We start from the raw sequence: 111,306 nt of genomic DNA on the forward strand, positions 1-111,306 counted from the left end.
GCCTGCTGGACGTGCCTGCGGTGAACACGCTTTGCGCCGGGCGCACGGACGCGGGGGTACACGGTCTGAACCAGGTGGTGCACTTCGACAGCCCGCTGGAGCGACCCGAGAATGCCTGGGTGCGCGGCACCAACAGCTTTTTGCCGCCCGACATTGCCGTGCAATGGGCCCGCGCCGTGCCGCAGGGCTTTCACGCCCGCGCCAGCGCCACCGGCCGTCGCTATGCGTATGTGTTGCTGGAATCCCCTGTCCGGCCCAGCGTGGACCAGGGACAGGTGGGCTGGGTGTTCCGGCCGCTTGACCAGGCAGCCATGGACGCCGCCGTGGCCCATCTGCTCGGGGAACACGACTTCACCTCGTTCCGCGCCTCGTCCTGCCAGGCGCACAGCCCGGTCAAGGACATGCGGCGCATCAGTATCGCCCGCCGTGGCGCCTACTGGCGCTTCGAGTTCGAGGCCTCGGCCTTCCTGCACCACATGATCCGCAACATCATGGGTTGCCTGATCTCGGTGGGCACGGGCAACAGGGCGCCGCGGTGGATGGCCGAGGTGCTGGCAGCAAGAAGCCGCGACGCGGCATCGCCCACCTTCTCCCCCGACGGGCTGTACTTTCTCGGACCGGTCTACGATCCGTCGTGGAACATCCCCGACCGGACACCTGCCTTCGACTGGTTGCCCTGATCCCCATGCACCACCGCACCCGAATCAAGATCTGCGGCCTCACGCGCGAGGCCGACGTGGACGCAGCCGCACAGACCGGCGCCGACGCGATCGGTTTCGTGCTGTATCCGCAAAGCCCGCGCTTCGTCAGCCCCGAGCGCGCGGGGGAACTGGCGCGCCGGCTGCCGCCCTTCGTGGCGCCGGTGCTGCTCTTCGTGAACGCCAGCCCCGAGTTCATCGCCCGCGGCGTGAACGCGGTGCCCAACGCGCTGCTGCAGTTCCACGGCGACGAGACGCCGGCCGATTGCGTCGCCGCAGGGCGCCCGTTCATCCGCGCCGCGCGCATTCCCCCGGGGCCGGCCGGCGCGGGCTTCGATCTTCTAAAATACGCTGCTGATTTCTCCGCAGCGCAGGCCATCCTGCTCGACGCCCATGTCGAGGGTTACGGCGGCGGCGGTCAATCCTTCGACTGGAATGCCTTCCCTTGGTCACATCCGCTACTAAACGCCAGCTCTCGCCTCGTTTTGTCTGGTGGACTCACGCCTGCAAACGTGACCGATGGCATTCGCCTCGTGCGGCCCTGGGCCGTTGACGTGAGCTCCGGCGTCGAGCTGTCCAAAGGTATCAAGGACGCCGACAGGATGCTCGCCTTCGTGGCCGCCGTGCGCGCGGCCGATGCACAGACCTCCCGCCCCAGCTGACCCGTCTTCGGGTGGCTCGGGCCCAGCAACGAGACACCCCACATGGACACCAGCACCTACCAGCAACCCGACGCCCGCGGCCACTTCGGCATCTACGGTGGCAGCTTCGTGAGCGAGACGCTCACGCACGCCATCAACGAACTCAAGGCCGCCTACGCCAAGTACCAGAACGATCCAGAGTTCCTGGCCGAATTCCGCAAGGAACTGGCTCACTTCGTCGGCCGGCCGAGCCCGGTCTACCACGCCGAGCGCATGAGCCGCGAGGTCGGCGGCGCGCAGATCTTCCTGAAACGCGAAGACCTCAACCACACCGGCGCGCACAAGATCAACAACGTGATCGGCCAGGCCATGCTCGCCAAGCGCATGGGCAAACCACGCGTGATCGCGGAAACCGGCGCGGGGCAGCACGGTGTGGCCACCGCCACCATCTGCGCCCGCTACGGCCTGGAATGCGTGGTCTACATGGGCAGTGAGGACGTCAAACGCCAGAGCCCCAACGTCTACCGCATGAAGCTGCTGGGCGCCACCGTGGTGCCGGTCGAGTCGGGCAGCAAGACGCTGAAGGACGCGCTGAACGAAGCCATGCGCGACTGGGTCGCCAACGTGGACAACACCTTCTACATCATCGGCACCGTGGCCGGCCCGCACCCCTATCCGATGATGGTGCGCGACTTCCAGAGCGTGATCGGCAACGAGTGCCTGGTGCAGATGCCGCAGATACTCAAAGAGGCGGGCTGCGAAGGCGAGCAGCCCGACGCCGTGGTGGCCTGCGTGGGTGGCGGCAGCAACGCCATGGGCATCTTCTACCCCTACATCGAACACACCGGCACGCGCCTCATCGGTGTCGAAGCGGCTGGTGAAGGCCTGGACAGCGGCAAGCACTCGGCCTCACTGCAGAAGGGCAGCCCTGGCGTGCTGCACGGCAACCGCACCTATGTGCTGCAGGACGACAACGGCCAGGTCACCGAGACGCACAGCGTCAGCGCCGGCCTGGACTACCCCGGCGTCGGCCCCGAACACGCCTTCCTCAAGGACATCGGCCGCGCCGAGTATGTCGGCATCACCGACCAGGAGGCGCTCGAGGCCTTCCACTACCTGTGCCGCACCGAGGGCATCATCCCCGCGCTCGAATCCAGCCACGCCGTGGCCTACGGCATGAAGCTGGCCAAGACGATGAAGCCCACGCAGTCGGTGCTGGTCAACCTCTCCGGCCGTGGCGACAAGGACATCGGTACCGTGGCCGATCTGTCGCAGGCCGATTTTTACTGCCGCCCCAGTTGCCGTGGCCAGTCCGTCAAGGGCGGTACCGAATCTGTTGTGAAGGTGTCCAAATGAGCCGCATCGAAAAAACCCTGACCGATCTGAAGGCTCAGAATCGCAAGGCCCTGATCCCCTTCGTCACCGCCGGCTTCCCGTATGCCGACATCACACCCAAGCTCATGTACGGCATGGTCGAGGGCGGCGCCGACATCATCGAACTGGGCGTCCCGTTCTCCGACCCCTCGGCCGACGGCCCGGTGATCCAGAAGGCAGGCGACCGCGCGCTGTCGCTGGGCATCGGCCTGGCACAGGTGATCGCCATGGTGCGCGAGTTCCGCAAGGACAACGACACCACGCCCGTCGTGCTGATGGGCTACGCCAACCCGATCGAGCGCTACGACCAGAAGCACGGTACGGGCAGCTTCGTGCGCGACGCCTCGACCGCCGGCGTGGACGGCGTGCTGGTGGTGGACTACCCGCCGGAAGAATGCGAAGACTTCGCCGCCGCACTGCGCGCTGCGAACATGGATCTGATCTTCCTGCTGGCCCCGACCTCGACCGACGAGCGCATGGCGCAGGTCGCCCGCGTGGCCAGCGGCTATGTCTACTACGTCTCGCTCAAGGGCGTGACCGGAGCCGGCACCCTGGACGTGGGCCAGGTCGAGGCCATGCTGCCGCGCATCCGCGCGCACGTGAGCATCCCGGTCGGGGTCGGGTTCGGCATCCGCGATGCGGACACGGCCAAGGCCATCGGTCAGTCCGCGGACGCCGTCGTGATCGGCAGCAAGATCATCCAGCTGATCGAGGACGAGCCCTTCGAGAAGGTGGTGCCGGTGGCGGCGCACTTTCTGCGGGGCATCCGCAAGGCTTTGGATGCCTGAACTGTCCATGGTTTAATCCCGCGTCGTTTAGGAGAAGTACATGTCCTGGCTTGAAAAACTGCTGCCGCCCAAGATCACGCACACCGACCCGGCCGAGCGCCGCAGCGTGCCCGAAGGCCTGTGGATCAAGTGCCCCAGCTGCGAGGCCGTGCTCTACAAGACCGACCTGGAAAAGAACCAGAATGTCTGCCCGCACTGCAGTCACCACCACCGCATCGGCGCCCGCGCGCGCCTGAACGCCTTCCTGGATGCCGAGGGTCGCTATGAGTTGGCGCAGGAGGTGCTGCCGGTCGACGCTCTGAAGTTCAAGGACAGCCGCAAGTACCCCGAACGCCTGAAGGAAGCCCTGGAAACCACGGGCGAGACCGACGCGCTGATCGTCATGGGCGGTGCGGTGCAGGGCATCAGCCTGGTGGTGGCCTGCTTCGAGTTCGATTTCATGGGCGGCTCCATGGGTTCCGTCGTGGGTGAGCGCTTCGTGCGGGGTGTCGAAGAAGCCATTGCCCAGAAAGTGCCCTTTGTCTGCTTCACCGCCACCGGTGGCGCGCGCATGCAGGAGGGCCTGCTCTCTCTGATGCAGATGGCCAAGACCAACGCGGCGCTGACCCGCCTGGCCAAGAAGAACCTGCCCTACATCAGCGTGCTGACCGACCCGACCATGGGCGGCGTGTCCGCCGGCTTCGCCTTCGTGGGCGACGTGGTGATCGCCGAGCCCAAGGCGCTGATCGGCTTCGCCGGCCCGCGCGTGATCGAGAACACGGTGCGCGTGAAGCTGCCCGAAGGCTTCCAGCGTGCCGAGTTCCTGCAGACCAAGGGTGCGGTGGACTTCATCTGTGACCGCCGCGAACTGCGTCGGACCGTGGCCAGCACCCTGGCCATGCTGCAGCGCCAGAGCGCCGACGCGGTGGTACCGGATTGAGCGAAGCGCCGCTGACGCTGGACCAGCTGCCGCTGTTTCCGCTGCAGACCGTTCTGTTCCCCGGCGGTTGGATGCCGCTGCGCATCTTCGAGGTGCGCTACCTCGACATGATCAAGCGCTGCCACGCGGCGGGCGCCCCGTTTGGCGTGGTCTGCCTCAGCGAGGGCAGCGAGGTACGGCGCGCCGACCCGGGCTCGCCCGACGGTTTTGCGCACGAGGCGTTTCACCAGATCGGCACCATCGCCCGCATCGAGCAGATCGAGCACCCCCAGGCGGGTCTGATGCTCATCCACTGCCGCGGCCAGCAGCGCTTCCACATCACCTCCAGCCGCCGCCTGCCTCATGGACTGTGGGTGGCCGACGTGCAACTCGACGAGCCGGAACGGGTCGTGGCAGTGCCCGACCACCTGCGCAGCACGCGAGACGCCCTGCAGCGGGTGCTGGCCAACCTGCGCGAGCGCGAACCCGGGGCCATGAACGAACTGCCGCTCCAGCCACCCTACCAGTGGGACGACAGCGGCTGGGTCGCCAACCGCTGGATCGAGCTGCTGCCGGCGCCGGCCGATCTCAAACAGCGGCTGATGGCACTGGACAACCCGATGCTGCGACTGGAGCTGGTCTCCGACCTGCTCGACAAGTTGGGTGTCGAGCGGTAGTCAGGGCAGCAGGCTCAGCGCGTGCATGTAGCGCGCGCTGACCATCAGACTGTCCCAGTCGATGGCCTGGCCCTGCGGCAGCAGCGCCTGCCGCCGCTCCTCGCTGGAGGGGTTGGGCACCCAATCGCCTTGCAACAGGGCCTTGGACAAGGCCTCGATCGCTTCGTCGATCGGAGTGCCGCCGTCCACCACGCTCTGGTTGCACAGCAGCACCATGTCCCCCCCGGCGCCGAGCGCCGCCAGCGCCGCCTCGGTGAAGCTCACGCTGCGGCCGTCGATGTGGCGCGCGGCCTCCATGCTCAGGTCGTCGCTGAAGATCGCGCCGGTGAACCCCAGGCGGTGCCGCAACACCTCCTGCAGCCAGCGTGGTGAAAAGCCGGCCGGCCGGCTGTCCACCTTCGGATAGATCACGTGCGCCGGCATCACGGCGTCCAGGCTGGCCGACAGCCAGCCGTAGGGCGCCGCGTCGTCGGCCAGGATGGCCTTGAGGCTGCGACGGTCGACGGGGATGGCCAGGTGGGAGTCGGCCCTGACAAAACCGTGGCCAGGGAAGTGCTTCCCGCAGTTGCCCATGCCGCTGGTGCGCAGGCCGTGCATCAGCGCCTGCGCCAACACCGCCACCATGCGCGGATCGCGGCCGAACGAGCGATCCCCGATGACCGAGCTTTCGCCGTAGTCCAGATCAAGCACCGGCGTGAAGCTCAGGTCGACGCCGCAGGCGCGCAGCTCGGCACCGAGCACGTAGCCGGCCGCCGTGGCGGCATTGGTCGCCCGCATCGCAGAGCCACCGGCCCCCTCCCCCTTCTGGGGCGGCGACAGCCACAGCCGACCGAACGCGGCCATGGGAGGCAGGTGGGTGAATCCGTCGGTGCGGAAACGCTGTACGCGTCCGCCCTCATGGTCGACCGCAATCAGCAGATCGGGCCGCACCGCCTTGACCTGGGCACACAACCCTGTGAGCTGCTCCCGGCTGCGCCAGTTGCGACCAAACAGGATGAGGCCGCCGACCAGGGGATGCGCCAGGCGCTGGCGGTCGGTGTCGGTCAGTTCGATTCCGGCGACGTCGATGATCAGGGGAGCGTGTGTGTGCATGTCAGTCTCTTTCCACCACCACGAAGCTGGCCGCGTAGTCGGTTTCGTCGGTCACTGTCACATGGGCGCGCAGGCGCTGGGCCTCGAACCAGGTCTTGAGATCGCCATGGAGCACGATCACCGGCTGGCCACTGGACAGGTTGAGGATTTCGCAGCGCCGCCAGGTCATCGGCGTGCGCATGCCCAGACCGATGGCCTTGGAAAACGCTTCCTTCGCAGAGAACCGCGTCGCCAGGTAGCGCAGCCCGCGCCCGGGCCAGCGTTCGCTGCGTCGCTGCCAGATCGCCAGCTCCTGCTCACCCAGCACCTTCTGCACGAAGCGCTCGCCCTGGCGCTCGAAGGTGGCCTCGATGCGCCGGATGTCGCAGACGTCGGTGCCGATGCCGAAGATCATCGGGACGCTTCGGCGATGCAGCGGTTGTAGTCGGTCACGGTGGCGGCGTAACCCAGCTCCAGCGCATCGGCGATCAGGGCGTGGCCGATGGACACCTCGCTCACGCCGGGCACGGTGCGCAGAAACGCGGTGAGGTTTTCGCGGTTGAGGTCGTGGCCCGCGTTCACACCCAGCCCCGCCTCCAGCGCCGCCTGCGCGGCGGCCCGGTAGCACTCCAGCTGATGTGCGCGGTCGGGCGTGTGCCAGGCGGCAGCGTAGGGCTCGGTGTAGAGCTCCACCCGGTCGGCCCCCACGGCCCTGGCCGCCGCCATCTGCGCCGGCTCCGGGTCCATGAAGAGACTCACACGGGCACCCAGGGCCTGTGCCTGCGCAATCACGGGCCGCAGCCGGTCGGCGTCCTGCGGAAAGCTCCAGCCATGGTCGCTGGTGAACTGGCCTTCGCTGTCGGGCACGAAAGTCAGCTGGTGCAGCGGCAGAGCACGCGCCTTGACTTCACGCGCAACGTCCATGAGGTTGTGGAACGGGTTGCCCTCGATGTTGTATTCCCGGTCGGGCCAGGCCTGCATCAGCTCGGCCAGCTCAAAGACGTCGTGCCGGCGGATGTGGCGCTCGTCCGGCCGCGGGTGCACCGTGATGCCCCGCGCGCCGGACTGTAGGCACAGCGTCGCGGCGCGGGTCACGGACGGAATGCCCAGGTGGCGCGTGTTGCGCACCAGCGCGACCTTGTTGAGATTGACCGACAGCGCGGTCGGGTGGGAAGCAGCGTGGGCCATGGTCAGGACAGCGTGGAACCGGAAGGAGCGCCCGGTTCGGCCGCCACTTTGGGCCGTACCAGGGATTGGACGTCCAGCATCAGCTGGCGGGTCCGGAACACCCGGACGCCGCTATGGTAGTGCAGCAGGGCCCGCAACTGGGGCTGCAGACTCTGCTGGCAGCCGGCGCAGGCGCGCAGGCCGGCGATCAGCGGATCGTGGTCGTCCAGTGCGGCCTGCAGCAGCCGCCACTGGCCGGACGTCAGCGCATGCGCATCGTCCTCGTGCGCCACGCGCAGCCCGGACTCGGCACCCAGCACATACGACACCCCATCCTGCAACGGGGCCAGCGTACTGCCCTCGCAGGACAGATCGGGCAGCAATCCGGTGTCGCGCAACAGCAGCAGCTCGAAAGCGCGCAGGATCAGTTGCCGGGCGTCGGACTTTTCGGCCAGCAACTGGACCGCCAGCGCGTAATGGTCGAACAGCCCCGGGTGGGGGTCGTCGCGCGCGAGCAGCCGCATCAGCAGCTCGTTGAGGTAGCTCCCGGACATCAGCGCATCGCCTGTGGGCATGACGTGCCCGCCCTGCCATTGCGCCGCCTTGAGCGTGCGCACTTCGGCGTCGCCGCCCCAGCTCAGCAGCAGCGGCTGCAGCGGCAGCAGCACGGGGCGGAACTGCGATGTCGGCTTCTTGACGCCTTTGGCCACCAGGGCCATGCGGCCATGGCGGCGGGTGAAGACTTCGAGGATGAGACTGGACTCGCTCCAGTCGTAGCGGTGCAGGACGAAAGCGGGTTCTTCAGAGGTCCGGCGCGTGGCCATGCGAGATCACTCGTAGCCGAAGGAGCGCACACGCGCATCGTCGTCGGCCCAGCCCGAGCGCACTTTCACCCACAGTTCCAGGAACACCTTGCAGTCCCAGATCTTCTCCAGCTCCTGACGGGCCTCGGTGCCGATGCGCTTGAGCTTCTCGCCCTTCTCGCCGATCACCATGCCCTTGTGGCCCTCGCGCTCGACCACGATGGTGGCCGCGATGCGTTTGAGTCCACCCTCTTCCTCGAACTTGTCGATCACCACCGTCGAGGTGTAGGGCAGTTCGTCACCAGTCAGGCGGAACAGCTTCTCGCGCACCATCTCGGCGGCCATGAAGCGCTCGCTGCGGTCGGTCAGCTCCTCGGGGTCGTGCATCCAGGCCTGCTGCGGCAGGTACCTGGCGCAAATCGCGAACAGGCGCTCGACGTCCCGGGCATTCTTGGCCGACATCGGCACGAACTCGGCAAACGGGTGTTTCTCCTGCATCGACTTCAGCCAAGGCGCCAACTCGCCGCGACGGTGCACCAGATCGAATTTGTTGGCCAGCAGCACCACGGGCACGTCCGACGGCAGCAGTTCCATCACCTTGGCGTCGGCCGGGTGGAAATGCCCGGCTTCCACGACGAAAAGAATCAGGTCGACATCGGTCACCGCACCCAGCACCGTTTTGTTGAGCGAGCGGTTCAGCGCATTCCCGTGCCGTGTCTGGAAACCTGGCGTGTCCACGAAAACGAACTGGTTCGGGCCCACCGTGCGGTAGCCCGTGATGCGATGGCGCGTGGTTTGTGCCTTGCGCGAGGTGATGCTGATCTTCTGCCCGACCAGCGCGTTGAGCAGCGTGGACTTGCCCACGTTGGGCTTGCCGACGATGGCCACGTAGCCACAGCGCTGCTGTTCCGGGTCCACTGTCTCGGGAGTCTGCGCAAGGTCCGCTCCGGTATCTGCGGACGGCTTGCGCAGGGCCTTGGCCAGCATGGCCTCGAGCGATGCATCGGTGGGAACAGGAGCCTGGTGGGTGCCTGAAGAAGGACGGGAAGGTTTGGTCATGAAAGCATCCGGAGAAGAACCGGCGATGCGCCGAGCTCGTCAGCCGCCCGCCTGGGTGTGTGTGGGCCCCTCGTCCCGAAGAAAAGCCAGCATCGCTGCCGCAGCCGCCTGCTCCCCGGCCCGGCGGGACGCACCGATGCCGCGTTCGCTGCGGCCGGCCTCCATCACCGTGCACTCGACGTCAAAGGTCTGGCGGTGCGCCTCGCCCAGCGTGGCCACCACACGGTACTGCGGCAGCTGCATCTTGCGCGCCTGCAACCATTCCTGCAAATCGGTTTTGGGGTCTTTGCCCATGGCCCCCATCTGGGCACTGAGCTCAATGTTGCCGTACAGGCGGCGGACCAGCTGCGACGCCGTCTCGAAACCTGCGTCCAGGTACACCGCTCCGATCAAGGCCTCTAGTGCGTCCGCCAGGATGGAGGGTCGCTTGTGCCCTCCCGACCGCTTCTCGCCATCACCCAGCCGCAAGCAGGATGAAAGGCCCAGACGTGTCGCAATCTGGTGCAGCGTGTCCTGCTTGACCAGATTGGCCCGCACACGCGACAGATCGCCTTCGGGCAACTGGCTGAGCTTCTCGAATAGCAGCCCCGACACCGCCAGACTCAGCACCGAGTCGCCCAGAAACTCCAGCCGCTCGTTGTGGTCCGCCGAAAAACTCCGGTGCGTCAATGCGCGCTCTAACAGGCGCGGATTGGAGAAAACATGTCCCAGGCGCTTTTGCAGCGCCGTCAATTCCTGGCTCAAAGGCAGGTGCTCCCGGTCGCACCGACATCGGACCTCATTGAGAAGACCCGCTGTACTTCATTACCAGGAAGGCAGGACCGGCCAAGGGAATTTCCCGCACGTAATCGAACGACACCACCACCTTGTCGCCCTGCTTGCCGATCTCCAGGTCCTTGCCGGAAATGGTGGTGATGTCATCGATCTGGGCGGCCTTGTCGAATAAGGTGCGCACCTCGGCGACGGTCGACCCGCCAGCAGCCTTCTTCACCGCTTTCTGCACCGCCAGGTATTCGATGTAGGTGGGCACCACCTGCGCGAACACCACGCCCGCGAAGGCCAGCAAGATGCCCACGAACAACAGACCGATAAACGTCAGGCCGCGCTGTCTCTGCTTCATCACCCCACCTCCAGTAGTTGCGTGTTTCACTCGAACGAACCGATGCGCCCGAAATCGCCGAAATTCATCCAGACGAAGAAGGCCTTGCCCACGATGTTGGACTCCGGAACAAATCCCCAGAAACGCGAATCCAGCGAGTTGTCGCGATTGTCACCCATCATGAAATAGTGCCCAGGGGGTACTTTGCACACGACGCCCTCGGCCGGGTAGCGACAATTTTCACGGAACTCAAAATCCGTGATCGGCGACACGAACGGAGGCCGCATGTCGTCGTTGAGGGTGTTGTAGCGCCGACCACCCAGTTCTTCCCCGAACTGTTTGGTGTACCGCATCTGTTCGCCATCAAAGTAGTCGGGCTGATTGATGCGTGGCACCGGCTGGCCGTTGACCGTGAGACGCTTGTTCAGGTAGGCCACCTCGTCGCCGGGCACGCCAACCACCCGCTTGATGTAGTCGAGGCTGGGCTGGGGTGGGTAGCGAAACACCATGACGTCACCACGCTGCGGTTCGTTGTTGGCGATCACCTTCGTGTTGATGACCGGCAGGCGCACGCCGTAGTGAAATTTGTTCACCAGAATCAGGTCACCGACCTGGAGTGTCGGAATCATCGAACCCGACGGGATCTTGAACGGCTCGAACAGGAAGCTGCGCAGAACGAACACCGCCAGGATCACCGGAAAAAGACCGGCCGTCCAGTCCAGCCACCAAGGTTGCGCCAGCAGCCTGTGGCGCGCCATCGAAAGTTCTTCGTCCGACGTTTGTGCAAATCCCTGGCGCGCCAGCTCCGCTGCGCGCTCGTTGCGTGCCGATACCAGACGCTCGGCATCCTGCCTGCGGCGGGGAAAGAAATAGAACTTCTCGGCCAGCCAGTACACACCCGTGACCGCCGTCGCCAGCAGAAGCAGCAGTGCGAAATTGCCTTCGACCGCACCGAAGAAAAACGCCGCCGCGTAGGCGCCGAACGCCGCCAAGATCACTGCGGTGATCACGCTCATGGTCTGCTGCATCACTCCTCCACCTGCAGGATGGCGAGGAAAGCCTCCTGGGGCACTTCGACCGAGCCGATCTGTTTCATGCGTTTCTTGCCTGCTTTCTGCTTCTCTAGAAGCTTGCGCTTGCGGGTGATGTCACCACCGTAACATTTTGCCAGCACGTTCTTGCGCAGCGCCTTGATGGTCTCGCGCGCGATCACATTGCCTCCGATGGCCGCCTGGATGGCCACGTCGAACTGCTGTCGGCTGATGATTTCGCGCATCTTGGCGGCCACGGCACGGCCACGGTACTGCGCCTGGGTGCGGTGCACGATGATGGACAGCGCGTCCACCTTCTCACCGTTGAGCAGCATGTCCACCTTCACCACATCGGACGCGCGGTACTCCTTGAACTCGTAGTCCATCGACGCGTAGCCGCGGCTGACCGACTTGAGCTTGTCGAAGAAGTCCAGCACGATCTCGCCCAAGGGCAGTTCGTACGTCAGCATGACCTGCTTGCCGTGGTAAGCCATGTTGATCTGCACGCCGCGTTTCTGGTTGGCCAGGGTCATCACCGGCCCTACGTATTCCTGTGGCATGTACAGGTGCACCGTGACGATGGGTTCGCGGATCTCCTCGATGCGGCCAACGTCGGGCATCTTGGACGGGTTCTCCACCATGATCACCTCGCCGTCGCCCTTGACCACCTGGTAGACCACGCTCGGGGCGGTGGTGATCAGGTCCTGGTCGAACTCGCGCTCCAGACGCTCCTGCACGATTTCCATGTGGAGCAGGCCCAGGAAGCCACAGCGGAAGCCGAAGCCCAGCGCCTGAGACACCTCGGGCTCGTAGCGGAGCGCCGCGTCGTTGAGCTGCAGTTTCTCCAGCGCATCGCGCAGCTGGTCGTACTCGCTGGCCTCGGACGGGTACAGACCGGCAAACACCTGCGGCTGCACTTCCTTGAAGCCAGGGAGCGCTTCGGTGGCAAAAGCCAGGTTGGCGCCGCTGCTGGTCTTGATGGCGGTGACGGTGTCGCCCACCTTGGCGGCCTTGAGCTCCTTGATGCCGGCGATGATGTAGCCCACCTCGCCTGCCTCCAGCGAATCGCGCGGCTCGTTGTGAGGCGTGAACACGCCAAGCTTCTCCGCGTTGTAGAGCGACTCGGTGGCCATCAGCTTGATCTTGTCGCCCTTGGTCAGGCGGCCGTCGACCACACGCACCAGCATCACCACGCCAACGTAGTTGTCGAACCAGCTGTCGATGATCATTGCGCGCAGAGGCGCATCGGGATTGCCGCGCGGCGCCGGTACCTTGGCCACCACCATCTCCAGGATGTCTTCCACACCCATGCCGGTCTTGGCGGAACAGGGCACGGCGTCGGTCGCGTCGATGCCGATGACGTCCTCAATCTCCTGCTTGGCGTTGTCCGGGTCGGCCTGCGGCAGGTCCATCTTGTTCAGGACCGGCAGAACCTCCACGCCCAGATCCAGTGCCGTGTAGCAGTTGGCCACGGTCTGCGCTTCCACGCCCTGGCTCGCATCCACCACCAGCAGCGCACCCTCGCACGCCGACAGTGAGCGCGAGACCTCATAGGAGAAGTCCACGTGCCCGGGGGTGTCGATCAGATTGAGGTTGTAGACCTGACCATCGCGCGCCTTGTACTGCAAGGCGGCGGTCTGCGCCTTGATGGTGATGCCGCGCTCTTTCTCCAGGTCCATGGAGTCGAGCACCTGCTCGCTCATCTCGCGATCAGACAGGCCACCGCAGCGGGAGATGATGCGATCGGCCAGCGTGGACTTGCCATGGTCGATGTGCGCGATGATGGAGAAATTGCGGATGTGGTGCATCGGAAAACCAGCCAGGAAACCAGGCCTTGTCACTCTCGTGCAGGCCATAAAAAAGGGCGCGTCAACTGGTGACGCGCCCGTAACCAACAATCAATGGCAACTGCGATAGTTGGGATTTCATTGTAGGCAAAAAGCCCCGGCTGCACAGCCCGAAACCACCCTCCACCGCCTGTTGCAACGCAGCAACGGGAAAATTATTCACAGGTAATCCACAGCAAAAATGGACAAGCTGTGCGTCACCTGTGGAGCAAGCGGGACCAACTCCATGGCGTTCCCACATGGTGAACCCTGAACAATGTTCGACACCGCAATCGGGGTTCGAAAGCCCTGATTTTATCGAAATCGGTCAACTTGCCCCCCAAGGTTGTGAGTGTTCACAAACTTGTGGCGCCCTCGGCACCTGATGAAAGATGACGGATGCCCTGTGGCGAAACAACCAACTTCCCGGACAAGCCCTTAAACCCAAGTGGGATCAAGGGTTTATCCGGGGCATCTCAGAAGATTTCTAGCTTCCGGAGTGCTCAGCGCTGGGGACGGATCACCGCGTACTGGGCCCATTCCCCGCGCCGGAACAGGACGTTCACCGGCTTGGATTTGTCGAGCTTGGCCATCACGGCATCCAACTCCTTCACGCTGCCCACCTCGGTGTTCGCAACGGCCACGATGACATCTCCTTCCTTGAGGCCTGCCCGCGCCGCTGCACCTTCTGCCGATTCGACGCGCACCCCCGCCTTGATGTTCAACTCCTTCTTCTCCGCAGCACCAATGTCTCCCACGGTGAGCCCCAGAGAAGGAAGATTGCTGGAGAGAGGCGGCTTGACTTCCGGGGCTGCGGCCCGCCGATCACTGCGCTCGGACTCCAGCTCTGCCACCGTGACGCTCATGTCACGCTGAGTGCCGCGCCGGAACACCGTCATCGAGCTGCGGTTGCCCGGCTTCGTGTTGGCCACGATGCGCGGCAGATCCACCGACCGCTCGATGTCCCGCCCGTCAAACCTGAGGATCACGTCGCCCGGTTCGAGTCCGGCCCTGGCGGCGGGCGAGTTGGCCTCCACGGCGTTGACCAGCGCGCCCCGTGCCTGCCCAAGGCCGATGGACTCGGCCACCTCTTTGCTCACCTGCCCGATCTGCACGCCAATGCGGCCGCGCGTCACGCGGCCAGTGGATCTCAGCTGATCGGAGACCCGGACGGCCTCGTCGATGGGAATGGCAAAGGAAATGCCTTGAAACCCGCCCGAGCGCGAGTAAATCTGGCTGTTGATGCCCACCACCTCGCCGCGCATGTTGATCAGGGGGCCGCCCGAGTTGCCGGGATTGATGGCGACATCGGTCTGGATGAACGGCAGGAAATCTCCGGTATCGCGCTTCTTCGCGCTCACGATCCCGGCGGTCACTGTGTTCTCCAGCCCGAACGGCGATCCGATCGCCATCACCCATTCGCCGACCTTGAGGCGATTCACATCACCGATGCGCACTGTCGTCAGTCCGCTGGCCTCGATCTTCACCACGGCCACGTCGGTCCGCTTGTCGGCCCCCACCAATTTGGCCTTGAACTCGCGCTTGTCGGGAAGGGTGACCACCAGCTCGTCGGCCCCATCAACCACGTGCGCGTTGGTCATGATCAGGCCGTCGGCGCTGAGGATGAACCCCGAGCCCACTCCACGGGGCTGTACCTCTTCGCCAGACCCGCCACGGTCCTGGCGTGGCCCCCGGGGCACGGCACCCGGAGGAAGCGGGATGCCGAAGCGCCGGAAGAACTCCAGCATCTGCTCATCGGTGCTGTTTCCCCCGTCGGCGTTGGCCCGCTCCAGAGTCCGGATGTTGACCACGGACGGCCCGACCTGATCGACAAGGTCCGTGAAATCGGGCAGCCCACGCACCTGCTGCGCATGCACGGGCCCAGGCCATGCAGATGCACCGGCTGCGGCCACACCGATCAAGGCGGCACTCAACAGCAACGACATCGCTCGACGGGAACGGAGAAGGGTCTTCTTCATGTTCATCCTTGCGGTGAGACGGTTTTTGGCAGACACGACAATCAACCTGACGCCACACGATGGTGGCAACTTGCCGCGTTTCAACGGGCGCGTTCAAGAGCCAAGGCAAATCGCTTGAGTGTGGCCAGAGGCACTTCACCGAGCGCAGTCAGCCAGTAGGCGCCCACACGCTTCGTGAGGGAGTGCGTCGCACCCGTCACGACCGATTTCTCCGTCCCGTGGCGCTGCGGATCAAACGGCTCGACAAACAGCGACACAGAAGCGAGGCCGTCCGAGAACACCCACTGCATGGGCGTCGCCCCTGGCGCGCCGGACTCGTCCTCTCTGGTGTGGCAACTCATGGACTGGAAGCCGGGCACGGGCTCCTTCAGCCGCCAGCCCTCCGCCTCCGGGGTGGTTTTTCGCAAGGTCTGGCGGTGCACCTCATAACCCCGTGTATCGCCCATCAGCCGTTTGAGCTTGTCCATCCGGACGGGCGCGTCCAGCTGCAACTCCGAGAAGGCCACCTGTTCCAGCACCGAGCCCTGTTCTCCGAGGGTCTGCAGCTTCACCACCAGCCCGGTCTTCTTCTCCGACCAGATGCGGTAGCCGAAGCGGAGTCCGTCGCGCGGGGCAATCTGAACCACATCCGCCAGATGACCCGCCACCCGGTCGACACCTGATTCGCTCACGCTGTAGAACTCGGGGATGGCGTTGCTGGGAGTGCGCAGCAGTTCAGGAAACACACCCAGCGACTCGCGCTTGTCCACCCACGCCACCTTGTGATCGGGAGCAAAGGTGATCACGTCGTTGTTGTGGCGGATGGTCGAGCGGGGCGCACCGGTCAGCGTTTCCACGCGCTCCATCTGTTGCGACCCGTCGCAGACATGCCAGATGCGCGAAGCCGACATGGTCGATCCCGCCGACACCACCAGAGTACCGGTGTAAGCACGCTGCCGGGAAGCCTCGTGCATGCGCGTGAGCCACTCCGTGATGGTCCGGGACGAAGAGGTCGCCACCGACGCCGTCTGTGCAAACGAGGACTGCCAGAGACCCAGCGCCAGCAGGCCCACGGCGGGCCAGCGAATCCAGGCTTTGCGCGCCGGCGACACACGAAACGAAGCAACACCAACCATGTCGGCCTCAGCGCTGGGGGCTTGCATCGTAGGTCGCGTTGCGGAGGAACCCGGCGGGGGCTTGCAACGCCGACATACCACCAAACTGGCGGTGTTCGGACAACAGCTGCTCCAGCCGGGCGTCGCGCAACACCTGCCCCTGTGCGGTCTGCACGACGACCGGCTGAACCGCGGCCACCGGCCCAGGCGCCGGACTGGCGGAGGCCATTTGAGGTCCGGCCACCGCGCCGTCTCGCCCGCCCATCCCGACGGACCAGGTCACCGCCGCCACAGCGGCCAGCGATGCAAGCCCGGCCACCAGCTTCCAGCGAAAAACCGCGTCATTGGCCGCCAGGGGCTGATCCACCACGGTCTGCAACACCACCGGCTGGGGAAGCGCTGGCGTCTCAGTCTCATCGTGCAACTGGGCCATGACGGTCGCAGCGAACGCCTCACCGCCGGCCAAGGCGTGCACCGCGCGCCCACGCAAGACGTCCCCGATCATGTCGTAGGCCTGCCCGCCGGCCCGCAACTCCGCCATCTCTTCGGCGCCCGCGGCAAGCAGAATGCTCAGGTCGTCCGCGTGGCCCTCGCCGTCCAGCAGTGCGGACAGCGCCTCACGGCGGCGCTCAGGGACGAACGATTGCCCTGAAGGCGAGGATTCATGGAGTGGGACGGCATTCATGTTCGTCATCCGATTCGGTGTTTCGGCATCAACAATCAAACTCACCAGCGCTTGCCGGATTGACGGTCCAGCATGGGCTTGATCCGTGAGGAAATGGCCTCGCGGGCACGGAAGATCCTGGAACGCACGGTTCCGATCGGACACTCCAGTGCGAGGGCAATTTCTTCGTAACTCAACCCTTCAATTTCACGCAAAGTGATGGCCATGCGCAATTCCTCGGGCAATGCATCCATCACCGCGTTCACCGCCTGGGCAATCTCTTTGCTCGCCAGCACCGCTTCCGGGGTCTCGGTGTCGGCAACGCTGCTGTTTAGTTCGCGTTCTGCCGAAGAAGTTTCGTCTTCATCCCCGGAATTGAGCTGCGACTGGAATACCAATGGGTCCCGCTTGAGCTCCAGCAGCTGCTTTTTTGCGGTGTTGACGGCGATCCGGTAGAGCCAGGTGTAGAACTGCGCGTCACCCCGGAACTGGGCCAACGCCCGGTAGGCGCGGATGAAGGTCTCCTGGGCGATGTCCTGGACCAGATCGGTATCGCGGACCATGCGCCCGATCAATCGCTCCACGCGGCGCTGGTACTTGAGGACCAGAAGCTCATAGGCCCGCATTTCCCCGGCCAGTGTGCGCTGGACCAGCATGGCATCGCTGTCAGGAGAGGGCGGGGCTGAGTGGTCGTCGGAAGAAGTCATGCAGCGGGTGTGAGGGCCGCGGAAATATACCCCAAAGGTTCGAGTCGGCGTTCTTGTTCAGGCATGGGCCACGAGAGCGCGCCGGAGGTCCAGCCACCGGCCCGGCTCCGTGCCCCGCTCCACCCAGATCCAGGTGCGAGCGCCGTCGGGATTGTGCAGACGCAGCAACATCGCCCGCTGCAGATCGTAGATCCGCTCCACCCGCTTCAGTGCCACGCCTTCCTGATAGGCCCCGCTCGCCCAGGACCAGACGCCGGGCTCTCCCGATGGACCTTCCGGAACCTGATCGGGCAGCCAGGCCAGTGTGCCCTGCGCCATCCGCTGTCGAGCCCAGAGGGCCACCACCACCCACAGGCCCCAGACCAGGCTACAGACCAGGGCGACACGCCATGAGCCCTGGATGCCCCCAACAAGCACACCAAGCAAGCCCAGCCCGGCAACCGCATCCATCAGACGCACACACAAAACAGAACGCCCCACCGGGTACGTGACCGATGGGGCGTTGCGCATGTTCGGGGAGCCTGTTGATGAACCGGGGAACCCAGATCGTCAGACGCGCTTGAACACCAGGGTACCGTTGGTGCCGCCGAAGCCGAAGTTGTTCTTCACTGCGACATCAATCTTCATGTCCCGCGCGGTGTTGGCGCAGTAGTCCAGGTCGCACTCGGGGTCTTGGTTGAAGATGTTGATGGTCGGAGGGCTCTTCTGGTGATGCACCGCCAGCACCGTGAACACACTTTCAATGCCGCCGGCACCACCCAGCAAATGCCCGGTCATGGACTTGGTCGAGTTGACAACGACCTTGCGGGAATGGTCGCCAAGCGCCGCCTTGATCGCATTGCTCTCGTTGACGTCACCCAGCGGCGTGGAGGTTCCATGCGCATTCAGGTAGTCCACCTGGTCGGCATTGACACCTGCGTTGCGCAAGGCATTGATCATGGCCCTGCGGGGGCCGTCCATGTTCGGCGCCGTCATGTGACCGGCGTCGGCGCTCATGCCATAACCGACCACCTCGGCATAGATCTTGGCGCCCCGCGCCTTGGCGTGCTCGTACTCTTCAAGCACCATCACGCCGGCGCCCTCTCCAAGCACAAACCCGTCTCGGTCCTTGTCCCAGGGGCGGGATGCCGTTTTGGGATCGTCATTGCGGGTCGACAGGGCCCGCATGGCGGCAAAGCCCCCCACGCCCAGCGGAGACACCGTGGCCTCGGAGCCACCGGCCACGATCACATCGGCATCTCCGTACTCGATCTTGCGTGCGCCTTCACCGATGCAGTGCAGCCCGGTGGTGCAAGCCGTCACCACCGCCAGGTTCGGCCCCTTGAAGCCGAAGCGCATCGACACATGCCCGGAGATCATGTTGATGATCGAGGCAGGGACAAAAAACGGAGAGATGCGCCGCGCACCGCGGTTGACGTACTCGGCGTGGGTCTCCTCGATCAGCGGGAGTCCACCGATACCGGACCCGACAATGCAGCCGATGCGCGTGGCCAGTTCATCATCCAGCGCCTCGCCCGTGGGCAGGCCCGAATCGACCACAGCCTGGTGGGCTGCGGCGATACCGTAGTGGATGAAGGTGTCCATCGACCGCGCCTCTTTGGCGCTGATGTAGGACTCCAGATCGAACCCCTTGACCTCACCAGCGATCTTGCAGGACATGCCCGAGGCATCGAACTTGGTGATCAGGTCAATGCCGGACTGTCCGGCGACAAGGTTGGCCCAGGCTTCCGGCACCGTGTTGCCCACGGGCGAAACGCAACCCAGGCCGGTCACGACAACGCGACGACGGCTCATGGGTGCATCAGGCTTTCTGGTGCGACATCGCGTAGTCGATGGCGTTCTTCACCGTGGTGATCTTCTCGGCGTCTTCGTCGGGAATCTCGATACCGAATTCGTCTTCCAGGGCCATCACCAGCTCCACCGTGTCCAGGGAGTCGGCGCCCAGGTCGGCCACGAAAGCCTTCTCAGGGGTCACTTGCCCTTCTTCCACGCCGAGTTGCTCGGCAATGATTTTCTTCACACGTGCTTCGATATCGCTCATAAGTCCCTCTGAGGGTGGTTGGATGACAAACCGCCATTTTAGCCGGGCTAGGGAGCTGCCCCTAGGTGGCCCGCCGGACGGCTCCGCGGCGGTGAGAGAGGATCAGGCCATGAACATGCCACCGTTGACGTGCAGCTCCTGCCCCGTCACATAGGCGGCATGGGGACTGGCCAGGTAGGCCACGGCATGCGCAATGTCGGCAGGCTTGCCGAGGTGTCCCAAAGGGATCTGGCCCAGCAGGGCTTTCTGCTGCTCTTCCGGCAAGGAGGCCGTCATGTCGGTTTCGATGAAGCCGGGTGCCACGCAGTTGACCGTGATGTTGCGGCTGCCCAGTTCGCGCGCCAGTGCCCGGGTCATGCCAGCAACACCCGCTTTCGCAGCAGCATAGTTTGCCTGGCCAGGGTTGCCAGAGGCGCCGACCACACTGGTGATGCTGATGATGCGGCCATAGCGCTGTTTCATCATCGGACGGATCACGGCGCGGCTCATGCGGAAGACCGCTTTGAGATTGGTGTCCAGCACCGCATCCCAGTCTTCGTCCTTGAGGCGCATGGCCAGCATGTCGCGCGTGATACCAGCGTTGTTCACCAGCACATGCAACGCGCCGTGGGCCTTGGTCATTTCATCGATCAGTGCCTCGGCGGCCGCACCGTCGTTCACATCGAGTTTCGCTCCCCTGCAGCCCTCGGCTGCACCAGGGACCGCCTTCAAGGCACCCGAAATCTTGGCAGCACCCTCATCAGAGGTGGCGGTACCCACAACGATCAATCCTTTCGCCGCCAACTCGGCAGCGATGGACGCGCCAATGCCGCGGGATGCACCGGTCACCAGGGCCACCTGGCCCGCAAACTTCACTTCAGACATTCCAGTTTCCTCCGTCAGGCCAGCAGGTTCTTCACTTCGGCCAGCGTGGCCGGGTCGTAGAGCGCTGCACCGGTGAGCTCGGCGTCGATTCGCTTGGTCATGCCGGCCAGCACCTTGCCTGGGCCGCACTCGACCAGGTTCGTCACACCTCGAGCCTTGATGGCACGCACACACTCCACCCATCGCACCGGACCGAAGGCCTGGCGGAACAGTGCATCGCGGATGCGGTCCGCATCAGACTCCACCGACACGTCAATGTTGTTGAGCACCGGAATCTGGGGTGTCGCGAGCGACGTGGCCGCGAGCTTCTCGCGAAGCTTGTCGGCTGCGGGCTTCATCAGGCTGGAATGGAAAGGCGCCGACACCGGCAGTGGCAGGGCTCGCTTGGCGCCGTTGGCCTTGAGCACTTCACAGGCCTTCTCCACCGCAGCCTTGCTTCCAGCAATCACGGTCTGCGCTGGATCATTGAAGTTGACCGCCTCCACAACCTCACCGCTGGCCACAGGGAAAAAGGCCTGAGCCTCCGCACAACCAGCGATCACCTTGTCCGCATCCATGCCCAGGATGGCGGCCATGGCGCCGGTGCCCACCGGCACGGCTTCCTGCATGGCGGCAGCACGAAAACGCACCAGCGGAGCGGCTTGCGTCAGCGTCAGCACGCCGGAGGCCACCAAGGCGCTGTACTCGCCCAGTGAATGCCCGGCCACCACGGAGGGCATCGCCCCGCCTTCGGCGCGCCAGACACGCCAGGCAGCGACACCCGCCACCAGCATTGCCGGCTGGGTATTGGTGGTGAGCGCCAGAGCCTCTTTGGTGCCTTCCTTGATCAGAAGACCCACGTCTTCGCCCAAGGCATCGGAAGCCTCCCGAAGGGTCTGCGCCACTTCGGGGTGGTCGCCCCAGGCGTCAAGCATGCCAACAGCCTGAGAGCCTTGGCCAGGAAAGACGAATGCAAATTCGGTCATGAACGTCTCAGCAATGAATCGATCGGAAACTGGAGAAAAAACGGCGGTGACCGGCGCACTCAGAATTCGAGCAGCACCGAGCCCCAGGTGAATCCTCCGCCCACGCCTTCCAGCAGCAGGGTGTCGCCTTTCTTGACCTGGCCAAGGCGGACCGCGTGGTCCAGAGCCAGCGGGATGGAGGCCGCAGAGGTGTTGCCGTGCTGGTCAACGGTGACCACCACCTTGTCCATCGACAATTTCAGCTTGCGTGCTGTACCAGCCATGATGCGGATGTTGGCTTGATGGGGGATCAGCCAGTCGATGTCGGCCTCGGTGCGGCCGGCCTTGGCGAGCGAGGCGCGCGCGGTTTCCTCAAGCACGCCCACCGCCAGCTTGAACACCGCCTGACCATCCATCTTCAGCAGGGGGTCCCCCAGGATCTGACCACCGTTGACATGCCCTGGTACGCACAGGATGCCCACATGCTTGCCGTCGGCATGGATGTCGGTGGACAGGATACCGGGCGTGTCGCTCGCCTCGACCACCACGGCGCCCGCACCGTCTCCGAACAGCACACAGGTGGTGCGGTCGTTGAAATCGAGCAGGCGCGAAAACACTTCTGAGCCCACCACCAGCGCCCTGCTGGCAGAGCCCGTGCGGATCATGGCATCGGCTACGGTGAGTGCGTAGATAAAACCGCTGCACACGGCCTGCACATCGAATACCGGGCAACCGGCAATGCCCAGTTTGTGCTGGAGGATTGCGGCGGTGGAGGGGAACACCATGTCGGGCGTCGACGTGGCCACGATGATCAGGTCGATGTCGCCTGGCTCCACCTGCGCCGAAGCCATCGCCTGGCGACAAGCCTCCGCGGCCAGATCACTGGAGAAGACTCCGTCGCCCACGAAATGCCGGGCCCGGATCCCGGTGCGCTCCACGATCCACTCGTCGCTGGTTTCAACACCCCGCTCCTTCAAACGACTCACCATGTCGGCGTTGGTCAGGCGCTGAGGCGGCAGGCAACTGCCAGTGCCGGTGATGCGGGCAAAACGTGTCATGCGAGGCGGGGGGAAGGACTCAGATCGTCGGAATGCTCTTGAGATCACTGGGGATCGCTTCTGGACTGATGAGCGGCGCTGCGTGTGCGATGCGCTCCCGGACCTTCTCGAGCAACTGATTGTGGGCCGCATCATAAGCCCGGGCCAAAGCCTGTTCAAAAGCAAAAGCGTCGGCCGAGCCATGACTCTTGAACACCAGTCCCCGCAGCCCCAGCAGGGCGGCACCGTTGTACCGGCGGTAGTCCATTCTGTTTTTGAAGGCAGATATCACCGGATAAGCAAACAACGCCCCAAGTTTCGTGAACATGCTGCGCGAGAACTCGGCCTTGATGAAGCCGCCAATCATGGTGGCCAACCCTTCACTGGCCTTGAGCGCCACATTGCCTACAAAACCGTCGCAAACCACGATGTCCGTCGTGCCCTTGAAGATGTCGTTGCCTTCGACGTTGCCGAAGAAATTCAGATCACCGGTGTTGGCTGCGTTTCGCAACAGAACACCGGCCTGCTTGATGACCTCGCTGCCCTTGATCACTTCCTCGCCGACATTGAGCAACCCGACCGTCGGTTCTTCCTTGCCCGAAATCGCAACCACGAGAGCAGATCCCATGACCGCAAACTGGAGCAGATGCTCGGCGGTGCAATCCACGTTGGCCCCAAGGTCCAGCACGGTGGTCGCCCCTCCCCTGGCATTGGGCATCTGGCTGGCAATAGCGGGACGGTCAATGCCCTCCATTGTCTTGAGCAGATACCGGGAAATGGCCATCAGGGCCCCAGTGTTTCCAGCCGACACCGCCGCCTGCGCGGCCCCATCTTTCACCTGCTGGATTGCCACCCTCATGGAAGAGTCTTTCTTCCGGCGCATGGCCACCTCGACCGGGTCGTCCATCGTGACCACCTCGGAGGCATGCACCACTTGGCAGCGCACGTTGTTGAGCAGTTGGGGCCAGGACTTGAACGTCTCCGACTGCCCGACCAACAGCAGCTGGGCTTGCGGGTGACTGGCGAGAAAGGCCGCGCAGGCCGGCAGGGTGGCCGCCGGGCCGACGTCCCCCCCCATGCAATCCACGGCAACGGTAATCATGTCAATGCCCCGATGCGGGTGCTGCATCCCAGCACCACCAACAAGAAAAAAGCCCGCATGGTGCTCATGCGGGCCCGTATCGGACCTGTTTGCAGAAGACAGTCACAGCATCCGGCGCTCAGACGCGGCAGGATGGCGCCGCCCGGAATCAGGCCTCGGACTTGTTCTTCAGCACCTGGCGACCACGGTAGAAGCCGTTGGGGCTGATGTGATGGCGCAGATGGGTTTCGCCCGTGGTGGGCTCCACAGCGATGCCCGGCACGGTCAGGGCATTGTGCGAGCGGTGCATACCGCGCTTGGAGGGGGATTTTTTGTTTTGCTGGACGGCCATGATGGGCTCCTGGAATCGGTTGGGTGTCGGTGGGTTGCGCCAATCAGCAATCCTGCCCTCTGTTCCGGGCGGCAGCGCAAAGCCAAGGATTATAGCCTGAACAGGATCCTGCGGCAAAACTCGCCGCCGGCGATCACTTTTTGAGCCGGGCCAGGGTTGCAAACGGATTGGGGCGGGCCTCCCCCGCGGCCTCTTCGTCGGGCAACTCCCCGCCAGACACCGACAAGGGCTGCGGACACACCTCGTGCATCGGCACCAAGGGCATCGCCATCAGCAATTCGTCTTCGATCAGCGCCAGCAAGTCCGGCTTGGGCTCCAGGGCCAGAACATCCTCTTCGCTCTGGTCGTCCTCGGCCTCGGCCACAGACTCGTCGGCGACGAACCTGAACCAGCGGTCCACCTCCAGCCGAACAACCACCGGAGCCAGGCACCGCTGGCAGCCGACCGGCAGATCGAGCGCTGCGCGCAGGCGCATCCAGACGGCCGACCGGCCGGCGGCATCGGGGCGCGTCTGGCCCTGCGCATCCCACCGAACCGCCGAACCGACCGCACCGTCGGCATGAATCTCGGCGGCCAGACGGTCAAAGGACGCCAGCGGTTCCTCACCATCCAACACCCCCTCCGCTTCGGCAAAGGCTCGGGCGTCGAATCGACGGGGATTCCAGGACTTGTGGGAAGACGCTTTCATTCGGCCAGTGTAAAAGATGACGCTGAAAAGCCGCGGACAATAGCCCGATGAGCGCACCTCCCCAGCCCGCCCACTCCACACTCCAACGCAAGCTCATCCTGGGCTCGACCTCACCGTATCGGCGGGAGTTGCTGTCGCGCCTGCGCGTGCCGTTCGACACGGCGCGGCCAGATGTGGACGAAACCCCCCTGCCCGACGAAGCGCCCGCCACCCTGGCACGGCGACTCGCTCTGGCCAAGGCGCGAGAGGTCGCCCACCGCTTTCCGGAGGCGGTGGTGATCGGCAGCGATCAGGTGGCCGACCTTGAAGGACAACCGCTGGGCAAACCGGGCACCCATGAACGTGCAGTGGCCCAGCTGAGGCGCATGCGAGGACAGACCGTGGTCTTTCAGACCGCAGTCGCCGTGGTCTGCGCGGCCACGGGCTTTGAACAACTGGATCTGGCGGCCGTCAAGGTGGTGTTCCGCGACCTTGATGACCACGAAATCGAGCGCTATCTCCGCGCAGAAGAGCCGTACGATTGCGCAGGCAGCGCCAAGAGTGAAGGACTGGGCATTGCCCTGCTGTCCCGGATCGACAACGACGACCCCAGCGCCCTGGTCGGTCTTCCGCTGATCCGCACCTGCCACATGCTGCGCGCCGCGGGCGTGCCGATCCTGTGAAGCCCGCAGCCCCCCTCAAAGGCACGCTGTTTCTCGTGCCAACACCGCTGGACTTCGGATGCACTCCGCAGGATCCCGCGGCACTGGCGCTGCTGCTGCCCAACGAAACCGTCCTGGTCGCGGCCCGCCTGAGACACTGGATTGCCGAGAACGCCAAAAGCGCCCGAGCCTTCCTCAAGCGGGTGGACGGTGACCGAGGGCTCGCGGTCCCGCTGCAAAGCATTCACATCACCGAACTGCCCCGCCAAGTCCACAAAAAAGGAGACCACACACCCACTGGTGCCGCCGACGCACAGGCCCGGGCGCTGCTCGATCCTGCGCTCCAGGGACACGACATGGGCATGGTGAGTGAAGCCGGAATGCCTGCGATCGCCGACCCCGGCGGTTCGGTAGTGCGTGCAGCACATGCCTTGGGCATTGAAGTCCGCCCGCTCACGGGCCCAATTTCACTGATGCTGGCGCTGGCGGCCAGCGGGTTGAACGGTCAGTCGTTTGCCTTCGTCGGTTATGTACCGCAAGACCCGGCCGAACGCGGCCGGCGCCTGCGCGAGCTGGAGTCGACCGCGCTCAAGGCCGGGCAGACCCAGATCCTGATCGAAACACCCTACCGGAACGCCGCGCTCCTGCAAGCCCTGCTGCACACGCTGCACCCGCATACCCGGCTGGCGGTGGCCTGCGGCCTGGGCTTGCCGCTCCAATGCACCCGCAGCGCGCTGCTGAGCGAATGGAAATCAGGCGCCTTGGCCGCCGGACTGCCACTGGATCTGCCGGCGGTTTTCCTGCTGGGGCGCTGAAGCGCCCTCCGGTCAGGCGGCCAGGGCCGCCTGCATGTGGGCCCGCACCGCCGCACTCAGGTCCGGATTCGCCAGAGCCAGATCGATGGTGGCCTGCAGGAACCCCTCCTTGCTGCCACAGTCGTAGCGCTTGCCGTCGTAGCGGAAGGCGTAGACCTTTTCGGTCCCGATCAGAGCTGCAATGCCGTCGGTCAGCTGGATCTCGCCTCCGGCACCACGGGGCTGGCGACGGATGCTCTCGAACACGCCCGGCGTGAGGATGTAGCGCCCCGCCACCGCCAGCGTCGAGGGGGCCACGGCCGGCTTCGGTTTCTCGACCATGGCGAACACCTCGGCGACTTCGGCATGAGCGCCATGCACATCCACCACACCATATCGCCCGGTGTCTTCCTTGGGCACGTCCTGCACCGCCAGCACGGTTCCCGGATGTGTCCTGTAGGCCTCCACCATCTGCTGCAGCACCGTCGGCCCGCCCGCGTTCTGACGTGTACCGAGCATCAGGTCGTCGGCCAGCAGCACTGCAAACGGCTCATTGCCCACCACCCGCTCCGCGCACAGCACGGCATGCCCGAGACCCAAGGGACGTGGCTGGCGGATGAAGACACAGTCCATGTCCTCCGGCTTGATGTCATGCACCAGCTTGAGCAACTCGGTCTTGTTGCCCCGCTCCAGCTCATACTCCAGTTCAAAGGCCGCATCGAAATGATCACCGATGGCGCGCTTGTGGCGCCCCGTGATGAAGATCATCTCCCTAATCCCGGCCGCATACGCCTCCTCGACCGCGTACTGGATCAGTGGCTTGTCCACCACCGGAAGCATCTCTTTAGGAATGGCCTTGGTGGCTGGCAGAAAACGGGTTCCAAGCCCGCCCACCGGAAACACCGCTTTTTGAATACGCATCGTCTTTTCCTCTCTGGTTTTCAAAAATCACCGCACTTCAATGCCAACGCCACGCGCGGCCTTGAAAATACCTTCGCCCATGTGCACGCCCAGCTCGCGGGCCAGTCTCAGCCCCACGTTTTCGCGCTGTGTGTAGTCCACGATGTCCTCGGCCTTGACCACCTCGCGCGCCACATAGTCCAAGCTGCCCAGACCATCGGCCAACCCCTGCTGCACCGCCTGCTGGCCGCTCCAGACGAGTCCGGTGAACGTGTCTGGTGTCTCCTTGAGGCGCGCACCCCGACCCTTCTTGACCACCTCGATGAACTGCGCGTGGATTTCGCCCAGCATGGACTGGATATACGCCCGCTGTGCATCGTCCTGCGGACTGAAAGGATCGAGCATGGCCTTGTTCTGGCCCGCCACCATCAGACGGCGCTCCACGCCCACCTTGTCCATCAGACCAGTGAACCCGAATCCCTCCATCAGCACGCCAATGCTGCCCACCAGACTGGCCTTGTCGACGTAGATCTCGTCGGCCGCCGCAGCGATGTAGTAAGCGGCGGAGGCACAGGTCTCCTCCACCACCGCATAGACCTTTTTCTGGTGCAGGGACTTCAGCCGTGTAATCTCGTCGTTGATGATGCCGGCCTGCACCGGGCTGCCTCCGGGGGAGTCGATCAGCAGCACCACCGCCCGGGCACCTTCGTCCTCGAACGCTGCCCGCACCGAACTGAGCACGTTGTCGGCACTGGCCTCGGCACCTGACGCGATTTCTCCCTTGACCTCGATCAGTGCGGTGTGCGGTGCGCTTACGGCTCCGGACATTTCCGCCTGCTTGAACCACAGCCAGAGAACCGAGCCGATGATCGCCAGCCAGGTCAACCGGAAAAACGTCTTCCAGCGGCGCGCGGCACGCTGCTCGCGCAGCGTCTCGAACACCAGCTTCTCAAGGGTTTCCCGCTCCCAGCCCACCTCTTGACGCGAGGGTGAGGACGCCGGCGTCAGGTTGTCCAGTGGATCGTTGTTCATCGTGGTCCAGGTCAAAACGCCAGCGGCGCAAACGGGTATTGTGCCTGCCAGTAGACAACCCCTTGCCGCTCCTGAAGCGGCACAACCACCAACCCTCCGCGGCAAGGCCCGCCTCTGCAGGCTCCCGTCGCCGGCTCGTAGGCCGCACCGTGCGTCGAGCACAGCAGCCATTGCCCGGTGTCGTCAAAGAAGCGGTTGGGTTGCCAATCCATCTCCATTGCCACGTGCGCGCAGCGGTTGAGATAGGCATGAGCCAGTCCGCGGTAGCGGATAGCAAACGCCCTGCACGTCTGCCCGGCATACATCACATCAAAGGGCACCGCCAACCCGCCGTCCCGCAGATCGTGGCTGTTGCACAGCGGATGCAGATCGTTGGCACCGTTCATCGCCTGTCCTCAGGCATGCATTTGCAGCCAGCCGCTCAGTTCAGCCACCGAGTGGGCGACAAACCTCGGGGAAAAAGAGGCAAATGCGGCGGGCTCGTGGGCGCCGTAGCTCACCCCAACGCTGTCGCAACCGGCATTAACCGCCATCTGCAGATCATGGGTGGTGTCTCCGACCATCAGGGTTCGGGCCGGCTCCACACCGAACTCTCGCATCAGCTGTTCCAGCATCAACGGGCTCGGCTTGCCCGCCGTTTCGTCGGCCGTGCGCGAGCCGTCAAACACACCGCGGAGTTCCACGGCATCCAGCGCCTCATCCAGCCCACGGCGACTTTTGCCCGTCGCCACCACCAGCCAGTGGTGGCGCTCCTTGAGAGAGGACAGCATGGGCAACACGCCTTCGAACAGGCTGATGTCGTGCTGGTGGGACAGGTAGTGATGGCGGTAGCGCTCTCCCAGCCGAGGGTAGAGCTCTGCAGGCACATCGGGTGCAGCATGGGCCAGGGCCTGCATCAGACCCATGCCGATGACGTAGCTCGCCGCCACATCGCTGGGCACCGTACCGCCCACATCGCGCACCGCCGACTGAATGCAGCGCACGATGATGGCGGTGGAGTCGAACAGGGTACCGTCCCAGTCGAAGGCAATGAGGTCGTAGTGGCGCGGGCGCATGGGAACGGAGGGGGTGTGCAGCAGATTATTGCTGCTGCGCAACAAAAAGGCACCCGCAGGTGCCCTGTGAACCATGAGGTTATTGATCCTCAGATCCGGAAATCCTCAAGGCTCTTGCCAGCTGCGAGCACGGCGCGCACCCATTCAGGCTTGCGACCGGGGCCACCTGCCCACAACTCTCCATTGGGACCACGGTACTTGGCCGCCGCCTTGGATTTCGACTTGGCGGCCTTCTTGACACCCGCCGTTGCACCACCCAAATCAGCCACCGTGATGCCGTATTCTTTCATCTTCGCCTTGATGTCGGCGATGGTGGCGGCCAGTTCGTTCTTGCGCGCCTGCTCGGCCTGATTCATCAGTTCCTGCGCCTGCGCCATCAGCTCAGAATAGGTTGCCATTGTGTATCCTTTGATTTTGGTGAACTTCAGCGAAATAGACATCCCAACGATGCCCGCGGGAATTCTAATTGAATTTTCAAGCGCCGGACCAAGAGCGCAGCTCGACGGGCAATTCAGAATGTAACTCCATCGGCTGCCCAGAAATAGGATGGGTCAGGCGCAATCGCCAGGCATGAAGAAACATTCGTCGCAAGCCCGCCTTGGCCATTAGCCGATTGAGCTCAAAATCTCCGTACTTGTCGTCACCCACGATCGGGTGGCCGGCATGAGAGAGATGCACACGAATCTGGTGTGTCCGACCGGTCTTGATCGTCACCTCCAGCAAACTCATGCCCTGCGGACATGCCACCTCCAGACTCGCCGGCGCGGGCAGATATGTTCTTACCGCCACCAGCGTGACGGCACGCATGGCATCGGGATGATCGGCATCGACCACCCGCACGCGCCGCTCTCCGTCGGGCAGCAGGTATTTGTGCAGCGGCTGGTCCAGCACCTTCAGCCGGGATGGCCAACGCCCGCGGACCAGCGCCAAATAGGTCTTGCCGGTTTCCCGCTCCCGGAATTGATCCTGCAAGGACTTGAGGGCGCTCTTCTTCTTGGCAATCAGCAAAAGACCACTGGTTTCACGGTCCAGCCGATGAACCAATTCGAGGAACCGGGCATCCGGGCGGGCCCTGCGCAACTGTTCAATGACCCCGAAACTGACCCCGCTGCCGCCGTGCACCGCCACACCCGCCGGTTTGTCCAGCGCCAGAAAGGCATCGTCTTCATGGATCACCGGGAAATCACGCCCCGGAACCGAAAGCACCGCTTTCTCCGCCGCGCGCTCTGAAAGCCGGATAGGAGGAATGCGCAGCACATCCCCGGCCTGCACCCTGTCGTCCGCTGAAATCCTGCCCTTGTTGCGGCGCACCTCTCCCGACCGGATGATTCGGTAAATGTGGGTCTTCGGTACGCCCTTGAGCTCGCGAAACAGGAAATTGTCCAGCCGCTGCCCGGCCGAATCTTCGTCCACAAGCAGATGACGCACAGCCCCGAGGCCGTCGGAAACAGGAGAATTCAAGGGAAAAACACCATCAGACCCGCGCCACCATCCGGGGCAGCCCCCTATAATGCGTCACGCCAGTCGCGCGTTGTAAGTGATTGATTTTCCTGAGTTTAAGGCAGTCACGTTCAGCGACCCGGAACAGCGACCCTGTAACCGGATGTGATTGGCAATCCGTGCCACCTGCGGCACCCGGTTCGAACCGTCCTGTGCGCGGCGTCCCAGACGCCTTCTTGACGGCCAGCGATCCGGACGGATGCCACAGGAAAGCCGGCCAAAGAGTAGCGAACCAGATTACGGAATACCCCAATCGGTCAGCCTTTGTTGCAACGCCATGCGCGGGCAAGAGCGGCTGACCGAGGACAAAGTGAAGACAGTGACCGAACCGGCAAGATCCATGTCGACGACATCCATCAAGCCCCGCCTGCTCACCCACATCCACGCGCCTACGCCCTGACCCGGCCGCAGGGCCCTGGTGCGCCACTGTGCGTACCTCCCCTGCCAACGGACCACCCGATGAAGTCGGGACACCACCGGGTCAACGGCTCTCCGGCAATTCCTCCCGTTCGCGTTCTTTCGCTGGCTTGCGGCATCCTGGTGTGCGGCCTGTCCGCCCACCTTGTCAGCGACAGTGAAAAGGAAACGCAACATGAAGCGCATGCTGATCAACGCCACGCAGGCCGAAGAGCGCCGCCTGGCGATAGTGGACGGGCAGAAACTGCTCGACTACGAAATCGAAATCGAGGGACGCGAACAGCGCAAGGGCAACATCTACAAGGCGGTCGTCACCCGCGTCGAGCCCTCGCTCGAAGCCTGTTTCGTCGATTACGGCGAAGACCGGCACGGCTTCCTGCCGTTCAAGGAAATCTCCAAACAGTACTTCCAGGGCAATGTCTCTCCGTCACAGGCCCGCATCAACGATGTGATCAAGGAAGGCCAGGAGTTGCTGGTCCAGGTCGAGAAGGAAGAGCGCGGCAACAAGGGCGCAGCCCTGACCACCTTTGTGAGCCTGGCCGGCCGCTACGTGGTGCTGATGCCCAACAACCCGCGCGGAGGCGGCGTGAGCCGCCGCATCGAGGGCGAGGACCGCCAGGAACTCAAGGCGGCACTCGACCAGCTCGAGTACCCCAATGGCATGAGCATCATCGCGCGCACCGCCGGCATCGGCCGCGAGGCGGCCGAGCTGCAGTGGGACCTGAACTACCTCCTCAAGCTGTGGAACGCCATCGACGGCGCCGCGAAGGGCGGCAAGGGCGCCTTCCTGATCTACCAGGAATCGAGCCTGGTGATCCGCGCGATCCGCGACTACTTCAACAGCGACATCGGCGAGATCCTGATCGACACCGACGACATCTACGAACAGGCTCACCAGTTCATGAGCCACGTGATGCCAGAGCACGGTCACCGCGTCAAGCGCTACCGCGACGACGCGCCGCTGTTCAGCCGTTTCCAGATCGAACACCAGATCGAGACCGCCTACAGCCGCATCGTGCAGTTGCCCAGCGGCGGCGCAATCGTGATCGACCAGACCGAAGCCCTGGTGGCGGTGGACGTGAACTCGGCGCGCGCCATCAAGGGCGGTGACATCGAGGAAACCGCGACCCGCACCAACCTGGAAGCCGCCGACGAAGTGGCGCGCCAGGCCCGCCTGCGCGACCTCGGTGGCCTGATCGTGATCGACTTCATCGACATGGAGGAGTCGAAGAACCGCCGCGAGGTGGAGAACCGCCTGCGCGACGCGCTGCGCCAGGACCGCGCCCGCGTGCAGTTCGGCTCCATCAGCAAGTTCGGCCTGCTCGAAATGAGCCGCCAGCGCCTCAAGCCCACGCTCAGCGAGGGTTCGTCCATCCCCTGCCCGCGCTGCGGCGGCTCCGGCCACATCCGCGACACGGAAAGCTCGGCGCTGCAGATCCTGCGCGTGATCCAGGAAGAGTCGCTCAAGGACAGCACGGCCGCCGTGCTGGTGCAGGTTCCAGTCGAAGTGGCCAGCTTCCTACTCAATGAGAAGCGCACCGAGATCACCAAGATCGAACTCAAGCAGCGCATCAATGTGCTGCTGGTGCCCAACAAGTCGCTGGACACGCCGAACTACAAGCTCGAACGCCTCAAGCACGACGACCCGCGCCTGGACAACCTCGACTCGAGCTACAAGCTGGCCGAGGAAGTGGACGATGTGGCCAGCTTCACGAGGCGCAGCCAGGAGCGCACCAACAAGCAGGAGCCGGTGATCAAGGGCGTGCTGCCCGATGGCCCGGCGCCGGTGGCCGCGCCCAAGCCGGAGGCGGCGGCCACCACGCCGGTGGCCGCCGCCCCTGCGGTGGTGATCGAGCCTGCAGCGGCGTGCATCGCGCCCCCTGCCGAGAAAGGCTTCTTCGGCTGGCTCAAGAGCCTGTTCGGCGTGGCGCCCGCTGCGGCACCGGCCGTTTCCACCCCAGCACCGACCGCCACCGAGACGCCGAAAACCGAGCGTGGAGAAAGCAAGCCGGCAAGGGATGGCCGTGGCCGCGGTGGTCGCAACGGTGAAGGGCGTGGGGACCGCAGCGAGCGCCAGGGCAACCGCCCGGCCCGTGGCGAGAACCGGGGGGAGCGCGCCGAGGTCCAGGGCCGTGGCAACGGCGAAGGCCGCCGCGGGGACAACCGCTCCGAGGGCCGCAACGGCGAGCCGCGGGGCGAGCGCGTCGAAGGACAGGGTCGCAACGGCGGGCGCCGTGACAACCGTCGCGACAACCGCCCGGACCAGGCCGCCGAGAGCGCGGCGCTGGAAGGACAGGTCAGCGCCATTCCGGCAGGAGACACACCCGAAGCAGCCCCGGAAGGTGCGCGCCGCGAACGCCGCGGTGGACGAGGCGACAACCGCCGGCGTCAAGGGCAGGAACCCGGCGACAACACGCCGCAGGGTGTGACCGACGCCGCTGTGCTCCCCGCGTCTCTGGCAGACGCGCCCCCGGAGCAGTCGCTGTCGGAACCTGCCGACGCCGTGCCCGAAGGCGAGGCCTCCGCGCCCCGCGCTCCGCGTGAACGCCGCAGCCGCGACCGCTACGGTCGCGATCGCCGCGAGCGCGCACCGCGCGAAGGCGACACCCGTGAAGAAGCCTCTTCCGGCACAGACGCAACGCCCTCCGTGATGGCCGAGCAGGACGAGCAGCGCCCGGTGCGCAGCTATTTCACCCAGCCTGTTGCGGCTCCTTCGCAGACCGACCCGGCCCCTGCGGCGGCGGTGGAACTGGCAGTGGCTCCGGTGCTGGCGGCGCCCCCGTCCCCTGCTCCTGCGGTGGCTGTGGCCGCATCTGCAGGTGGCATGCCCAAGGTCGTGCCGTACACCCTGTCTATGGGTGACCTGCACAGCGTGGCCCAAGCCAGCGGACTGGAATGGGTGAACTCGGACGCCGCCAAGGTGGCCGAAATCCAGGCCGCCATCGCGGCCGAACCCAAGCCGATCCATGTGCCTCGTGAACCCAAGCCTGTGCTGGTGGTCGATGAAGGCCCTCTCGTGCTGGTGGAGACCCGCAAGGACCTGCGCGATGTGAACCTGCCGTTCGAGAACCGCTGATCGCGCAACGGCCAGAGGCTCCCCTTGAAAAAAAGCCGACCCAGGGTCGGCTTTTTTCTTGGCCTCGACGGCTGGTGACCGAATCCGGGGTCGATCGGGCGGTGTTCAGTCGGCCAGCAATGCCGCGCGCTTCCACGCAGCCTGGGCAGCTACCTGGTCCTGGCGCTCCTCGGCCAACAACGCCAGGGCGCACCAGGTGCGCCTCAGCAGGCCCGGCTCGCGAAGACTGTGGCTGGCCTGGCCCAGCAGCTGCGCCGCCTTGCCCCACAGCTGGCGCTGCCGGCAGGCCTGCCCGGTGAGGTACTGCAGGTAAGCGTTGTTGGGCCACTGCCGCTGACTCTGTTCCAGACGGGCCAGGCCCGTGGCATCGAGCCGCATGAGTCCCGGCTCCAAGGCCAGCGTCAGTTGGTGCTGCAAGCGTTCATCCAGCGCGGCGAACCCTTGCCACACCGGCTCCAGCCATCCGGCGGTCAGCCCATGTGCCTGCACCGCCATGTCCTCCTCAGGCGCCATGGCCACCAACCGGTGGGCCCGCTCCACCGCGGCAAGAATCAGTTCGGGCATCGTCTGCTCGGACATATCGAGGCGCGACCACACGGATTGCAACTGGGCCAGGTCGTGCGCCTCGCGCAGCGCATCCAGCGCAAGACCCCGCACGATGCTGCGCGAGGCCTCTGGCGAAAAGGCGCGGTGCTTGGCCAGCAGACGCGCCGTTTCCAGCGCTTCGGCGGTGGCGCCGCCCAGCCGGGCGACCCGCAGCTTCAGGCGCAGGGTCTGGATGCGGCGCGACGCCCCCTGCGGCAGTTCGTCCAGGTGGCTGCGGGCGGCCTGGAGATCGCGGTCCTCGACCGCCCAGCGCACCGCCCGCATCAGGGCCCCTTCGCGGGCCTCGACGGATTCCTTGGCCAGCTTCGGATGCAGGGCCGCCTGCAGGTGTTCGTCGCGGGTGCCGCGGTTCTGCAGCGATTGCGCGGCCTCGGCCACCAGCAGGTGGGCCAGCAGCTGGAGCTGCCCACGGCGCGGCCACTGGGCCGCCGGATGGCTGTTGAGTTGCTCCAGCGCCGACAACCCGGCCGCCTGCGCCCGCACGAAGCGCCCCGCGATCTGGTTGGACAGGGCGTCCATCACCGCACCCACCGCCGCCCGCTCCATCTGCTGGCTGCGCCAGCGCTGCGCCTGGCGGGGCAACTCGCGGAACAGGCTCAGGGCGCGCAAGGCCAGGTACAGCAGCACGAAGCCCGCGACCAGGCAGAACAGCACGAAGTTGAACGAGACGTCGAACCGGTAAGGAGGCCAGAACAGGCTCACCATGGCCTGGTTGTGTCCGGTCAGCAGGGCCAGCGCCACCGCAAGCGCAGCCAGCCCGAGCAACCAGAAGACGTTGCGCATCGCGCCCAGCTGGCGCCGTGCTCCGTTCATCAGCGACCTCCCGCGGCCACCGCGAGCGCCGCCAGGCTTTCTTCGGGCCGGGGCCATTCGGTGAGCACCAGTTCCGCACGCAGCTGTGTCACGGCGGCCTGCGCGGCGGCCACGTCGGGTGCGGTGGTGTCGAAGTGGCGGGCGAGCGCCGCATCGATGGTCTTGAGGTCGTCCTGCACCGCGTCCATCTGGCGGGCCAGCAGACCCAGCCGCGCGTTGAGCAGCCGCAGCTTGAGGTTCTCCCGCAGGAAGAACGCCTGCTCCGGCGCCAGCAGCACCGCTTCGGGACGGTCGATGCGGCTCACACGCACCAGCTCACGTCCGCTGCGGGTGGTTTCTTCCCATACGCGCGACCAGAAACCGGTCCAGGTCTGCACGGCGCGGTCCCAGCCGCCCTGAGCGGGCGCGGGCGGATCGACCGGGCTGGCGCCTTCTGCCGCGTGCTGCGGCCGGGCGGCTGCCTTGCGCGCCGCGGGCGAGCGGGGCCCCACGTCGTTGGGCACAGGCCATTGGTCCACCCGCTGTACGAGCTCGTCCAACCGCTGGACCAGCGAGGGCACATCGGCCACGGAGGTGCTGCGGATGCGCTGCACGTCGCGCGCGATGGCGCGCTGCACCGGGTTCAAACGCGGCTGGGCGGCCCGGGCGATGCGCTCATCGGCCGACTGCAGCGCCGCGAGCAGCGGCTGCACGCTGCCGGTGAGCTGGGACTGCTGCTGGGCCAGGCGCAGGGAAGATTCCAGGTCCTGCACCAGGTTGTCATCGCGCGAGCGGGACAGCGCCAGCATCAGCTCTTCGAGCTGGGAGCGCTGCAGACTGACTTCGGACAGACGGACCTCGGCCACCGCCAGACGCGCCTGCAACTCCTTGACCTGAGCCTCGGCCTGGGTTGCCAGCGCGCGCGTCTCCGACGACTGGGTTTCGCCAATCTGGGTGCGGCGTGCCAGCTCCTTCTGTGTGAAGTCCATCTTCTGCCACAGCAGGCCGGCCATCATCAGCGTCAGCACCGCCAGCAGCAGGGCCAGCGCACCCAGCCAGGCACCGCTTCGACGGATGGGTGCGGGGGAGCCGGCAGCGGCGGCCACCACGGGCAGACCGGGGCTCGCCACAGCGGAGGAAGGTTCGGGGGTGTCGTTGCTCATGTCGGGCTCCGCATTGATTCTAGGGCGAGCAACACATCGGCCAATGCAGGGCGGCTGGTGTGCACCTGCACGAAGCCTGCGGCCCGCGCCGCGGCAGCGATCCGTTCGTGCGTGCACAAGGCCGCGGCACGGGACCAGTCGGTCGCCGGCATGGCGGTCTGCAGATGGGCGACCGCTTCGGAGCTGCTGAAAAGCCAGAGGCCATCCTGCACCGCGAGGGTCCGGTCGGACGCAGACCAGCGCGGCGCATGCCGCTCGTACGCGGCACAGGTGTCGACTTGGGCCCCGCGCGCGCGGCACTGCTCCAGCAGCCATTCACGCCCGTTGCCTTCGGCACCGCCTGCGAGCGCCCCATCGGCCGCGGCGGACACCCCCCGCACCACCAGCACCCGGGCGCCAGGCCTGGCCTGCGACGACACCACGGGCCACAGGTGCTCGGAATCGAACTGCGGCGCATCCGCTGGCGGCTGGTCAACCCGGTCGGGGCCCAGACCCAGGCGCTGCAAGGCCTCAGCAAGCACGCGCGCGGTGCCAGGCCCCGGCGCCCAGAACCGGGTACCGGCCTGGTGCGCTTCGCCGTCCGCAACCACGCCATCGAAGAAGTGCTGCACCGCCGCGCTGCTCACGAACATCAGCGCATCCCAGTGGCTCCAATGGGACTGTGCGTGGCGCAGCCGCGCCAGAACCTGCGGGTCGCGCGGGGTGCCGATGTCGATCAGCGGCAGGCTGTAAGCCGCCCATCCCTGGGCCTGCAGCGCCGCCACCCAGGCGGCGGCTTCGCCAGCGGGCCGTGTCACGATCACCCGGGACCAGCGGGAAGGCACGGCCGCGTGCCCTGCCAAGGCTCAGCCTCCCGCTGCGCGGGCGCCGCCGGCGCGCAGGGCCTGCGCCACCCGGTGCCCCAGGGACTCTGCCTGCTCCAGCGTCTCGACGTGCGCCTGCTCCTGCACCCGCACCACCGCCGTGCGTCCCTCCGGGTCACCCCAGGCGGCGTCCAGGCGCAGGGTCTGCGGTGCCTCGGCATCCCAGCGGGCGTAAGCAGCCAGCGGCATCGAGCAGCTGCCCCCCATGGCGCGGGAGACCGTGCGTTCAGCCGCCACCCGCAGCCAGGTCGGCATGTGCACCAGTGGCGCGAGGGCCTGCATCAGATCGGTGCGGTCGCTGCGCACCTCGATGCCCAGCGCACCCTGTCCTGCGGCGGGAAGGGACTGCTCGGGGTCGAAGATGCTGCGGATGCGCGGAGACAGGCCCAGCCGCTTGAGGCCGGCCGCGGCCAGCACGATGGCGTGGTACTGGCCTTCGTCGAGTTTGCGCAGGCGGGTGTCAAGGTTGCCGCGCAGCGGTTCGATGCGCACGTCCTGCCGGCCCAGGCGGTCCAGCGCCTCTCGCAGCAGCACCAGCCGGCGCAGGCTGGATGTGCCCACCACCCCGTCACGGGGCAGATCGGCCAGCGAGGCGCACGACGGGGACACCCAGGCATCCCGCGGGTCTTCGCGTTCCATCACACAGGCCAGGGCGAAACCGTCGGGCAGGTCCATCGGCACGTCCTTGAGCGAATGCACCGCGATGTCGGCGCGCCGCTCCTCCAGTGCCACCTCCAGCTCCTTCACGAACAGGCCCTTGCCCCCCACCTTGGAGAGACTGCGGTCGAGGATCTGGTCGCCCTGAGTGGTCATGCCCAGCAGCGTCACACGGTGGCCCAAAGATTGCAGGAGCGCCCGGACATGCTCGGCCTGCCACAGTGCCAGACGGCTCTCCCGCGTGGCGATCGTGATGTCAAGCGAGGCGGGCGGGTTTGAAATGGACACGGTGCGATGTCAAAAAAAGATCAGGCCAGAACCGGCGTTTTTGTACCCCGTTGGTAACGGCGCGGGGAACTTTGGATGCTAGCATGCCCCCTGCCCAAAATTTCAGCAAAACCTCTCTCGGCACCCCTCGCCATCACCCCGCATGAGCCCCTCGCCCTCCCGCAAAGCCGCCCTCTCCTCCCGCAGCCGTGCTGGCGCCGACAAGGACCTGCCCCTGGTCGAGGACATCCGACTGCTGGGCCGCATCCTCGGCGATGTGATCCGCGAGCAGGAGGGCAAGGCGATGTTTGAGCTGATCGAGCTGATCCGCCAGCTCTCGGTGGCCTTCCGCCGGCACGCCGACGAATCAGCCGACAAGACACTCAAGAAGCTGCTCAAGGGCCTGTCGGGCCAGCAGACGGTGAGCGTGATCCGCGCCTTCACCTACTTCAGCCACCTCGCCAACCTGGCCGAGGACCGCCATCACATCCGCCGCCGCGCCATCCACGAACGCGCGGGCGATCTGCAGCCCGGCAGCCTGGCCATGACCCTGCAGCGCCTGCACAAGGCCGGCATTGCGCCGCCGCAGATCGTGCAGACCCTCGCCGCCGCGCACATTTCTCCCGTGCTCACCGCCCACCCCACCGAAGTGCAGCGCAAGAGCATCCTGGACGCCGAACGCGACATCGCCCGCCTGCTGGCGGAGCGCGAACACCTGCTGCCGCGCGAGCTGGCCGACAACGAACTGCAGCTGCGCGCCCGTGTCACGCAACTCTGGCAGACCCGCCTGCTGCGCTACACCAAGCTCACCGTCGCCGACGAAATCGAGAACGCGCTGAGCTACTACCAGGCCACATTCCTCAACGAGATCCCGCGGCTGTACCGTGATCTCGAAGAAGGGCTGGGCGAAGCCGCGGCCGAAGGCCTCGCCCCCTTCCTGCGCATGGGACAGTGGATCGGCGGGGACCGCGACGGCAATCCGAACGTCACCGCACCCACCCTCGACCTCGCCCTGCGCAGCCAGTGCGAGATGGTGCTGCGCCACCACCTGACGCAGGTCCATCTGCTCGGCGCCGAGCTGTCTGTGTCGGCCATCCTCACTCAGGTGACGCCCGCCATGCAGGCACTGGCCGAGCGCTCCCCCGACCGCAACGCCCACCGCCAGGACGAGCCCTACCGCCGCGCCCTCACCGGCATGTACGCCCGCCTGGCCGCCTCGCTCCAGGCGCTCACCGGCGGCGAAGCGGCGCGGCATGCCGTCGCACCGCAAGACCCTTACCGGGGCCCGGAAGAACTGCTGGCCGACCTGCGCACCATTGAGGCCTCGCTGCTCGCCCACCACGGCGCCCACCTGGTGCGCAACCGCCTGCGCCCGCTGATCCGTGCGGTGGAGGTGTTCGGCTTTCACCTCGCCACGGTCGATCTGCGCCAGAGCTCGGACAAGCACGAAGAGGTCGTGGCCGAACTGCTGGCCACGGCGCGCATCGAGACCGACTACAGCGCCCTTGACGAGGCGACCAAGCAGGCAGTGCTGCTGCGCCAGCTCAACGATGCGCGCCCGCTGCGCGTGCCCGGTGTCACCTACTCGGCCCATGCCCAGAGTGAACTGGCGATCTTCGACACCGCCCGACTGGCGCGCCAGCGTTACGGCAGCGCCGCCATTCGCCACGCCATCATCAGCCACACCGAAACCGTGAGCGACCTGCTGGAGGTGCTGCTGCTGCAGAAGGAAGTGGGGCTGGTGCGGGGCCTGCTCGCCGAAGATGCGGTGGCGGACCTGATCGTGGTGCCACTGTTCGAAACCATCGAGGACCTGCGCAACGCGGCGCCCATCATGCGCGACTACTACGGCCTGCCGGGCGTGCGCGAAATGGTGCTGCGCGGTGCGGCCGACGGCTATGGCGAGCAGGACATCATGCTGGGCTACTCGGACAGCAACAAGGACGGCGGCATCTTCACCAGCAACTGGGAGCTGTACCGCGCCGAGATCGCGCTGGTGGAGCTGTTCGACAGCCTCAATGCAAATGCCGACAAGACCATCCAGCTGCGCATGTTCCACGGCCGCGGCGGCACCGTCGGCCGCGGCGGCGGCCCGAGCTATCAGGCCATCCTGGCCCAGCCGCCCGGCACGGTGCGCGGCCAGATCCGCCTGACCGAGCAGGGCGAGGTGATCGGCTCGAAGTACGCCAATCCCGAGATCGGCCGCCGCAACCTGGAAACCCTGGTCGCGGCCACATTGGAGGCCACACTGCTGCAGCCCACGCGCAACGCACCCAGGGCCTTCCTCGAAGCCGCAGCCGAACTGTCGTCGGCCAGCATGAAGGCCTACCGCGCCCTGGTCTACGACACACCACGCTTCCCCGAGTACTTCTTCGCTGCCACGCCGATCCGGGAAATCGCCGAACTCAACATCGGCTCGCGTCCGGCCTCGCGCAAGGCGACGCAGAAAATCGAAGACCTGCGCGCCATCCCCTGGGGCTTCAGCTGGGGCCAGTGCCGCCTGACGCTGCCGGGCTGGTACGGCTTCGGCTCGGCGGTCCAGGCCTTCCTCAAGGGTGGCGGCGCCAAGGGACAGGCCGAGCGCAAGGAACTGCTGCAGAAGATGTTCAGGCAATGGCCCTTCTTCAGCACCCTGCTGTCCAACATGGACATGGTCATGGCCAAAAGCGACCTGGCCCTGGCCACGCGCTACGCCGAGCTGGTTGGAGACAAGAAGCTGCGCAAGAAGGTGTTCGATGCCATCGAGGCCGAGTGGCACCGCACGGCCGAAGCGCTGACGCTGGTCACCGGCGAGAAGCAGCGGCTGGCGAACAACGAGGCGCTGCAGCGCTCGGTGCGCCACCGCTTCCCCTACATCGACCCGCTGCACCACCTGCAGGTCGAGCTGGTGCAGCGCCACCGGGCGGGCGATCTCGACAACGAGGACGAGAAGGTCCGTCGGGGCATCCACCTCTCGATCAACGGCATCGCGGCCGGGCTGCGCAACACCGGCTGAGGACATCCCCCAACGACAGCGGGGGCAGAGGGTCGGCCACTAAAATGAATCCGTGACCCACTTGACCAACGCCGACCTGCATTGCCACTCCGTTGTCTCGGATGGCACGCTCACGCCCGAAGAACTCGCACCACGGGCCAAGGCCAACGGCGTCGAACTCTGGGCGCTGACCGACCACGACGAGGTGGGCGGCCAGGAGCGCGCGGCGGCGGCGGCCCGTCTGGTCGGTCTGCCCTACCTCACCGGCGCGGAAATTTCCGTGACCTTCGCGGGCGTGACAGTGCACATCGTCGGGCTGGGGTTTGACCCCACCGACCGTGCCTTGGTCAACGGCCTGCGCCAGACCCGCGGTGGCCGCGAGGAGCGCGCCCGGCAGATGGGGGTGGAGCTGGCACGGGTGGGCATTCCGGGCGCCTTCGAAGGCGCGATGAAATACGTCGGCAACCCCGACCTGATCTCGCGCAGCCACTTCGCGCGCTACATCGTCGAGTCGGGCCACTGCTCCGACACCAACGCCGTGTTCCGCAAGTACCTGGCCGAAGGCAAGCCCGGTTTCGTGCCACACCGCTGGGCCAGCCTGGGCGACGCGGTGAAGTGGATCACTGGTGCCGGTGGTGTGGCGGTGATCGCCCACCCGGCCCGCTACAAGTTCACCGCCAACGAAGAGTTCGCGCTGTTCAACGAGTTCCGTGCGCACGGTGGGCGGGGCGTCGAGGTGGTCACCGGTGCCCACAGCCAGGCCGACTACGTGAAGTACGCCGAGTTCTGCAGCGAGTTCGGCCTGCTGGCCTCGCGCGGCAGCGACTTCCACAGCCCCGATGAAAGCCATACAGATCTCGGCAAGCTGCCCGACCTGCCCGGCAACGTGACGCCGGTCTGGTCCCTGCTCGAGTCCCGCGTCCAGTGATGTCCGCGCTCCCGGTGGCCCACGGCCGCCGTGCCGCGTTGGGTGTGGCCTGTCTGGTCAGTGCCATGGCCTGCTTCGCGGTGCTGGACACCGCGGTCAAGGTGGTCGGGGCCTTCATCTCGGTGCTGGTGGCGGTCTGGTTCCGCTACATGTTCCAGGCCGTCGCGGTGACAGCGGTGATGCTGCCGGTGCGCGGCCGCCGCTTGTGGCGCACGGAGCACCCGCGGTTCCAGCTGGTGCGTGGCCTTCTGCTCCTGGCCGTGAGCGCGCTGTCGTTCGTGAGCGTGCAGTTCATGCCGCTGGGCGAGTTCACTGCCTTTGTCATGACCACACCCCTGGTGGTCACGCTGCTGGCAGCCACGTTCCTGGGGGAGAAGGTGTCGCCACTGCGCTGGGCGCTGGTCGCTGGCGGGTTCATCGGCGCCATGCTCGTGGTGCAGCCCGGTGGCGCAACGATCGGCTGGGCCACGCTGTTGCCGGTCGCCATGGTGCTGACCTATGCCGGGTTCCAGATCCTGACCAGCCGCATGGCACGCACCGAAGACCCGATGACCATGCACTTCTACACCGGCTGGGTCGGCGCGCTGGTCGCATCGGCCGTGCTGCCCTTTGTCTGGCAGGGCATGCCCGACGCCCGGGCCTTCGCGCTGCTCTGCCTGGTCGGGCTGATGGGCACCGTGGGACACTTTCTGCTCATCCTCGCCTTCGCGCGCACCAGCGCCTCGGCTCTCACGCCCTTCGTCTACACGCAGATCGGCTTCGCGATGTTCTGTGGCTGGCTGGTGTTCGACCATGTGCCGGGCCCGCACGAGTCGCTGGGCATCGGCCTGATCGTCGCCTGCGGCCTCGCGGCAAGCTGGCTGACCACGCGCAAGGGCCAGGGTGTGCCGCAGCCGCCCCCACCCACCTGAAACCGCGGACCGGCCAGCGCACAATTGCGTCATGTCCCAGTTTTTTGAAGTCCACCCCGACAACCCGCAGCCGCGCCTGCTCAAGCAGGCGGTGCAGTTGCTCGAGCGCGGCGGCGTGCTCGCGGTACCGACCGACTCCAGCTACGCCCTGGTCTGCCACCTGGACGACAAGGGCGCCGCCGACCGGCTGCGCCGCATTCGCCAGGTCGACGACAAGCACCACCTGACCTTGCTCTGCCGCGACCTGAGCCAGCTCTCCAGCTACGCCAAGGTGGACAACCGCCAGTACCGACTGCTCAAGCTGGCCACGCCGGGGCCCTACACCTTCATCCTGGAGGCCAGCAAGGAAGTGCCCCGGCGGGTGAGCCATCCGTCGCGCAAGACCATCGGGCTGCGGGTGCCCCAGCACACCGCACTGCTGGCCCTGCTCGACCTGCACGACGCGCCACTGTTGGCCACCACGCTGATCGCGCCGGACGAGAGCGAACCGATGAACGATGCCAGCGAGATCAGGGAACGCTTCGAACACGAGCTGGACGGCGTGATCGACGCGGGCGCCTGCGCCCTCGAACCCACTTCCGTGATCGACCTCACCCCCATGGGCACAGGGGGTGAGCCCGAGGTGGTGCGCGAGGGCCGCGGGCCGCTGCATCCCCTGGGTCTGGGACAATAGCCCGATGGATTTCGCCCAGATCGTTCAAACCGTCGCCATCTACGCCCTGCCCGTGCTGTTCGCCATCACGGTGCACGAGGCGGCCCACGGCTATGCCGCGAGGCACTTCGGCGACGACACCGCCTGGAAGCTGGGTCGCATCACGCTCAACCCGGTCAAGCACATCGACCCGATCGGCACCATCCTCATGCCGCTGGTGCTGTATTTCGCGACCGCCGGTGCGTTCCTGTTCGGCTACGCCAAGCCGGTACCGGTGCAGTTCGGACGCCTGAAGAACCCCAAGCGGGACATGGTCTGGGTGGCGCTGGCGGGGCCGGGCGCCAACCTGGCGCAGGCCATTCTCTGGACCCTGGCGCTGTACCTGATGGTCTTTTTCGGTGTGGGCGAGCGGTTTTTTCTCGAGATGGGCCGCGCGGGCGTGCTGGTGAACCTCGTGATGTTTGCCTTTAACCTGTTTCCTGTTCCGCCGCTTGACGGGGGACGCATCCTGGTCGGCCTGCTGCCATGGAAACAGGCCGTCATGGTCTCGCGCATCGAACCCTGGGGCTTCTTCATCGTGATGGCGCTGGTCATCATGGGCGTGATCGGATCGCTCTGGATGTACCCGCTGATGGGCCTGACCAATTCCCTCATCGAGCTGCTGCTCACCCCGCTGCGCGCGCTGCTGTTCTGATTTTTCTCCCGACTGTCCATGAGCCTTCAACGCGTCCTGACCGGCATCACCACGTCCGGCACACCCCACCTGGGCAACTACGTCGGCGCCGTGCGACCCACGGTGCGCGCCAGCCGCCTGCCCGATACCCAGAACTTCTATTTCCTGGCCGACTACCACGCGCTCATCAAGACCGGGGGTGCACCAGAACGCGTACAGCGCTCCACGCTGGAGATCGCCGCCACCTGGCTGGCCTGCGGTCTCGACCCCGAGAAGGTGACCTTCTACCGCCAGTCCGACATCCCCGAGATTCCCGAACTCACTTGGCTGCTCACCTGCGTGACCGGCAAAGGCCTGCTCAACCGCGCCCATGCCTACAAGGCCTCGGTCGACAAGAACAATGCGGCCGGAGAAGACCCGGACGCTGGCGTGACCGCTGGCCTGTTCATGTACCCGGTGCTGATGGCGGCCGACATCCTGATGTTCAACGCCCACCAGGTGCCGGTGGGGCGCGACCAGATCCAGCACATCGAGATGGCGCGCGACATCGCCTCGAGCTTCAACCATCTCTATGGCGAGCACTTCACGCTGCCCGAAGCGGTGACCGAGGACCACGTGGCCTTGCTGCCCGGCCTGGACGGCCGCAAGATGAGCAAGAGCTACGACAACACCATTCCGCTGTTCGCACCGAAGGAACAGCTGCGCAAGCTGATCATGGGCATCCTGACCGACTCGCGCGCCCCCGGCGAACCCAAGGACACCCAAGGCTCGGCCCTGTTCCAGCTGTACCAGGCCTTTGCGAGTGCCGAAGAAACCACCGCCCTGGCCCAGGCCTATGCCGATGGCATCGCCTGGGGGGAAGCCAAGCAGGTGCTGTTTGACCGGCTGGAGCGCGAGATTGCACCAATGCGCGAGGTCTACGACGCCCTCATCCAAAACCCGGCGCAGATCGAAAAAACGCTCCGGGCGGGGGCCGAGAAGGCACGGGCCATCGCCACTCCGTTCACCGCCCGTCTGCGCCACGCGGTGGGCCTGCGTTCGCTGGCCGACCTGCCCAGCGGAACCACCGCCAAGGCGGCGAAAGCGGCTGCCCCAGCCTTCAAGCAATACCGCGAAAGGGACGGGCAGTTCTATTTCAAGCTGGTCGACGCCCAAGGCAAGCTGCTGATCCAGAGCGCCGGCTTTCCGGCCCCCCGGGATGCGGCGGACGCCATCCGGCAGTTGCAATCGCAAGGAGAGGCCGCACTTGGGGTGCTTCAGGACCGGCTGTCGGTGACCGGGAGTCCCTCCGAGGTCGCCTCCGCCCTGCAGCATTTCGCCTCGACCGTGACCTGAGTCCGGGTTTGGCCGCCATTGCAGCCCCTCTTTCCCCATGAGGCCCCCCCCGGTGAGACAATACGGGATGAGGACTGGAGTTCCACGCTCGGCGCCCCGAACCCGGGAAAACTAAAAACAAGGACTGCAATCGGGCGCAAATTGGTATCGCCAAGCGACGTCGATACCTATATGCTGGACCCTCGAAGCACCTATTCCTACAGCATTTGCCATGAGTATCTTTGTCATTGACGACCATCCCCTGATGCGCGAGGCCGTCGTCATGCTGCTCCGCCGCCTGCGGACTTCGACCCAGGTGATCGAACTGGAGCGCCTGGCGACCGTCAGCCGAGCCATCGCCGAACACGGCGAGCCGGAATTGGTGTGTCTGGACCTCAAGCTGCCCGACACCCATGGTGTGTCGGGAGTGCGGGAGATCCGCCAGATGCTGCCCGACACCTCGCTGATCGTGCTGTCGGCCTCCCCCGCCTCCGACTACGAGGACCTGGCCCGCGAGGCCGGCGCCGATGCCTATGTGGAGAAATCGGCCGGTGCGGCGCAGATTGGCCGCGTGCTGCGCGAATTCCTGGCCGATGAGCCGGAAGATGAGAACGCTCCGACAATTCCCGAGAAGCTCTCCAAGCGCCAGAAGCAGCTGCTGGTCATGCTCGACCGGGGTCTGTCCAACCGCGACATCGCCGAACAGCTGCAGATCAGTGAACACACGGTGAAGGTGCACCTGTGGCGTTTGTTCCGTCGTCTGAATGTCAAGAGCCGCTCGCAGGCCAGCCACCTGGCACGCACCGCCGGTCTGCTGGACATGTGATTCAGGTCGGCACGTCCGGTACGCCCTGCTGCTGGGTGTAGAGCGGAATCATCACGCGGAAGACACTGCCCCGGTTGGCTTCGGACGACAGCGCCAGCTGGTAACCCATCATCGTCGCCAGCTTGGACACGATGGTCAGCCCCAGCCCCAGGCTGTCCTCTGTGCCATGGTGCTGTGAGACCCTGAAGAACTCCTGGAAGATGGCCTGCTGGTGCTCGCGGGCGATCCCCACACCGGTGTCCCACACCTCGAACAGCAGCATGTCCTCCCGGTAGCGCAGCCCCAGCAGCACACCACCTTTGCTCGTGTGCTTGAGAGCGTTGGACAGCAGGTTACCCAGGATGCGCCGCAGCACCACGGGATCGGCCCAGATCACGGCCGGGCGGGTGTGGGTGCGCAACCTGATCGACTTGCCCGCAGCCACCGGGGCGAACTGCAGCGACAGGTCGGCGAACAGCTGCCGCACGTCCACATGCTGCAGACGCACCTTGTAGTTGCCGGCATCGATGCGCGTGAGGTCGAACAGCGAGTCGAACAGCTCGTTGATCGCCCGGGTGGACTGGAGGATGCGCGGCGAGATGTCGCGCGCCATCTCTGGCTCGGTGGCCAGCCAGTCGGCGTACAGGCTCAGCGCATGCACCGGCTGGCGCAGGTCGTGCGCGGCCGAAGCCAGAAAGCGGTTCTTGGTCGCCACGGCGCGCAGAGAGGCCCGGGTCTGTTGTGTCAGCGAATCGATCAGTTCCTGGTTCGAGAACTGGAGCTCGAAGCTGGAGCGGTAGACCTCGTTGAGGCGCTTGCCGGCGGACATCAGCAGCCACCAGAACAGCACCAGCAGCACCAGCAGGCCTGCAGTGGTGTCGAGGGGCATCGCGTTGGGAGACTGTGAGGACACCGTGAGCGGCGCCGCCACCAGGGCACCGGCGACCACCAGCACCACGGTGTTGGCGTAGGTTCGGAACACGGGCAGATAGGGACTGAACGAGACCAGTGAAATCAATCCTTGGCCCATCACCAGCATTCCGCAGATGAATTGCACGCCGACGCTTGATCGCCCGTAGCTCATTGGCACGACGCTGGCCCAGAGGAAGGCGATGACCATCCAGGACCACTGGTAACGTTTGATGAAGACCTTGCGACGAGAACCTTCCTGGCTGTCAAACCGGAGGCGGTAGACGCCCAGCATGCGGTAGCGGAACCCGATCATGAAGAGCAGGGCCACCACCCAGCCGAGGAGCACAAACAGGTTGACCTCGTTCCAGAGCATGAAGACCACCAATGGGATGGCCATGAGGGCAGCCCCGAGGGTGGGCATCACGTTGTCCATCAGCACGGCGATCAGCCGGGAGTTCACCCACTGGTCTCGCACCTCGGCGGTGGCCGGTACGTGCTGGTAGGTGGCGGGCTGGGTATCGACAAGCATGTGGTGCGCTCTGGGTGAGTGGCATTGTCGCACCGCACCCGAACCAGCGAAACGCGCAAAAAGCGACACCCAAGCTGCTGCTAGAATGCAGGGCTTGACCGCGGAGAGGTGGCAGAGTGGTCGAATGCACCGGATTCGAAATCCGGCATACAGGATCTCCTGTATCGAGGGTTCGAATCCCTCCTTCTCCGCCAGGAATTCGTTCCACGACAACGCCCACTTTCGAGTGGGCGTTGTCGTTTCCGGGCCCCTGGGTCAACCCAGCAAGGCCGCCAGTCCGCCCTCAGGCTCGAAGCGCCGGTTGCGGTAGCGCAGCCGCGTCGGCCCAATCCACACGGGCTCGCACACCGGGTGCGCAGAGTCGCCCGGGTAGCAGATCACGCGCTCGCCGTTCTCGTCGAACGGCTTCGGTTCGATCAGGGCCGGCGGGCGAGTGCGGGCGGCGTCGAGCGCCTCGGCAACACTCCGGAGACGCGCCAGCTGCACCAGGCTCATGATCTGTGGCGGTGCCAGGTCGATCTCGCCGGCCCAGTAACGCCGCAGTCCCTCGGCCGGAAGCACCCATACCACCTCGGTCGCCTCGAAGTTGTCCTGCACCGCCTCCTGGTCCTGCGGCGCCGCGGCGACGAAAAAGCGCGTGTCGAAGCGCTTGCGCGTCACCGACGGCTGGCGCGGAGTGATCCAGCGCGACCAGGGCCACAGCGAGTCCGCCGGCAGCGCCAACGCGCATTCCTCGCGGGTTTCGCGCAAGGCCGCTGCGAACAGGCCGCGCGCCACCGACGGCGCCAGCCCGGGCTCATCCAGGACCTGTGCGTACCAGCCGGCCTCGTGGTCCAGCCCCGGCAGCGCGGCTTCTCCGTCGCTCGCATCCAGCTTGCCGCCCGGAAACACATGCACGCCGCCGAGCACGCCCGCGTCGCCATGGCGGCGCACCATCAGCACCTCCAGCCCGCGCGTGCTGTCGCGCAGCACCATCACGGTGGCGGAGTCGATGGGTGCGCCGTCGACCGCGTCGAAGTGGATCTCGATCGCCATACGGCTCAGCCTGCGCTCTTGGGCGCAGGTTGCCAGCGGAAGAACATCGGGTAGACCTTCTCGACCACCGGCCCGTCGAAAGCCCAGGCCCGGCACTGGCCCAGGTGCATGGGCGGGCGGCCGTCACCCGCGGGCGCGAACGAGGACGAGCGGGTCTGGAAGGCGGCGGTCGCGAGGTTGAACAGCAGCTCGCGCAGGTGCGTGCAGCCGACGGTGCCGCCCAGGTGGCGTTCGATGGTCTTGCGCCAGCCCTTGCCCAGCGTCTCGCCGATCAGGCCCTGCATCGGCGGCATGGCCTGCGGGCAGGGGTCGTGCGGGTGGGCGTCCATGCTGACGGCGATGTCGCGGATCACCATGCTGTCGTCCACCGTCACCCGGATGCTCATCTGGTGGATCGGCTCATGGGGCGCCCATTCGCCTTCGCCCTCGATCTCGAAGGCGTGCGGTTTCGTGTCCAGCATGTCGCCCTCAATGTCCCACAGGCCATCGGCGCGGTGGAAGCCGCGGTACTCGACGCGGCGGGTGTGCATGGGGGTGCGTTCGGAAGGCGGCGGCAGTGGCAAGGCAGAACCTCAAGGTGAAACGGGCAACAGGCGCCATTGTCTCCGGGCGACCGGCGCGTCGCTGTCGCCGGCGACGGCCGCTTCAGGCAGGGCGACGGGGCGCCGGCCGGGCGTCCCGGTGCAGCATCCACTGCGCGGCGGCGCCGCACAGCGCCAGGCCCAGCATCAGCCAGCCCAGGTTGACCGCACCCTCGTGGCGGAACAGGCCGACGGCGAAACCACCCACAGCGCCCATGAGCTGCTGCGACAGGCCGGCCACCGCAGCGGCCGAGCCGGCCAGCGCCGGCAGCAGACCGACCGTGCCGGCCAGCGCGGGCGGCACGAGCAGGCCATGACCGATGCCCAGCAGCACCAGCGGCATGGCGAAGGCCAGCGGGGTGTCGAAGCCCGCCAGCGCCAGCAGCAGCATCAGCGCGACACCACCGACCGTGAGCAACTGGCCCAGGCGCATGATGCGACGCTCGCTGATGCGGTGCGACAGGTGCGTGGTCAGGTAGTTGCCCACGATGTAGGAGCCCGGGATGGCCATGATGTAGAAGCCGATGCCGTCGGGCTTGACGCCGTAGCTGCCCAGCACGATGGGCGCGCCGCCGAGGAAGGCGTAGAAAGTGGCGGTGGTCATGGCCAGCAGCAGCACGTGCAGGCCGAACGAGGGCTCTCTCGCCAGCTGCGCATAGGACGAGAGCATGGCTTTGAGCCAGTGCGGTTGCACGCCGGCGGCGCTCTGGTGTTCGGGCAGACCTCGCCAGGCCGCGAAGAACAGCAGCACCGCCAGCACGGCCATGACGACGAAGTTCGACTGCCAGCCCAGGCGCACGTGCAGTTGCCCGCCGATGATCGTGGCCAGCGGCGGGCACAGGCCCATCGCCATGCCGACATAAGCCATCACACGGGTGCGCTCCGGGCCGGCGAACAGGTCCTGCACCAGCGCGCGCCCGATCACCATACAGGCGGCACTGCCGGCGCCCTGCAGCACCCGCGCCAGCACCAGCGTCGGCAGGTCGGGCGCGAAGACCGCCATCACCGAGCCGGCGAAGGCGATGACCAGGCCGATCATCAGGATGCGCTTGCGGCCCAGTCGGTCCGACAGCGGCCCGTAGACCAGCTGCAGCGATCCGTAGGTGACGACATAGCCGCTGAAGGTGAGCTGCACCGCCGCCTGGCTGGAGCCGAAGATCGCGCCCCATTCCTGCATCGACGGCAGGCAGATGGTCATGGCCAGCAGGCCGAAGGCGAGCTGCGCCAGCAGGTTGGCGATCAGCAGGCCGCGGGGAGCGGTGGGGGTGGCGGGTGCGGTCATGGAGCCCCTGAGGCTACCGTGTTTCGCGCGCACGCCGCGTCCGCTGCGCGATACCCCCGGCTACCATCGCGCCATGAACCCTCATTACTGGTTGATGAAGTCCGAGCCCGAGGAGTGCTCGATCGACGACGCGCTGGCCGCACCCGGCGCCACCGTGCCCTGGACGGGCGTGCGCAACTACCAGGCGCGCAACTTCATGCGCGACGCGATGCGCGTCGGTGACGGCGTGCTGTTCTACCACTCCAGCTGCGCCGAGCCCGGCATCGTAGGACTGGCGCGCGTGGCCTCGGAGATCAAGCCCGACCCGACGCAGTTCGACCCGGCCTCACCCTACTTCGACCCCAAGTCCTCACCCGACCAGCCGCGCTGGCTGCTGCGGGATGTGCAGGCGCTGAAGAAGACCCGGCTGATCGGCCTGCCCGAGTTGCGCACCACGCCCGAACTGGCCGAGATGGTGGTGCTGCAGCGCGGCAGCCGGCTCTCGATCACGCCGGTGAGCGAGGCGCACTGGCGCTTCATCACCGAACGGCTGCTCGGCGCCTGAGGCCCAGAGCCCAGCCGATCAGGCCGGCCGCCACGACCGCGGTAAAGCCCCAGCCCAGCGCGCGCGAAATCGCCAGTTCGCCCTCACGCGCGGCGCCCATGAAGAACAGCACGAAGGCCAGCAGGTGCACGCCCGCGCGCTGCAGCCGCACCCAGAGCCGGTCCGGCCGGGCCGTCCACGCCAGCGCCACGTCCACACACCACCAGACGGCGAACACCGTGTCCAGCCGCGGCGCGCTCACCCGCGGCGTGTTCAGCACCCGCGACCAGTCGTTGCCAAACAGCTCCACCACCGCCCACCAGAAGTGCACCGCAAACACCAGCAGCGAAGCGGTCCAGGTGATGCGCCACAGACGCGCCGCCCAGGCTGCGCGTGCGGACAGCGGCAGCAGCGCCAGCGCCGGCGCTGCGAACAGCAGTGAGGCCCAGATGGTGAAAAAGGTGCGGTGCAGATCCTCGCGCTGCGTCTCCGACACGTCGGCCAAGCCGCCGCCCGGTGGCGAGAGGGAAAACAAGGGCCAATCCCGCGTCCAGGCCGCCGCCCCAAACACCAGCACCAGAGCCAGCGCCGCCAGCAGCACCGAGGTCATCAGATCGGTCCGGCGCCCATCGTTCGTCTCGTTCCTCGGGGTCATGTCGCTCCTGCGTAGTTGTGTCATCGTGAAAGGGCATAAATCGCATCGACCATCCGCGCATTCAGCGGCGCCTGGGCGCCCAGCGACTGCGCCAGCCGCACCACCTCGCCACACAGCTCGTTGATTTCGGTCGGCCGGCCCGCGGCCACGTCCTCAGCCATGCTGGAACGGGCGTGTGCATCCATGCGCAGCATGCGCAAGGCAAGCAGACGGAACAGCGGCGTCGGCAGCCGAAGCACCTGCAGGAAGCGTTTCCAGGGCAAGGGCGTGACGCGGTGCGGCTCGATGCGGGCCCGGTGCAGCAGGACCAGCGCCTCCTCCACCAGATCGGCGTAGCGGCGGCGGTGGCCGGCGTCCAGCAGCTGCGCCTTCAGGGGCAGACCAGACAGCGCTTTGACCGGGTTGTTCAGGTTGAGCAACAGCTTGCCCCACTGCACCGGCAGCATGTCGGCGTGCAGGGTCAGCGGCAGCCCGGCGCGCTCAAACACCGGCCGCCAGCCTGCCAGGCGGGCCGACGCGAGCGCCACCAGTTGCCCCGATGTGGCCTGGTGGAAATGCCCCGGACCGCGCCGCATGATGTTGAACGGCACCATCGCCGGCAACAGGCGGAGCCGAGGCGCAGCCTGCATCGCCTCCTCAGCCGGGAACAGCCCGTTCTGACAGCACAGCACCAGCGTGTCCCTGGCCACCGTGTGTGCAAGGCGAGCAAGAGCCGGTACCAGTGCGGGGCGCTTGACACACAAAAGCACCAGCGATGGTCGGCCACCGGCCGGCACGTCCGTGTGCAGCTGCAGGGCCGATGCCGGCACCTCGCTGCGCCCACCCGAGAGGTCGGTCAGTTGCAGTCCATGGACCGCCAGTTCGTCGAGCACCCCGGGCCGTCCGACGAAACCCACCGGCACCCCGGCCGCCTGCAGACGGCCACCGAAGTAACAGCCCACCAGGCCCGCACCCATCACCAGCACCGGCCCTGGGACCAGTTCGTCAAGCTGCTCCGGTCGGATCATTGGCCACCCGCGACCGGGGCGGTGCGGCGCCGCACCGGGCCCGCGGCCTGCTCGATGGACTCGCGCAGGCTGCGCAGCAGGCCCAGCGCCATCAGCAGCTCGGCCAGCACGAACATCGGCCCCACGAGCAGGCCGCGCAGGTCGTCAAAGAACGCCGGTTTGCGGCCTTCCCACACATGCCCCACGGCCTGGAACACCCAGCCGACCACAAAGCTGCCCAGCCCCCAGGTGAGCCAGGTGGCCGTGTCCGCTTCACCGAGGGGATCGGCCAGCGCCACCAGCGCGGCCAGCACCGCCAGGGTGGGCACCGTCAAAGACCAGCGCCCCTGTCGCAGGTACCAGACGCCCGTGAGCGCCCAGACCAGCCAGTGCGCGCCCGGCAGCAGGGCATCGGCCCCGCCCAGCGGCACGCGCGCCAGCATCACCGCGATGCCGAAGGCAATCAACGGGATGCCGACAAAGTGGGTCGCGATGTTGCGCGGGTCGCGGTGGTAGCGCGCGTACTCGATCAGCTGGCGGGTGGCGGTTTCCATGCGTGTCTCCTTGTCGTGGCGGCCGTGAAAGCGGCAAGCATGGCGGCACGGTGCCAGGGCGTCTGTCAAAATTTCGACAAACCCGCCGCCGCCCCGAAGGCAAACCCAAGCCGCCATGCCCCCGTCCACCCCGGCCCCGCCCGGACTGCACACCGCCCTGGCCAGCGACGAATGGTTCAGCGCCTGCGACCCGGCGCTGCAGGCAGAGTTGCTGCGCCTGGCCCGGATGCGCCACCTCGCCCCGGGCGAATCGCTGTTCGCGCGTGGCGGCGAGGCCGACGGTCTGTGCTGCGTGGTGGCGGGTGCGCTGCGCATCGGAACCCTCAACGCCGAGGGCAACGCGGCGCTGCTCGCGTACCTGGAGCCCTACCAGTGGTTCGGCGAGATTTCGCTCATCGACGGACGGCCGCGCACCCACGACGCCGTGGCCGACGGCCCCACCCAGGTGCTGGTGGTGCCGCGCGAAGCCTTGCTGCGCTGGCTGGACGCGCACCCGGCGATGTGGCGCGAACTGGCCCGGCTGGCCTGCCGCAAGCTGCGCGTGCTGTTCATCGCGGTGGAGGAGCTGGCCCAGCTGCCGCTGGAAGAGCGCGTCTGGCGCCGGCTGCAGCTGGTGGCCCGCGGCTACGGCAGCCGGGAGACCCCGCGACGGCACATCCGCCTGGGGCAGGAGCTGCTGGCCCAGATGCTGGGCGTGAGCCGCCAGAGCGTCAACAAGGCGCTCAAGACGCTGGAGGCCGGCGGCCGATTGCGGCTGCGCTATGGGGAGATCGAGCTGCTCACCCCTAATGAAAATCCCGGCTCTCCGGCGCCAGCCGGCCCAGCAAGGGGTTGAGGTTTTCCAGCCGGCCGGCGATGAGGTTGCAGACCTCGCCGTCGCGTTGCCATACGCCGTGCACCGCCAGCAGGCGGGAGCCGGTGAGTTCGGCGCGCTGGCGCTGGCGCAGCGCGCGCCAGACGATGACCTGCACGGTGCCGGTTTCGTCCTCCAGCGTCACGAAGACCACACCCTGCGAGGTGCCGGGCTGCTGGCGGCAGGTGACGATGCCGCAGGCGCGCACCAGGCGGCCATCGGGCGCGTCTTTGAGCTGCGCCGCGGTCATGAAGCGGCGCTTGGTCAGCCGCTCGCGCAGCAGGGCCAGTGGGTGGCGGCGCAAGGTCAGGCCGGTGGACGCGTAGTCCCAGACGATCGCTTCGCCTTCGGGGGCTTCGTCCAAATCCAGAGTGGCTTCGTTGACCGGGGCGCGGCGCAGGAGGGCGGGCGCGGCCTGCAGGGCGGAGGCGTCCCAGACCTGCTGGCGGCGGTGGCCGGCCAGGCTTTGCAGCGCATCCGCGGCGGCAAGGTGCTGCAAGGCCTGCCGGTCGAGTGGTGCGCGCAGCGCGAGGTCTTCGGTGCTGGCGAACGGCCTCTGCATCCGTGCAGCGCTGATGCGTTGGGCGTCTTCCTTCGAGAGTCCGCTCACCAGCCGCAGCCCCAGCCGCACCGCTGGCTGGCCGGGCGCCTCGGGCGCAGGCATGTCTTCGAGCGTGCAGTCCCAGTCGCTGTGGCCCACGTCGGCCGGGCGCACCACCACGCCGTGGCGCTGCGCGTCCTGCACCAGCTGGCTGGGGGTGTAGAAGCCCAGCGGCTGGCTGTTGAGCATGGCGGCCAGGAATTCGGCCGGATGGTGGCGCTTGATCCAGCAGCTGTCGTAGACCAGCAGCGCGAAGCTGACCGCATGGCTTTCGGGGAAGCCGTAGCTGGAGAAGCCCTTGACCTGCTCGACCACGCGCTGCGCGAATTCCAGCGGGTAGTTGTTGCGCGTCATGCCGTCGATGAGGCGGTGTTCGTAGGCGCCCAGACCGCCGTTGCGCCGCCACGCGCCCATGGCGCGGCGCAGGCCGTCGGCCTCGCCGGGCGTGAAGTCGGCCGCGATCATGGCGATCTGCATGCACTGCTCCTGGAACACCGGCACACCCAGCGTGCGCTCCAGAGCGGCCTCCAGGCCCTTGGGGTATTCCACCTCCTCCTTGCCCTGGCGCCGCCGCAGGTAGGGGTGGACCGCGCCACCCTGAATGGGACCGGGCCGCACCAGCGCGACCTCGACCACCAGGTCGTAGAAGGTGCGCGGTCGCAGGCGCGGCAGCATGGCCATCTGTGCGCGGCTCTCGATCTGGAACACGCCCACCGTGTCGGCGGCGCAGATCATGTCGAAGGTGGCTTCGTCCTTGTCGGGAATCGTGTGGATGGGCATGGGCCGGCCACGCCGCCGGCCGATGAAGTCCAGCGACTTGCGGATGGCCGTCAGCATGCCCAGGGCCAGCACATCCACCTTGAGCAGGCCCATGGCGTCGAGGTCGTCCTTGTCCCACTGGATCACCGTGCGGTCGGGCATGGACGCGTTTTCGATCGGCACCAGCCGCGCCAGCGGCCCGCTGGTGAGCACGAAGCCGCCGGTGTGTTGCGAGAGGTGGCGCGGGAAACCCAGCAATTGCTTGACCAGGGTGACGAACTGGCGCGCCGCCACACTGTCCGGGTCCAGGCCGGCTTCGCGCAGGCGCGTGTCGGCCAGACCGTCTTCGTCCCACCAGCGGTGGTCGCGCGCCAGTCGCTCGATCAGCGCGTCGTCAAAGCCCAGTGCCTTGCCGACGTCGCGCACGGTGCTGCGCGGGCGGTAGCGGATGACGGTGGCGGTGAGCGCGGCGCGGTCGCGCCCGTACTTTCTGTAGAGGTACTGGATGACCTCTTCGCGCCGTTCGTGCTCGAAGTCCACGTCGATGTCGGGTGGCTCGTTGCGCTCCTTCGAGAGGAAACGTTCGAACAGCAACGAGGAACGCGCCGGGTCCACCGCCGTCACGCCCAGGCAGTAGCAGACCGCGCTGTTGGCCGCCGAGCCGCGGCCCTGGCAGAGGATGCCCTGCGAGCGCGCGTAAGCCACGATGTCGTGCACGGTGAGGAAGTAGTGCTCGTAGCCGAGTTCGGTGATGAGGGCCAGCTCGTGTTCGATCTGATCGCGCACTTTCGGCGGCACGCCCTCGGGCCAGTGGCTGGCGGCACCGGCTTCGGTCAGGTCGCGCAGGTGCTGCGCCGGCGTGCGCCCCGGTGGCACCACCTCGGCCGGGTACTGGTAGCGCAGCTCGTCCAGCGACCAGCCCGCGCAACGCCCGGCGATGCGCAGGGTTTCGGCCAGCAGCTCGGGAGGAAAGCTCTGCGCCAGCCGCACGCGGGTGCGCAGGTGCTGCTCGGCGTTGGGTGTGAGCGCAAAGCCGCAGGCCGTCAGCGGCCTGCCGATGCGGATGGCGGTGAGCACGTCCTGCAGCGGCTTGCGCGAGCGCACGTGCATGTGCACATCGCCCACCGCCACCAGCGGCACCGCCGTGAGTGCGCCGGCCTCGCGCAGGCGGTGCAGGTGGATCGCGTCGTCCAGCCGGCCCAGCTGTGTCACGCCCAGCCAGCAGCGCCCCAGGAAAGCGCCCAGCAGCCAGCGCGCGGTGGTGTCGCACTGATCTTGCGTGGCGCCGCGCGGCGGCACGGCGATGGCCAGGCAGTCGGCCAGGGCCGCAGACTCCACATCGCCGAGCCGCAGCCGGTACGTGCCCTTGTCGGCCGAGCGCCGCAGCCGCGTGATGAGCTCGCAGAGGTTGCCGTAGCCCTGAAGGCTCGTGGCCAGCAGCGCCAGCGTGAAGTCGCCGGTGGGGCCATCGCTGGCCTGCACGCTGAACTGGCTGCCCACGATGAGCGGCAGTCCGTGTTTTTTGGCGGCCACATGGGCCTGAGCGATGCCCGCCATCGAACACTCGTCGGTGATGGCCAGCGCAGCGTAGCCCATGGCTTTGGCGCGCTCGACCAGTTCGCCCGGGTGGCTGGCGCCGCGCAGGAAGCTGAAGTTGGAACAGCACAGCAGCTCGCCGTAACCGGGCAGGGACATTGCAGGCCTTCAGGCGAACACACCGTGCAGGAACCAGGCCGGTTCGTCGGCCAGGCGTGTCTGGAACACCCACAGCACCCCCGCCAGCGGCGAGCGGGCGACCCAGTAGTCGCGCACCGCGTGTCGGGCCTGTCCGGCGGTTTCGTCGCGGTCCCACCAGCCGCCCTCCACCCTCTGCGGTCCCAGCAGCAGCTGCAACTCGCCCTGGTAGATCGGCCGGTGCTGGCGTACCAGCAGCTTCAGCGGCCGCGCCAGCAGCAGGGTCGGCTGCGGGCCGGCGGGCTGCACCGGCCAGGCCTCGCGCGGCAAGACCTGCGCCGCCGGCTGCCAGCGACCCATCGCCTCGGGCCGGTGGTCCTCGCACAGCACCGGTCGGACCACCCGGTCCTCGCCCAGCCGCGCCGCCAGCCGCTCCAGCACCTGGGCCAGCGGCTCCTGGCTGCGGGCGTCGCCGGGCAGCCACGAGGCGCTCTGCGGCGCCAGCGGCACCACGCCCTCGGCCGTCAGCCGCAGGTCACCGACCGGCGCGGCCAGCACCACATGCGACAGGTGCTCGGCCAGCAGACGCGCGAGGTGCCCCGCCTCGCGCGTGGCTTCGGCCGTGCGCACGGTCAGTTGCCCGCCCTCGCCCACCCCGCGCGAGCGCATCGCGTCGTGCGCCCAGTGCAGGGTGAAGGCGGTCACGCCGCTGTGGCGTGCGGCCAGCCAGGCCGAAAGCTGCAACAGCAGGCGGCGCGCGCCGGACACCAGCGCACCCGCGTCGTCGACCCGGTGCGGCAGCTCCAGCCGCGCATCGAACACCGCCGGCAGTACGACCCAGACATGCGTCTCGGGCGCGCGACCGTAGGCCTGGTCCAGCGCCGCCAGCAGCGCCGCATCGAAACGCCGCGCCAGACCCGCGCGCGGCAGCCGCCGCACATCGCCCAGGGTGCGGCAGCCGATGCGCGACAGGGTCGGCAGGTGCGGCCGCACGACGCTCAGGGTGGCCATCGGCAGCGCGTCCAGCGCGCGCTCCAGCGGCGCCGACACGCCGTCTTCCACTCCCGCCCGCGCCAGCGCCAGCGCCGCCAGGGCGTTGGGTGCCCAGGCCAGTGCCACCGCGCCCAGTTCGCAGGCCCCGGGCCACAGCCGCTCACGCAGCGCCGCCCGCCCGCCGAACAGGCGCAGGCTCGCCCCCACCTCCAGCAACACGGCCTCTTCGGCGACGGCGACACGGGGCGTGAACTGCAGCGCCCAGACCGCCAGCGCCTGCAGCGCCGCGTCAGTGGGGGACGGCGGGTCGTCGGTGCTCGGCAGTCGGAGTGCGGACCACAGCATGGTCGACCTCGCGGGGAAGGGCCGTTTGGCCCAGGTTCAGCAGCCGGGGTGGCAGCACCGCCGACAGCCCGGCCGGCAGCGCCGGCAGGTGCAGGGTGTGCGCCAGCGGCGGCCCTTTGCGCTTGACCACGTCGACCGACAGGGCCCAGCCCTCACCCGGACGCACCAGCAGACGCAGGGGTGCCGCCGAGGATTCGCGCGCCGCGCCAGCCGGCCGGCACAGCCACACCGGGCCTTCGTGGGCACTGGCCAGCACCTGCAGACGCCGCAGCTGCGCCGGCCGCGCCTGGGGCAGCCAGGCCAGCACCGCCCCGCAGGCCCCGGCCTTGACCAGCTGCTCGGTGGCCCAGAGGCGCTCGGCAGGGCCATCGGCCCGCACCCAGACCAGGTGCCGGGCCGTGATGCCGTGCGGCAGCAGGCCCGGCAGGTGCGGCGGCTGGGGTGGCCCGATCAGCGCCACGCTGCGCCCGGAGGCACCCACCCGCCCCAATGCGTGTCCCAGCAGGCGGAACTCCAGGGCGCCTGCGGGACTCAGCAACAGCTCGGTGAGACCGAAACCGGGCCAGCCCCCGCCTGGCAAGGCCGCGTCCAGCGCCTCGAACCCGCTGGCGCAGCTGGCGGTGACCGGCCGGCCCAGCGCATCGCCGCGCCAGACGAGGGCGGACAGGCTGGCCGGCAGATCGCCGGACGGGCGGGGGAACGTGGGGGGCATGGCGGCAACGGGATTCGAATACTGTTTTTATGTACAGTAAAAGAAAACGAACCGATTGTCCACTCCCTGTATCACGGTCATGGAACCATTCAATTAGCACTCACTCATAGAGAGTGCTAACATTTCTGCAAGACCACTGAGGAGGTTCTTCACATGTCCCCCACCCTGCTCGCCCCCGCCGCCCTGCCGTCAACCACACTGGCCGCTGCCAGTCCGTGGAGCCGCTCGCTGACGCTGCCGGCCCTGGGCAACCTGGACGCGTACATCTCCGCGGTCAACCGCATGCCGCTGCTGACACTGGAAGAAGAGCAAAACGCGGCCCGCCGCCTGCGCGACCACAACGACATTGAAGCCGCCGGCCAGCTGGTAATGTCGCACCTTCGCCTGGTGGTCTCCATCGCCCGCCAGTACTTGGGCTACGGCCTGCCCCACGGCGACCTGATCCAGGAAGGCAACGTCGGCCTCATGAAAGCCGTCAAGCGCTTCGACCCCGACCAGGGCGTGCGCCTGGTGAGCTACGCGATCCACTGGATCAAGGCCGAGATCCACGAATACATCCTGAAGAACTGGCGCATGGTCAAGGTTGCCACGACCAAGGCCCAGCGCAAGCTGTTCTTCAACCTGCGCTCGATGAAGCAGGGCTTCCGCGCGGAAGCCGCCGAAGGCGACACCCACCGCGAGGGCCTGTCGGACAGCGAGATCGACGTGGTCGCACGGGACCTCAAGGTCAAGCCGGAGGAAGTGCGCGAGATGGAGACGCGCCTGTCCGGCGGCGACGTGGTGCTCGATCCCTCGCCGGCGGACGACGGTGAAGAGACCTACGGCCCGATCGCCTGGCTGGCCGACGCCAACCACGAGCCGACCGCGATGATCGAATCGGCCCAGCGCGACGTGCTGGCCACCGAAGGCATCGCACGCGCCATGGGCGAGCTCGACGACCGCTCGCGCCGCATCGTGACCGAGCGCTGGCTCCGGGTGAACGACGACGGTTCGGGCGGCATGACGCTGCACGAGTTGGCGGCCGAGTACGGCGTGAGCGCCGAACGCATCCGCCAGATCGAGGTGGCGGCCATGAAGAAGATGCGCAAGGCGCTGGCCGAATTCGCCTGAACCGGCGCCCTCAGCGCACGAGATCGATGCGGTCGATGGTCGGCCGCACCCCCAGCCGCGCCGGCAAGCCGATCGTGCCCAGGCCGGGCGTCACCAGCAGGCGCCCCGCGGGCGCGTCGTACAGCCCGTTCCACCAGGGCTGCAGGGAATTCGTCTTGCGCAGAAACCAGGGCGTGAAGCCGGGAATCCAGATCTGCCCGCCGTGGGTGTGCCCTGCCATGGACAGGAACGCCGCCTCCTTCGGCAGCAGGGCCACGGTGTCGGGCTGGTGCACCACCACCAGCCGCCGCGCCGCCATCGGACTTTGCCCACCGGGCCAGAAACGACGGATCTGCTCCTGCGGCCGCCCGCCCCACTGGTCGTCCAGCCCCACCAGCTCCCAGCCTTTCCAGGCCACGGCCTCCCCTTCGATCAGCCGCACACCGTGCTGCGTCAGCGCTTCGCGCAGCGGGACGGTGAGGTCCGGACCCGGGGCCTGCACATCGTGGTTGCCCAGCACGCCCCAGACCGGGTGGCGCAGGCGTGAAAGCGGTGCAAAGCCGCTGCGCAGGTCCTGCGTCGGCTCGTGGGTCCAGTCGCCCGCGACGATCACCGCATCGACCTCCATCGCATTGAGCCGGTCGACCAGATCATCCAGCTGGCGGTCGCGAAAGAACAGACCCCAGTGGATGTCGGCCACCAGCGCGAGCTTCAGCGGCTGCGCGTCGGCCGTAATTCCCGAAAGGGTGGTGTGGCGCACGCGGATCCAGTGGGGCTCCACCCACGACGACCACAACCCCACCAGCACCAACAGCGCATAGACCGGGTGGCGCCAGCGGCGCGCACCGCGCTCGATGCGCCAGCGCAGCCACAGGCCCACCAGCAGCGGCAATCCCGCCAGGCGCGGCGCCCAGTAGAGCCAGAGCATGACGAAGTTGCGCGCCTCCAGGCGCGGCGTGTGCCAGCGCCCCCAGTGATCCCAGACCGTGACCACCAGCGACAGCAGCAGCGCCCCGCCGAACAGCCACCAGACGCGGCGGTCCAGGCGTTGCAGGTCGCCCACAATGGTGTCAGTGTTCGCGGCGCAGTGCCGGGAACAGGATCACGTCGCGGATGCTGGGGGAGTCGGTCAGCAGCATCATCAGGCGGTCGATGCCGATGCCGCAGCCGCCGGCCGGCGGCATGCCGTATTCGAGCGCGCGGATGAAGTCGGCGTCGTAGTACATCGCCTCCTCATCGCCGCCGTCCTTGGCCGCGACCTGGGCCTGGAAACGCGCGGCCTGGTCCTCGGCGTCGTTCAGCTCCGAGAAGGCGTTGCCGAACTCGCGGCCGGTGATGTAGAGCTCGAAACGCTCGGTCACCTCGGGCCGGTCGTCGTTGGCGCGCGCCAGCGGCGAGATCTCGGTCGGGTGTTCCATGATGAAGGTCGGGTTCCAGAGCTTCTCTTCCACCGTCTCTTCGAAGTACAGCACCTGCAGGCTGGCCAGCGAGCGGGTCGAGAGCTGGTGCTTCTCTTCGCTCAGGCCCAGCTTGCGCAGCGCCGGAATCAGCCAGGCCGGATCGTCCACACCGGCACCGGCCTCGGTGTACTTGAGGATGGCCTCGCGGATGGTCAGGCGTTCGAAGGGCGAGAACACGTCCACCGGCTGGCCGTTGTAGGTCAGCGGCGTGTCGCCGTGCACCTGTTTCACGACATGGCGGATCAGCTGTTCGTTGAAGTCCATCAGGTCCTGGTAGTTCCAGTACGCCGCGTAGAACTCCATCATGGTGAATTCGGGGTTGTGGCGGACGCTGATGCCTTCGTTGCGGAAGTTGCGGTTGATCTCGAACACGCGCTCGAAACCGCCGACCAGCAGGCGCTTCAAGTACAGCTCGGGCGCAATGCGCAGGAACATCTCCTGGTCGAGCGCGTTGTGGTGCGTCTTGAAGGGCTTGGCGTTGGCACCGCCGGGGATGGGGTGCAGCATCGGCGTTTCCACCTCCAGGAAGCCGTGGCCGACCATGTACTCGCGGATGCTGGCCAGCGCCATGCTGCGGGTGACGAAGCGCTTGCGGGCGCCTTCGTCGGTCATCAGGTCCACATAACGCTGGCGGTACTTGATTTCCTGGTCGTGGATGCCGTGGAACTTGTCGGGCAGCGGGCGCAGGCTCTTGGTGATCAGGCGGATCTGGTCGGCGTGGATCGACAGCTCGCCGGTGCGGGTGCGCATCAGCACACCTTCGGCCGCGACGATGTCACCCAGGTCCCAGTGCTTGAAGGCGGCCAGTTTCTCTTCGCCCACGCTGTCGGTGTTCAGGTAGAGCTGGATGCGGCCGCCGCTGGGTCCGAAGGACGAGTCCTGGATGGTGGCGAAACAGGCTTTGCCCATCACGCGCTTGAGCATCATGCGGCCCGAGACGCAGGCGCGCACCGGGGTCGCCTCCAGCACTTCCTTGCTCGATTCGCCGTGGGCAGCGAACAGGGCCTCGGCCGTGTCGCGCGGCTTGAAGTCGTTGGGAAACGCCACACCCTCGCCGCGCTGCTGCGCCTCGCGCAGGCCTTTGAGTTTCTCGCGCCGCTCCGCAATCAGCTGGTTGTCGTCGGCGGCGGGGATGGCGTGGGCGTGTTCGGTGGTCATGGTGTTGGACAAATAAAAACGGGTTGCGCCCAAAAAGCGCAACCCGTCATTGTAGTTTTCCGCGAAACGGTCAGTGTCCGAGGTACGCCTCGCGCACCTTCGGGTCCACCAGCAGGTCCTTGCCGGCGCCGGTCATCGTGATCAGACCGGAGTCCATGACGTAACCGCGGTCGGCGATCTGCAGCGCGCGCTGGGCATTCTGCTCCACCAGCACGATGGTCACGCCCTGGGCCGACACGTCGCGCACCACCTCGAAGATCTTGTCCACCATGATCGGCGACAGACCCATCGACGGCTCGTCCAGCAGCAGCACCTTGGGCTGGCTCATCAGCGCGCGCGCCATCGCCAGCATCTGCTGCTCGCCGCCCGACATCGTGCCTGCCAGCTGGTCCTTGCGTTCCTTCAGGCGCGGGAAGATCCCGAACATGCGCTCGATGTCGGTCTCGATGCCGGCCTTGTCGCTGCGGATGTAGGCGCCCATCAGCAGGTTCTCGGTGATGGTCATGCGGGTGAAGACGCCGCGGCCTTCCGGCACCATCGCCAGCCCCTGCTTGACCAAGTCCCAGGCGCCACGGCCCTTGATGCTCTGGCCGAGGTACTCGATGTCACCGCCTTCGAAGCCCAGAGAGCCGGTGATGGCCTTCATGGTGGTGGTCTTGCCGGCACCGTTGGAGCCGATCAGGGAAATCAGTTCGCCTTCGCGCACTTCCAGGTCGACGCCCTTGACGGCCTTGATGCCGCCATACGCCACCTTCAGGCCGCTGACTTTGAGGAGTGTGTTTGCCATGTTGTTCTCGCTCTCTCTTTCAGTGGCCACCGGTGCCCAGATACGCCTCGATCACCTTGGGATCGCTCTGCACTTCGGCCGGGGTGCCGGACGAAAGCTGTTTGCCGTAGTCCAGCACGGTCACGCGGTCACACAGGCCCATCACCAGCTTCACGTCGTGCTCGATCAGCAGGATGGTGCGGTTGTCGTTGCGGATGCGGTCGATCAGTTCGCGCAGCTGCACCTTCTCGGTGGCGTTCATGCCAGCGGCCGGCTCGTCCAGCGCAATCAGTTGCGGGTCGGTGGCCAGCGCTCGTGCAATCTCCAGCCGGCGCTGGTCGCCGTAGCTCAGGGTGCGCGACTTGTAGTCGGCCAGCTTGCCGATGCCCACGTAGTCAAGCAGTTCCCTGGCGCGTGCGGTGATCTCGGCCTCTTCCTTCTTGAACCCCGAGGTCCGCAGCACGGCGCCCAGGATGCCCGAGTGGGTGCGCACATGGCGCCCGACCATCACGTTCTCCAGCGCCGTCATTTCGGCGAACAGGCGGATGTTCTGGAAGGTGCGCGCAATGCCCGCCTTGGCCACTTCGTGCACGGCCGTCGGCGTGTAGGGCTTGCCAGCCAGCTCGAAGGTACCGCTGTCGGGCGTGTAGAGACCGGTCAGCACGTTGAAGAAGGTGGTCTTGCCGGCGCCGTTGGGGCCGATCAGGCCATAGACCTGCCCACGCTGGATGGTGAGACCCACATCGCTGAGGGCCTGCAGGCCGCCAAAGCGCTTGGAGACGTTGGCGACTTTGAGAATGGTTTCGCTCATGTTCGTGTCCTTTCGCTCACTTGGCCAACGACTTGCCGTGTTCGGGCGCAGGCCAGAGTCCCTTCGGACGCAACAGCATCACCACCACCATGGCCAGCGCGATTAGCAGCTGACGCAGGATCTCGGGGCCCAGTCGGCCACCGGTCAGTTCGGTCAGCGGGCCCGCCACATGGCGCAGCACTTCGGGCAGACCGGCCAGAAGCAGGGCGCCCAGGATCACGCCCGGGATGTGGCCGATGCCACCCACCACGACCATCGCCACCACCATCACCGACTCCATCAGCGAGAAGGACTCGGGCGAGACGAAGCGCTGGAAGGACGAGAACAGCACGCCGGACATGCCGCCGAAGGTGGCGCCCATGCCGAAGGCCAGCAGCTTGAGGTTGCGCGTGTTCAGGCCCATGGCCTTGGCGGCGATTTCGTCTTCGCGGATGGCCATCCAGGCGCGGCCGACACGGGAGTCCTGCAGGCGGTAGGACAGGACGATCGACAGGATCACGAAGAACAGGAACAGGTAGTAATAGAGCGTCACCGGCTGGATGGTGTAGCTCCAGTCGCCGATGGCCAGCGTGTGCCGCTGCCCCATGTTGAAGCCGAACACCGTGATCGGATCGATCTGCGCGATGCCTTTGGGCCCGTTGGTGATGTTCACCGGACGGTCCAGGTTGAGCATGAAGATGCGGATGATCTCGCCGAAGCCCAGCGTGATGATCGCCAGGTAGTCGCCGCGCAGCTTCAGGGTCGGCGCACCGAGCAGCATGCCGACGACCCCGGCCACGACGGCTGCCAGGATCATCACCAGCCAGATGTTGAGATGCAGGCCGTTGGGGAACATGGCCTTGATGGCCGGGAACGTGTCGATCAGGTGCGGCGAGGCGAGCAGGCCGTACAGATAGGCACCGACAGCGAAAAACGCGATGTAGCCCAGGTCCAGCAGGCCGGCGTAACCGACCACGATGTTGAGGCCGAGGGCCAGCAGCACATAGAGCAGCGCCAGGTCCACGATGCGAACCCAGGAGTTGCTGCCAGTGGCCTGCAGCAGCAGGGGCAGCGCAAACAGCGCAATGGCGGCCAGGGCCCAGACCGCGAGCTTGCCGGGATTGGTCTTCGTCATGATGGTTCTCCCGTATCAGGCGCGGTCGGCCACGCGCTCGCCCAGCAGACCCGAGGGGCGCAGCGTGAGCACCAGGGCCAGCACGATGAAGGCGAAGATGTCGACGTACTGGCTGCCCAGCACGCCACCCGTGAGCTGGCCCAGGTAACCGGCGCCCAGCGACTCGATCAGGCCCAGTGCGACACCACCGACCACAGCACCGGCGAGGTTGCCGATGCCGCCCATGACCGCCGCCACAAAGGCCTTGAGGCCGGGCATGAAGCCCATCGCGTGCTGCACGGTGCCGTAGTTGGAAGCCCACATCACGCCGGCGATGGCGGCCAGCATGGCACCGATGATGAAGGTGGCGGAGATGACCACATCGGGCTTGATGCCCATCAGCGCCGCGACCCGCGGGTTCTCGGCGGTGGCCCGCATCGCGCGGCCCAGGTTGGTCTTGTTCACCAGCCACATCAGGAAGGCCAGCGTGATGGCCGTGGCGGCCAGAATGACGATCTGCGTGACCGAGATCACCGCGCCGGCAAACTCGATCGGCTCACGCGAGAGCGTCGCCGGATAGGCCTTCGGGTTGGGTTCCCAGATGATCATCGCGAAAGTCTGCAACAGCAGCGACATGCCGATGGCGGTGATCAGCGGCGCCAGCCGGGGCGAGTTGCGCAGCGGCCGGTAGGCGAGTTTCTCGATGGTGAAATTGAGCGCCGCGCACACCACCATGGCGATGAGCGTGGCCACCAGCAACACCAGCCAGCCGGGCATGCCGACCGAACTGTCGATCATCATGCGGATGATGGTCCAGCTGGTCAGCGCCCCGACCATGAGCACGTCACCGTGCGCGAAGTTGATAAGACCGATGATGCCGTACACCATGGTGTACCCGAGCGCCACCAGCGCATACATACTGCCCAGGACCAGACCGTTGATGATCTGCTGCAGCAAGACGTCCATGAAGTTTTCTCCGTGTTTTTGACAGGCCGGGACACCAGACCGGGAAATCCGATCCCGCGCCGTTGTGCGGCGCGGGGCCCCGTGTTCAGACCCGCTTCAACTTAGCAAAAAACCCGCCAGGCCAGACCTTGAAACAGGGCAGACGGCGGGTTGGAGGCGGATTGTAGCCAAGGGTCACCTTGCACCCGATGAGGGCGAGCCCTGATTCCGCGCGGGTTTTCCCTCGGTTTTCACCCCCGGAATGCGCTGCATCAGCGCATCAGACCCTTCATTAGTCTTTTTGATCATTGAGCCGCTTGAGCTCGCGCAACTTATCGCCGATGCGGATTTCCAGCCCCCGGTCGACCGGCCGGTAGAACTGCGTACCGGCCATGCCTTCGGGCAGATAGGTCTCACCGGCCGCAAAACCTCCCGCCTCGTCGTGCGCATAGCGGTAGCCCTTGCCGTAGTCGAGCGCCTTCATCAGCTTGGTAGGTGCATTGCGCAGGTGCATGGGCACCGGGCGGCTGCCGTCTTTCTTGACAAAGGCCCTGGCCTCGTTGAAGGCCTTGTAGACCGCATTCGACTTGGGCGCCACCGCCAGATAGATCACGCATTCGGCCAGTGCCAGCTCGCCCTCCGGGCTGCCCAGGCGTTCATAGACCTCGGCGGCGTCCAGCGCCAGCCGAAGCGCGCGCGGGTCCGCCAGGCCGATGTCTTCCGCCGCCATGCGGATCAGCCGCCGCGCCATGTAGCGCGGGTCCGCACCACCGTCGAGCATGCGCACGAACCAGTACAGCGCCGCATCGGGGTCGGAGCCGCGCACGCTTTTGTGCAGGGCACTGATGGTGTCGTAGAACTGCTCGCCGCCCTTGTCGTAGCGGCGCATGCGCTCACCCAGCACGCGCAGCAGCCAGGCATCGGTCACCTGTTCCAGTTTTTCACGCTGGGCGGCCACCGCCAGGGTCTCCAGCGTGTTGAGCAGGCGCCGCGCATCGCCGTCGGCATAGGCGATCAGCCGGTCTTCAGCGGCTTTCTCGATGGCGGGCACCGCACCAATGCCCTGCGCACGTGTCACCAACTGGCGCAGATCGTCCTCGCCCAGCGGCTGCAGCACGTACACCGCCGCACGGGACAGCAAGGCGGAATTGACCTCGAACGAGGGGTTCTCGGTGGTGGCGCCGATGAAGGTGAACAGCCCGCTTTCCACGTGCGGCAGGAAGGCGTCCTGCTGGCTTTTGTTGAAACGGTGCACCTCGTCGACAAAGACGATGGTGCGCTGCGCGTGCAGACCATCGCGGACGGCCTCGGCCCGCTCCACCGCCTCGCGGATGTCCTTGACTCCGCCCAGCACCGCACTGATGGTGATGAACTGGGCGTCGAAGGCATCGGCCATCAGTCGCGCGATGGTGGTTTTGCCCACACCCGGCGGCCCCCAGAGGATGCAGCTGTGCGGCTGGCCGGACTCGAAAGCCAGGCGCAGCGCCATGCCCTCACCCAGCAGGTGCTGCTGGCCGATCACCTCGCCCAGCGTGCGCGGTCGCAGGCGCTCAGCCAGCGGTTGGTGGGCGGCAGCGGTGACCACGCGGTTCAGGGACGGATGACGTCGGCGCCGGCGGGCGGCTGGAAGCGAAAGCGCTCGGGCTTGATCGCCACATTGCCCTGCCACTGCGCAAAGCTCAGGACCGAGCGCTGGCCGAGTCCGTCAATGATCTCCAGCACCGCCAATTGCCCCTGCCGGAATCCGACCTTCACGCCCTGCAACTGCCCGTCCTTCGCCTTGGGCTGTGCGTCGACCCATTCCATGCCGTCCCGGGCCGCGCCCGCCTTGAGCTCGAACGCATCGGAAAGACCCTTGAGGTCGGTGCCCGAGGCGATCAGCGCGGCGGGGGTGCTGCCCAGTGCGTCCTGCTGCTTGCGCGCAGTGACCTGGTTGAGATCCACGTCGTACAGCCACAGGGTCTGGCCGTCGGCCACGATGGTCTGCTCGAACGGCTTGGTGTACTCGAAGCGGAATCGCCCCGGGCGCTGGAACTCGAAACGGCCGCTGGACGTCTTGCTGCGCGCTGTGGCTTCGCCCTCGCGCTTGGGCGAGGTCACGACCTGGGTGAAGTTGGCCTGCGCACTCTTCACCTCGCGCAGAAACGATTCGAGATCCTGCAGACCGTCGGCATGGACGACCGACGCGGCAAGAGACAGCACGATGGCAAAAAAGGTTCTGTGGTTCATGAACGTATGGGAGCCCGCAGCTCCACAAAGGTTTCCGGGCGACCGTCAGTCGCCACGCGGCGCCACCAGGATGTCGCGCTGGCCGCTGGAGGTGAGCGCACTCACCAAGCCGGCGTTTTCCATGTCTTCGAGCAGGCGGGCCGCGCGGTTGTAGCCGATCTTGAGCTTGCGCTGCACATACGAGATGCTGGCCTTGCGGTCCTGAAGCACGATGGCCACGGCCTGGTCGTACAGCGGGTCCTTCTCGCCGCCTTCACCTCCCCCATCGCCAAAGATGTCGCCACCTTCACCGTCACCTGCAATGGACTCCAGCACACCGTCGATGTAGTTGGGCTCACCGTACTGCTCCTTGAGATACGAAGCCACACGGTGCACCTCGTCGTCGCTCACAAAGGCGCCGTGCACCCGGATCGGAAAGCCCGTGCCCGAGGGCATGTAGAGCATGTCGCCCATGCCCAGCAGGCTCTCGGCGCCCATCTGGTCCAGGATGGTGCGGCTGTCGATCTTGCTGCTGACCTGGAACGAGATGCGGGTCGGGATGTTGGCCTTGATCAGGCCGGTGATCACGTCCACGCTGGGCCGCTGCGTCGCCAGGATCAGGTGGATGCCCGCGGCGCGCGCCTTCTGCGCCAGCCGGGCGATCAGCTCCTCGATCTTCTTGCCCACCACCATCATCAGGTCGGCCAGTTCGTCGATCACCACCACGATGTGCGGCAGCCGCTCCAGCGGCTCGGGCTGCTCGGGCGTCAGGCTGAAGGGGTTTCCGATGTGTTCGCCGCGCGCCTTGGCCTCGTCGATCTTGGCGTTGAAACCGGCCAGGTTGCGCACGCCCAGCTTGCTCATGAGCTTGTAGCGCTTCTCCATCTCCGCCACGCACCAGTTCAGACCGTTGGCCGCCTGTTTCATGTCGGTCACCACCGGACACAGCAAGTGCGGAATGCCTTCGTAGACGCTCAGTTCCAGCATCTTCGGGTCGATCAGCAGCAGGCGCACGTCCTTGGCGTCGGCCTTGTAGAGCAGCGACAGGATCATGGCGTTGATGCCCACCGACTTGCCCGAGCCGGTGGTTCCGGCGACCAGGCAGTGCGGCATCTTGGCCAGGTCGGCCACCACCGGCAGGCCGGCGATGTCTTTGCCCAGCCCCATCGTCAGCAGGCTCTTGGCCTCGTGGTAGACCTGCGAACCCAGGATCTCGCTGAGCTTGATGGTCTGGCGCTTGGCGTTGGGCAGTTCCAGCGCCATCAGGTTCTTTCCCGGAATGGTCTCGATCACGCGGATCGACACCAGGGACAGCGAGCGCGCCAGATCGCGGCTCAGGTTGACGATCTGCGACCCCTTCACCCCCGTGGCTGGTTCGATCTCATAGCGCGTGATCACCGGGCCGGGCGCCGCGGCCACCACCCGCACCTCCACGCCGAAGTCCTTGAGCTTCTTCTCGATCAGGCGGCTGGTCATCTCCAGCGTCTGGGCGTCCACGCCCTGCTGGTGCGACGGCGCGCTGTCCAGCAGGTCGACCTGCGGCAGCTTGCTGTCGGGCATCTCGGTGAACAAGGGCTTCTGGCGCTCCTTGGCCACGCGCTCGCTCTTGGGCACTTCGACCCGCGCCGGCTCGATCACCACCGGCGTCGGGTGCTGCTCCTCGATCACATCACGCTCGACCTGCACCACCACCTCGCGCTCTCGAGCCGCCTGTTCGCCGATGCGCTGGTCCTCCACCGCCTCGCGCTTTTCGCGCCGGGACTGGAACCACTCGTCGAACTGGGCGCCCAGGCGCTCCGCCCAGTGGCCCCAGGAAAACTGGAACACCCTGGGCGTGGTCAAGACGATCAGGGCCAGCGCAGCCAGAGCCGAGCCGGTGAACCCTAGCCAGCGGACTCCCCACGGACCCAGCAGATGACCCAGCACACCGCCGCCGTGTCCCGGGAGCAGGGTTTCGAACCGGTACAGGCGGCTCCATTCGAGCAAGGCGCTGCCGACCATCAGTGCCACCAGAGAAAGCCCGTAGAGGGCGCGCTGGACGGCGGCTTTTTGCCAGAAGGTGGCCTCCTCGGCGTCGCCTGATTCGCCACGCTCCGCTCCCGGCCCGCGCAAACGATTGGCGAGGGCCGACAACCACACCCGCCATCCCGCCAGCAACAGCCACCAGACGGAGAAGCCGAACAGGTAATAGCTCGCGTCAGAAAGCCAGGCGCCCAGTTGCCCGCCCCAGTTGCGGAGCTCACCCTCATTGCCAGTGGTGCTCCAAGCCGGATCGCCCAGGCTGTGGCTGAGCAGCGCGATCAGCCAGAAACAGAGCAGTGCCGCTCCCAGCACCAGGGCCAGCTCGTGGGCAAACCGGGAAACGCCACTCGCAGGCGGATTCGTCCGGTCGGCGTTGAGCGTGTTGATGGAATACGTCATAAACCTCGCCAAATTGCGGCAACGAGCTTACCGCAAGGGGGCACACGATCCGGGTGATGCCGGACCCGGAATGTGACCAGTCGTCAGCCGACGGACAAGGGGAGACGATGGCCGGATCAACCCAGCGAGGTCAGACGTTCCTTGATGATGGTGCTGCCGTCTTCATCGACCTCGATGAAGCCCCGGTCCTCCAGATCCTTCATCACCCGGCTGACCATTTCACGCGAGGCACCGATCATCTTGGCCACGTCCTGGCGCGAGACCCGCTCGCGGATGACCAGCCGCCCGTCCTTGTCGGGCACTGCAAATTCGAGCAAGGCCCTGGCCACACGCCCGTACACATCCATCAGCGCCAGGGACTCGATCTTGCGATCGGCGTGCCGCAGGCGAAGCACCAGGCCCTTCATCACGGCGTAGGCCATGGACGTGTTCTCGGGCAGGCAACGCGCAAACTCCACCCGCCCCAGGATCAGCACATCGGTCTGCACTTCGGCGCGCACCGTGGCCGAATGGGGCTGGTTGTCGATCAGACTCATCTCGCCCACATAGTCCCCCGGGTTCATGGTCGCCAGGATCACCTCCCGCCCCCTGGAGTCGGTGGTGACCACCCGGGCGCGCCCGGTGAGCACGATCGCCAGAAAGTTCGACTTCTTGCCCTGCTCGACGATCACCTCTCCGCGCTTGTAGCGCCGCTTGACCACGGCCTCGGCCACGGATTCGGCCTGGGCCTGCGTGAGCGTCGAGAACAGGGGAACCCGACGGATCAGATCCAGATTGGACAGGATGGCCATGTCTAAAACCTTTGCGTTGAATGCGCCCAAAGCGCGTTTCATACAATGCCGATCAACCCTCAGCGCTGCGGTGTGACCGCCGGACCACATGTCCCTGAGCACACCCACCGACTCTAAACCACTTGCCCTGAAGATCGATGGGGCCGTCGAAATGAAGCATACGAAAGTTCTTATTCTCGGGTCTGGCCCCGCCGGATACACCGCGGCGGTCTATGCAGCCCGCGCCAACCTGGCCCCCGTTCTGATCACTGGCATTGCACAGGGCGGTCAGCTCATGACCACCACCGAAGTCGACAACTGGCCCGCGGACGTGCACGGGGTCCAGGGGCCGGATCTGATGCAGCGCTTTCTCGAGCATGCCGAGCGCTTCAACACCGAAATCGTGTTCGACCACATCAACGCGGTGGATCTGTCCAAGCGCCCGTTCGTCCTCACGGGCGACAGTGGCCAATACAGCTGCGACGCCCTGGTCATTGCCACCGGCGCATCGGCCCGCTACCTGGGCCTGCCCTCCGAGGAGGCGTTCATGGGCAAGGGTGTGAGTGCCTGCGCCACCTGCGACGGCTTCTTCTACCGAGGCCAGGAGGTGGCCGTGGTGGGCGGCGGCAACACCGCCGTCGAAGAGGCGCTGTACCTGTCCAACATCGCCAGCAAGGTCACGCTGGTGCACCGGCGCGACAGCTTCCGGGCCGAGGCCATCTTGATCGACAAGCTGATGGACAAGGTGAAGGAAGGCAAGATAGAACTCAAGCTGCACAGCGTGCTCGACGAGGTGCTCGGTGATGCCAGCGGTGTGACCGGTGTGCGGCTGAAAAACATGCAGGACGGCAGCACCGAGGACGTCGCCGTCAAGGGCTGCTTCATCGCCATCGGACACAGCCCGAACACCGGGATCTTCAAAGACCAGCTGACCATGAAGGACGGCTACATCGTCACGCAGTCCGGCAACAACGGCATGGCCACGATGACCAGCGTTCCGGGCGTGTTCGCCGCTGGCGACGTGCAGGACCATGTGTACCGGCAGGCCATCACCAGTGCAGGCACGGGGTGCATGGCCGCGCTGGATGCGCAGCGTTTCCTAGAACAGCACGAGGGCTGACACAGCGCCGACGACCGGAGGTAGGCGGATCTGCCGCCTCGGGCTATAATGCTCGGCTTTGCTGCAAATGGCCTTCTGGCCGTGCGTTGCAAATTCAGGGTTACCGCCACCCTTTTTCTGGCGAGGTGAGGCCCCTACCGCTCGGGTAGCGGCCGTTTGATGTAATCGGAGTGTCCTCATGGCACGCGTCTGCGACGTCACGGGCAAGAAGCCCATGGTCGGGAACAACGTTTCCCACGCCAACAACAAAACCAAGCGCCGGTTCCTGCCGAACCTGCAATACCGCCGTTTCTGGGTCGAGAGCGAGAACCGCTGGGTTCGTCTGCGCGTGTCGGGCGCTGCCCTGCGCCTGATCGACAAGAACGGTATCGACGCTGTGCTCGCCGACCTGCGCGCACGTGGCCAGGCTTAAGGAGTCACGACATGGCAACCAAAGGCGCACGCGAGAAGATCAAGCTGGAATCCACCGCTGGAACCGGTCACTTCTACACCACCACCAAGAACAAGAAGACCACGCCCGAGAAGATGCTGATCAAGAAATTTGATCCCAAGGCTCGCAAGCACGTGGACTACAAGGAAATCAAGCTGAAGTAATTCAGCGCCGATTCCGGTTCAAACCAACAAAAAAGCCGCTGTGGAAACAGCGGCTTTTTTGTTGCCCGCACCACCTCACCTCGTGGCGCGGGCGGTCCGATACCGTCAGGCGCGCGCCGAGCGCAGCTGGATCGAAAAATCGCGCAGGGCGGCAATGCCACTCTCTTCGGCGCGACGGCACCAGGCCTGAAGATCGGCCGCCAGCTGTTCACGCGTGGCGTTCGTGCCCGTCCAGAGTGAACGCAATTCTTCCCGCATGGTGACCATCTTGTCGAGCACCGGGTGCTCGGCGCGGGCCTGCGCCAGCTTGGGCTTCACCGCTGCCGGCACCTTGTCGTCGTCGCGGTGCAGCCAGCGGCGGGCGGCCTCCAGCGCGGACACATCGCCGCTGCGGCTCTTGAGTGCTTCAACTTCCCGCTGGCAGGCCACACGCAGTTCACGGGCATAACCGGCCATGACCTCGTAGCGGTTGGCGATGATCGCCTCCAGGGTCTTTTCGTCCGCCACCGGCTTGACCGCACCGAAGGCCATCTTCGGCGGCAGCTTCTTCACCGAAGCCAGTCCGAATGTCTTCAGGATGGTGATGTACATCCAGCCGATGTCGAACTCATAGGGCTTGACCGACAGTTTGGCCGAGGTCGGGTAGGTGTGGTGGTTGTTGTGCAGCTCTTCGCCGCCGATGATGATGCCCCAGGGCGAGACGTTGGTGCTGGCATCCGCCGCCTCGAAGTTGCGGTAGCCCCACCAGTGCCCGATGCCGTTGATGATGCCGGCGGCGGTGATGGGAATCCAGGCCATCTGGATCGCCCAGACCGTCAGACCGAGTGCACCGAACAGCGCCACGTCGATGATCAGCATCAGGCTCACGCCCAGCCGCGAGCGACCCGTGTAGAGGTGGCGCTCGACCCAGTCGTCGGGGGTGTTGTGGCCGTAGCGGGCCAGGGTTTCCTGGTTCTTGGCCTCGGCGCGGTACAGCTCACTGCCTTCGAAAAACACCTTCTTGATGCCGAAAACCACGGGGCTGTGCGGATCGCCTTCGTGCTCGCACTTCGCATGGTGCTTGCGGTGGATCGCGGTCCACTCCTTGGTGACCATGCCGGTGGTCATCCACAGCCAGAACCGGAAGAAGTGCGACGCAATCGGGTGCAGGTCCAGCGAACGGTGGGCCGAGTGGCGGTGCAGGTAGATCGTGACACTGGCGATGGTGATGTGCGTCATCACGAGTGCCGCGATGATGGCCTGCCACCAGGTGGCCTGCGAAAGGCCGTAGGCCAGAAACTGAATCAGCCCGTCCCAGAGAGAGGACAGGAGGCCTTGATCGGAAGAAAACATTGATTTCCTAGGTACGCGCCCGGCGCAACAACATCGCGTTCCCGCTGCGGGCGCCTGGCGGGAAAGCCCGCAATTTTACCGGCGGGGGTCCAATTTCCCAAGTCGTTCGCCACCATGTGAAATCAGGCCTCGCCGTGTCAGCCATTTTTCTGCCATGCCCCGGCAAAGAAGCCGTCCGTGCCATGCCGGTGCGGCCACAGCCGCATGTGCCGACCCTCCGGACCGCACAGAGAGGCCGCGTCTTCGACCTGGGCCGAGGCCAGCAGTTCGGCCACCGGCAGAGACTCCAACTCAGGGTGCGCCGAACCGAAGGCCGCCGCCACGGCTTCGTTCTCCTGGGGCAGCAAGCTGCAGGTCGCGTAGACCAGCCGGCCACCGGGCTTGAGCAGGCGGGCGGCGCTGTCCAGGATGCGCTGCTGCAATTCGCTCAACGCGGCCACCGTCTCGGGCGTCTGGCGCCATTTCAGGTCGGGGCTGCGGCGCAAGGTGCCCAGACCCGAACAGGGTGCATCGACCAGCACCCGGTCCATCTTGCCGGCCAGCCGCTTGATGCGCTCGTCGCGCTCATGGGCGATGGCGACCGGATGCACGTTCGACAGACCGCTGCGCGCCAGCCTGGGCTTGATGGCATCGAGACGGTGGGCTGAGGTATCGAAGGCATAGAGGCGGCCGGTGTTCTTCATGGAGGCGCCAATCGCCAGCGTCTTGCCACCGGCGCCTGCACAGAAGTCGGCCACCATCTCCCCGCGTTTGGCGCCGAGCAACAGGGCCAGAAGCTGCGAGCCTTCGTCCTGCACCTCGACCTCGCCCGTGGTGAACAGGGGCAGCCGCGCCAGATTGGGCTTGCCTTCCAGCCGGATGCCCAGCGGTGAGTGGGGCGTCGGCTGCGCCGCCCATCCGGCGCTGCGGATACCGGCCAGCGCCACATCGCGCTTCTGCTTGAGCGCGTTCACCCGCAAATCCAGCGGTGCCGGGCGCAGCAGGCTGTCGGCCAGGGCATCGAACTCATCACCGACCTGCTCACGCAGCGCCTGCGCCAGCCACTCGGGCAGGTTGTGGCAATGCGGCGCCAGCAGCTGTTCATCGCCCACCTTTCCGCAGGCATCCCACCAGTCCTTTTCTGCGTCGGTCAGCGCGCTCTTGAGAAAGTCGCGCTCTCCGGGAAAGCCCAGGATGGCCAGCCGCCGCCACTTGGAGCCGCTGCCCGAGCGGGCCAGCCACTCGTATTTCAGCCGTTCGCGCAGCACGGCAAACACGGTGTCGGACAAGGTGGCGCGCTCACGCGGGCCGAGCGACTTGTTCTCGCGGAAATGGCGCGCGACCACGGCATCGGCGGGGTGGTCGAACTTGAAGACTTTCTCGATCAGGCTGGCGCTTTCGTCCAGGAGGGCTTTCGGGTGCATGGCCGGTATTGTCCCACCGGGGATAATCGTGGGTTATGTCCGACATCGCCCAACAGGTGCAGCGCCGCCGCACCTTCGCCATCATTTCCCACCCCGACGCGGGTAAGACCACCCTGACCGAGAAACTGCTGCTGTTCTCGGGTGCCATCAACATCGCCGGTTCGGTCAAGGCGCGCAAGGCCGCGCGCCACGCCACCTCCGACTGGATGGAAATCGAAAAGCAGCGCGGCATTTCCGTGGCCTCGTCGGTGATGCAGATGGAGTACCGCGACTGCGTCATCAACCTGCTGGACACCCCGGGCCACCAGGACTTCTCGGAAGACACCTACCGCGTGCTGACCGCCGTGGACGCGGCGCTGATGGTGATCGACGCCGGCAACGGCGTGGAGCCGCAGACCCGGCGCCTGCTGCAGGTCTGCCGCGCGCGCAACACGCCCATCCTCACCTTCGTCAACAAGATGGACCGGGAGGTCAAGGCCCCGCTGGACCTGATGGACGAGATCGAGCGGGAGCTGGGCATGACCGTCGTGCCTTTCACCTGGCCTGTGGGCATGGGCAAGACCTTCCGAGGCGTGTACGACCGCCGCGAGGACCAGATGCGCGTGTTCGCCGCCGGTGAAGACCGCCGCGGCGGTGATGAGGAAGTGCTGGCCGGCCTCGACAACACAGAGAGCGCCAGCCGTTTCGGCATGGAATGGAGCACCGCCAAGGATGAGCTGGAGCTGGTCGAAGGCGCCTCGCCTGCCTTCGACAAGGACGCCTTCCTGAATGGCACGCAGACGCCCATGCTGTTCGGCTCGGCAGTCAACAACTTCGGCGTGCGGGAGGTGCTCGACGCGCTGGTGGACCTGGCCCCGCAGCCCGGCGCCAAGGCCGCGATCCAGCGCACGGTGGAGCCGACGGAGCCCAAGTTCAGCGGCGTGGTTTTCAAGATCCAGGCCAACATGGACCCGGCGCACCGCGACCGCATCGCCTTCGTGCGCTGCGCCAGCGGCCACTTCGAGCGTGGGATGCGCCTGAAGGTGGTGCGCAGCGGCAAGGAACTGCGCCCGAACACCGTGGTGAGCTTCCTGTCGCAGCGCCGCGAGCTGCTGGACGAGGCCTTTGCCGGCGACATCATCGGCATCCCGAACCACGGCGTGCTGCAGTTGGGCGACACGCTGACGGAAGGCGAGGCCCTGCAGTTCACCGGCCTGCCCTTCTTTGCGCCGGAAATCATCCGCAGCGTGGAAGTGGCCGATCCGCTCAAGACCAAGCAGCTGCGCGCCGGCCTGACGCAGTTGGGTGAAGAGGGCGCGATCCAGGTGTTCCGCCCCATCGCCGGCACGGTGCTGTTGCTGGGCGCCGTCGGTCAACTGCAGTTCGAGGTGGTGGCGCACCGCCTGGAGCACGAATACGGCGTGCGCGCCCGCATCATGGGCAGCAACTACAACGTGGCGCGCTGGGTGACCTGCGCGCCCGAAGACGGTGGCGAGCAGGAGCTCAAGCGCTTCATGGACGCCAACGCCCACCGCGTGGCCCTGGACGCGGTGGACGCCCCCACGGTGTTGCTGGACCACATGGCCACGCTGCGCGCGGTCGAGGCCAACTGGCCCAAGATCAAGTTCCACGCGATGCGCGAGCACGCGGGCCTGGTGTTCCACAAGTCGATGTGAGTCCTGCTCCCCACCACCACGCCCGCCTCCGGCGCGGCCCCGTCGATGGGGTGCATGCCGAGGAGCTGCACAGTGGCCGCAGCTTCGGCCGCCACTGGCACGACGGCTATGGCTTCGGCGTGATGGAGGCGGGTGGCCACCGCTCGGCCAGCGGGCGCGGCACGGTCGAGGCACTGCCCGGCCATATCGTGACGTCCAACCCCGGCGAGGTGCACGACGGCCATCCGCTGCAGCGCCTGCCCCGGCGCTGGCGCATGGTCCATGTGTCCGCCGCAGCCATGGCACGGCTGGTGGACGGCGAAGCGCGCGAGTTCACGCGGCCGGCGTTCGATGACCCTCGCATCCGCACGGCCATGGCGAGTCTATTTGCGCGCTGGGACGAGGCGGATGGCGAGGGCACGGCCACCACCGCGTCCGCCTGCGAGGAAGCGCTGACCCAGGTCTGCGGGCTGCTGGCCGTGCACCACAGCAACCGCCGCGTGGAGATGCCGGCGCCGGCCGCGCTGGACAGGGTGTGCGACAGCCTGCTGGACCAGCGCGACGCCCCGCCGAACCTCGACCAGCTGGCCCGTCTGGCCTGCCTCTCGCGCTTCCAGCTGGTGAGGCAGTTCGCGCGCTGGAAAGGCCTGCCGCCGTTCGCCTGGCTGCAGCAGCAGCGCCTGCGCGAGGCTCGCCGCCTGATCGCCACCGGCTCACCGCTGGCCGAGGCGGCCGTGGCCTGCGGGTTTGCCGACCAGAGCCACCTGCACCGGCAGTTCGTGCGCCACTTCGGTTTCACACCTGGGCAATGGCGCCGGACCATGGCCGGCGCCTTGCAATAACGTTCAAGACCGGCAGACCTGGACGGGACACAGTGGGGCCACCGACCCACGCGGTCCTGTCATCCTCCGGAGCCTGCCCATGATCAGCCTTGAATTCCTGCTCACGTCCCTTGTGGTGGTGGTCACCCCGGGTGCTGGCGTGCTCTTCACCGTGTCCACCGGGCTGTCCCGCGGCCGCGTGGCCAGTGCCTGGGCGGCGCTGGGCTGCACGCTGGGCATCGTGCCTCACATGGCGGCCACGGCCATGGGGCTGACCGCGGTGATGCACGCAGGGGCGCTGGCCTTCCAGGCGCTGCGCATCGCAGGCGTGCTCTACCTGCTTTACCTGGCAGTGATGACCTGGCGCGACCGCTCGTCGTTCCAGCCTGGCGCGGCCAGTTCGCCGAGCCACCCAGCCCGGCTGGTGGGCAAGGCCGTGCTGCTGAACCTGCTCAATCCCAAACTCACCCTGTTCTTCATGGCCTTCCTGCCCCAGTTCATGGACCCCGCCGACCCGGAGCCCATGCACCGTTTCACCGCGCTGAGCACGGTGTTCATGGCCATGACCTTCGGCGTGTTTGTGCTGTACGGCGTGGCGGCCCACGCCTTCCGCCAGCACGTGGCCGGTTCGACCCGTGTGCAGGACGCGCTGCGCCGCGGCTTCGCGCTGGCGTTCGCCGCCATGGCGGGCAAGCTGGCCCTGGGTGGCCGCTGATCGCGGTGGATCAGGCCCCGGAGGCCAGCAGGCGCTCGACCACCCGCGGATAGATCAGGTGCTCCTGCGTGAGCACGCGGGCAGCGAGGGTCTGGGCGGTGTCGCCCGGCAGCACCGGCACCACCGCCTGGTCCAGGTACTCGCCATGGTCCAGTTCGGCGGTCACGCGGTGCACGGTGCAGCCGGCGAACCTGCAGCCCGCGTCGATGGCGCGCTGGTGCGTGTGCAGGCCCGGGAAGGCCGGCAGCAGGCTGGGGTGGATGTTCACCAGCCGGCCTTCGTAATGCTGCACGAAACCGGGCGTGAGGATGCGCATGAAGCCGGCCAGCACCACCAGCGCAGGCTGGTAGTGGTCGATTTCAGCCATCAGGGCCGCATCGAAGGCCTCGCGCGAGGCGTAGGCCTTGTGATCGAAACTGGCGGTCGGGATGTGCTGTTCGCGGGCCCAGGCCAGGCCGCCGGCCTCCGCCTTGTTGCTGATGACGGCCGCCACCTGCGCGCCAAAACGCTCGCGCCAGCGGCCTTTTCGGGCCGCCTGCACGATGGTGGCCATGTTGGAGCCGCCGCCTGAGATGAGAATGACGATGTTCTTGTTCACGACCCGATGTACTGACCGATTCAACGCCCTATGGGGCCGCCAAGTGTAATGACCCACGACTTCCGCACCCGCCCGCTCTCTGCCGCCGAAGCCCGCGTGCTCGCCACCCTGATGGAAAAGGCGCGCACCGTGCCCGACAGCTACCCGCTTTCGCTCAACAGCCTGCACAGCGGCTGCAACCAGAAAACCGCACGCGAGCCGGTGATGACGCTGAGCGAAGCCGAGATCGGCGACGCCCTCGACGTGCTGCGCGACTACAGCATGGTCATCGAGTCCAGCGGTTCGCGCGTGCCGCGCTACGAACACAACTTCCCGCGCGCGGCCAGCGTGCCCGACCAGTCGGCCACCCTGCTCGGGCTGCTGATGCTGCGCGGCCCTCAGACCGCAGGTGAACTGCGCATCAACGCCGACCGCTGGTACAAGTTCCTGGACATCGCCTCGGTGGAGGCCTTCCTGGAAGAAATGCTGGACCGCGCCGAAGAAAAAGGTGGGCCGCTGGTCGTCAAGCTGCCGCGTGCGCCGGGCGCACGCGAGCAGCGCTGGGCGCACCTGCTGTGCGGGCCGGTGGACACGTCGGCCCCCGCTGCATCCGAAGTCCCATCCGGCGACAGCGCGCTGGCCATGCGCGTGGCGGCCCTGGAAGCCTCGGTCGCGACCCTGCAGGCGCAGCTGGCCGACCTTAACGAGCAGCTGGGTTTGTCGCAGCCCGGACAGCCCTAAAACGAACGGTCGTGCGAAACTTCGTGGATCGGGCCGCCCCCCCGGCGACCACCGATCACCCGACCACGGAGACAAGCATGGATTTGGCATTCACGCCGCAAGAGCTGGCGTTCCGCGACGAGATTCGCGGCTGGGTCAAGGACAACCTGCCCGCCGACATCGCCCACAAGGTCCACAACGCGCTGCGCCTCTCGCGCGACGACATGCAGCGCTGGGCCAAGATCCTGGGCCAGAAGGGCTGGCTGGGCTACGGCTGGCCCAAGGAATTCGGCGGTCCCGGCTGGACCGCCGTGCAGAAGCACCTGTTCGAAGAGGAATGCGCGCTGGCCGGTGCGCCCCGCATCGTGCCCTTCGGCCCGGTGATGGTGGCGCCGGTCATCATGGCCTTCGGCAACAAGGAGCAGCAGGAACGCTTCCTCCCGGGCATCGCCAGCGGCGAGGTCTGGTGGAGCCAGGGTTACAGCGAACCGGGCTCGGGCTCGGACCTGGCCTCGGTCAAGACCCGCGCCGAGCGCCAGGGTGACCACTACCTCGTCAACGGCCAGAAGACCTGGACCACACTGGGACAGTACGGCGAGTGGATCTTCTGCCTGGTGCGCACCTCCACCGAAGGCAAACCCCAGACCGGCATCAGCTTCCTGCTGATCGACATGAAGTCGCCCGGCGTGACCGTGCGACCGATCAAGCTGCTGGACGGTGAGTGCGAGGTCAACGAGGTCTTCTTCGACAACGTCAAGGTGCCGGCGGAGAACCTGATCGGCGAAGAGAACAAGGGTTGGACCTACGCCAAGCACCTGCTCAGCCACGAGCGCACCAACATCGCCGACGTCAACCGCGCCAAGCGCGAACTCGAGCGCCTCAAGCGCATCGCCCGGGCCGAAGGCGTGTGGCACGACGACCGCTTCCGCGACCAGATCGCCCTGCTGGAGGTCGACATCGTCGCGCTGGAGATGCTGGTGCTGCGCGTCCTGTCGGCCGAGAAATCGGGCAAGCAGTCGCTGGACATCGCCGGCCTGCTCAAGATCAAGGGCAGCGAGATCCAGCAGCGTTACGCCGAGCTGATGATGCTGGCCGCCGGGCCGTTCGCCCTGCCCTTCATCGAAGAGGCCATGGAGGCCGGCTGGCAGGGCCACTTCCCGGGGGGCGGCGGGGCCAACGCGCCGCTGGCCTCGACCTACTTCAACATGCGCAAGACCACCATCTACGGTGGGTCCAACGAAGTGCAGCGCAACATCGTCGCCCAGACGGTCCTCGGCTAAGGAGACAGAGCATGGATTTCGATTTTTCCGACGACCAGGAACAGCTGCGCGACGCGGTGCGCAAGTGGGTCGACAAGGGCTACGACTTCGAGCGCCGCCGAGCCATCGTGAAAGCGGGGGGGTTTGACCGTGCGGCCTATGGCGAACTGGCCGGGCTTGGCCTGGCCGGTCTCTACGTCAGTGAAGACGACGGTGGCCTGGGCATGGGCCCGGTCGAAGGCATGGTGGTGATGGAGGAGCTGGGCCGCGGCATCGTGCTGGAACCGCTGGCGCAGACCCTGATCACCAGCGGCGTGATCGGTGCCTACGCCGGTGCCGACGTGAAAGCCACCTGGCTCCCGAAGATCGCGGCCGGCGAGGCGCTGGTGGTGCTGGCGCAGCAGGAGCGCGGCGCACGCTACCGGCTCGACGTCTGCAACACCTCCGCCACCCAGACCGGCAGCGCATGGACCGTCAGCGGCACCAAGAGCGTGGTGCCGGCGGGCGACCAGGCCGATGCTTTTATGGTGCCGGCGGTGGCCAACGGCCAGATCGCGTTGTTCATCGTGGAGCGTGGCGCCAGCGGTGTGAACACCCAGGGTTACGGCACGCAGGACGGTGGCCGCGCGGCCGAGGTGGCGCTGCACAACGCACCCGCCACCCTGGTCACGAACGACGGGCTGACCGCGCTGGAGCATGCGGTGGACATCGGGATCGCCGCGGCCTGCGCCGAGGCGGTGGGCGTGATGGACAAGACCGTGGCGGTGACGGCCGAGTACCTGAACACGCGCAAGCAGTTCGGTGTGGCGATCGGCAGCTTCCAGGCCCTGCGCCACCGCATGGCCGACATGAAGATGCAGCTGGAACTGGCGCGCTCGATGAGCTACTACGCCAGCCTCAAGCTCAACGCGCCGGCCGAGGAACGCCGCCGCGCCCTCTCGCGCGCCAAGGTGCAGCTGGGGCAATCGATGCGCTTTGTGGGTCAGCAGGCGGTGCAGCTGCACGGCGGCATCGGCGTGACCGACGAGTACATCGTCAGCCACTACTTCAAGAAGCTCACCCAGCTGGAAATGACCTACGGCGACACCCTGCACCACCTGGGCGAGGTGTCGGCCCGCATGGAGGACACGGCGGGCGTGTTCGCCTGAACCCCCGGGCCGCCGGTCAGTGCAACGCGGTCTCGTCGGGGACCGCCTGCGTCTGCTGCAGCAGTCCCTTGAGGGCCCCCATCATGGCGCGCGAGCACTGCTGGATGCCCTTGCCGGGTGAGAGCATGGCCTCCACCTCCGTGTAGCGCCCTTCGTTGACGGCGTCGGCGGCGCGGCCGATCTCCTGGTGCAGCGACTTGTGCTGCCGCACCAGTTCGCGAAACACCGGCGCATGGCCCCAGCCCTGGCCCCCTCCGGCGATCCAGTGGCCCAGGTCGCAGCAGTCTTCGCGCCGCAGGGTGTTGGCGTCCATGCGCAGCTTGCGCATGACGGCATTGCGCAGGTCCACCACGTACTGCTGGTGCTGCTGCATGACCGACTCGACTCCGAGCGATGCCTCACCTGCCTTGCCCTCGCGGCGCAGGGCCACCGCATCGGTCTCGGCCAGCGTGATGTCGCGTGGCGTGAGGCGGAACACCCGGATCGAGTCGTGCACCTGCTCGACCTGGTGGTTGAGCGACTTCGCGGCAGCCGCGAGCTCCTCGACCATGGCGGCGTTCTGCTGCGTGATGCCGTCCAGGTCGCTCAGGGCCATGCTCACCCGGGACACCCCGGTGGACTGCTCGCCCGTGGCGTGGCTGATGTCCTGCAGCACCGCGCTCACGCGTTCGACCGAGTGCATCGCCTCGTCCATGCGCGTGCGCGCCTCGGAGGTGCGGCTGGCCCCGTCGTCGACGCGGCCACGCGACTCCTCGATCAGCTGCCGGATCTCGCTGGACGCGGCCGAGGTGCGCTGCGCCAGCGCCCGCACCTCCGAGGCCACGACCGCAAACCCGCGCCCCTGCTCGCCCGCACGCGCCGCCTCGACCGCGGCGTTGAGGGCCAGGATGTTGGTCTGGAACGCCACGCTCTCGATCACCTGGATGATGTCGCCGATGCGGCGCGAGGATTCGGCGATGCCCTGCATGGTCTCCGCCACGGCGACCACGGCCTCGTGGCTGCGCCGCGCGGCACCCGAGGTCTCGCGCGCCACCTCGGCGCCGTCGCGCGCGAGCTGGCTGGTGTGCTGCGTCGTGCCGTTGATCTCTTCCATGGACGAGGCGGTCTGCTCCAGGTTGGCCGCCTGGGTTTCGGTGCGCACCGACATGTCCTGGTTGCCCGATGCGATTTCCTGGGAGGCGCCGCGCAGGTTGGCCACCTCGTGCCGCACGTCGCGCACCACCGTGCGCACCGACACGACCAGTTGCGCCAGCGCCAGCTGCAGTTGCCGGATCTCGCCACGCCCGTCGACCGTGACGAAGCTGGTGAGGTCACCGCTGGCGATCAGGTTGGCCGTGTCCACCAGGTCTTTCAACGGCTTGAGCGCCACGCGCGAGCACAGCCAGGCTGCGCTGCCGACGGACGCCAGCATGAGCGCCAGCAGCACGGGCATCGGTACTCCTAACAGCGCCCCGAGCAGCGGCCCCAGACCGGCCCAGACGCACAGCAGCGCCAGCTGCACCCGCAGGCTCGGGCGCCGCAGCCGCGCGAGCCTGCCCACGACGCCGGAGCGCAGCACCTCGCCGTGGCGCAGGCGGTGCACCAGCTTGCCGGCCTCGGCTTCCGCACGCATGGTGGCGTACAGCGACTCGGCGGCCGCAATGTCCTGCTCTGCGGGCTTGGCCCGCACCGACAGGTAGCCGACGATGCGGTCGCCGCTGCGCACCGGTGTCGCGTTGGCGCGCACCCAGTAGTGGTCGCCATTCTTTCGGCGGTTCTTGACCAGGCCCGTCCAGGGATGGCCGCTTTCGATCGTGGCCCACATGTCGCGAAAGGCTTCCTCCGGCATGTCCGGGTGGCGCACCAGGTTGTGCGGCTGCCCCATCAGCTCCTGCCGGGTGTAGCCGCTGACCGAGACGAAGCTCGAATTGCAGTAGGTGATCCGGCCCTTGAGGTCGGTGACCGAGATCAGCGTCTGGTCGGCAGGGAAGTCGTAGGCCCGCTGACTGACCGGTAGGTTTTTTCTCATGCTCTGGCTTTCATTCGATCGAAACGTCCACCGCATCCAGCGGTGTCAACAGACGGGCACATTCCTCGGCAGCGCCCTGGAAATCCATGTCTTCCATGCACTGGTTCAGACGCTCAAACCGCAGATCACGGGCACCGGCCTGCGCCAGCCGCCACTGTTCGTGAGCATCAATGGCGTCCATATCGGCCGCATCCAGCAGGTCCTTGAGCGGCCTGAGGGCCGCCAGACTGTGCAGCCGAGAGGCTTCGTCTGCCACGCAGGGGCCGGGCGGGTCCGCGGGCGGCACATCCATGCCCTGCGGCAACGCCCGCAGGACTTCCTGCAACGCCGGGGCCAGCCCGGCCAGGCGCTGGGACCAGCCGGCCCCCGGGGCGCCGGTGCGCAACAGCTGCTCAACCTCGGCGCACGCGGCCGCCAGGTGGTCGGCCCCGACCACCCCGGCGCTGCCCTTGAGCTGGTGCACCGCATCGGCCGCGGAGGTCCAGTCGCCGCGCGCGGCGCGCGCCTCGGCCTGCTTCAGCAACAGAGTGGCCGCGTCCTCGAAACGGCACTGCAGCTGCGTCAGCAGGACCTCGTTGCCCCCCAGCCGGCGCAGGGCACCGGCGTTGTCCAGCGTCACCGGCTGGGTCGGCGCAGAGGAAGTACCGGGTACAGCGGCGGCGCCTTCCGGGGCGTCGGCGTGCTGCGTGAAGTGGCGCAGCAGACGCACCACCTCGGCGATGTCGAACGGCTTGCCGATGTGCGCATTCATGCCGGCCTTGAGACAGTTGTCCCGGTCGGAACTCAGCACGTTGGCGGTCATGGCGATCACCGGCAGCTGCGTCAGCCCCAGTTCGGCGCGGATCCGCTCGGTGGCCCGCAGACCGTCCAGCACCGGCATCTGCATGTCCATCAGCACGGCATCGAAGTCCTGTGGCCGGGCGCCCAGCACCTCGACCGCCGCCAGCCCGTTTCCGGCCAGGGTCACCTGAGCACCCTCGCGCGCCAGCATGGACATCGCCACCTCCTGGTTCAGCGCGTTGTCTTCCACCACCAGCACCCGCAGGCCTGCCAGCGGCTGTTCCTCGGACGCACCCGTCCCACCCGGGGCCGAAACAGGCAGGGCAGCGGGCACTTCGGACTCGCCGGCGACGGGCAGGCGGATCTCGAACGAAAAGCGGCTGCCTTGCCCGGGCGTGCTGACCAGACCGATGTGCCCCCCCATGGCGTTCACCAGGCTCTGGCTGATGGTCAGGCCCAGACCCGAGCCACCGAAGCGCCGGGTGGTCGACGACTCTCCCTGTGAGAAGCTCTCGAAGATGGACTGCTGCAGTTCGGGTGCGATGCCGATGCCAGTGTCCTCCACCTCGAAGCGGATGCCCACCTGGCCGGCGCCTTCGTCCACACGGGCCCAGCGCATGACCACGCGACCGCGTTCGGTGAACTTCACGGCGTTGCCGCCCAGATTGATCAGCACCTGCTTGAGCCGGATGGGGTCGCCGACCACCACACCGGGCAGGTCCGGATCAATCTCGAAAACGACGTCCAGCGGCTTGCCGTCGCGCGCACCGTCCAGGATGACCTCCAGCTCCCGCCGCAGATCGCCCAGGCGGAACGGGAGGCGGTGCAGCCGCATCATGCCGGCCTCGATCTTCGAGAAGTCCAGGATGTCGTTGATGATGTCCAGCAGCGACCGGGCGGCCAGACGCGACTTGCCCACCATGTCGGCCTGCCGGGCGTCCAGACTGGTGTCTCCCAGCAGGGACAGCATGCCCATGATGGCGTTGATCGGCGTGCGGATCTCATGGCTCATGTTGGCCAGGAACTGGCCTTTGCTCAGCACGGCCGCGTCGGCCTGGATCAGCGCCGACTGAAGCTCCGTCACGTCGTACCGGAACACCACCCGGTAGCCGTCGGCGGTGACCCGGTCGACGAAGCGGATCCACCGTCCATCGGCCATCTGCCGGATGCGGTCGGGGGCGTTCTTGAGCGGTGCCCTGAGCACCTCGTGCACCCACTCGCTCTCGCGGCCTTGTGCGTCCAGGAACAGGCCGCGCTCGGCCACCCGCCGCAGCAGGTCCTCATGGCGCATGCCCTGCCGGGGCGCATCATGGGCCGGCATCCAGGCGGCGTACTCGTCGTTGAAATACACCAGCCGGTTCTCCGGATCGAACAGGGCGAACGCCTCGCCCACGGCGTCCATGGCGCTGTGCAGGATGCGCTGCTCTTCGCGGATGCGCTGCTGCGCCAGCACCTGCTGTGTGTAGTCCTGCACCGCACCGATGATGCGGCCCTGCGTCCGGTCCGCGGCATCGGTGTCCGAGTCTCCGTAGCTGGCCACCATCTTGACCCAGCGCGCCGTCGCGCCGGACACCTGGCTCACCGGCGCAACCAGGCTGACCTCGTCCCTCCGGCGTTCCACCAGCTCCCTCAGCTGCTGGCGGACCACCAGGCGAGCGCCGGAATCGAACGCGCGCCACAGATCCTCCAGCGAGCGCAGGTCCTGATCGTCGGCCCCCAGCAGTTGGCGGCACTCGGGCGTCAGGTGCAGCATGCCGGCAGCGGGCAGTGCATACCACCCGCCCACCCCCGCCAGCTGGCTGGTGCGCGCCAGCAGCGTCTGGCTCTTGCTCAGTTCGATGCGCGCCAGGCGGTGCTCCGAGATGTCCGACTGGATCGCGACGTACTTCTCGATCTTCCCGCTAGGGCCGACGAAGGGCGTGATCAGGGTCTGCACCCAGTACAGCCGGCCCTGTTTGCTGCGGTTGCAGATCTCGCCGCGCCAGGGCAGGCCGCGCTGGATGCGCGACCACATGTTGCGCCAGAAATTGGCGGTGTGCCAGCCGGAACCGAGCAGACCGAAGCTCTGACCCATGAGCTCGGCCTCGGTGTACCCGCTGATCTCGACAAAGCGCCGGTTGACGCGGGTGAACCGCCCGTTCGCGTCGGTCTCTGCAACGATCACGTACTCGTCCAGGGTGCGCATCATCGCGTCCCGCTCCCGCAGCGTCTGCCGGAAGGACTCCCTGACACGGAACTGTGCGTCGATGTCCACCAGCACAGCAACGTAGCCACAGAAGGCGCCGTCTGCATCGCGCCGGCACGTCAGGATCAGTCGCACCCAGCGGTCGCGGCCATCGCGGTAGCGGTGCAGCAGCTCGATGTCGATGTCCAGCTGGTGGCGCAGGGCATCGCGCACCCGCTCCGTGGTGACGGGGTCAGCATGCGGGGACCGCAACCAGCGCCCGGGACCACCGCCGCGCACCTCGTCCAGTCGGTAGCCGGTGTCGCGCTCGAACGCCTCGTTGCACCAGACCACCCGGACGTCGTTGTCGGTGACCACCACCGGACTGCCGGCGTGCTCGGCCACGCTGGCCATCATGGTGAGCCGTTCGTGCAGCGCAGCCACCTCGCGGCGGGTGCGGGCCAGCACCCGCCGCTGCCACGCCCCCGCCAGCACGAGCGTCAATCCCGCCACCAGCAGGGTGATCCGCATCAACACGGTGTCGTCCCCATCGCCCAGGCCACCCAGCACCCCGAAACCCGCCCCCGTCAGCACCAGCGCGGCGGACAGCTGGCGCAGGGGCCGGAACGCGTGCATCAGCATGGTGTGTCCGCCGTCGTCAGTGCCACCGCTGCAGCAGCGTGCCCAGGGCGTCCATGTCGAGCGGCTTGACCAGGTACGCGTCGGCACCGGCCTGGCGGTAGAACCCCCAGTCGGCCCCCAGGTCGTCCCCGCTGACGAGCACCACTGGCAACTGCCGATGCCGCTGGCGGAGACGGGCCAGTGTCTCCATCCCGTCCAGCACCGGCATCCGCAGATCCAGCAGCACCACGTCGAACGACTGCCGCTCCAGCAGATCCAGCGCCGCCTGACCGTGATTGGCCAGGGCGCCCGTATGGCCCAGGGACTTGAGGAGGCGCGCAGCCGCCCTCAGTTGCAGAGGGTCGTCGTCGGTGACCAGCAGTCGAAGCGCGCGCGCGGGAGCCATGAACCCATGCTAGCGGGCGGCCCGTTCTCAGAACCCCGGAAAAGACGGGCCTTTCCGGCCAGTCACCCGGCACCGCTCAGGCGTGCAGCCGGGAGGTCTTGGGCAGGTGCGACATCAGGAACTCCATCTGGTCCGCCAGGATGCGGCGGTTGCGCAGGATGAAGTCCTCCCAGAGGCTGGGCACGTACGGGGCGTAGAGCAGCGGCATGTGGGCCTGCTCGGGCGTGCGGTTGCCCTTGCGGTGGTTGCAGGACTTGCAGGCGGTGACCACGTTCATCCAGATGTCGCGGCCGTTCTGGGCCATGGGAAGGATGTGCTCGCGTGTCAGCTCGTCTTCGTGGAACTGGTGGCCGCAGTAGCCGCAGAGGCAGCGGTCGCGGGCGAACAGCTTGGCATTGGTCAGCGTCGGCCGCAACTCGAAGGGGTTGATGTTGGGCACGCCCTTGGTGCCGATGATCGAGTTGACGGTGATGATCGACTGCAGGCCGGTGACCGCGTTGTGCCCGCCGTGGAACACCGCCACCTCCGCGCCCATTTCCCAGCGCACCTCGTCCGCGGCGTAGTGCAGCACGGCTTCTTCCAGGCTGATCCACGATTGCGGCAGCCCCTGGGCAGACAGCTTCAAGACCTTCAAGACCTGGCTCCTTCAACTGAAACTGAAGAGGCCAGCCGCATCGTCACCTGCGGCTGGTGCGCCCGCAGGGCAGTGCCCGCGGGGCTGTGTCAATATAGCGTGCTTTTGTGACGCCCTCGCGAACCCCGCGCAATCCCTCATGAAAATCCTTCGCGGCCTCTGGAACCGCAACGAGCCTGCCGTGCAGGGCTGCGCCCTGACCATCGGCAATTTCGACGGCGTGCACCGTGGCCACCAGGCCATGCTGGCGCTGCTGCAGAACGAGGCACGCCACCGGGGGGTGCCCACCTGTGCCATGACCTTCGAGCCGCACCCGCGCGACTTCTTCGCCGCAGTGCACCGCAAGCCCGAACTGGCACCCGCCCGCATCGCGACCCTGCGCGACAAGCTCGAAGAACTGGAGCGCTGCGGCGTGGACCAGTGCGTGGTGCTGCCCTTCAACCAGCGCCTGGCGTCGCTGCCGCCACAGGCCTTCATCGAGGACATCCTGGTGCGGGCGCTGGGCGTGAAGTACGTGCTGGTGGGCGACGATTTCCGCTTCGGCGCCCAGCGAGCGGGCGACTACGCCATGCTGGACGCCGCCGGCGAGCGCTTCGGCTTTGACGTGGCGCGCATGCAGAGCTACGAAGTGCACGGCATCCGTGTGAGCAGTTCGGCGGTGCGCGAGGCCCTGGCCGAGGGCGACATGGAGCGCACCGCCGCCCTGCTCGGACGGCCCTACGCGATCAGCGGTCACGTGGTGCACGGGCGTAAGCTCGGTCGCCAGCTGGCCGAAAGCGCCCCGGGACGAGGCGACGGCTTTCGCACCTTGAACCTGCGCTTTTCGCACTGGAAACCGGCCGCCAGCGGCATCTTCGCGGTCCATGTGCACGGCCTCAACCCCTCCGGTGAACCCCTCGAGGGCGTGGCCAACCTGGGTGTGCGCCCCTCGCTGGACCCCAACGACGTCAATGGCGGCCGGGTGCTGCTGGAAACCCATTGCCTCGACTGGCCCGCGGGGCTCTCGGCCAGCCTGCCCGGCGGGGAGGCCTACGGTAAAATCATCCGGGTGGAACTGCTGCACAAACTGCACGACGAGCTCAAGTACGACAGCCTCGACGCCCTGACACAAGGGATCGCCCGGGACTGCGACGAGGCTCGCGCGTTTTTTGCCTCGCTGCACACCCAGACGCGCCGCCAGACCACGCGCGACCGAATTCAAGGCTGACCGCCGCCCGGTCGCCGCCCCTGCACAGGCTCGGGGCGCCCAGCCCCCCTTGCGGCCACCGCGCCGCCCGCCGAGCCTGCTTGCCCAACCCACCGAAAGCCGAACACCATGGCTGAAAAGAACGAGAACGCCAGCGGCGGCGCCTACCGCGCCACGCTGAACATGCCCGACACCACCTTCCCGATGCGCGGCGATCTGCCCAAGCGCGAACCCGGCTGGGTCGGGGAGTGGAACGAGGGTGGCCTGTACCAGCGCCTGCGCGTGGCCCGCCAGGGCGCCCCGCTGTTCGTGCTGCACGACGGCCCTCCCTATGCCAACGGCAAGCTGCACATCGGCCACGCACTGAACAAGGTGCTCAAGGACATGATCGTCAAGAGCCGCCAGCTGGCCGGCTTCGACGCCCAGTACATCCCCGGCTGGGACTGCCACGGCCTGCCGATCGAGAACGCGATCGAGAAGCTGCACGGCCGCAACCTGGGCCGCGACGACATGCAGGCCAAGAGCCGCGCCTACGCCACCGAGCAGATCGACCAGCAGCGCGAGGACTTCAAGCGGCTGGGCGTGCTCGGCGACTGGGAGCGCCCCTACCGCACGATGGACCCGGCCAACGAGGCCGGCCAGATCCGCGCCTTCAAGCGCGTGATCGAGCGCGGCTTCGTCTACCGCGGCCTCAAGCCCGTTTACTGGTGCTTCGACTGCGGCAGCTCCCTGGCCGAATTCGAGATCGAATACGCCGACAAGAGGAGCGACACGCTGGACGTGGCCTTCGAGTCGAACGACCCGGCCGGGCTGGCCCAAGCCTTCGGTCTGGCCGCCCTGCCGGCCGGAAAGCAGGCCTTCGCGGTGATCTGGACCACCACCGCCTGGACCATTCCGGCCAACCAGGCCCTCAACGCCCACCCCGAGCTGGAGTACGCCCTGGTCGACACGCCCAAGGGCGTGCTGCTGCTGGGCGCCAGCCTGGTCGAGAAGTGCCTGGAGCGCTTCGGCCTGACCGGCAACGTGCTGGCCACCGCCAAGGGCGAGGCCCTGCGCGGCCAGGTGTTCCGCCACCCCTTGTACGACCTGCCGGACGACATCAACGTCCCGGGCAACGAATACAGCTACAAACGCCTTTCGCCCCTGTACTTGGCCGACTACGTGAGCGACGGCGACGGCACCGGCATCGTGCACTCGGCCCCCGCCTACGGCGTGGACGACTTCAACAGCTGCGTCGCCCACGGCCTGAAGTACGACCAGATCCTCAACCCGGTGCTGGGCAACGGCGTCTACGCCGACGAACTGCCGCTGTTCGGTGGCCAGCACATCTGGAAGGCCTGCCCGGTCATCATCGACACCCTGCGCGAACACGGCCGCCTGATGGCCACCCAGGCCATCACCCACAGCTACCCGCACTGCTGGCGCCACAAGACGCCGGTGATCTATCGCGCCGCCGCGCAGTGGTTCGTGCGCATGGACGAGGGCGAAGGCGTCTTCACCAAGGACAAGGCGCCCAAGACCCTGCGCCAGCTGGCGCTGGACGCGATCGACCACACCAGTTTCTACCCCGAGAACGGCAAGGCCCGCCTGCGCGACATGATCGCCAACCGGCCCGACTGGTGCATCTCGCGCCAGCGTTCGTGGGGTGTGCCCGTGCCCTTCTTCCTGCACAAGGATTCGGGCGAGTTGCACCCGCGCACCATGGAAATCCTCGACCAGGCGGCCGACATTGTGGAAAAGGGCGGCATCGAGGCCTGGAGCCGCGTGACGGCCGAAGAGATCCTGGGCGCCGAAGACGCGCCGCAGTACACCAAGAGCACCGACATCCTGGAAGTCTGGTTCGACTCGGGGTCGACCTTCTGGCACGTGCTGCGCGGCAGCCACGCCAAGGCCTACCCCAACGGTGCATCGCACGCACAGGGCCCCGAGGCCGACCTCTACCTCGAAGGCCACGACCAGCACCGCGGCTGGTTCCACAGCTCGCTGCTGCTGGGCTGCGCCATCTACGACCGTGCCCCGTACCGGGGCCTGCTGACCCACGGCTTCGCCACCGACGGCCAGGGCCGCAAGATGAGCAAATCGCTGGGCAACACGGTGGAACCGCAGTCGGTGACCAGCAAGCTCGGCGCCGAGATCGTGCGTCTGTGGGTGGGTGCGACCGACTACTCGGGCGACCTGAACATCGACGACAAGATCCTGGCCCGCGTGGTGGACGCCTACCGCCGCATCCGCAACACGCTGCGCTTCCTGATGGCCAACACGGTCGACTTCGACCCGGCCACGGACGCTGTGCCGCTGGACCAGATGCTGGAGATCGACCGCTACGCCCTGGCCCGCGCCAGCGAACTGCAGGCCGAGATCCTCAGGCACTTCGACGTCTACGAGTTCCACCCGGTGGTGGCCAAACTGCAGGTGTACTGCTCGGAAGACCTGGGCGCGTTCTACCTCGATGTGCTCAAGGACCGGCTCTACACCACCGCCCCCAAGAGCCTTGCGCGCCGCTCGGCCCAGACCGCGCTGCACCAGATCACCCACGCCATGCTGCGCTGGATGGCGCCCATCCTCAGCTTCACCGCCGAGGAAGCCTGGACCGTGTTCGCCAAGGACTCGACCAAGGGCTCGATCTTCTTCGAAACCTTCAGCGCCCTGCCCTCGGCCAACGAGGCGCTGCTGGCCAAGTGGAACCGCATCCGCGAGATCCGTGACGTGGCCAACAAGGCCATCGAGGACCTGCGCGCCGCCGGCCAGGTCGGAGCGTCGCTGCAAGCCACGCTGACCATCGCCGCCGGCGCGGACGACGCGGCCTTGCTGCGCGCGCTGGGCGCCGACCTCAAGTTCGTCACCATCACCTCGGCCGTGACCGTGGTCGATGGCGCCGAGCTGGCCGTGACCGTGACACCCAGCACCGCCACCAAGTGCGAGCGCTGCTGGCACTACGCGGACGATGTGGGCAGCCACGCCGAACACCCGACCCTGTGCGGCCGCTGCGTGGGCAACCTGGCCGAAGCGGCCGGCACCGGCGCGGGCGAAACGAGGAGCGTCGCCTGATGGCCAAGACCAAGGCAAGCCTCTGGCCATGGCTCGGTCTGGCCGCTGTCGTCTTCCTGCTGGACCAGTTCACCAAGACCCTGATCCTGGGCTACTACCAGCTGGGCGACAGCACCTACGTCACCAGCTTCTTCAACATCGTGCGGGTGCACAACACCGGCGCCGCCTTCTCGTTCCTGGCCTCCGCCGGTGGCTGGCAGCGCTGGCTATTCACCGGCATCGGCATCGCGGCGGCCGTGTTCATCGTGTGGATGTTGCGCTCTCACCCCGGACAGAAGCTGTTCGCCTTCGCGCTGTCCTGCATCCTGGGTGGCGCCATCGGCAACGTGGTGGACCGCGTGCTGCACGGCTACGTGGTCGACATGCTGGATTTCCACTGGTCCTTCCTGTCGGGTATGTTCCCGGGCGGCCATTTCCCGGCGTTCAATCTGGCCGATGCGGGCATCACGGTCGGCGCGGTCGCACTGATCCTCGACGAAATCCTGCGGGTGAAGAAGAGCCGTTAAACCGTCGGCACTCCGGGTATAGTTTTCCCGGACATGAAACATCTGCTGAATCTGCTGGCGGCCATCGCGCTGCTGGTCTGGGGGACCCATCTGGTGCGCACCGGCGTGCTGCGCGTGCTGGGCAGCAAGCTGCGCCAGGTGCTCGCGGCCAGCATGGGCAACCGCCTCACCGCGGCGCTGTCGGGCCTGGGCGTCACCGCCCTGGTGCAGTCCAGCACAGCCACCGCCCTCATCACCGCCTCTTTCGTCGGGCGTGGCCTGATCACCCTGCCCGCGGCCCTGGCCGTCATGCTGGGCGCCGACATCGGCACCAGCGTGATGGCGGTGGTGTTTTCCTTCGACCTGTCCTGGCTCTCGCCGCTGTTCATCTTTGTCGGCGTGACGCTCTTCATCCTGCGCCAGGGCACCCAGGTCGGTGACGTGGGGCGCGTGCTGATCGGCCTTGGTCTGATGCTGCTGGCCCTGCAGCTGGTGAGTCAGGCCACGCACGTGCTCACCGCCAACCCCGCCGTGCAGCTCATGCTGGAGTCGCTCACCAGCGACCGCATGCTGGAGATCCTGGTCGGCGCCACGCTGGCGGTGCTGTCGTATTCGAGCCTGGCGGTGGTGCTGCTGACCGCCACCCTGGCCATCAACGTGGTGGGCATCGACGTGGCACTGGGCCTGGTGCTGGGTGCCAACCTGGGCAGCGGGCTGCTGGCCGTGCTGACCACGGCCAAGGCCAATCGCGCCACCCGGCAGGTGCCGCTGGGCAACCTGCTGTTCAAGCTCATGGGCGTGGTCATCGCGCCGCTGCTCATCCCGCTGTGGTTGCGGCTGGTGCAGCCCCTGGTGCCCGACCCGGCGGCGCTCACCGTGCTGTTCCACCTGAATTTCAACCTGATGGTGGGACTGGTCTTCATCGGCCTGACCGGCACCGTGGCCGACTGGGTGGAGAAGCTGCTGCCGCTGCAGAACGCCGGCAGCGCACTCGACCGGCCCAACCACCTGGACCCGTCCGCGCTGGCCACGCCCTCACTGGCCATCTCGTGTGCGGCGCGCGAGGCCCTGCACCAGGCCGACGTGGTGGAAACCATGCTGCGCGGCGTGATGACGGTCATCAAGACCAACGACCTGCAGCTGTCGCAGGACCTGCGCAAGATGGACGACACGGTGGACGACCTGTACTCGGCGATCAAGTACTACCTGACCAAGATCTCGCGCGAGCAGCTCAACGAAAAGGAGAGCCGTCGCTGGACCGACATCATCAGCTTCACCATCAACATGGAGCAGATCGGCGACACCGTCGAGCGCGTGCTGCTGGACATCGAGGACAAGAAGATCCGCAAGGGCCGCGAGTTCTCCGAAGCCGGCATGACCGAGATCTGTGCCCTGCACGCGCGCCTGCTCGACAACCTGCGCCTGGGCATGAGCGTGTTTCTCGATGGTGACGTGCGCGACGCACAGCGCCTGCTGGAGGAAAAGGTGCGCTTTCGCGAGATGGAGCGCGAGTACGCCAGCAGCCACCTCGAACGCCTGACCGAACGCACGGCCCCAAGCATGGAAAGCAGCTCGCTGCACATCGACCTGATCAGCGACCTCAAGCGCATCAACTCGCACATCTGCTCCATCGCCTACCCCATCCTCGATTCGGCCGGTGCACTCGCTCCCAGCCGCCTGCGCGAGAGCCGGCTGCAGGGCCTGGAGACCCCGCCCGGCCGCCGCTGAACATCCGCCCCACGCTCCGCCGCTGCGCGGGTCGCTGCCCCCAAAGGGGCCACTTTCATCTTGGGGCGGCCCTGCGATGAAAGTACTGGACGCTGTGCTAATCTGGCCGGCACCCCTGTTGACGGAGACACCCTCATGCCCGGACTGCTGCCCCACATCGATCCCGACGGACTGCTGGAATTTTCGGTCGTCTACACCGACCGCGCGCTCAACCACATGTCCCGGCGCTTCCAGGGCGTGATGACCGACATCTCGGCCATGCTCAAGCAGGTCTACGGCGCCCACTCGGCGGTGCTGGTGCCCGGCAGCGGCACCTTCGGCATGGAATCCGTCGCGCGGCAGTTCGCGCACGGAAAACACGTCATGGTCATCCGCAACGGCTGGTTCAGCTTCCGATGGACGCAGATCTTCGACATGGGCTCCATTCCCGCCAGCCACACCGCGCTCAAGGCGCGCAAGACCGCTGAAGGCGCGCAGGCACCCTGGACGCCCTGTCCCATCGAGGAGGTCACGGCCGCGATCGCGAAGGAAAAGCCCGCGCTGGTGTTCGCGCCGCACGTGGAAACCGCCGCCGGCATGATGCTGCCCGACGACTACCTGCAGGCCGTGGCCGAGGCGGTGCACGCGGTGGGCGGATTGTTCGTGCTCGACTGCATCGCCTCCGGCGCCATGTGGGTCGACATGAAGGCCACGGGCGTGGACATCCTGATCTCCGCGCCGCAGAAGGGCTGGAGCAGCTCGCCCTGCTGCGCCATGGTGATGCTCAGCGAGCGTGCCCGGCAGGCCATCGAGGCCACGCAGAGCACCACCTTCGCCATGGACCTGAAGAAGTGGCTGCAGATCATGGAGACCTACGAAGGCGGTGGTCACGCGTACCACACCACCCTGCCGACCGATGCGCTGCAACGGCTTCGCGACACCATGAAGGAAACCGAGGCCTACGGCTTCGCGAAGGTACGCGACGAGCAAGTGGCGCTGGGCCGCGGGGTGCGCGCACTGCTGGAGTCGAACGGTTTTGCCAGCGTGGCGGCCACCGGCTTCCAGGCGCCCGGCGTAGTGGTCAGCTACACCAGCGACCCGGACATCCAGAACAGCAAGAAGTTTCTGGCCGCCGGCCTGCAGACCGCGGCCGGCGTGCCGCTGCAATGCGACGAAGGCGCGGACTTCAAGACCTTCCGCATCGGTCTGTTCGGTCTGGACAAGTGGCACGACGTGTCGGGCACCCTCTCGCACCTGGAGCAGGCGCTCAAATCTGTAAGTCCAAAGATATAATCCTGCCGCTTTTTCACGAGAAAAAGGAGCCCCACAACGGGCTCCTTTTTTCTTGTGTGCCGCCCGTCAAGCGGAAGCAAGCGATCCAGCGTTTTTTTGTTTTTTCAGGGAGTTCCCATGCAAACGATGACGAAGCTCGTCGCGCTCGGCGCGATGGCTGTGATGACCTGCGCCGCCTCGGCGCAAACCATCCAGAAAAAGGCCAGTGCCGGTGCCGCCAAGGGCGAGGCCTATGTGGAAAAGGGCCTGGCCTCGCAAGGCCTGGACGGACAAGTGTACGGAGAGCTCGGCCTGGGCTTCATGAGCTACAAGATTGCCCGTGCCGGGATCTCGGCCAAGCCCATCATGCTGCGCGCCGTCGCCGGCTACGACTACCACCCCAACCTGGCCGCCGAAGCCATGCTGGGCCTGGGCCTGCGCGGTGCCGATGCCGTGGGGCCCTGGGGCACCGCCTACAGCGTGCGCGCCGGCACCTTGCTGGGCGCCTATGCCAAGCCACGGCTGCGCATCGGGGGCGAGACCGAGTTCTTCGCCCGCCTGGGTCTTGCCAACGCAGGCACCAGCGTCGGTGGTTACACCGGCACCGACGGCGGCGCCGGCCTGTCCTACGGGCTGGGCTTCAAGACCGTGACGCCCTGGAAGTCCTTCGGCAACCGCACGGTCAGCATCGCCGCCGACTACATGACCTACTACAGCGGCAGCGGCGTGAAGTTCACGGGCTTCACGCTCGGGGCCGGTACGTCGTTCTGACGCTACTGCGCCTGGGGTCACGGGCCACCTTCGGGTGGCCCTTTTTGATGGCGCAGGCTCCTACATTTCTTTACCTCGTTTGCGCGGCGTTGTCCGAGTGGACGGAACCCCGTGGTTGGCCAGGGCCTCCCATTGGGTGTTGGCCTGTCCGGGTCAGCAGCTTTTCCAACAGGAGGTTTCATGAAACGACGTCTGCAATCAATGCTCATCGGCACCGCATCGCTGCTCGCCTTCGGCGCACATGCCCAGGGTGTGTACGGCGAGGTGGGCTACAGCCAGTTCAACCTCAAGCAGGACAGCCGGGGTTTTGATGCCAAGGTCGAACCGACCGCCGCGCGCGCCATCGTGGGTGTGGAACTTGCGCCGCACCTGGCCATCGAGGGTCATGCGGCCACCGGCGTCAAGGACGACTCGGTGCGCATCGGTGCGGCCCGGGCCACGGGTGAGGTGGACAACATGCTGGGCGCCTTCGTCAAGCCCAAGGTCATGCTCGGCGACACCGTCGAGCTGTATGGCCGGGCCGGCGTGGCCAGCACCAAGGTGAGCACCTCGGCTTTCGGCGTCGGCGACTCCAGCCGGACCACCAGCTTCGCGTACGGCGGTGGTGCCAGTTTCAGCCTCACGCCCCAGCTCTCGCTGAACGCCGACTACATGAACTACCTGGATCGCCGCGGGACCAAGGTCGACGGCGTCACTTTCGGCGTGGGCTTCAAGTTCTGACCAACGCCCATCGGGCAACGAAAATGCCCCGGAGCCTTGCGGCCTCCGGGGCATTTTTCTGCTTGCCGCCTTCAGGGCAGGAGCACGGTGCAGCCGGTCGTCTGCCGCGCTTCCAGACTCTCGTGCGCCTTGCGCACATCGGTCAGCGCAAAGCGCTGGTCGATGCGGATCTTCACCGCGCCGCTGCCCACCACGTCGAACAGGTCGTCGGCCATGGCCTGTGTGCGCTCGCGGCTGCTGATGTGGGTGAACAGGGTCTGGCGGGTCATGTAGAGCGAGCCCTTGGGGCCCAGGATGCCGGGCGCGAACGGTGCCACCGGGCCGCTGGCATTGCCGAAGCTGACCATCAGGCCGAAGGGCCGCAGGCAATCGAGCGACTTCTCAAACGTGTCCTTGCCGACCGAGTCGTAGACCACCTTCACACCCTGGCCACCGGTGATCTCTTTCACCCGCGCCGCGAAATCTTCGGTGCGGTAGTTGACGCTGAACTCGGCGCCATGCTCGCGCGCCAGCGCACACTTCTCGTCCGAGCCCGCCGTCCCGATCAGGCGAAGCCCCAGCGCCTTCGCCCACTGGCAAGCGATGAGGCCCACGCCGCCGGCGGCCGCGTGGAACAGCACGAAGTCGCCCTTCTCCAAACCTTCGACCGGCTTGCAGCGCTTGAGCAGGTATTGCGCGGTCAGGCCCTTGAGCATCATGGCCGCGCCGGTCTCGAAGGAGATGCCGTCGGGCAGCCGGCAGACGTTCATGGCCGGCATCACGCGCACATCGCAGTAGCTGCCCGGCTTGCCGGCGGCGTAGGCCGCGCGGTCGCCCACCTTCAGGTGCGTGACGCCCTCGCCCACCGCCTCGATCACGCCCGCCCCCTCCATGCCCAGCGCCAGCGGCATCGGGTTGGGGTAGAGACCGGTGCGCTGGTAGACGTCGATGAAGTTCAGGCCAATGGCGTGGTGGCGGATGCGGACCTCGCCCGGGCCGGGATCGCCTACCTCGACGGTGTCGACAACGAGTTGTTCGGGGCCGCCATGGGCGTGGATGCGCACGGCGCGGCTGGTCTGGGTCATGAAGGTCTCCTCAGGTTGGCAATGCCGCACATGCTGCCACGATTCGAGCGCGTCACCGGGGCGTCAGGGCGTCAGCCCCAGGCCAGCCAGGGAATGCCGCCGTCGCTACAGTCCGTGCATGCCCAATTCCTCCCAGCGCCTGACCCCGGCCACCGCGGCCCTGCTCCTGGTACCGCCGCTGCTGTGGGCGGGCAATGCCGTGGTCGGCCGGCTCATGCAGGGCAGCATCCCGCCCGTCACCTTCAACTTCCTGCGCTGGGTGCTGGCCCTCGTGATGCTGCTGCCGCTGGCCGCGTGGGTGCTGGCGCCGCGCAGCCCGGTGTGGGCCCACGGCCGGCGTTTCGCTGTGCTGGGGCTGCTGAGCGTGGCGCTGTACAACGCGCTGCAGTACATGGCGCTCAAGACCTCGACACCGATCAACGTGACGCTGGTCGCCGCGAGCATGCCGGTCTGGATGATCCTGCTGGGCCGGCTGTTCTTCGGCGTGCCGGTGACGCGGCGCGCCGCCCTGGGGGCCATGCTGTCGCTCGCCGGCGTGGTGGTGGTGCTCGTGCGCGGCGACTGGCGCCAGCTGGGTGCCCTGCAACTGGTGCCGGGCGACGCCTGGATGCTCGCGGCCTCCATCACCTGGGCGGCCTACAGCTGGATGCTGGCCCGCCCGGGACCGGGCAGCGAGCCGGCCGAGGTGCGGCGCGACTGGGCCGCCTTCCTGCTGGCGCAGGTCGCCTTCGGGCTCACCTGGTCCGCCGCCATGACCGCCGGCGAATGGCTGATGCTGCCGTCCCTGCCCGAGGGCGAACACCACCTGCGCTGGGGCTGGCCGCTGGTGCTGTCGCTGCTGTACGTGGCCGTCGGTCCCTCGCTGCTGGCCTACCGCGCCTGGGGGGCGGGCGTCTCGCGGGTCGGTCCGACCGTGGCCGGTTTCTTCAGCAACCTCACCCCGCTGTTCGCGGCGCTGATGTCGGCCACCCTGCTGGGCGAGCCGCCGCAGCTCTACCACTTGGCGGGGTTCGTGCTGATCGTGGGCGGCATCCTGGTCAGCTCGCGACGCTGATCAGTAGGTCCCAGGGTACAGCCCGCCGTCGGGCAGGATGTTCTGGCCGTTGAGATAACCCGCCTGCCGGCTGCAGAGGAAGGCGCAGATCGCGCCGAACTCCTCGGGGTTGCCGAAGCGCTTGGCCGGCACCTGGGCCATCTGCGCCGCGCGCACCTCGTCCACGGTCTTGCCCGTCTTGGTCGCCGCGCCAGCGATCGTTCCCTGCAGGCGCTCGGTGTCGAACTTGCCGGGCAGCAGGTTGTTGATCGTCACGCCCTGGGCCGCGATGCCGCTGCGGGCCACGCCCGCCACGAAACCCGTCAGGCCGCTGCGCGCGCCGTTGGACAGGCCCAGGATGTCGATGGGCGCCTTCACCGCGCTGCTGGTGATGTTGACGATGCGGCCGAAGCCGCGCGCCGCCATGCCGTCCACCGTGGCCTTGATGAGTTCGATCGGCGTGAGCATGTTGGCGTCCACCGCCTTGATCCAGGCCTCGCGGTCCCAGTTGCGGAAGTCGCCGGGCGGAGGGCCACCCGCGTTGGTGACCACGATGTCGAAATCCGTACCCGGCCCGCCCGGTGCCGCAAACGCGGCGGCACGCCCCTCGGGTGTGGTGATGTCGGCGGCGACCGCGATCACCGCCACACCCGGCGTGGTGGTGCGCAGCGCCGCAGCGGACGCCTCCAGCACATCGCGCCCGCGGGCCACCATGACCACGTTCACCCCTTCGGCCGCGAGCGCCTGCGCGCAGCCCAGCCCGAGACCCTTGCTCGCGCCGCACACCAGCGCCCACTTGCCTGCAATGCCCAGATCCATGTCTGTACTCCTTGACTACTTGCCCTGCGCCGCCTGGCCGCCGAAGCGCGTGACCAGAAACACACCCGAGACCACCAGCACTGTGCCGGCCACGATCCAGCCGTTGAACGGCTCCTCCAGAATGAGCACGCCCATGGCGATGGTCGACATCGGCCCGATCATGCCGGTCTGCGCCGCCAGCCCCGCGCCGATGCGCTCGATCGCCATCATCACCATGATCACCGGCGCGAAGGTGCAGGCGGTGGCGTTGAGCACCGACAGCCAGATCACCTCGGGCGCGACCTCGGCAGCGCTCAGCGGCCGCAGCAGCACGAACTGCAGCAGGCACAGCCCGCAGGCCACGCTGGTGGCCAGCCCCACCAGGCGCATCGAGCCCAGGCGCTTGACCATCTCGCCGCTGTAGACCAGGTAGATCGCGTAGCTGATCGCGCTGCCGAACACCAGCAGCGCACCCAGTGCCGCACCAGGGCCGGCGAAGTCGGCCTCGTGGCCGAACACCAGCAGCACCCCGGCGTAGCTCACGGCCATCGCCACCGCCTGCGTCGCCGTGATGCGCCGCCCAAAGAGCAGCCAGCCCAGCAGCAGCACCAGCGTGGGGTTGAGGTAGAGGATGAGGCGCTCCAGGCTGGCGCTGATGTAGCTCAGGCCCCAGAAGTCGAGAAAGCTCGCGAGGTAGTAACCGGTCACGCCCAGGCCCAGGATGCCCAGCCAGTCCCTGCGGGTCAGCGGGTTCTTCGCGCCGCCGCCCTGCCGGTAGGTCGCCCACCAGGCCAGGGCCAGGAACATGGGCAGCGCGAACAGCATGCGGTACATGATCAGCGTCACCGCGTCGACGCCGTGGCGGTAGGCCAGCTTGACGATGATGGCCTTGCCGCTGAAGGCGATGGAGCCGGCGCAGGCCAGCAGCAGTCCGGAAACGAGGTGGGGCGGTCGGTTGGCGGTGGCCGTCATCCGGGAATTATCGGCAGGCCACGCCGGCACCGCTGTCGTGTTCGGCGATGGGAGCCTTCGCACTCAGTCTTTGGGCGACGACAGGCGCTCGGCGTCGACGATGCGGTAGGCGCGGCCGATGCGGTCCATGGGCTCGATCAGGCCTTCGCGCACGAAGGCATTGAGCGTGCGGCTGACGGTCTCCAGCTTGAGGTCGAGCATGGCGCCCATGTCCTCGCGCGAGAACAGCGTGCACTGCGCAGGGTCCTGCTCGGAGCGCATCTTGAGGATCAGGCCCGCCAGGCGCTGGCGCGCGGTGCCGAAGTTGAGCTCGGCCAGCCAGTCGTCGGCCTCCCTGAGGCTGCGGTGCCAGCGTTCCAGCAGGCGCTGGTGCAGGCGCGACGTCTCGCGGTTCAGGCGCTGGATCACCTGCAGCGGCAGGCGGCAGACCCGCACGTTGGTCAGCGCGATGGCATCGGCGTCGTAGGTCGGTCCCATGAGCGCCTCCAGGCCGATCACGTCGCCGCTGCGCAGCACCCGCACGATGCGCTGGCGGCCATCCATCGTGTTGCGCACCAGCTTGACCATGCCGGCCCGCAGGGTGAACAACGAGGTGGCGGTTTCGCCCATGCGCGCCACCGCATGCCCCGGCGCGTATTCAAGGTCGTCGATGGGCGCGTGGATCAGGCTGAAGTCGTCCTCGTGCAGGTCGGCAAACAGCACCATGTCGCGGATGCCGCAGGCGCGGCAGTCGGCCGTGCCGCGCCAGGCCGATTCGGTCTTGATGGGAATCATGGCTGTCAGGATTTATTGGACCGGCGGTGTACAGGCCAACACCTCGTCCAGCGTGGTCAGGCCTTCGGCGACGCGCGCAGCGCCCGCCAGCCGCAGCGGCCGCATGCCGTCGCTCACACCCTGGCGACGCAGCGACTCCATCTTCGGCTCGCGGTTGACCTTGTCCTTGAACGCCTCGGTGATGGTGAGCAGTTCGTACAGACCGGTGCGGCCGCGGAAGCCGGTCATGCGGCACTCCACGCAGCCCACCGGCTGGTAGGGCCGGTACTTGCCGCTCACCTGCCAGGGCTTGACCAGCTCGGCCAGCGACGAGAGCGAGGCCTCGGCCGCCGCATCGTCCTCGCGCACCTTGCACGATGGGCAGAGCGTGCGCACCAGGCGCTGGGCCAGCACTCCGAGCACCGTGGCGTTGATGAGGTAGGGCGGAATGCCCAGTTCCATCAGCCGCATGATCGCGCTGGGCGCGTCGTTGGTGTGCAGGGTCGAGAAGACCAGGTGGCCGGTCAGCGCGGCCTGCACCGCCATCTCGGCGGTGGGCAGGTCGCGGATTTCGCCCACCATGATGATGTCCGGGTCCTGGCGCATCAGCGAGCGCAGCCCCTGCGCAAAGTCCAGATCGAGGTGCGGCTGCACCTGGGTCTGGTTGAAGGCCGGCTCGATCATCTCGATCGGATCTTCCACCGTGCTGACGTTCACCTCTTCGGTCGCCAGCCGCTTGAGCGTGGCGTACAGCGTCGTCGTCTTGCCCGATCCGGTCGGACCAGTCACCAGGATGATGCCGTGCGGGCGTTTGGTGAGCGCCTCCCAGCGCGGCGCGTCGGTGGCCGAGAAGCCCAGCGCGGCCAGGTCCTTCACCGTCGCGTCCGGGTCGAAGATGCGCATCACCAGCTTCTCGCCGAAGGCCGTGGGCAGGGTCGAGAGGCGCATCTCCACCTCGTCGCCCTTGGACTGGCCCTGGCCGGGCCGCAGCGTCTTGATGCGGCCGTCCTGCGGGCGCCGCCGCTCGACCACGTCCATGCGGCCGAGCAGCTTGATGCGCGCGGTCATCGCATTCATCACCGTCATCGGCATCTGGTAGACCGGGTGCAGCACGCCGTCGATGCGGAAACGGATCACGCCCTGGTCGCGGCGCGGTTCCAGGTGGATGTCGCTGGCGCGCTGGTCGAAGGCGTACTGCCAGAGCCAGTCCACCACCTGCACCACGTGCTGGTCGTTGGCATCCAGCTTGTTGGCCTTGCCCAGTTCGACCAGCTGCTCGAAGGTGCCGAACGGGTTGCTCTGGTTGCCCATCTTGCTGGCGGCCCGGACGGACTTGGCCAGCGCGAAGAACTCGGCCGTGTAGCGCGCGACGTCCTGCGGGTTGGACACCACCAGGCGCACGCTCTTGCGGGTCTGGCGCTCGACCTCGGGAATCCAGTCGCGCACGAAGGGCTCGGGCGTGGCCACCACCACCTCGGCGGGCCCCACCTGCACCGGCAGCACCTTGTGGCGCTCGGCGTAGGCCGCACTCATCACATCGCCCACCTTGCCCACATCGACCTTGAGCGGGTCGATGCGGAAGAACTCCAGACCGCTGCGCGCGGCCAGCCACTGCGTGAGCATGTCCACGTCCAGCACCTGCCCGTCCGACTGGCGCGACATGCCCACCACCGCCAGACGCACCAGTGGGTGCTGTGCGCTGTGGGCCGATGCGCATCGGGCGATGGTGCGTGCGGCCTCGTCGGCCGAGATCACGGCGTCCTCGCGCAGCCAGCCGACCAGGACACGCCAGTCCAGCGGACCAATGTCGGCGTGTTTCGGGGCAGCGGGCTTGTGGCTGGTTTTCATGCGGGTCTCACTCAACCGGTTTGAAGATGCGCAGCCATTTCACAGCCGGCAGGTCCCAGCGCGTGCGGACCTCTTCCGCGCGCGCCAAAAGCTCCATGCGGGTCGGCCGTTGGGCCGTGCGCTGCGCCAGCACGATGGTATTGCCTTCGCGCGTGGGCTTGAAGGCCCAGACCGCCTCGCGCCCGAACGCCGCGCAGATGCTCTCCAGCGAGCGCTCGTAGCTGGCGTCGCGGCCGAACAGGTTGACCGTCATCGCGCCCTCGTCGGTCAGCAGGGCGCGGCAGTCGGCGTAGAAGTCGGGGCTGTCGAGCACCGGCGCCGCCGCCTCGTGGTCGTACAGGTCGACCTGCAGGGCGTCGATACGGCCCAGATGCACCGCCTGGCGAACCTCCTGCGCCGCGTCGGCCAGCAGCACGCGCAGGCGGGGGCCGTCGGGCGGCAACTTGAACCAGCCGCGGCAGGCGGCAACCACCTGCGGGTTGATCTCCACCGCCGTGGTGTCCATGCGCAACTTTTTGTAATGGAACTTGGTCAGCGCGGCCGAGCCCAGGCCCAGCTGCATGGCACGGCGTTTGGACACCGAGTCGGGGTCGACGAACAGCAGCCAGGCCATCATGCGCTGCACATAGTCCAGCTCGATGGCGAAGGGGTCGTCGATGATCATCGATCCCTGGATCCATTCGGTGCCCAGGTGCAGGAAGCGCACCTCGCCATCTTCCGAGAGCGTGACGTCCGGCAAGGCCCCCGCCGCGGCGCGTGAAGAACTCCTCATCGGGACGCCCCTGGCTCACAGGAATGCCACAGGGGTGGCGCAAACGACACGGCGTCCCGCGTCAGGGTGACAGCCTGTCGAAAAAAGTTCGCATGGGCGAAGGAAGATCGCATCGGGACAAGGTGTTCCAGGAGAAAGGATTCATTATGAACATGGAAGTGGTCTGGAATTTCCTCAGCACCCAGGGGGCCGACTTCGGCCTGAAGATCCTGGGCGCGATCGCGGCGTGGGTGGTCGGGCGCTGGCTGATCGGCCTGGCGGTGCGGCTGATCGGCGCCGCGCTGGAAAAAGGCCGGAACATCGACGCGACGCTGACGCAGTACCTCAAGTCCATCCTCTCGGTGCTGCTGACCCTGGTGCTGGTGCTGGCCATCCTGGACATCTTCGGCATCAAGACCACCTCGTTCGCGGCCCTGCTGGCCGGCGCCGGCCTGGCGATTGGCGCGGCCTGGAGCGGCATGCTGGGCAACTTCGCGGCCGGGCTGTTCCTGCAGGTGCTGCGACCCTACAAGGTGGGCGATTTCATCAACGCGGGCGGCACGCTGGGCACCGTGAAGGAACTGGGCCTGTTCGCCACCACCGTGCTCACGCCCGACAACGTGCTCACCGTGGTGGGCAACAACAAGGTGTTCTCGGACAACGTGCAGAACTTCAGCGCCGAGCCGTACCGCCGCGTGGACTGCGTGGCCAAGGTGGCCAACAGCGTGGACGTGATGGAGGCCATGGCGCGACTGCGGCCGGTGATTGCTGCGATACCGAACGTGAAGGACTCGCCCGCCCCGGACATCGAGATCCTGCAGTTCACGCCCGAGGGTCCGCTGCTGTGTGTGCGCCCGTACACGCACACCGACCACTACTGGCAGGTCTACTTCGACACGAACAAGGCGATCGTGTCGACCTTCGGTGCGGCGGGATACCCGGTGCCGGAGACGCCGATGGCGCATCGGGCGGTGGGCTGACCTGTTGGCACCTCGCAGCGAGTCAGCGAGGTGCGATCCCAGCAGTTCAAACAAGCCCGTACAGACGAAACACCTCGCCCCAGGCCGCCAGCTTGCGGTCGAACGACCAACTGGCGTTCGCAGGACTCGTGGACGGCAGCTTGTGCACCGGCAGGCCCAGCGCCTGGGTGTGCTTCGCATGGCGGAAGCTCTCGCCGCCGTTGTGGGCGATGGCCACCAGACCAGGGCACTCGCGCCGCACGCGGCCGAAGTCGTTGAGCTCGGCGTTCCGGATGGACGTGTCCAGACTGCCCTCGCGCTCGCAGGCGGCGTAGACGTCCCAGATGCCCAGCCCCCGGGCGCGCACCACGTCCAGCCGCTCGGCATACCCCATGGCCACCAGGTCCACCGACCAGAGCGTGGCCAGGATCTTCCAGAACTGGTTCTGCGGGTGCCCGTAGTAGTGCTGCTCGCGCAGCGAGGCCACGCCCGGAAAGCTGCCCAGCACCAGCAACCGGGTCTGCGGCCCGGTCACCGGCGGCAGACCGACCAGGCGGGTCATGGGGCGACGGGCTCCAGCGCGGCCAGGCGCGGCAGCACCCGCATCGCATTGGCGGTGGTCGCCTCTGCGAATTCTGCGGGCGCCATGCCGCGCAGCCCGGCGATCACCTCGGCGATGCGCGGCAACTCGGCCGGCGTGTTCAGGCCTTGCGGTCGCCCCACGGCGCGTTCGGCGACGGTGGCGTAGAGCCAGTGTGGCGGAATGTCGGGCGCGTCGGTCTCCAGCACCAGCGCGGACAACGGCAGCTCGGCCGCCAAGGCCCGCAAGCGCTTCGCGGGTTCGAAGGTGGCCGCGCCACCAAAGCCCAGCGCGAAGCCCATGTCGGTGAAGGCGCGCGCCTGCTCGGCGCTGCCGTTGAAGGCATGCCCGATGCCGCCGCCCGTGGGCAGCTCGCGCAGGTGCTTGAGCAGCACGTCCGCGCTGCGCCGCACGTGCAGGATCACCGGCAGCCCGTGCTTGCGCGCCAGCCGCAGCTGGGCGCGGTAAAAGCGCTCCTGCCGCTCGCGCATGGCGGGCTCGCACAGGGCCGGCACAAAAAAATCGAGCCCGATCTCGCCCACCGCCACCAGGCGCGGGTCGCTGCGGTGTTCGGTGAGCGCCGCGTCCAGAGCGTCCAGGTCTTCGTCTGCGGCCTGAGGCACACACAGGGGGTGGATGCCCAGCGCGTAGGCATCGCCCAGCCGGTGCGCGAGCAGCCGCACCGTGTCCAGGTTCCGCCGCATCACGGCCGGAATCACGCACAGCCCCACGCCGCGCTGCGCCGCCAGCGTGCGCGCCTGCACGGCGAGCGCGTGGCCGGCGCCGAACTCGGGCGCGTCCAGATGGCAGTGCGTGTCGATCCACATCGGGGGTATAACTCCTCGGACCATTGTGCCCCGCCCGTCGGGGCCACCACGCACCACGGAGGAATTCCCATGCCACTGCACACCAGCCGTTTTTTGTCCATCGCCGCCCTGGCCGTCGCCGGCACGCTGGGGGCCTGCGCCGCCCCCGCACCCGCACCGGCCCCCGAGCCGCTGTGGGGCAGCGAATGGCAGCTGCAGTCCATCGGCAGCCAGGCCGCGCTGCCGCAGCCGGCCGCCACGCTGGTGTTCGCGCAAACCGGGCAGGCCGCCGGCCACGGCTCCTGCAACCGTTTTTCCGGCACGGTCGAGATCGACCGGGACCGGTTGAAGTTCGGCCCGCTGATGTCCACCAAGATGGCCTGCCTCGGCGGCGCCAGTGAGCAGGAATCGCGCTACCTGGGCGCGCTGCAGAAGGCCCAGCGCTACGAGTTGCAGGGCGACACCCTGCTGATCCACGCGCAGGGCCTGGACCAGCCGCTGCGCTTGGTCAGGACAGCACCCCGGAAGTGAGCCGCAGCACCCGGCCGCAGCGCGCGGCCAGTGCGTCGTCGTGCGTCACGACGATGAAGGCCGTGCCCTGGTCGCGGGCCAGCTGCATCATCAGCTCGAACACGCCGTCGGCTGTGCTGCGGTCGAGGTTGCCGGTGGGCTCGTCGGCCAGTACGCAGGCCGGCTTCGTGACCAACGCCCGCGCGATCGCCACGCGCTGGCGTTCGCCGCCCGAGAGTTCGGCCGGACGGTGTTGCAGGCGCTCGGACAGCCCGACCTTGCCCAGCACCTGCGCCGCCTGGGCGCCCGCCTCGGCGCGCGGCATGCGGCGGATCCACAGCGGCATCGCCACGTTGTCACGCGCGCTGAACTCCGGCAGCAAATGGTGGAACTGGTAGACGAAGCCCAGGTGGCGGTTGCGCAGCTCGCCTTGCTGCGCAGCGCTCAGGCCCGCAAGCGGCTGCCCCATCAGGGTCACGCGCCCGGCGCTCGGGGCGTCGAGGCCACCGAGCAGGTGCAGCAGCGTGCTCTTGCCCGAGCCCGAAGCCCCGACGATGGCCACCGTCTCGCCCGCGCGCACCGTGAGGTCCACGCCCTTGAGCACCGTCACGTCCAGCCGGCCTTCGGTGAAGCGCTTGGTCAGGCCCTGGGCCTGCAACACCACATCACTCATAACGCAAAGCCTCAGCAGGATTGACGCGGCTGGCACGCCAGCTCGGGTAGATCGTGGCCACGAACGAGAGGATCAGCGAGATCACCGCGATCGGAAGGATGTCGGCGCGCTGCGGGTCGCTGGGCATGCGGCTGATCAGGTAGACGTCCTGCGGCAGGAAGCTGGCGCCCAGCGCCCGCTCCAGCGCCGGCACGATGGTGTCGATGTTGAACGCGATGCCCAGGCCCAGCAGCAGGCCCAGGCCGGTGCCGATCACGCCCACCATCGCGCCCTGCACCATGAACACGCCCATGATGCTTTTCGGGCTGGCGCCCAGGGTGCGCAGGATGGCGATGTCGGCGCGCTTGTCGGTCACCGTCATCACCAGCGTCGAGACCAGATTGAACGCCGCCACCGCGACGATCAGCGTCAGGATGATGAACATCATGCGTTTTTCCAGCTGCACGGCCGCGAACCAGGTGCGGTTCTGGCGCGTCCAGTCCTTCACCAGCATGCCCTCAGGCAGCTGGCCGGCCAGGGAAATCGCCACCTCGCGCGCCTGGTGCAGGTCGCGGATCTTGATGCGCACGCCGGTCGGGCCTTCGACGCGGAAGATGCGTGCGGCGTCCTCGACGTGCAGCAGCGCCAGCGCCGAGTCGTACTCGTAGTGGCCGGAGTCGAAGGTGCCGACCACGTTCATCTGGCGCACCCGCGGCACCACGCCGGCCGGTGTGACCTGTCCGCTGGGCGCGATCAGCGTCACCGTGTCGCCCATGCCCACACCCAGGCTGCGCGCCAGTTCGCCGCCCAGGATCACGCCGAATTCGCCCGGCACCAGCCGCGGCAGCGCCGTCTGCGCCAGGTCCTTGGCCAGGTCGGCCACCTGGGGCTCCTGCGCCGGGTCGATGCCGCGCACGATGGCGCCCTTCATGTCCTCGCCGCGCGCCAGCAGCGCCTGCGCGCCCACATAGGGCGCCGCGCCGACCACCTCCGGGTGCTGGCGCACCGCGGCCAGCACCGCGTCGAGATCGGGAATGGCCTGGCCGCCGGCGTCGTACAGCTCGATGTGCGAGAGCACGCCCAGCATGCGGTCGCGCACCTCTTTCTGGAAGCCGTTCATCACCGACAGCACCACGA

Annotated in this window: 107 protein-coding genes and 1 tRNA gene (2 of these 108 only partly in view); 39 read left to right on the forward strand and 69 right to left on the reverse strand. The window is 66.9% G+C overall.

All coding sequences use genetic code 11. The features are described 5' to 3' along the window. The 6 genes in view from truA to RCO38_RS02605 are tightly spaced (at most 42 nt apart) and all read left to right on the forward strand, a layout consistent with a single transcriptional unit that may run on beyond the window. Positions 1-680 carry the 3' portion of a tRNA pseudouridine(38-40) synthase TruA gene (gene truA / locus RCO38_RS02580; protein WP_308326729.1) on the forward strand. 94 nt of this gene lie to the left of the window's left edge, so 680 of the gene's 774 nt are visible here — the last part of the coding sequence; the start codon falls outside the window, past its left edge; the stop codon is at positions 678-680. 5 nt (positions 681-685) lie between these two features. Further along, positions 686-1,360, forward strand: coding sequence for a phosphoribosylanthranilate isomerase (locus RCO38_RS02585; RefSeq protein WP_308326730.1), 675 nt, complete (start codon positions 686-688; stop codon positions 1,358-1,360). Positions 1,361-1,402: 42 nt separating this feature from the next. Further along, positions 1,403-2,695: a tryptophan synthase subunit beta gene (gene trpB / locus RCO38_RS02590; protein ID WP_308326731.1), complete on the forward strand. Its 1,293-nt coding sequence runs from the start codon at positions 1,403-1,405 to the stop codon at positions 2,693-2,695. Further along, positions 2,692-3,501: a tryptophan synthase subunit alpha gene (gene trpA / locus RCO38_RS02595; protein ID WP_308326732.1), complete on the forward strand. Its 810-nt coding sequence runs from the start codon at positions 2,692-2,694 to the stop codon at positions 3,499-3,501. Before trpB ends, trpA begins: the two co-directional genes overlap by 4 nt. 40 nt (positions 3,502-3,541) lie before the next feature. Further along, on the forward strand, positions 3,542-4,420 hold the full coding sequence (gene accD / locus RCO38_RS02600) for an acetyl-CoA carboxylase, carboxyltransferase subunit beta (protein WP_079365457.1): 879 nt from the start codon (positions 3,542-3,544) through the stop codon (positions 4,418-4,420). Beyond that, positions 4,417-5,076 carry an LON peptidase substrate-binding domain-containing protein gene (locus RCO38_RS02605; protein ID WP_308326733.1) on the forward strand — a complete coding sequence of 220 codons (660 nt, stop codon included), beginning with the start codon at positions 4,417-4,419 and terminating at the stop codon, positions 5,074-5,076. The genes accD and RCO38_RS02605 overlap by 4 nt, the downstream gene beginning before the upstream one ends. Here RCO38_RS02605 and nagZ read toward each other — a convergent pair whose 3' ends face one another. The 22 genes from nagZ to RCO38_RS02715 all read right to left on the reverse strand — a co-directional run bounded on the left by nagZ (position 5,077) and on the right by RCO38_RS02715 (position 24,583). Then, positions 5,077-6,168: a beta-N-acetylhexosaminidase gene (gene nagZ, locus RCO38_RS02610; protein WP_308326734.1), complete on the reverse strand. Its 1,092-nt coding sequence runs from the start codon at positions 6,166-6,168 to the stop codon at positions 5,077-5,079. It lies immediately after the preceding gene. 1 nt (position 6,169) lies between these two features. After that, positions 6,170-6,562, reverse strand: coding sequence for a holo-ACP synthase (acpS, locus tag RCO38_RS02615; RefSeq protein ID WP_308326735.1), 393 nt, complete (start codon positions 6,560-6,562; stop codon positions 6,170-6,172). After that, the gene (locus RCO38_RS02620; RefSeq protein ID WP_308326736.1) at positions 6,559-7,335 is read right to left on the reverse strand and encodes a pyridoxine 5'-phosphate synthase; all 777 of its coding nucleotides are present in this window, start codon (positions 7,333-7,335) and stop codon (positions 6,559-6,561) included. The genes acpS and RCO38_RS02620 overlap by 4 nt, the downstream gene beginning before the upstream one ends. A gap of 2 nt (positions 7,336-7,337) precedes the next feature. Beyond that, entirely contained in the window at positions 7,338-8,138 is an 801-nt protein-coding gene (gene recO / locus RCO38_RS02625) for a DNA repair protein RecO (protein ID WP_308326737.1), read from the reverse strand. 6 nt (positions 8,139-8,144) lie between these two features. Further along, positions 8,145-9,176, reverse strand: a complete 1,032-nt coding sequence (gene era / locus RCO38_RS02630; RefSeq protein ID WP_308326738.1) for a GTPase Era — start codon at positions 9,174-9,176, stop codon at positions 8,145-8,147. 39 nt (positions 9,177-9,215) lie between these two features. Continuing rightward, entirely contained in the window at positions 9,216-9,920 is a 705-nt protein-coding gene (rnc, locus tag RCO38_RS02635) for a ribonuclease III (RefSeq protein ID WP_308326739.1), read from the reverse strand. Between the two features lie 34 nt (positions 9,921-9,954). Then, on the reverse strand, positions 9,955-10,296 hold the full coding sequence (locus tag RCO38_RS02640; RefSeq protein ID WP_308326740.1) for a DUF4845 domain-containing protein: 342 nt from the start codon (positions 10,294-10,296) through the stop codon (positions 9,955-9,957). Positions 10,297-10,322: 26 nt separating this feature from the next. Beyond that, a complete protein-coding gene (lepB, locus tag RCO38_RS02645; protein ID WP_308326741.1) occupies positions 10,323-11,291 on the reverse strand; it encodes a signal peptidase I in 969 nt (322 codons plus the stop codon). A gap of 11 nt (positions 11,292-11,302) precedes the next feature. Further along, positions 11,303-13,114, reverse strand: a complete 1,812-nt coding sequence (gene lepA, locus RCO38_RS02650; RefSeq protein ID WP_308326742.1) for a translation elongation factor 4 — start codon at positions 13,112-13,114, stop codon at positions 11,303-11,305. A gap of 521 nt (positions 13,115-13,635) precedes the next feature. Beyond that, positions 13,636-15,111: a DegQ family serine endoprotease gene (locus RCO38_RS02655; RefSeq protein WP_308326743.1), complete on the reverse strand. Its 1,476-nt coding sequence runs from the start codon at positions 15,109-15,111 to the stop codon at positions 13,636-13,638. Positions 15,112-15,191: 80 nt separating this feature from the next. Next, positions 15,192-16,226, reverse strand: a complete 1,035-nt coding sequence (locus tag RCO38_RS02660; protein ID WP_308326744.1) for a MucB/RseB C-terminal domain-containing protein — start codon at positions 16,224-16,226, stop codon at positions 15,192-15,194. Positions 16,227-16,233: 7 nt separating this feature from the next. Continuing rightward, positions 16,234-16,935 carry a sigma-E factor negative regulatory protein gene (locus tag RCO38_RS02665; RefSeq protein ID WP_308326745.1) on the reverse strand — a complete coding sequence of 234 codons (702 nt, stop codon included), beginning with the start codon at positions 16,933-16,935 and terminating at the stop codon, positions 16,234-16,236. After that, positions 16,932-17,576, reverse strand: coding sequence for an RNA polymerase sigma factor RpoE (gene rpoE / locus RCO38_RS02670; protein ID WP_308326746.1), 645 nt, complete (start codon positions 17,574-17,576; stop codon positions 16,932-16,934). The genes RCO38_RS02665 and rpoE overlap by 4 nt, the downstream gene beginning before the upstream one ends. A 57-nt stretch (positions 17,577-17,633) precedes the next feature. Continuing rightward, on the reverse strand, positions 17,634-18,086 hold the full coding sequence (locus RCO38_RS02675) for a hypothetical protein (protein WP_308326747.1): 453 nt from the start codon (positions 18,084-18,086) through the stop codon (positions 17,634-17,636). Positions 18,087-18,125: 39 nt separating this feature from the next. Beyond that, entirely contained in the window at positions 18,126-19,370 is a 1,245-nt protein-coding gene (gene fabF / locus RCO38_RS02680) for a beta-ketoacyl-ACP synthase II (RefSeq protein WP_308326748.1), read from the reverse strand. A 7-nt stretch (positions 19,371-19,377) separates the two neighbouring features. Beyond that, positions 19,378-19,617 carry an acyl carrier protein gene (gene acpP / locus RCO38_RS02685; RefSeq protein ID WP_066153362.1) on the reverse strand — a complete coding sequence of 80 codons (240 nt, stop codon included), beginning with the start codon at positions 19,615-19,617 and terminating at the stop codon, positions 19,378-19,380. Between the two features lie 102 nt (positions 19,618-19,719). Further along, positions 19,720-20,481 carry a 3-oxoacyl-ACP reductase FabG gene (fabG, locus tag RCO38_RS02690; protein WP_308326749.1) on the reverse strand — a complete coding sequence of 254 codons (762 nt, stop codon included), beginning with the start codon at positions 20,479-20,481 and terminating at the stop codon, positions 19,720-19,722. Positions 20,482-20,495: 14 nt separating this feature from the next. After that, a complete protein-coding gene (fabD, locus tag RCO38_RS02695) occupies positions 20,496-21,446 on the reverse strand; it encodes an ACP S-malonyltransferase (RefSeq protein WP_308326750.1) in 951 nt (316 codons plus the stop codon). Between the two features lie 59 nt (positions 21,447-21,505). Next, on the reverse strand, positions 21,506-22,483 hold the full coding sequence (locus RCO38_RS02700; RefSeq protein WP_308326751.1) for a beta-ketoacyl-ACP synthase III: 978 nt from the start codon (positions 22,481-22,483) through the stop codon (positions 21,506-21,508). A 19-nt stretch (positions 22,484-22,502) separates the two neighbouring features. Then, positions 22,503-23,564 (reverse strand): phosphate acyltransferase PlsX, encoded by a 1,062-nt coding sequence (plsX, locus tag RCO38_RS02705; protein ID WP_308326752.1) that lies wholly within the window; start codon positions 23,562-23,564, stop codon positions 22,503-22,505. A gap of 148 nt (positions 23,565-23,712) precedes the next feature. Then, a complete protein-coding gene (gene rpmF, locus RCO38_RS02710) occupies positions 23,713-23,895 on the reverse strand; it encodes a 50S ribosomal protein L32 (RefSeq protein ID WP_011794326.1) in 183 nt (60 codons plus the stop codon). 133 nt (positions 23,896-24,028) lie between these two features. Continuing rightward, positions 24,029-24,583 (reverse strand): YceD family protein, encoded by a 555-nt coding sequence (locus RCO38_RS02715; protein ID WP_308326755.1) that lies wholly within the window; start codon positions 24,581-24,583, stop codon positions 24,029-24,031. Positions 24,584-24,630: 47 nt separating this feature from the next. Here RCO38_RS02715 and RCO38_RS02720 point away from each other — a divergent pair, with 47 nt between their 5' ends. Beyond that, positions 24,631-25,245, forward strand: coding sequence for a Maf family protein (locus tag RCO38_RS02720; protein WP_308326756.1), 615 nt, complete (start codon positions 24,631-24,633; stop codon positions 25,243-25,245). A 35-nt stretch (positions 25,246-25,280) separates the two neighbouring features. Then, positions 25,281-26,039, forward strand: coding sequence for an SAM-dependent methyltransferase (locus tag RCO38_RS02725; RefSeq protein WP_374694496.1), 759 nt, complete (start codon positions 25,281-25,283; stop codon positions 26,037-26,039). 12 nt (positions 26,040-26,051) lie between these two features. Here RCO38_RS02725 and galU read toward each other — a convergent pair whose 3' ends face one another. The 6 genes from galU to RCO38_RS02755 all read right to left on the reverse strand — a co-directional run bounded on the left by galU (position 26,052) and on the right by RCO38_RS02755 (position 30,466). Beyond that, complete coding sequence (gene galU / locus RCO38_RS02730; RefSeq protein WP_308326758.1) at positions 26,052-26,939, reverse strand: UTP--glucose-1-phosphate uridylyltransferase GalU; 888 nt, start codon at positions 26,937-26,939, stop codon at positions 26,052-26,054. Between the two features lie 27 nt (positions 26,940-26,966). Beyond that, positions 26,967-27,950 carry a S49 family peptidase gene (locus RCO38_RS02735; protein ID WP_308326759.1) on the reverse strand — a complete coding sequence of 328 codons (984 nt, stop codon included), beginning with the start codon at positions 27,948-27,950 and terminating at the stop codon, positions 26,967-26,969. Between the two features lie 11 nt (positions 27,951-27,961). Continuing rightward, complete coding sequence (locus RCO38_RS02740; RefSeq protein WP_308326760.1) at positions 27,962-28,336, reverse strand: Rieske (2Fe-2S) protein; 375 nt, start codon at positions 28,334-28,336, stop codon at positions 27,962-27,964. Positions 28,337-28,345: 9 nt separating this feature from the next. Beyond that, on the reverse strand, positions 28,346-29,005 hold the full coding sequence (locus RCO38_RS02745) for an HAD family hydrolase (protein WP_308326761.1): 660 nt from the start codon (positions 29,003-29,005) through the stop codon (positions 28,346-28,348). Positions 29,006-29,094: 89 nt separating this feature from the next. After that, positions 29,095-29,445, reverse strand: coding sequence for an H-NS histone family protein (locus tag RCO38_RS02750; protein ID WP_308326762.1), 351 nt, complete (start codon positions 29,443-29,445; stop codon positions 29,095-29,097). Positions 29,446-29,479: 34 nt separating this feature from the next. Further along, positions 29,480-30,466, reverse strand: a complete 987-nt coding sequence (locus RCO38_RS02755; protein WP_308326763.1) for an RluA family pseudouridine synthase — start codon at positions 30,464-30,466, stop codon at positions 29,480-29,482. Between the two features lie 631 nt (positions 30,467-31,097). Between RCO38_RS02755 and RCO38_RS02760 the strand changes: the two genes are divergently transcribed. Further along, positions 31,098-33,998 (forward strand): ribonuclease E/G, encoded by a 2,901-nt coding sequence (locus tag RCO38_RS02760; protein ID WP_308326764.1) that lies wholly within the window; start codon positions 31,098-31,100, stop codon positions 33,996-33,998. Between the two features lie 105 nt (positions 33,999-34,103). On the opposite strand, the gene RCO38_RS02765 is transcribed toward RCO38_RS02760, so the two are convergent. From RCO38_RS02765 to hemC, 4 genes are read right to left on the reverse strand one after another with little or no spacing between them, the layout of a single operon-like run. Then, positions 34,104-35,417, reverse strand: a complete 1,314-nt coding sequence (locus RCO38_RS02765; protein ID WP_308326765.1) for a heme biosynthesis HemY N-terminal domain-containing protein — start codon at positions 35,415-35,417, stop codon at positions 34,104-34,106. After that, complete coding sequence (locus RCO38_RS02770) at positions 35,417-36,559, reverse strand: uroporphyrinogen-III C-methyltransferase (protein ID WP_308326766.1); 1,143 nt, start codon at positions 36,557-36,559, stop codon at positions 35,417-35,419. Before RCO38_RS02770 ends, RCO38_RS02765 begins: the two co-directional genes overlap by 1 nt. Then, a complete protein-coding gene (locus tag RCO38_RS02775) occupies positions 36,556-37,383 on the reverse strand; it encodes a uroporphyrinogen-III synthase (RefSeq protein ID WP_308326767.1) in 828 nt (275 codons plus the stop codon). Before RCO38_RS02775 ends, RCO38_RS02770 begins: the two co-directional genes overlap by 4 nt. A gap of 21 nt (positions 37,384-37,404) precedes the next feature. Then, complete coding sequence (gene hemC / locus RCO38_RS02780; RefSeq protein ID WP_374694497.1) at positions 37,405-38,367, reverse strand: hydroxymethylbilane synthase; 963 nt, start codon at positions 38,365-38,367, stop codon at positions 37,405-37,407. Positions 38,368-38,509: 142 nt separating this feature from the next. Between hemC and ppc the strand changes: the two genes are divergently transcribed. The 7 genes from ppc (at position 38,510) to RCO38_RS02815 (ending at position 46,624) form a co-directional block, all read left to right on the forward strand. Continuing rightward, positions 38,510-41,341: a phosphoenolpyruvate carboxylase gene (ppc, locus tag RCO38_RS02785; protein WP_308326768.1), complete on the forward strand. Its 2,832-nt coding sequence runs from the start codon at positions 38,510-38,512 to the stop codon at positions 41,339-41,341. A gap of 52 nt (positions 41,342-41,393) precedes the next feature. Further along, entirely contained in the window at positions 41,394-42,248 is an 855-nt protein-coding gene (locus RCO38_RS02790; RefSeq protein WP_308326769.1) for a 3',5'-nucleoside bisphosphate phosphatase, read from the forward strand. Then, a complete protein-coding gene (locus RCO38_RS02795) occupies positions 42,248-43,159 on the forward strand; it encodes a DMT family transporter (protein ID WP_308326771.1) in 912 nt (303 codons plus the stop codon). The genes RCO38_RS02790 and RCO38_RS02795 overlap by 1 nt, the downstream gene beginning before the upstream one ends. Positions 43,160-43,190: 31 nt before the next feature. Beyond that, positions 43,191-43,832 carry an L-threonylcarbamoyladenylate synthase gene (locus RCO38_RS02800; RefSeq protein WP_308326772.1) on the forward strand — a complete coding sequence of 214 codons (642 nt, stop codon included), beginning with the start codon at positions 43,191-43,193 and terminating at the stop codon, positions 43,830-43,832. Between the two features lie 4 nt (positions 43,833-43,836). Next, positions 43,837-44,505: a site-2 protease family protein gene (locus RCO38_RS02805; protein ID WP_308326773.1), complete on the forward strand. Its 669-nt coding sequence runs from the start codon at positions 43,837-43,839 to the stop codon at positions 44,503-44,505. Between the two features lie 18 nt (positions 44,506-44,523). Beyond that, a complete protein-coding gene (locus RCO38_RS02810) occupies positions 44,524-45,819 on the forward strand; it encodes a tryptophan--tRNA ligase (RefSeq protein WP_308326774.1) in 1,296 nt (431 codons plus the stop codon). 211 nt (positions 45,820-46,030) lie between these two features. Then, a complete protein-coding gene (locus RCO38_RS02815) occupies positions 46,031-46,624 on the forward strand; it encodes a response regulator transcription factor (protein ID WP_079365478.1) in 594 nt (197 codons plus the stop codon). Between the two features lies 1 nt (position 46,625). Here the strand turns inward: RCO38_RS02815 and RCO38_RS02820 are convergent, their stop codons facing one another. Beyond that, entirely contained in the window at positions 46,626-48,044 is a 1,419-nt protein-coding gene (locus RCO38_RS02820; RefSeq protein WP_308326775.1) for a sensor histidine kinase, read from the reverse strand. A 102-nt stretch (positions 48,045-48,146) separates the two neighbouring features. Between RCO38_RS02820 and RCO38_RS02825 the strand changes: the two genes are divergently transcribed. Then, positions 48,147-48,238, forward strand: a tRNA-Ser gene (locus tag RCO38_RS02825). A 61-nt stretch (positions 48,239-48,299) separates the two neighbouring features. Here the strand turns inward: RCO38_RS02825 and RCO38_RS02830 are convergent. The 3 genes from RCO38_RS02830 to RCO38_RS02840 all read right to left on the reverse strand — a co-directional run bounded on the left by RCO38_RS02830 (position 48,300) and on the right by RCO38_RS02840 (position 50,942). Next, positions 48,300-49,079 (reverse strand): NUDIX hydrolase, encoded by a 780-nt coding sequence (locus RCO38_RS02830; protein WP_308326776.1) that lies wholly within the window; start codon positions 49,077-49,079, stop codon positions 48,300-48,302. Positions 49,080-49,084: 5 nt separating this feature from the next. After that, a complete protein-coding gene (locus RCO38_RS02835; RefSeq protein ID WP_308326777.1) occupies positions 49,085-49,609 on the reverse strand; it encodes a DUF2889 domain-containing protein in 525 nt (174 codons plus the stop codon). Between the two features lie 115 nt (positions 49,610-49,724). Next, entirely contained in the window at positions 49,725-50,942 is a 1,218-nt protein-coding gene (locus RCO38_RS02840) for a multidrug effflux MFS transporter (protein ID WP_308326778.1), read from the reverse strand. Between the two features lie 73 nt (positions 50,943-51,015). On the opposite strand from RCO38_RS02840, the gene RCO38_RS02845 reads away from it, so the two are divergent. Continuing rightward, the gene (locus RCO38_RS02845) at positions 51,016-51,486 is read left to right on the forward strand and encodes an EVE domain-containing protein (protein ID WP_308326779.1); all 471 of its coding nucleotides are present in this window, start codon (positions 51,016-51,018) and stop codon (positions 51,484-51,486) included. Here the strand turns inward: RCO38_RS02845 and RCO38_RS02850 are convergent. The 3 genes from RCO38_RS02850 to RCO38_RS02860 are packed head-to-tail and all read right to left on the reverse strand — an operon-like array spanning position 51,461 to position 53,660. Beyond that, positions 51,461-52,120, reverse strand: coding sequence for a hypothetical protein (locus RCO38_RS02850; protein ID WP_308326780.1), 660 nt, complete (start codon positions 52,118-52,120; stop codon positions 51,461-51,463). The two genes, RCO38_RS02845 and RCO38_RS02850, sit on opposite strands and share 26 nt — an antisense overlap. 20 nt (positions 52,121-52,140) lie before the next feature. Then, positions 52,141-53,127, reverse strand: coding sequence for a 2-dehydropantoate 2-reductase (locus tag RCO38_RS02855; protein ID WP_308326781.1), 987 nt, complete (start codon positions 53,125-53,127; stop codon positions 52,141-52,143). Then, positions 53,124-53,660 (reverse strand): Mpo1 family 2-hydroxy fatty acid dioxygenase, encoded by a 537-nt coding sequence (locus RCO38_RS02860; RefSeq protein WP_308326782.1) that lies wholly within the window; start codon positions 53,658-53,660, stop codon positions 53,124-53,126. The genes RCO38_RS02855 and RCO38_RS02860 overlap by 4 nt, the downstream gene beginning before the upstream one ends. Positions 53,661-53,775: 115 nt before the next feature. Between RCO38_RS02860 and RCO38_RS02865 the strand changes: the two genes are divergently transcribed. Next, a complete protein-coding gene (locus RCO38_RS02865; protein ID WP_308326783.1) occupies positions 53,776-54,495 on the forward strand; it encodes a Crp/Fnr family transcriptional regulator in 720 nt (239 codons plus the stop codon). On the opposite strand, the gene RCO38_RS02870 is transcribed toward RCO38_RS02865, so the two are convergent. Genes RCO38_RS02870 through imuA form a run of 3 tightly spaced genes read right to left on the reverse strand, consistent with a single transcriptional unit; the run spans position 54,446 to position 59,597 of the window. Continuing rightward, on the reverse strand, positions 54,446-57,568 hold the full coding sequence (locus RCO38_RS02870; protein WP_308326784.1) for an error-prone DNA polymerase: 3,123 nt from the start codon (positions 57,566-57,568) through the stop codon (positions 54,446-54,448). The two genes, RCO38_RS02865 and RCO38_RS02870, sit on opposite strands and share 50 nt — an antisense overlap. A 9-nt stretch (positions 57,569-57,577) precedes the next feature. Continuing rightward, on the reverse strand, positions 57,578-58,885 hold the full coding sequence (locus tag RCO38_RS02875; RefSeq protein WP_308326785.1) for a Y-family DNA polymerase: 1,308 nt from the start codon (positions 58,883-58,885) through the stop codon (positions 57,578-57,580). After that, entirely contained in the window at positions 58,830-59,597 is a 768-nt protein-coding gene (gene imuA / locus RCO38_RS02880) for a translesion DNA synthesis-associated protein ImuA (RefSeq protein ID WP_308326786.1), read from the reverse strand. The genes RCO38_RS02875 and imuA overlap by 56 nt, the downstream gene beginning before the upstream one ends. A gap of 153 nt (positions 59,598-59,750) precedes the next feature. Between imuA and rpoH the strand changes: the two genes are divergently transcribed. After that, positions 59,751-60,707: an RNA polymerase sigma factor RpoH gene (rpoH, locus tag RCO38_RS02885; RefSeq protein ID WP_308326787.1), complete on the forward strand. Its 957-nt coding sequence runs from the start codon at positions 59,751-59,753 to the stop codon at positions 60,705-60,707. 10 nt (positions 60,708-60,717) lie between these two features. Here the strand turns inward: rpoH and RCO38_RS02890 are convergent, their stop codons facing one another. From RCO38_RS02890 to RCO38_RS02935, 10 genes are all read right to left on the reverse strand, one after another. Then, positions 60,718-61,749, reverse strand: a complete 1,032-nt coding sequence (locus RCO38_RS02890) for a metallophosphoesterase (protein WP_308326788.1) — start codon at positions 61,747-61,749, stop codon at positions 60,718-60,720. 7 nt (positions 61,750-61,756) lie between these two features. Next, positions 61,757-63,304: a lysine--tRNA ligase gene (gene lysS, locus RCO38_RS02895; protein WP_308326789.1), complete on the reverse strand. Its 1,548-nt coding sequence runs from the start codon at positions 63,302-63,304 to the stop codon at positions 61,757-61,759. Between the two features lie 70 nt (positions 63,305-63,374). Continuing rightward, entirely contained in the window at positions 63,375-64,091 is a 717-nt protein-coding gene (locus RCO38_RS02900; RefSeq protein ID WP_308326790.1) for an ABC transporter ATP-binding protein, read from the reverse strand. A 19-nt stretch (positions 64,092-64,110) separates the two neighbouring features. Next, positions 64,111-64,881, reverse strand: coding sequence for an ABC transporter ATP-binding protein (locus tag RCO38_RS02905; protein WP_308326791.1), 771 nt, complete (start codon positions 64,879-64,881; stop codon positions 64,111-64,113). A 16-nt stretch (positions 64,882-64,897) separates the two neighbouring features. Then, positions 64,898-65,995, reverse strand: coding sequence for a branched-chain amino acid ABC transporter permease (locus tag RCO38_RS02910; protein ID WP_308326792.1), 1,098 nt, complete (start codon positions 65,993-65,995; stop codon positions 64,898-64,900). A 15-nt stretch (positions 65,996-66,010) separates the two neighbouring features. Next, complete coding sequence (locus RCO38_RS02915) at positions 66,011-66,940, reverse strand: branched-chain amino acid ABC transporter permease (RefSeq protein ID WP_308326793.1); 930 nt, start codon at positions 66,938-66,940, stop codon at positions 66,011-66,013. A gap of 271 nt (positions 66,941-67,211) precedes the next feature. Beyond that, positions 67,212-68,504: a replication-associated recombination protein A gene (locus RCO38_RS02920; RefSeq protein ID WP_308326794.1), complete on the reverse strand. Its 1,293-nt coding sequence runs from the start codon at positions 68,502-68,504 to the stop codon at positions 67,212-67,214. 5 nt (positions 68,505-68,509) lie between these two features. Further along, positions 68,510-69,148 carry an outer membrane lipoprotein chaperone LolA gene (gene lolA, locus RCO38_RS02925; RefSeq protein WP_308326795.1) on the reverse strand — a complete coding sequence of 213 codons (639 nt, stop codon included), beginning with the start codon at positions 69,146-69,148 and terminating at the stop codon, positions 68,510-68,512. A gap of 45 nt (positions 69,149-69,193) precedes the next feature. Continuing rightward, positions 69,194-71,548 carry a DNA translocase FtsK gene (locus RCO38_RS02930; RefSeq protein WP_308326796.1) on the reverse strand — a complete coding sequence of 785 codons (2,355 nt, stop codon included), beginning with the start codon at positions 71,546-71,548 and terminating at the stop codon, positions 69,194-69,196. Between the two features lie 116 nt (positions 71,549-71,664). After that, positions 71,665-72,339: a Crp/Fnr family transcriptional regulator gene (locus RCO38_RS02935; RefSeq protein ID WP_308326797.1), complete on the reverse strand. Its 675-nt coding sequence runs from the start codon at positions 72,337-72,339 to the stop codon at positions 71,665-71,667. 151 nt (positions 72,340-72,490) lie between these two features. On the opposite strand from RCO38_RS02935, the gene trxB reads away from it, so the two are divergent. The 3 genes from trxB to rpmG all read left to right on the forward strand — a co-directional run bounded on the left by trxB (position 72,491) and on the right by rpmG (position 74,032). Beyond that, on the forward strand, positions 72,491-73,438 hold the full coding sequence (gene trxB, locus RCO38_RS02940) for a thioredoxin-disulfide reductase (protein ID WP_308326798.1): 948 nt from the start codon (positions 72,491-72,493) through the stop codon (positions 73,436-73,438). Positions 73,439-73,616: 178 nt separating this feature from the next. Continuing rightward, positions 73,617-73,850 (forward strand): 50S ribosomal protein L28, encoded by a 234-nt coding sequence (gene rpmB, locus RCO38_RS02945; protein ID WP_056269541.1) that lies wholly within the window; start codon positions 73,617-73,619, stop codon positions 73,848-73,850. Positions 73,851-73,861: 11 nt separating this feature from the next. Next, complete coding sequence (gene rpmG, locus RCO38_RS02950) at positions 73,862-74,032, forward strand: 50S ribosomal protein L33 (RefSeq protein WP_056269543.1); 171 nt, start codon at positions 73,862-73,864, stop codon at positions 74,030-74,032. 105 nt (positions 74,033-74,137) lie between these two features. On the opposite strand, the gene RCO38_RS02955 is transcribed toward rpmG, so the two are convergent. Together RCO38_RS02955 and RCO38_RS02960 are read right to left on the reverse strand one after the other, a co-directional pair. Next, a complete protein-coding gene (locus tag RCO38_RS02955; protein WP_308326799.1) occupies positions 74,138-75,364 on the reverse strand; it encodes a DesA family fatty acid desaturase in 1,227 nt (408 codons plus the stop codon). A gap of 137 nt (positions 75,365-75,501) precedes the next feature. Then, entirely contained in the window at positions 75,502-76,767 is a 1,266-nt protein-coding gene (locus tag RCO38_RS02960; protein WP_308326800.1) for an RsmB/NOP family class I SAM-dependent RNA methyltransferase, read from the reverse strand. Positions 76,768-76,802: 35 nt separating this feature from the next. Here RCO38_RS02960 and RCO38_RS02965 point away from each other — a divergent pair, with 35 nt between their 5' ends. The 3 genes from RCO38_RS02965 (at position 76,803) to RCO38_RS02975 (ending at position 79,937) form a co-directional block, all read left to right on the forward strand. Beyond that, positions 76,803-78,422: a peptide chain release factor 3 gene (locus tag RCO38_RS02965; protein WP_308326801.1), complete on the forward strand. Its 1,620-nt coding sequence runs from the start codon at positions 76,803-76,805 to the stop codon at positions 78,420-78,422. Further along, entirely contained in the window at positions 78,419-79,243 is an 825-nt protein-coding gene (locus tag RCO38_RS02970) for a helix-turn-helix transcriptional regulator (protein WP_308326802.1), read from the forward strand. Before RCO38_RS02965 ends, RCO38_RS02970 begins: the two co-directional genes overlap by 4 nt. Positions 79,244-79,322: 79 nt before the next feature. Beyond that, positions 79,323-79,937 carry a LysE family translocator gene (locus tag RCO38_RS02975; RefSeq protein ID WP_308326803.1) on the forward strand — a complete coding sequence of 205 codons (615 nt, stop codon included), beginning with the start codon at positions 79,323-79,325 and terminating at the stop codon, positions 79,935-79,937. A 10-nt stretch (positions 79,938-79,947) separates the two neighbouring features. Here RCO38_RS02975 and purN read toward each other — a convergent pair whose 3' ends face one another. After that, a complete protein-coding gene (gene purN / locus RCO38_RS02980; protein ID WP_308326804.1) occupies positions 79,948-80,535 on the reverse strand; it encodes a phosphoribosylglycinamide formyltransferase in 588 nt (195 codons plus the stop codon). A 48-nt stretch (positions 80,536-80,583) separates the two neighbouring features. Here purN and RCO38_RS02985 point away from each other — a divergent pair, with 48 nt between their 5' ends. The 3 genes from RCO38_RS02985 (at position 80,584) to RCO38_RS02995 (ending at position 83,641) form a co-directional block, all read left to right on the forward strand. After that, positions 80,584-81,255, forward strand: a complete 672-nt coding sequence (locus tag RCO38_RS02985) for a YceH family protein (protein WP_308326805.1) — start codon at positions 80,584-80,586, stop codon at positions 81,253-81,255. 77 nt (positions 81,256-81,332) lie between these two features. Further along, positions 81,333-82,514, forward strand: coding sequence for an acyl-CoA dehydrogenase family protein (locus tag RCO38_RS02990; protein WP_308326806.1), 1,182 nt, complete (start codon positions 81,333-81,335; stop codon positions 82,512-82,514). 11 nt (positions 82,515-82,525) lie between these two features. After that, the gene (locus tag RCO38_RS02995; RefSeq protein WP_308326807.1) at positions 82,526-83,641 is read left to right on the forward strand and encodes an acyl-CoA dehydrogenase family protein; all 1,116 of its coding nucleotides are present in this window, start codon (positions 82,526-82,528) and stop codon (positions 83,639-83,641) included. A 16-nt stretch (positions 83,642-83,657) separates the two neighbouring features. Here RCO38_RS02995 and RCO38_RS03000 read toward each other — a convergent pair whose 3' ends face one another. The 4 genes from RCO38_RS03000 to RCO38_RS03015 all read right to left on the reverse strand — a co-directional run bounded on the left by RCO38_RS03000 (position 83,658) and on the right by RCO38_RS03015 (position 90,254). Continuing rightward, the gene (locus RCO38_RS03000; RefSeq protein ID WP_308326809.1) at positions 83,658-85,649 is read right to left on the reverse strand and encodes a methyl-accepting chemotaxis protein; all 1,992 of its coding nucleotides are present in this window, start codon (positions 85,647-85,649) and stop codon (positions 83,658-83,660) included. Between the two features lie 10 nt (positions 85,650-85,659). Beyond that, positions 85,660-89,235: a PAS domain S-box protein gene (locus tag RCO38_RS03005; RefSeq protein ID WP_308326810.1), complete on the reverse strand. Its 3,576-nt coding sequence runs from the start codon at positions 89,233-89,235 to the stop codon at positions 85,660-85,662. 16 nt (positions 89,236-89,251) lie between these two features. Then, complete coding sequence (locus tag RCO38_RS03010) at positions 89,252-89,620, reverse strand: response regulator (RefSeq protein WP_308326811.1); 369 nt, start codon at positions 89,618-89,620, stop codon at positions 89,252-89,254. Positions 89,621-89,696: 76 nt separating this feature from the next. After that, positions 89,697-90,254 carry an HNH endonuclease gene (locus RCO38_RS03015; protein ID WP_308326812.1) on the reverse strand — a complete coding sequence of 186 codons (558 nt, stop codon included), beginning with the start codon at positions 90,252-90,254 and terminating at the stop codon, positions 89,697-89,699. A gap of 139 nt (positions 90,255-90,393) precedes the next feature. On the opposite strand from RCO38_RS03015, the gene RCO38_RS03020 reads away from it, so the two are divergent. The 7 genes from RCO38_RS03020 to RCO38_RS03050 all read left to right on the forward strand — a co-directional run bounded on the left by RCO38_RS03020 (position 90,394) and on the right by RCO38_RS03050 (position 99,443). After that, positions 90,394-91,461, forward strand: coding sequence for a bifunctional riboflavin kinase/FAD synthetase (locus RCO38_RS03020; protein WP_308326813.1), 1,068 nt, complete (start codon positions 90,394-90,396; stop codon positions 91,459-91,461). A 108-nt stretch (positions 91,462-91,569) separates the two neighbouring features. Beyond that, positions 91,570-94,488 carry an isoleucine--tRNA ligase gene (gene ileS / locus RCO38_RS03025; protein WP_308326814.1) on the forward strand — a complete coding sequence of 973 codons (2,919 nt, stop codon included), beginning with the start codon at positions 91,570-91,572 and terminating at the stop codon, positions 94,486-94,488. Further along, a complete protein-coding gene (gene lspA, locus RCO38_RS03030; protein ID WP_308326815.1) occupies positions 94,488-94,994 on the forward strand; it encodes a signal peptidase II in 507 nt (168 codons plus the stop codon). The genes ileS and lspA overlap by 1 nt, the downstream gene beginning before the upstream one ends. A 33-nt stretch (positions 94,995-95,027) precedes the next feature. Further along, positions 95,028-96,701 carry a Na/Pi cotransporter family protein gene (locus RCO38_RS03035; protein WP_308326816.1) on the forward strand — a complete coding sequence of 558 codons (1,674 nt, stop codon included), beginning with the start codon at positions 95,028-95,030 and terminating at the stop codon, positions 96,699-96,701. Positions 96,702-96,836: 135 nt separating this feature from the next. Further along, positions 96,837-97,973: an aminotransferase class V-fold PLP-dependent enzyme gene (locus tag RCO38_RS03040; protein WP_308326817.1), complete on the forward strand. Its 1,137-nt coding sequence runs from the start codon at positions 96,837-96,839 to the stop codon at positions 97,971-97,973. A 117-nt stretch (positions 97,974-98,090) separates the two neighbouring features. After that, entirely contained in the window at positions 98,091-98,723 is a 633-nt protein-coding gene (locus RCO38_RS03045) for a hypothetical protein (RefSeq protein ID WP_308326818.1), read from the forward strand. A 180-nt stretch (positions 98,724-98,903) separates the two neighbouring features. Then, on the forward strand, positions 98,904-99,443 hold the full coding sequence (locus RCO38_RS03050) for a porin family protein (protein ID WP_308326819.1): 540 nt from the start codon (positions 98,904-98,906) through the stop codon (positions 99,441-99,443). A 71-nt stretch (positions 99,444-99,514) separates the two neighbouring features. Here the strand turns inward: RCO38_RS03050 and RCO38_RS03055 are convergent, their stop codons facing one another. Next, on the reverse strand, positions 99,515-100,507 hold the full coding sequence (locus RCO38_RS03055; protein WP_308326820.1) for a quinone oxidoreductase family protein: 993 nt from the start codon (positions 100,505-100,507) through the stop codon (positions 99,515-99,517). Positions 100,508-100,625: 118 nt separating this feature from the next. Between RCO38_RS03055 and RCO38_RS03060 the strand changes: the two genes are divergently transcribed. Continuing rightward, complete coding sequence (locus tag RCO38_RS03060; RefSeq protein ID WP_308326821.1) at positions 100,626-101,561, forward strand: DMT family transporter; 936 nt, start codon at positions 100,626-100,628, stop codon at positions 101,559-101,561. Here the strand turns inward: RCO38_RS03060 and RCO38_RS03065 are convergent, their stop codons facing one another. From RCO38_RS03065 to RCO38_RS03085, 5 genes are all read right to left on the reverse strand, one after another. Continuing rightward, positions 101,562-102,359, reverse strand: a complete 798-nt coding sequence (locus RCO38_RS03065) for an SDR family oxidoreductase (RefSeq protein ID WP_308326822.1) — start codon at positions 102,357-102,359, stop codon at positions 101,562-101,564. Positions 102,360-102,374: 15 nt separating this feature from the next. After that, complete coding sequence (locus RCO38_RS03070; RefSeq protein WP_308326823.1) at positions 102,375-103,310, reverse strand: DMT family transporter; 936 nt, start codon at positions 103,308-103,310, stop codon at positions 102,375-102,377. Between the two features lie 63 nt (positions 103,311-103,373). Beyond that, positions 103,374-104,084 (reverse strand): Crp/Fnr family transcriptional regulator, encoded by a 711-nt coding sequence (locus RCO38_RS03075; protein ID WP_308326824.1) that lies wholly within the window; start codon positions 104,082-104,084, stop codon positions 103,374-103,376. Positions 104,085-104,096: 12 nt separating this feature from the next. Then, on the reverse strand, positions 104,097-105,911 hold the full coding sequence (locus RCO38_RS03080; protein ID WP_308326825.1) for a GspE/PulE family protein: 1,815 nt from the start codon (positions 105,909-105,911) through the stop codon (positions 104,097-104,099). Between the two features lie 7 nt (positions 105,912-105,918). Further along, on the reverse strand, positions 105,919-106,683 hold the full coding sequence (locus RCO38_RS03085) for a spermidine synthase (protein WP_308326826.1): 765 nt from the start codon (positions 106,681-106,683) through the stop codon (positions 105,919-105,921). A gap of 146 nt (positions 106,684-106,829) precedes the next feature. Here RCO38_RS03085 and RCO38_RS03090 point away from each other — a divergent pair, with 146 nt between their 5' ends. Further along, positions 106,830-107,642, forward strand: coding sequence for a mechanosensitive ion channel family protein (locus tag RCO38_RS03090; protein WP_308326827.1), 813 nt, complete (start codon positions 106,830-106,832; stop codon positions 107,640-107,642). A 46-nt stretch (positions 107,643-107,688) separates the two neighbouring features. Here RCO38_RS03090 and RCO38_RS03095 read toward each other — a convergent pair whose 3' ends face one another. Both RCO38_RS03095 and RCO38_RS03100 read right to left on the reverse strand, forming a co-directional pair. Further along, positions 107,689-108,183, reverse strand: coding sequence for a DNA-deoxyinosine glycosylase (locus tag RCO38_RS03095; protein WP_308326828.1), 495 nt, complete (start codon positions 108,181-108,183; stop codon positions 107,689-107,691). Beyond that, entirely contained in the window at positions 108,180-109,028 is an 849-nt protein-coding gene (locus RCO38_RS03100) for a TatD family hydrolase (RefSeq protein WP_308326829.1), read from the reverse strand. Before RCO38_RS03100 ends, RCO38_RS03095 begins: the two co-directional genes overlap by 4 nt. A 69-nt stretch (positions 109,029-109,097) precedes the next feature. Here RCO38_RS03100 and RCO38_RS03105 point away from each other — a divergent pair, with 69 nt between their 5' ends. Then, positions 109,098-109,538: an META domain-containing protein gene (locus tag RCO38_RS03105; RefSeq protein ID WP_308326830.1), complete on the forward strand. Its 441-nt coding sequence runs from the start codon at positions 109,098-109,100 to the stop codon at positions 109,536-109,538. On the opposite strand, the gene lolD is transcribed toward RCO38_RS03105, so the two are convergent. Both lolD and RCO38_RS03115 read right to left on the reverse strand, forming a co-directional pair. Continuing rightward, positions 109,516-110,190 carry a lipoprotein-releasing ABC transporter ATP-binding protein LolD gene (gene lolD, locus RCO38_RS03110; protein ID WP_308326831.1) on the reverse strand — a complete coding sequence of 225 codons (675 nt, stop codon included), beginning with the start codon at positions 110,188-110,190 and terminating at the stop codon, positions 109,516-109,518. The genes RCO38_RS03105 and lolD overlap by 23 nt on opposite strands. Continuing rightward, positions 110,183-111,306: the 3' portion of a lipoprotein-releasing ABC transporter permease subunit gene (locus RCO38_RS03115; protein WP_308326832.1), read on the reverse strand. 133 nt of this gene lie beyond the right edge of the window; 1,124 of the gene's 1,257 nt are visible here — the last part of the coding sequence; the start codon falls outside the window, past its right edge; the stop codon is at positions 110,183-110,185. The genes lolD and RCO38_RS03115 overlap by 8 nt, the downstream gene beginning before the upstream one ends.

Source organism: Hydrogenophaga pseudoflava, assembly GCF_031020795.1.
Classification (GTDB): Bacteria; Pseudomonadota; Gammaproteobacteria; order Burkholderiales; family Burkholderiaceae_C; genus Hydrogenophaga; species Hydrogenophaga pseudoflava_A.

What these genes read in the sequence shown, in the direction of transcription:
- RCO38_RS02585 (WP_308326730.1), top strand. Translation starts at nt 686, where the DNA reads ATGCACCACCGCACCCGAATCAAGATCTGCGGCCTCACGCGCGAGGCC.
- trpB (WP_308326731.1), top strand. Translation starts at nt 1,403, where the DNA reads ATGGACACCAGCACCTACCAGCAACCCGACGCCCGCGGCCACTTCGGC.
- trpA (WP_308326732.1), top strand. Translation starts at nt 2,692, where the DNA reads ATGAGCCGCATCGAAAAAACCCTGACCGATCTGAAGGCTCAGAATCGC.
- accD (WP_079365457.1), top strand. Translation starts at nt 3,542, where the DNA reads ATGTCCTGGCTTGAAAAACTGCTGCCGCCCAAGATCACGCACACCGAC.
- nagZ (WP_308326734.1), bottom strand. Translation starts at nt 6,168, where the DNA reads ATGCACACACACGCTCCCCTGATCATCGACGTCGCCGGAATCGAACTG.
- acpS (WP_308326735.1), bottom strand. Translation starts at nt 6,562, where the DNA reads ATGATCTTCGGCATCGGCACCGACGTCTGCGACATCCGGCGCATCGAG.
- RCO38_RS02620 (WP_308326736.1), bottom strand. Translation starts at nt 7,335, where the DNA reads ATGGCCCACGCTGCTTCCCACCCGACCGCGCTGTCGGTCAATCTCAAC.
- recO (WP_308326737.1), bottom strand. Translation starts at nt 8,138, where the DNA reads ATGGCCACGCGCCGGACCTCTGAAGAACCCGCTTTCGTCCTGCACCGC.
- era (WP_308326738.1), bottom strand. Translation starts at nt 9,176, where the DNA reads ATGACCAAACCTTCCCGTCCTTCTTCAGGCACCCACCAGGCTCCTGTT.
- RCO38_RS02640 (WP_308326740.1), bottom strand. Translation starts at nt 10,296, where the DNA reads ATGAAGCAGAGACAGCGCGGCCTGACGTTTATCGGTCTGTTGTTCGTG.
- lepB (WP_308326741.1), bottom strand. Translation starts at nt 11,291, where the DNA reads ATGAGCGTGATCACCGCAGTGATCTTGGCGGCGTTCGGCGCCTACGCG.
- lepA (WP_308326742.1), bottom strand. Translation starts at nt 13,114, where the DNA reads ATGCACCACATCCGCAATTTCTCCATCATCGCGCACATCGACCATGGC.
- RCO38_RS02655 (WP_308326743.1), bottom strand. Translation starts at nt 15,111, where the DNA reads ATGAAGAAGACCCTTCTCCGTTCCCGTCGAGCGATGTCGTTGCTGTTG.
- RCO38_RS02660 (WP_308326744.1), bottom strand. Translation starts at nt 16,226, where the DNA reads ATGGTTGGTGTTGCTTCGTTTCGTGTGTCGCCGGCGCGCAAAGCCTGG.
- rpoE (WP_308326746.1), bottom strand. Translation starts at nt 17,576, where the DNA reads ATGACTTCTTCCGACGACCACTCAGCCCCGCCCTCTCCTGACAGCGAT.
- RCO38_RS02675 (WP_308326747.1), bottom strand. Translation starts at nt 18,086, where the DNA reads ATGCGCAACGCCCCATCGGTCACGTACCCGGTGGGGCGTTCTGTTTTG.
- fabF (WP_308326748.1), bottom strand. Translation starts at nt 19,370, where the DNA reads ATGAGCCGTCGTCGCGTTGTCGTGACCGGCCTGGGTTGCGTTTCGCCC.
- acpP (WP_066153362.1), bottom strand. Translation starts at nt 19,617, where the DNA reads ATGAGCGATATCGAAGCACGTGTGAAGAAAATCATTGCCGAGCAACTC.
- fabG (WP_308326749.1), bottom strand. Translation starts at nt 20,481, where the DNA reads ATGTCTGAAGTGAAGTTTGCGGGCCAGGTGGCCCTGGTGACCGGTGCA.
- fabD (WP_308326750.1), bottom strand. Translation starts at nt 21,446, where the DNA reads ATGACCGAATTTGCATTCGTCTTTCCTGGCCAAGGCTCTCAGGCTGTT.
- RCO38_RS02700 (WP_308326751.1), bottom strand. Translation starts at nt 22,483, where the DNA reads ATGACACGTTTTGCCCGCATCACCGGCACTGGCAGTTGCCTGCCGCCT.
- plsX (WP_308326752.1), bottom strand. Translation starts at nt 23,564, where the DNA reads ATGATTACCGTTGCCGTGGATTGCATGGGGGGGGACGTCGGCCCGGCG.
- rpmF (WP_011794326.1), bottom strand. Translation starts at nt 23,895, where the DNA reads ATGGCCGTCCAGCAAAACAAAAAATCCCCCTCCAAGCGCGGTATGCAC.
- RCO38_RS02715 (WP_308326755.1), bottom strand. Translation starts at nt 24,583, where the DNA reads ATGAAAGCGTCTTCCCACAAGTCCTGGAATCCCCGTCGATTCGACGCC.
- RCO38_RS02720 (WP_308326756.1), top strand. Translation starts at nt 24,631, where the DNA reads ATGAGCGCACCTCCCCAGCCCGCCCACTCCACACTCCAACGCAAGCTC.
- galU (WP_308326758.1), bottom strand. Translation starts at nt 26,939, where the DNA reads ATGCGTATTCAAAAAGCGGTGTTTCCGGTGGGCGGGCTTGGAACCCGT.
- RCO38_RS02735 (WP_308326759.1), bottom strand. Translation starts at nt 27,950, where the DNA reads ATGAACAACGATCCACTGGACAACCTGACGCCGGCGTCCTCACCCTCG.
- RCO38_RS02740 (WP_308326760.1), bottom strand. Translation starts at nt 28,336, where the DNA reads ATGAACGGTGCCAACGATCTGCATCCGCTGTGCAACAGCCACGATCTG.
- RCO38_RS02745 (WP_308326761.1), bottom strand. Translation starts at nt 29,005, where the DNA reads ATGCGCCCGCGCCACTACGACCTCATTGCCTTCGACTGGGACGGTACC.
- RCO38_RS02750 (WP_308326762.1), bottom strand. Translation starts at nt 29,445, where the DNA reads ATGTCTATTTCGCTGAAGTTCACCAAAATCAAAGGATACACAATGGCA.
- RCO38_RS02760 (WP_308326764.1), top strand. Translation starts at nt 31,098, where the DNA reads ATGAAGCGCATGCTGATCAACGCCACGCAGGCCGAAGAGCGCCGCCTG.
- RCO38_RS02765 (WP_308326765.1), bottom strand. Translation starts at nt 35,417, where the DNA reads ATGAACGGAGCACGGCGCCAGCTGGGCGCGATGCGCAACGTCTTCTGG.
- RCO38_RS02770 (WP_308326766.1), bottom strand. Translation starts at nt 36,559, where the DNA reads ATGAGCAACGACACCCCCGAACCTTCCTCCGCTGTGGCGAGCCCCGGT.
- ppc (WP_308326768.1), top strand. Translation starts at nt 38,510, where the DNA reads ATGAGCCCCTCGCCCTCCCGCAAAGCCGCCCTCTCCTCCCGCAGCCGT.
- RCO38_RS02795 (WP_308326771.1), top strand. Translation starts at nt 42,248, where the DNA reads ATGTCCGCGCTCCCGGTGGCCCACGGCCGCCGTGCCGCGTTGGGTGTG.
- RCO38_RS02800 (WP_308326772.1), top strand. Translation starts at nt 43,191, where the DNA reads ATGTCCCAGTTTTTTGAAGTCCACCCCGACAACCCGCAGCCGCGCCTG.
- RCO38_RS02805 (WP_308326773.1), top strand. Translation starts at nt 43,837, where the DNA reads ATGGATTTCGCCCAGATCGTTCAAACCGTCGCCATCTACGCCCTGCCC.
- RCO38_RS02810 (WP_308326774.1), top strand. Translation starts at nt 44,524, where the DNA reads ATGAGCCTTCAACGCGTCCTGACCGGCATCACCACGTCCGGCACACCC.
- RCO38_RS02815 (WP_079365478.1), top strand. Translation starts at nt 46,031, where the DNA reads ATGAGTATCTTTGTCATTGACGACCATCCCCTGATGCGCGAGGCCGTC.
- RCO38_RS02820 (WP_308326775.1), bottom strand. Translation starts at nt 48,044, where the DNA reads ATGCTTGTCGATACCCAGCCCGCCACCTACCAGCACGTACCGGCCACC.
- RCO38_RS02830 (WP_308326776.1), bottom strand. Translation starts at nt 49,079, where the DNA reads ATGGCGATCGAGATCCACTTCGACGCGGTCGACGGCGCACCCATCGAC.
- RCO38_RS02835 (WP_308326777.1), bottom strand. Translation starts at nt 49,609, where the DNA reads ATGCACACCCGCCGCGTCGAGTACCGCGGCTTCCACCGCGCCGATGGC.
- RCO38_RS02840 (WP_308326778.1), bottom strand. Translation starts at nt 50,942, where the DNA reads ATGACCGCACCCGCCACCCCCACCGCTCCCCGCGGCCTGCTGATCGCC.
- RCO38_RS02845 (WP_308326779.1), top strand. Translation starts at nt 51,016, where the DNA reads ATGAACCCTCATTACTGGTTGATGAAGTCCGAGCCCGAGGAGTGCTCG.
- RCO38_RS02850 (WP_308326780.1), bottom strand. Translation starts at nt 52,120, where the DNA reads ATGACCCCGAGGAACGAGACGAACGATGGGCGCCGGACCGATCTGATG.
- RCO38_RS02855 (WP_308326781.1), bottom strand. Translation starts at nt 53,127, where the DNA reads ATGATCCGACCGGAGCAGCTTGACGAACTGGTCCCAGGGCCGGTGCTG.
- RCO38_RS02860 (WP_308326782.1), bottom strand. Translation starts at nt 53,660, where the DNA reads ATGGAAACCGCCACCCGCCAGCTGATCGAGTACGCGCGCTACCACCGC.
- RCO38_RS02865 (WP_308326783.1), top strand. Translation starts at nt 53,776, where the DNA reads ATGCCCCCGTCCACCCCGGCCCCGCCCGGACTGCACACCGCCCTGGCC.
- RCO38_RS02870 (WP_308326784.1), bottom strand. Translation starts at nt 57,568, where the DNA reads ATGTCCCTGCCCGGTTACGGCGAGCTGCTGTGCTGTTCCAACTTCAGC.
- RCO38_RS02875 (WP_308326785.1), bottom strand. Translation starts at nt 58,885, where the DNA reads ATGCTGTGGTCCGCACTCCGACTGCCGAGCACCGACGACCCGCCGTCC.
- imuA (WP_308326786.1), bottom strand. Translation starts at nt 59,597, where the DNA reads ATGCCCCCCACGTTCCCCCGCCCGTCCGGCGATCTGCCGGCCAGCCTG.
- rpoH (WP_308326787.1), top strand. Translation starts at nt 59,751, where the DNA reads ATGTCCCCCACCCTGCTCGCCCCCGCCGCCCTGCCGTCAACCACACTG.
- lysS (WP_308326789.1), bottom strand. Translation starts at nt 63,304, where the DNA reads ATGACCACCGAACACGCCCACGCCATCCCCGCCGCCGACGACAACCAG.
- RCO38_RS02900 (WP_308326790.1), bottom strand. Translation starts at nt 64,091, where the DNA reads ATGGCAAACACACTCCTCAAAGTCAGCGGCCTGAAGGTGGCGTATGGC.
- RCO38_RS02905 (WP_308326791.1), bottom strand. Translation starts at nt 64,881, where the DNA reads ATGAGCGAAACCATTCTCAAAGTCGCCAACGTCTCCAAGCGCTTTGGC.
- RCO38_RS02910 (WP_308326792.1), bottom strand. Translation starts at nt 65,995, where the DNA reads ATGACGAAGACCAATCCCGGCAAGCTCGCGGTCTGGGCCCTGGCCGCC.
- RCO38_RS02915 (WP_308326793.1), bottom strand. Translation starts at nt 66,940, where the DNA reads ATGGACGTCTTGCTGCAGCAGATCATCAACGGTCTGGTCCTGGGCAGT.
- lolA (WP_308326795.1), bottom strand. Translation starts at nt 69,148, where the DNA reads ATGAACCACAGAACCTTTTTTGCCATCGTGCTGTCTCTTGCCGCGTCG.
- RCO38_RS02930 (WP_308326796.1), bottom strand. Translation starts at nt 71,548, where the DNA reads ATGACGTATTCCATCAACACGCTCAACGCCGACCGGACGAATCCGCCT.
- RCO38_RS02935 (WP_308326797.1), bottom strand. Translation starts at nt 72,339, where the DNA reads ATGGCCATCCTGTCCAATCTGGATCTGATCCGTCGGGTTCCCCTGTTC.
- trxB (WP_308326798.1), top strand. Translation starts at nt 72,491, where the DNA reads ATGAAGCATACGAAAGTTCTTATTCTCGGGTCTGGCCCCGCCGGATAC.
- rpmB (WP_056269541.1), top strand. Translation starts at nt 73,617, where the DNA reads ATGGCACGCGTCTGCGACGTCACGGGCAAGAAGCCCATGGTCGGGAAC.
- rpmG (WP_056269543.1), top strand. Translation starts at nt 73,862, where the DNA reads ATGGCAACCAAAGGCGCACGCGAGAAGATCAAGCTGGAATCCACCGCT.
- RCO38_RS02955 (WP_308326799.1), bottom strand. Translation starts at nt 75,364, where the DNA reads ATGTTTTCTTCCGATCAAGGCCTCCTGTCCTCTCTCTGGGACGGGCTG.
- RCO38_RS02960 (WP_308326800.1), bottom strand. Translation starts at nt 76,767, where the DNA reads ATGCACCCGAAAGCCCTCCTGGACGAAAGCGCCAGCCTGATCGAGAAA.
- RCO38_RS02965 (WP_308326801.1), top strand. Translation starts at nt 76,803, where the DNA reads ATGTCCGACATCGCCCAACAGGTGCAGCGCCGCCGCACCTTCGCCATC.
- RCO38_RS02975 (WP_308326803.1), top strand. Translation starts at nt 79,323, where the DNA reads ATGATCAGCCTTGAATTCCTGCTCACGTCCCTTGTGGTGGTGGTCACC.
- RCO38_RS02985 (WP_308326805.1), top strand. Translation starts at nt 80,584, where the DNA reads ATGACCCACGACTTCCGCACCCGCCCGCTCTCTGCCGCCGAAGCCCGC.
- RCO38_RS02990 (WP_308326806.1), top strand. Translation starts at nt 81,333, where the DNA reads ATGGATTTGGCATTCACGCCGCAAGAGCTGGCGTTCCGCGACGAGATT.
- RCO38_RS02995 (WP_308326807.1), top strand. Translation starts at nt 82,526, where the DNA reads ATGGATTTCGATTTTTCCGACGACCAGGAACAGCTGCGCGACGCGGTG.
- RCO38_RS03000 (WP_308326809.1), bottom strand. Translation starts at nt 85,649, where the DNA reads ATGAGAAAAAACCTACCGGTCAGTCAGCGGGCCTACGACTTCCCTGCC.
- RCO38_RS03005 (WP_308326810.1), bottom strand. Translation starts at nt 89,235, where the DNA reads ATGCTGATGCACGCGTTCCGGCCCCTGCGCCAGCTGTCCGCCGCGCTG.
- RCO38_RS03010 (WP_308326811.1), bottom strand. Translation starts at nt 89,620, where the DNA reads ATGGCTCCCGCGCGCGCGCTTCGACTGCTGGTCACCGACGACGACCCT.
- RCO38_RS03020 (WP_308326813.1), top strand. Translation starts at nt 90,394, where the DNA reads ATGAAAATCCTTCGCGGCCTCTGGAACCGCAACGAGCCTGCCGTGCAG.
- ileS (WP_308326814.1), top strand. Translation starts at nt 91,570, where the DNA reads ATGGCTGAAAAGAACGAGAACGCCAGCGGCGGCGCCTACCGCGCCACG.
- lspA (WP_308326815.1), top strand. Translation starts at nt 94,488, where the DNA reads ATGGCCAAGACCAAGGCAAGCCTCTGGCCATGGCTCGGTCTGGCCGCT.
- RCO38_RS03035 (WP_308326816.1), top strand. Translation starts at nt 95,028, where the DNA reads ATGAAACATCTGCTGAATCTGCTGGCGGCCATCGCGCTGCTGGTCTGG.
- RCO38_RS03040 (WP_308326817.1), top strand. Translation starts at nt 96,837, where the DNA reads ATGCCCGGACTGCTGCCCCACATCGATCCCGACGGACTGCTGGAATTT.
- RCO38_RS03045 (WP_308326818.1), top strand. Translation starts at nt 98,091, where the DNA reads ATGCAAACGATGACGAAGCTCGTCGCGCTCGGCGCGATGGCTGTGATG.
- RCO38_RS03050 (WP_308326819.1), top strand. Translation starts at nt 98,904, where the DNA reads ATGAAACGACGTCTGCAATCAATGCTCATCGGCACCGCATCGCTGCTC.
- RCO38_RS03055 (WP_308326820.1), bottom strand. Translation starts at nt 100,507, where the DNA reads ATGACCCAGACCAGCCGCGCCGTGCGCATCCACGCCCATGGCGGCCCC.
- RCO38_RS03060 (WP_308326821.1), top strand. Translation starts at nt 100,626, where the DNA reads ATGCCCAATTCCTCCCAGCGCCTGACCCCGGCCACCGCGGCCCTGCTC.
- RCO38_RS03065 (WP_308326822.1), bottom strand. Translation starts at nt 102,359, where the DNA reads ATGGATCTGGGCATTGCAGGCAAGTGGGCGCTGGTGTGCGGCGCGAGC.
- RCO38_RS03070 (WP_308326823.1), bottom strand. Translation starts at nt 103,310, where the DNA reads ATGACGGCCACCGCCAACCGACCGCCCCACCTCGTTTCCGGACTGCTG.
- RCO38_RS03075 (WP_308326824.1), bottom strand. Translation starts at nt 104,084, where the DNA reads ATGATTCCCATCAAGACCGAATCGGCCTGGCGCGGCACGGCCGACTGC.
- RCO38_RS03080 (WP_308326825.1), bottom strand. Translation starts at nt 105,911, where the DNA reads ATGAAAACCAGCCACAAGCCCGCTGCCCCGAAACACGCCGACATTGGT.
- RCO38_RS03085 (WP_308326826.1), bottom strand. Translation starts at nt 106,683, where the DNA reads ATGAGGAGTTCTTCACGCGCCGCGGCGGGGGCCTTGCCGGACGTCACG.
- RCO38_RS03090 (WP_308326827.1), top strand. Translation starts at nt 106,830, where the DNA reads ATGAACATGGAAGTGGTCTGGAATTTCCTCAGCACCCAGGGGGCCGAC.
- RCO38_RS03095 (WP_308326828.1), bottom strand. Translation starts at nt 108,183, where the DNA reads ATGACCCGCCTGGTCGGTCTGCCGCCGGTGACCGGGCCGCAGACCCGG.
- RCO38_RS03100 (WP_308326829.1), bottom strand. Translation starts at nt 109,028, where the DNA reads ATGTGGATCGACACGCACTGCCATCTGGACGCGCCCGAGTTCGGCGCC.
- RCO38_RS03105 (WP_308326830.1), top strand. Translation starts at nt 109,098, where the DNA reads ATGCCACTGCACACCAGCCGTTTTTTGTCCATCGCCGCCCTGGCCGTC.
- lolD (WP_308326831.1), bottom strand. Translation starts at nt 110,190, where the DNA reads ATGAGTGATGTGGTGTTGCAGGCCCAGGGCCTGACCAAGCGCTTCACC.